A 114591-nucleotide genomic window follows, 5' to 3' on the forward strand; every position below is an offset into this window, starting at 1 on the left:
TTTCGAATTATACAGCGCTTTTGGAAGTAGCTTCAGAGCAAGGGGTTATTACTAGCCAACAGGAAAAAGTATTGGGCGAATGGCGGAAATCCCCGCGTACTTTTTTTGAATAAGGGAGACATGATGAAGAGTAGGGCGGCGTTCAAACCGTCCTACTCTTTTTTGTTTTGTCGTGGATCGTAATCTGGACCCGTTTTTCCTGTAAAAGAGCTAACTTTAGTTAGTGTTAGAAAGAATTTGCATAATGATATCATGATTGATGATTGCTATTTAATCAGGAAGGATATCAGAAAAGTACAACGATTACTACAAGGAGGATTATGGTACATACCAGACCTTTTGAATATGAGCAAGACGAATCATTTATTTGGGAATTGTACTGTTCTACGAGAACGGAAGAAATGGCACTTTGGGGTTGGAGTGAGTCGGACAAGCTTGCTTTTTTACAGTCGCAGTTTATCATGCAGCAGAAATCTTACCAAATGCAATTTCCCGCTCAAAATCATCAAATCATTCTGCGATCCAGGCAGCCTATCGGTCGTTTGATCACGGATGCGAGCGGAGAAGCACTGCATCTTGTTGATATTTCTTTGCTGCCTGCTTATCGGGGACAGGGTGTTGGTTCTGGCATTATTGGCGATCTGCAAAAAGAGGCTGAAGCTATCCAATTACCGATCCGTTTACGCGTTTTACAAGGGAATCCTGCCTTTCGATTATATGAACGATTTCATTTCATCGTGACCGACTCAACGGGGCTGTATATGCAAATGGAATGGCAGCCACTTCTGCAAAAATGACCAGTTTGTTCGTTTGACAAGGGAAATAACCACTTTACATAAGGAGGAAGCAACATGGCAGAGCCATTTCTTGGAGAAATCAGGATGTTTGGGGGAGATTATGCACCACAAGGATGGGCATTATGCGAGGGACAGATTTTATCGATTTCGGAAAACGACACATTGTTTAGTTTGATTGGATTCACATATGGCGGGGATGGACAAACGACTTTTGCATTGCCTGATTTACGGGGGCGTATCCCGCTCCATCAAGGGAAAAATCCGAGCACAGGAACTACCTTTGTGATAGGTGAAAAAAATGGTGTAGAATCCGTCACCTTAAACGTCCCACAATTGCCCGCGCATACGCATACGGTCCAAGCATCATCGCAGCCAGGAACGCAGAATAGCCCTGCCAATGCTGTATGGGCAAAGAATACGCAGCTATATTCAACAAATGCACCTGATGGATCGATGAACGCTTCCAGCTTGAGTACTGTAGGTGGAAATCAACCACACAGTAACCTGATGCCGTTTACGGTTATTAATTTCATCATTGCCCTGTATGGGATTTATCCTCAACAAAATTAACATTTCAATCGAACAGGAGGATTTTACGTGGAACCATTTCTTGGAGAAATTCGATTTTTTCCCTTTCCATTTGCGCCAAAGGGCTGGGCTTTGTGTAATGGTGCGTTGTTGCCTCTCAATGGAAACCAGGCACTATTTTCCTTGCTAGGTGCCGTTTATGGGGGGGACGGGAAAAACAATTTTGCCCTACCAGATTTAAGAGGGCGTGTCCCCGTTCATAAAAACAATCAACAAGATCGTCCAATCGTACCGCTTGGGATGTCAGCCGGAGAAGAAACGCATGTATTAACAACAAACGAAATACCGGCTCATACCCATACCGCGACGGGCTCGAATGCAGGTGCCAATGAAAAAACGAGCGCTGGGAACTACTGGGCACAAGCATCCACCACAACCTATGGGACAACGCCTGATACGACGATGAGTGAGAGTGCGTTGCAAACGGTAGGAAACAGTGCGCCTCATACGAATATGCAGCCGTATTTGGTCGGGAATTTTTGCATCGCGATTCAAGGGATTTACCCGCCAAGAAACTAGAGGAGGCACAATTATATGGATCCGTATATTGGAGAAATTCGTATCTTCGCTGGCAACTTCCCGCCGAGGGACTGGGCTTTTTGTGATGGACAACTGCTTACGATCCCTTCCAATCCTATTTTGTATTCGATATTGGGAACAAAGTATGGCGGCGATGGCAAGACCACATTTGCGCTTCCCAATTTAAGAGGCACAGCCCCGATGAACCAGGGGGAAGGACCTGGATTGACACCGCGTACGGCAGGTCAGACAGATGGCGCAGCCAAGATAACACTGCTGCAAAACGAAATTCCGGCGCATACGCATGTTCCCAATGCGTGCTCAACGCCTACAGGGGATACGCCAACAGGGGCGAAATGGTCATCTACTAGTGGCAGGGGAGGTATCATTCCTTACTCCAACACGAGTGATGGGACACAGCTTAGCCCGCAAGCGATTGGAACCACAGGCGGGACTCAGCCTCATAATAATATGCAACCTTATCTCGGACTCTCGTTCATCATTTGTGTGGAAGGCGGAGTTTATCCGGGGAAAGGATAGAGACTGAATTTTGGACGCCCAATGCTGTGCAGCTGGAGGCGTCTTTTTCGCGTGACGGTCACAGTCCTTCTTCCATCTTTTCCTACTTTTCGTATTCTTCTTGCGAGACGTATGCATTATAATGGATATGTCCGTGATACTAAACGATCGCTTGAAGCAGAACGATCGCAGAGGATGAAGCAGATGACGAAGATAGAAATACTGAAAAGCATGTTGACGAGCGATCAACGCAATGCACCAGTATGGCTGTTGTTAGGGTTAGAGCATGCTGAGCAGGGGGATCGTACGGAGGCTTTACAAGCGTTTACGCAGGCCCTTGCCTATGGTAATGAAGCGATGAAGGAAAAAATTGTGATCGAGCTCAACAAGCTACAAAAAGAATCCCCCTATTCACGGACGTTAAAAGGGATCAATCAGAAGGATTCCTCTACATACACTACGATGTTTTCACCTAAGATACGCGTCATTGAAGGGGGCAAAGGGAAGACCACCACGAAATCGGTTCAACTCGTTGAGAAAACGGCGGGCTTTGGAATGGTCGGCGGGCTTGGACGAGTAAAAGAGGCAATTTTTCAAAGACTCCTACAGCCTATTTCTCAACGGTTGCCTCAAAAGAAAAGTACCATCTTACTTTACGGGCCATCGGGGTGTGGAAAATCTTTGCTGGCAAAAGCAACCGCAGAAGAATGCCAGGCTCAGTTTTTCTCCATGGCGAACACAGGCGGTCGAAGTATGTATACGCCGTCGAACAGGCAGTTTAACATCCATGACTTACTGGCAACAGCTCCAGCCAATAAACCGTTCCTGTTTTTTTTAGATGAACTGGAGGCTTCCAGCCATTACGAAGAGCATGCGAACTCCTATCCTAGACAGGGGATCGATTCCAAATGGCTTCAGCAGATAGCGGAGGTAGGCGAGTACAACGAACGATTCGTCCTGATGGGTGCAACCAACGTCCCGTGGGAATTGGAGCCATCCATGCTCCGAGCAGCCGGCTTTGATCACTGGATTTTTGTCGGACCGCCAGATCGGCAAGCACGGGAGGATATTTTTCGCCTAAAACTGGAGGGCCGTCCCACTGAGATGCTAAATTATGAGCAATTGGCAGGATGGACGGAGTTTTATTCGGGGGCAGACATCGAGTATGTAGTGGAGCTCGCGACGGAGCAGGTATGGCATGATGTCGTAACAAAAGGGGTCGACCGCCCCATTCAAATGAGCGATCTGCGGGAGGCCATTGCAGCAACGTATCCAACGACCATTGAGTGGTTGAGGACTTTGAAAGAACATTTGAAACAAGTGGATGACAACGGATTTTATCATGAAGTGTGGGATTACCTGTCTCTTCACAGTAGAATCTGAAATCAACGAAAAGACTGTCGGCACGCTATCAAGCTGCAGTCTTTTTTTGGTACAAATGTTAGAATATTGACTCAATACAGTCTTTTTTGTACGCTGAGTATAGGCTTGAACAGTTGCTGGAAGGTGGAGGTTACGCGATGAAAATAATAGATATATCCCGTCCGTTCATGGCAGGTATGCCGACCTGGCCGGGGGACACTCCCTTTCACTATGTCGTAAACTGGCCCAAAGCGGAGAGTGGCTCAGTCAATGTCGGCAAAGTAACCATGAGTATTCACACAGGTACTCATGTGGATGCTCCATTTCACTTCGATGATGATGGCCGAAAAATAGCTGATTTACCACTAGACTTGTACATCGGAGAGGCAAGAGTGGTAGAGCTTACTGGACACTCCAGCATTGGTCCAGAAGATTTTGCCCAGGTTGATCTGGAGGGTGTGGAGCGCTTGCTGCTCAAAACATTATCATGGAGCGACCCCAATCAGTTTCCGTCAACGATCTGTCATCTGCGAGCGGACTTGCCAGCGTTCTTTGCCAAAAAGGGCATTCGGCTAATCGGAGTAGATGTCCCATCTGTCGATCCGTTGGACAGCAAGGAACTGGCTGCTCATCATGGACTTCACCAGCATCATATTCATATTTTGGAGGGGCTTCTCCTCGATCATGTGGAACCGGGTGATTATGAATTGATCGCACTGCCGCTTCCTTTAGTAGAAGCAGATGGAAGCCCGGTACGTGCAATCTTGCGTCGTTCGTAACGCTACATATTGATAAAGCAGTGATTTTCTCGAATAATAACAGGGTAACCACAAAAACCATCATCACGGCGTACGTATGAAGGGAATGAAAAAAAGATGGAAGCGATGACCTTTGTCCTTTTTGGTGCGACAGGAGATTTAGCCAAACGCAAAATTTTCCCTGCGCTCTTTACCTTATTTGTAGATCAAAAGTTGCCTGCTGCCTTTTCGATTATTGGTGTGGGGAGAAGGGCCTGGTCTGATGACGAATTTCAGGAATCTGTTCGCCAGTCTGTCCATGAATTTTCCCGTCGCGCCCAGATTGATTCCCGCGAGCTAGATGCTTTCTTGTCTGCTTGTCGCTATGCGGAAGTAGATGTCATGGAACCGCGTGCTTATGTAACGTTACATGATTTGGTCCTGCAAAGAGAGCAAGAGCTGCAGATTCCGCAAAACCGGATGTTTTACTTGTCAGTGGCCCCGCAATTTTTCGAGGGAATTGCAACCAATGTCAAAGACAGCGGACTGGGTTCAACGACAGGCTGGAAGCGTCTGATCATTGAAAAACCGTTTGGGCATGATTTGCAATCCGCGAAAGAATTGAATGAAAAGCTGGGAAAAGCATTTTCAGAAGAAGAAATATATCGCATTGATCATTACTTGGGGAAACCGATGGTGCAAAACCTCGAAGCTCTCGAATTCGCGAACCCGGTTTTCCAGGCTCTCTGGAACAATCAGTACATCGCCAACGTACAAATTACGGCGAATGAAACGGTCGGCGTCGAGGACCGGGCTGGATATTACGAGCCAGCCGGAGCACTGCGGGACATGCTCCAAAATCACATGCTGCAAATGCTGATGATTATCGCCATGCAGCTTCCGAAGCGAATCACATCCGCCCATATCCGCGAAGAAAAACGCAAGGTGATGGAAGCCGTGCGCCCGATGAAGAAAGAAGAAGTCGGGACCCACGTGATTCGCGGTCAGTATAGCGCAGGTCATATTCAAGGAACGCCTGTAGCTGGCTACAGGGACGAGCCTGGTGTCGATCCCGTTTCCCTGACAGAAACGTATATTGCCACGCGTGTCTGGATTGATGACCCGTTTTGGGAAGGGGTACCTTTTTATATTCGCACGGGAAAAAGACTGCAAGAGAAATCAACCAGGATCGTCATTGAGTTCAAAAATCCGCACGAAAAGCTATATCAGGAGCAAAATGAAACGCCATCGCCTAATTTGTTGATCATCAGTGTGAATCCAAATGAAGGTATTGCTTTGCAGGTAAATAGTAAGAATCCGACAAATAGCGGTAAGATTGAGCCGGTGACGGTAGATTTCAGTTCAGGGACAAAAGACGTGCCAGAAGCGTACGAGCTGCTCTTGTTCGATGCACTCCGGGGGGATTCCACTTACTTTGCGCATTGGGATGAGGTCCGGCTGTCGTGGGAGTGGGTGACACCGATTTTGGAAGCCTTCGCTGAAAATTTGGTGCCGCTCTTTACGTACGAAGCAGGCTCATTCGGACCAAAGGCCGCAGAGCAATTGCTTGCAGCAGACGGATTCGTGTGGTGGCTGGATAAGGTCGAAGAACGACTGCCAGTTACTGCAACGAGATAGAAAAAGAAAAGGGAGCGGATGAGATGCGATTTGGCGTAATCGGAACGAACTGGATCACCGAGGAATTTATCCAGGCTGGTCAAGAAGTAGAAGGATTTTCTCTTCAGGCTGTTTATTCACGTACGAACGAACGCGCCAAGGAAATCGCTGACAAGTACCATGCTCCATTCGCCTATAGCAGCCTAGAAGAAATGGTTACAAGCAAAAATATGGACGCGGTCTATATTGCAAGCCCCAACTCCTGCCACGCGGAACAAGCGATCCAGTGCATGGACGCGGGGCTGCACGTATTGTGTGAAAAGCCACTTGCTTCTAATGCGATTGAGGTAGAAGAAATGATCCAGGCAGCGAAAAGAAATGACGTGCTGCTCATGGAGGCTGTCAAATCTACACTGTTGCCGAATTTTTTTGCGATACAAGACAACCTGCACAAGCTGGGAAAAGTACGACGTTTTATTGCTAGCAATTGCCAATATTCTTCGCGCTATGACGCCTACCGCGAAGGGAAGGTTTTACGTGCTTTTGATCCTGCTTTTTCAAACGGAGCCTTGATGGACATCGGTATTTATTGTCTTTATCCGTTACTCATCCTTTTTGGCAGACCAGACGTGATCAAAGCAGAAGGAATCGTGCTTGATTCAGGAGTGGACGGAGAAGGCAGTATGTTGTTGAAGTATCGAGAGATGGATGCCATCGTTAGCTTCTCGAAAATTACGACCTCCTATCAGCCAGCAGAAATTCAAGGGGAGGACGCTACGATGGTGATCGATCGAATCAACCATCTCAAAGAAGTGGACATTCGCTACAGGGACGGACGAATCGAGCAAGTAGCAAGGCCGCAGACCCCGAAGACCATGCATTATGAAATAAGAGAATTTCTACACTTGGCGAAGATCGGGGCCAGACAATCTGCAACGAATTCGCATGAAGTTTCCAAAATGGCCATGCAGGTCATGGATGAAGCGAGAAGGCAGATGGGGATTGTTTTTCCAGCGGATCGAAAAAAACAGTAGGCAAAAGGGAGGGCGTTTGGGATGAAAATGTATGATGTGACCGCCACCGTGTACGAAGGAATGACGGTGTATAAAAACAAGCCGGAAAAGCAGCCGAAAATACGGACCGCCACCAACGGTTATGTAACAGAATCGAGAATCGACATGGACCTCCACACGGGTACCCATGTGGATGCTCCCCTGCATATGGTGAATGCTGGCGATACATTCGAAAGTATTTCCTTGGAGAAGCTAGTGGGCCCTTGCAAGGTTCTCGATCTCACAGCGGTCGAGGACAGGATCACTCGCGCTGACTTGGAGAGCTTCGATCTTGTGCGAGGAGATTTTGTCCTGTTTAAAACAAAAAACTCTTTTGAAGAGGCGTTCTCCTTTGAATTTATCTTTCTGTCTGAAGAAGGTGCGGAATATGTAAGTGAGCTGGGGTTGCGGGGCATTGGTACCGATGCACTTGGAATCGAACGCAGCCAGGAAGGTCACCCCACACATAAAAAATTGTTTGCAGCGGGAGTCATTGTCGTGGAAGGCTTGCGGCTAGCAGAGGTCCCGCCAGGCGAGTATTTTCTGGTAGCTGCACCACTCAAGCTGGTCGGCACGGATGCCGCCCCGGCAAGGGTCCTATTGTTTGAAGGCTTACATAGTAATTTGTCTATCGAAACCGAATGATGAGGAGTGGGAAACATATGCTCAGACGACCAGAGCGAGATGAATATGCTGCTTATTTTGACTATTATGTAGGTCTTGTACCAGAGGGGGAGCTCCAAACGATCCTCACGCAGCAAGGAGAGAGGATCGTCGCGTTATTTTCGTCCCTTGCGCCCGAGCAAGCTGATTATCGGTATGCACCAGGCAAATGGACGGTTAAAGAGGTTTTGGGTCATCTCATCGATGCAGAACGCATCATGAGCTATCGCTTGCTGAGAATCGCAAGAGGAGATCAGACACCCCTCGTCGGTTTTGATGAGAATGCGTTTGTTGAACACGGGTGTTTTCAGCTAAGAGACCTGTCTGATTTACTGGAAGAGTATAAGGCTGCCCGAGCTTCCACCATCGCGCAGGTGCGAGGAATCTCGCCAGAAGCGTGGTTGCGTACAGGACTTGCCAACGGAAACAAGCTATCTGCAAGGACATTGGTCTATGTGATTGCTGGACATGAAGCTCACCACACTAGCATTTTGAAAGAACGGTACTTCGGGTAAGGTAAAATCAGTAGACAAGTATGCCCCTCCTTTTCTGGCATTTTCTAACGATCGTCACGGTCGAGCGGAAAATGCTCTTTTTATTTTGGGCAGAATAATAGAAGAGGAGGGCGAGCAATGATGCAACTTTTTATTTGCCAATGGTGCGGATATGTTGTGGAAAAAGAGCAGCCTGAGGAATGCCAGGAGGGCGTATTTCATTGTGCCTGCTGCAGTATGGAAGAGGTAGAAAGCCTGTTCACCCACAACTGAAAGCCTTGCCAGATCAGCTTGCAATCAGAAAAGAAAGAATTTTGTTGACGCTTGCCTTGGAATTTCTTAGAATAAAGCTCAACAGCATAAATGGTTCTTATCCAGAGAGGTGGAGGGTCTGGCCCGATGAAGCCCGGCAACCGTTGCATATTGCAACAAGGTGCCAATTCCTGCGAGACGTTTCGTCTCGAAAGATAAGAAGCGGGTTACTCCATTAGTAGATGAACCTTCTTCTTAGCGAAGAAGGTTTTTTTAAATTTCATATTTTCTTTATCCAGAGAGGTGGAGGGACTGGCCCGATGAAGCCCGGCAACCGTCACGCATATTTTGTGACAAGGTGCCAATTCCTGCAGGACATATACGTCCTGGGAGATAAGGAGGGGGAGCATTAGCTGCTATCAAGCCTTCTTCTTATCGAAGATGGCTTTTCTTTTTATCTAAAATTCGGGGTATGGGGTGGTAAGGATGAGTGCAGAAGTAGTACGTGTGGGATTATTGGGATTGGGGACAGTGGGTGGGGGCGTAATCAAAACGATCCGTTCACAACAGGAGAAGCTGGCTTCTCGTCTGGGAAAACGAATTGAGATCGTCAAGGCATTGGTGCGTGACTCGGAAAAAGAGCGGGCGGTTCATGTCGACCCGGCTTTACTGACGACAGATTTTGAGGATGTATTGAGAAGCGATGTGGATATTGTGGTGGAGGTCATGGGCGGTGTAGAACCTACCTATGACTACGTACGTGCTTTGATCGAAAAGGGCTGCCATGTGGTAACCGCCAACAAAGAACTCCTGGCGAAAAAAGGAACAGAGCTAGTCGATTTGGCAAATCAGCATCAAGTGCATCTTGCCTATGAAGCGAGTGTGGCTGGGGGTATCCCGATCTTGAGTGTGCTCCGGCAGTTCCTGCGTACGAACGATATCCAAGGCGTTCGCGGTATTCTCAACGGAACAACGAACTTCATTTTGACGAAAATGGAAGCAGAGCAGCTCTCCTACCAGGAGGTGCTCAAGCAAGCACAGGAGCTGGGCTATGCGGAAGCAGACCCTCGTTCGGATGTAGAAGGCTTTGATGCTATGTACAAATTGTATATCCTGGCACAGCTTGTTTATGGGGAATCGCTGCCTTTAGCGGATGTTGTTCGCAAAGGAATTGCAGATTTGTCTGCAGGTCACATTCGGATTGCAAGCGACTTAGGGTACCGGATTAAGCTGATCGCGCAGGCTTATCAAGCCGAAAAAGGCATTCGCCTATCTGTTGAACCAACCATGCTTCCGCTGAGCCATCCGTTGGCGCAAATCCACGATGCGTTTAATGCTGTCCAGCTATCCGGCAACATCGTGGGAGACTTGTTGTTTACAGGAAGAGGGGCAGGAGAGCTCCCAACAGCAAGTGCAGTCGTGGAGGATTTGGCCTATTTATTGACACAGCCATTCACACCGCATCCTACCTGGAAAGAAAAAACGGCTGACAAAGCTGGAGGCACGGTGGATTCGGCAGAACACGTCCTATGTTATCTAGAGGGCTCATGTCATACTGCGACGCCAGATCGTGTCTTGCATTTCCTTCAGCAGGCAGGAGTGAACGTGCATAAACTAAAAGTTCAATTCGATTTGGGGGGCGTCTTGCGCGCAGGGTTGATTGTGACGGGAATCAGTGAACAGCATGAGTCCTTATTGAAAAATGATTTTGGCTTAGAAGTGCGCTGCTTCCCTATTCTTGAATCTGCGTAAACGGCTTCTTTTATCAGGGAGCAGTCTCCACTGCCTTTACACGTGGCTGCACACGCCCGTCACTTTGTATGTCGACATGCTCAGAAATGGATTCAATGCGCTTTAACAGGGCAGCTCCGTTGCTTTCATTCATGGGTACAGCCTGTCCCAATTCTGCATGATAGGGAAGCATCGTCAGCTCACAATCACCGCTCTTGGTACAGTTTGCTTGCAGGACCATCGTTTCCCAAGTCTTGGGTTCATTTGATCGTGTGAAAATGAAATTGCCAAGACTGTATGCAATCCATTTGTCGTTGTATCGTTCAAAGCCTTGCAGTACGTGGGGATGACCGCCGATAACCAAATCTGCACCAGCATCGATGTAGGCACGAGACAGCTCTTTTTGATGATCGACAGGATAATCGGAGCGTTCTTTGCCCCAGTGTGCAATCACCACCACGAGATCCGCTTGGCTGTTCGCATCCTGGATCGCTTTCACTGCTAGTGTAGGATCATAGGAAGCGGCCATACCTGGTTGGGAATTCCCTGCAAACCAGCTCGTTTCGGGAATGACCCTGCTGAAGCCGAGAATCGCGATCTTGATGCCGTTCTTTTCTAGGAAAACAGGTGAATAGGCGCGGCTTGCATCCTTACCGGCACCGACGTATTTTATTCGGTTTTCGTCTAAAGCGTCAAAGGTATCCAGCAATCCCGGAACACCTTGGTCCATGGAATGGTTATTGGCCAGATTCACCACATCAATTCCAGCGTTTTTCATGGCAGGAACAGCAAGTGGCGATGATTTGTAAACATACTCCTTGTTTTGAGCAGCAACACCTGTGGCGGTAATCGGCGTCTCCAAATTGGCAATGGTGATATCATCTTGCAAAAAGAGCGAGCTTACATGTTTGTATGGGTAGTCATAGCTGTTTATAAGTAAGGTTTTCTCAACGTTTCCTGACATCATAATGTCACCGACAAAGGTGAGCTGCACGGAAGACTTTTGGTTCGCGGTATTATCAGGAGCAGGCTGGGTGTTCGGGTTGGCATGTTCTCTATCCATGGCAGTTTGGAATAGGTAGTAGGTTCCGACGACGAAGATGGCCAACACGCTAAAGAGGAGCGTGTTCTTTCCCACACGTGCCCATTTTCTGCGTGAGCGCTTGCGCCGAGCATGTATCCGGCTTGATCTGTTCTCGTTCATTTTTCCCCCTTGTCTTTCTATCCTTACATAAATGAATTTTGATATCCTATAAGTAATACGAAAAAGGGGAGAAAAAAGGTGCAATTAACTTTTGATCATTTGGTTCATTTTGTACATCGGACTCCTCAGGAAGCAGCAGAGCAATTTTGCCAAGCGGGTTTTCATGCGGTAGCTGGAGGGCGTCATGCGTCTTGGGGGACATGGAATAGCCTTAGTTATTTCGGGCTTTCCTATGTTGAGTTTTTGGCGGTTGAACACCCTGAGCTTGCTCGACAATCAAAGAATCCGCTCATACGTCAATGCATCGAGGATGAGGCAAAGGGAGAAGGATTTGGTCAGATTGCGCTTCGGACCAACGAGATGGATGCGTGGGCAGAGCGCTTGCGAGGCCAAGGCTTGCAGGTTACGGGACCTGTTGCGGGAAGTCGTACGCGTGAGGATGGCACGACGCTTCGATGGCGGATGTTGTTCCTCGAAGATGCTGAGAGTACTCTTCTCCCACCCTTTCTCATTGAATGGTCGCAAACCGATACAGAGAGAAGAGAAGATTTGACTAATCGCGGCATCATTGGCGTACATCCGAACGGTGCTGCCCAACTCAAGTCTGTAGGGTATGCCGTGACGGATCTGGAAGAAGCAACAGCACGTTGGCAAAGCTGGTTTGGGTGGGAGAAGAGCGAAGTATTCCACGATAAAGAACTGGGGGCTATCTGCCAAGCGTTTGAACTTCCGGGTGGAAATGTAGTACTTTGCCAACCGACTGAGGAGGGAATGGCACAGACTGCATGGAAAAAACGCGGGCAAAGACCGTTTTTTGCGAGGTTGGCAGGAAGTGGGACGAATAGCGAGTATACGATTGGTGGAGGATCTTACTTTCTAGCAGAGCTGGAATAGTTATTTAGAACAAGGGGTGGTACCAATGAAGTTGACACCACCCTTGTAGATCGTTTAATCAGCATTTCCCTTCGTCTCTCGTAAAAGTACATGTGGAACAAGACGAATATAGAATAGTTCCCCAATCAGCTCTACAATGGTTTGCGTGACGATGACAGCAGACACTACCCCGTTTAAAGGTTCAGGTAGCGCCAGTGCAAAAGGAAGAACGACAAGAGAGTTTCGGGTTCCTGCACTAAAGATAAGAGCCCGCCCTGCTCCAGTATCTAAACGGAATATACGAGAAACGATACATGCAAGAATTGGTGCTATGGCCATAAAGGCTACATAAACGGGAATCACTTGGCTAATAAAATGAAAAGAAGTATATAGTTTAGAGATCTGAGAGGCAACAACAATAAAAAGGGTTAGTGCCATAAAAGGCACAGGAAGCCATGCTGTAGCATCAAGAAAACGTTCTCCGTATGGTTGGCGTCTAGACCACCATTGCGTAAGGAGAGCAAGTACCAGTGGAGCAACAATAAGACCAAAAAATGCTTCGAAAAACGGTCCGACACTCACAATTTCCGCCGATGTCTTGCCCATAAAAAGCCCTAGATAAATAGGTAATAAAAGCATTTGGGTAACAAAGAGTATAGGGGTTGAAACCAGAACAAGCTTCTCGTTCCCTCTCCCAAGTTGTGTAAAGACGATAACATAATCAATGCAGGGAGTAAGCAAAACGAGAAGTACACCTAATCGTATTGCTGGATCGTTTGGAAGGAAATGGGTCAACCCCCAAACAAGGATAGGTATCGCTATGTAATTCGTAACAAGCAGTGCATAAATGAACTTTCGATTCGATAATGCCTCTTTTAAACGAAAAAACGGTATTTGGGCAAACATCGCATACAGTAAGATGGCAAGTATGAACGATATCATGCTATCTAAGCTCTCACTGGATGCTGGCCATAACAAGCCTACTCCAGCGGCAATCAGTAGTACGAAAGCATAGAGCCATACTTGATTCTTTTCCAATTCTTCTCTTGAAATCACTTCCTGCACTTCCCCTTCCTAACACGAACCCGTATTTTTCAATCTTCTCCAAGCATTCTGACCATGTAAGACATAGCGACGTTGCCCGTTTTTACGCTCCGGGGCAGGGAGCAAACCAAAAACCACCTCGAAAGGGAGGTGGTTTTTTTACTAGGTGCCAAACGTCTTTTTGGTTAAATTCCGGTACATCACCAGCATCGCGATACGCCAAGGCACGAGCATACCAAATGCGAGCAAGAAGAACAGTCCACCTGTTTGAATCGGTGTAAAGCTATCATTGATCAACAGTTTAATAATCAGCCGGATGACCAACAGACCGGACAAAATGAAGAAAAACGCACGGGACCGTTTCAAATACACATCTTGCCCAATGATTTCGAAGCGTGACGTCATAATCAACGGAATCGAAAAGATTACCCCAACCACAAAGGCTGCGATATCAAACTTGGGCGGTAATTGCGCCTCCGGTAACAAGAACATCGCAAACCCTGTCGCCATAAAAAATGGTGGCAAAATAATGCTTTTTGCAGAAGCCGGCTTTTTTTGCCGACGCATTCTCAAAAAGATCACTGCAATAGCCATCACGAGAGGCAGCAGGATTCCCAAAACGGGAGAGGAAAGTATCTGCATGGAAAAACGCCTCCATTAGTGTTCAACGTACATTCACTAGTGTACACCAAAGCATGGTCGATAGGAAAGCGTTTGTCATGGTACGTTCCATTCCGATACTAGGCAGCGGCTTCATCATGAGAGCGAACATCCAGCTTATGCTTTTTACTGTAAATAAAAGTTAACAAGCCAAAGAGCAGTGTTATCGAGCCGATGAAGAGGAGGTAGCCGCTAATACCGAGAAGGTCCAGCCCAACTCCTGTAATCGCAAGAGCCAACAAGAAAAATCCACGATCTAGCATGCTTTTGAAAGAAAAGAATCGCCCTTGCTGGTGTGGTGGTAGGCGCTTCTGGAAAATTGTTGCGGTAACCGGGAAGAAGAAAGCAACGACAAAGCCGAACACGGAGAAGGAAGCAAGGACCATGAATTTGTTATCGGCGAATGACATGCCAAACTGGGACAGCGCGAAGAAAAAGAGCATGATGGTGGAAGCTGCCACGAGATTTCTGTGACCTATCCAACGCTTTGCCAAGAGCCCTCCGATCAAAATGCTGATTCCTTCTGCCGCATAGATCCATCCCATGAGCTGAGGTTCCTGTTGCAGCTCACTAAAGTTCAAGATCATCAGGTTCACACCGCCAAGGAACAAGGTGATCAACCCATTATTAATCAGTCCAACAAACAAAGCCGGGTCTTGTCGCGAGATCGTCAGTACTTCGCGAAACTCCACTTTTTCCTGAATTTTCCGAGAAGTGACGGGAGGAATGCGGAGAAAGAGCGTGACCACAGCGAGTACTGCATACGCGATGATAGAGAATACATACAGCATGGACAGATCCATGGACGCAACGAGTATACCGCCGATTGCTGTTCCGCCAATGCGCGAGAGCGTAGAGATATTCAAATATGCGCTGTTCGCCTTGAGTAACTCGTCCTGAGAAAGGATGGCTGGCAAGGAAGCCTGCACGGTCGGAAAATAAAAAGCAGCAGAGCATTGCATCACAATCAGAGATACGATCATCCACAGAAGAGAATCGTTTGCAAGAGCTGGGAACATGAAGACTGGGCTAAGTGTCCGGATCAGGCTGGCAAACAGCATGATCTTGCCTTTGTCGTACATGTCAATCACCACACCCGCTTTTGGGGCGAGGAGAATGCTGACCACCAATCCACACATCAGAATCAAGCCCTTCACCGTATCAGAAGGAACAAGTTTCTGCATGAACGAAAGATTGGCAATAATCGAAATCCACATGCCCGCTCCCGCGACGATCTCTCCGCTCATTAAAAGCAGAAAGGTACGATTACGCCATAACATGAGAGCCACTCCAAACATTCGTTAGATAGGTAAAAATTTGAACCGATCCATTCCTTTGAGAAAAAGCGATTCCTCTAGTATAGCATTCATGCAAACGCTTGTATATTTATTGTCTTCGTGGGTATTCTTCGTATTCATAACGGACAAACTAACGCCATGCTGCGGCCATTACGCCCAAAAGGAGATATTCGTAAATGGCGCGAAAACGAACGTTGCTACTGTTGATCGTGTATGGGTTTGCTGCGACACTCACGATCTTTTACGGACTGGTGGAAAAGCATAGTGTCATTATCACATTCTTTTCTTTTCATGTGCTCGTATGCATCTGTATTCCCGTCATTCACGGATGGTGGGAAGGGGATTTGCGTAAGCAATGGCAGTCCGCGTGGGGAAGTTTTGAATGGCAGGGTACTTTATACGGACTGGCACTTGGCGTTCTGATGCTGACAGGAGTGCTAGCTGGACTTTGGTTGCTCTTGCAGGAGCCGGGAAGACCCGAAGCCGTTCGAGCAGGCATGGAAGCATGGGGGATTAACCGCCGCTGGATTTGGGTTTTTTCCGTCTATCTTATTTTCATTAACTCGCTGCTGGAAGAATTGTTCTGGCGAGGCTTCGTATTGCAACGGTTTCGTGCATCCTTATCCCACTTACTTTCCATTTTTCTTTCCGGCTTTTTTTATTCCTTGTATCACTTGATTATCTCTACGCTCCTATTTGGTTTGCAAAACGGCTTGTTCATTACATCGTTGGTTTTTGGTGTAGGGCTGATATGGGGATGGCTGAAAGAAATGTTTCCTTCTATTTATCCAAACTGGATTAGTCATTTACTCGCGGATTTGGGTCTCGCCCTAGCTGTTGTTCTCTGGATTTATTGACCGGATAGGAGGGAGAAAATGATGCTGGCGATACATGAAGAAACGAGACTTCGCAAGCGATTGCTTAGTATACTTCGGCAAAACAGTGAAGCATTTCAACTCTACTACGACACGTATGGGTATACCCCGGTTGAGCCGTTACTGAAATATCTTCATACGCTGAAAGGGTGCGCATACATAACCAGACAAGATCTTCATCAAGCCGTGGAATTCGATCCGGAACGGAGTATCGAATGGGACGGAGGATCACTCATTCGAGTTACCTACGGCTTTTTGCCCTCGATTGCAAAAAGCAGGCTCATGGAGATCGTACCACCTGATGTTCTCTATTACGGGACACATCGAAAGTTATTGAAACAAGTACTCACTGGCGGCCTGTTGCCGATCGCCAGTGAGTACGTGCAGCTTGCGGATAAACCGGAGCATATTGGAGAGCCGACAGACACATTGCGCCTCGTCACTGTGAATGCAAAGGAAGCCCATGAAACCGGCATTTGCTTTTACCGAGTGGGTGAGCACTATTGCTTGAGCGATGCTATCCCATCCAGTTATTTACACCTGTACGCAGATTAGTTTGACTCATTGTTCCGACGTGCTTCGCGCATTTGTAGCTGGTGCTGGCGTTCTGCCATAACGTCGCTACGATCCCTCAAGGTATGCTTATTCAGCAAGTAGGCGTCTTGCATATCGCTATCCCGATGCTCAGGGTGATTTTGCATCGTACAAGCCTCTTGATACGCCTGTTTCAAAGCATCGGACATGGGCAGGGACATGCTTCGATAGGGCTGACCATTTTGCATTTCTGTCAGACGCTCTTCAAGCAGGCTCGCCAGACTTTCGCTATCCAACCCAAGCTTTTGGATCTCTAGATGATGCTTTTTGACAAGGGAAATGGCGCTCGTGAGCATCTTGATTGCACCTGCCTGATTCCCGCGTCTCTGATGATAAAGAGCGACGGAGATTTGAATCAAACCCACCCACACGGGCTGTCGCTCATGGGGAGGAGCGCTTTTCCAATATTCCTCGAGAATCTCATGACACTCAAAATAATCGCGTTCTACATGAAACTGGATCAAATAATCCAGATACGGTTGCGGATACATGGTGATCTTCACCTCACTGCTTGGTTTTCAATGGATCGTTTATGTACTATTATAAAGCATAGAGAGTAGAAAATGAGGTGTAAAACGATTTATGACAAGAGATGAACTCGTAGCCGTATTGGAAAAAAAGCGAATGACCGAAATCATAGAACTGATCGAGGATGCTGAACAGGGTGAGCTGGAAGAGCTCGAGCTTGTGGAAAGCCTAGGATTGCTCATGGATCAGGAGTTGAACAAAGAAGTCCTTTCGTTATTGGAGAGCTTGGGTGTTACCATTATTTACGTAAGCGGCGATGAAGAAGACGAAGAGGAAGAAAACGACGACGAAGACGAAGACCATTCGTAAAAAAGAGAACCAACCTTGTGCATGGTGCCAGGTTGGTTTTTGCATTTCTTACTTTTGAGTCCATACGCGATTTTTATTTCGTGTAGCGGGGAACTTTTCTCCTCTGGAAAGCTCGATGATCATCGGGTTCTGCACGCTTGCACCGGACTCACCAATCTCCATGTATACGGCATTTTTCGGAGACTTTTCTCCTTCACGAAAACGGCTGTGTTCTCCCACGAAGGCACCTTCTTCCTAAGGATTTGTCATCTGCATTAGTATGACCCGGTATACAGGCTTAATGCCCTCCCTTTTATTGACGATAAGTTTTGAATTCTCGCTTTGTCTGGTCCGCTGTCTTGCTCGGAAAAACAGCGATTCCATAAGCGTTTGACCACTCCTACTGCAAAATAGCCTACGAGACATCCGCTGATTTTGACTAGAATCTAGACTTCTGTCCATGCCGATATGTCATCACCTACATACCTTGTAGATGTAACGAAAAGGAAGGAGTGAGGTTAATGAGTTGCGGATGCAGAAGATCTCGTCGCAGATGCTTTAAATGCTGCGAAAAGAAAGTGTACAGAAAGCATTGCTTCTATAAGCCACACTACAGAACCCATTGTAAGCCATACGGTCGTAGTTGTGGACACGGTCACGGTCACTTTGGTGGTTTTGAACACTTTGGCGGCGGTTACGGCGGTTACGATGGCGGCTTCGATGGTTACGGCTCCTCTTATGGTGGCGGATACGGTGGCGGTTATGGTGGAAGTCACGGCGGAAGTAACGAGAGCAAGTATTAATAGAGAAAGGCGCCGGGGTGGCGCTTTTTTCGTTTTTTCGCAAGTTTCGTTCAATTTGTCGTACAATAGTGGAAAAGGGGTAAGGGAGGTATGGATATGCAATTCCTGAATGGGAAAGAGGAACGAATGTGGGCGATGATCGTACATCTATCTGCCTTCCTTGGTTTTGTCGTTCCGTTTGGCAATGTATTAGGACCTTTAATCGTATGGTTGATCAAGCGTGAAGAGGGAGCCTTTTTTTATCAGCATGGAAAAGAAGCCCTGAATTTTAGCATCTCGGTCATGATTTATGCCGCCATTTCAAGTTTATTGATCATCATTTTTATCGGAGCACTATTATTGGGAGCCCTTTTTATTTTTTGGGCGATTTTCGTTATCATCGCTGCGGTGAAAGCGAATGAGGGAAAAGAATTCCGTTACCCGCTCACTCTCCGGTTTATCAAATAACCGTTCTTGGGAAAGTCGTTCCTCGTGGGACGGCTTTTTATATTTGTTTGAATTTTCCATTAAAAAAGAGGGTGAACATTCGTTCATCTCGAATTACAAGGGAGTGTAGTCGGTGAAGGGGGAGTCAAATCATGTTGACGGGAGTGACAATAGTTGATTTTTCTCGCCATCTTCCAGGTCCGCTTTGTACGATGCGCCTGGCTGATTTGGGGGCAGAGGTCATTGAGGTGGAACCGTTTCACGACAAAGCTCACTCACCGTTAACCAGACCTTCTCATTCGGAAGCTAGAGAGACGGGAGCGTTTTACCTGCGTTCACATCGCAATCATAAAAGTATTTCCTTGAATTTGCGGACGAATGAGGGAAAAGCGCTCGCGTTTGCTCTGGCCAGACAGGCTGATGTCGTGGTGGAAAGCTATCGACCAGGTGTGATGCGACATTTGGGACTTGATTACGACCACTTGTGGGAGATGCACCCTGCGGTCATTTATTGCTCTGTGACGGGCTATGGCCAAAGCGGCGAGCTATACCAAATAGGAGGGCATGACTTGAATGTCCAGGCAGTAAGTGGATTTCTCTCACTCGTTCGCGATCTGGAAGGCAAGCCTGTCGTTGCAGATATTCCGCTTTCTGATTACGCGCTCGGGCTGTATGCCAGTGAACAAATATGCGCGGCGCTTGTGCAACGCGCGCGGACAGGCAGGGGAGCTTATTTGGATGTTTCGTCGGCTGACTTGTTTAGTTCTTGGACAGGGCTGCACGCACTGTTTATGTCATACAGCTCCTCCATTGGACGGGAGACCGGGAGAGGGAGTTTGTTGGCGTATCAGGTCTATGAGACATCGGACGGTCAGTATGTCGCACTTGCTGCGTTGGAAGAGAAGTTCTGGCTCAATTTTTGCCGCGCGGTAGGAAGAGCAGACTGGGAGCTATGCCACCGGGCTAGCGTTGCTCTGCATCCAGAGATGTTTGACGATATGAAAGCACTGTTTCTGTCCAGAACCCAAGCCGAGTGGAGTGAGTTGGGCAGTGAGGTGGATTGCTGTCTAACCGCCGTTGAAGATTGGGAAAACTGGGCAGACAATCCGTACGTTGCGAACAGGGAAATAGCGTATACGCTTCCTTATTTGGAAAAGAAGTCGCCCAATCAAGAGCGGAGTTTCGCGCATCGCTATAGGGCGGAGAGGTTGTCACCCCCGTGGCACACCGATTACACGCACGAGCTGCTCAAACGCAAGCTGAACCTCACAGAAGAGGATTTGAGTCGGCTGCAAAGGCAGGGGGTTATTCCTGTCGCTTCTTCATAGGAAAGGGTGAGAAAAAGGATGGAACAGGATCATCAAACACAATTGATCGTATCAAAAGCGGATGGAATCTGCACGATGACGCTAAACAGGCCACACGTCCTCAATGCGATGACGGTTGAAATGTTTTCCCTTTTGCAGGACGCGATTGCAAAAGCTTCAACAGATGAGGAAGTCGATGTGCTTATTTTGCGGGGAGCAGGAGGGAACTTTTGCTCCGGTGCGGATTTGGGCGTGTTGACTGCGCTGACGGATAAAAGTGATGCTGATCAATCATTGACGATCATTAATGATTTCATCACTAACTTGCATCAAATGCCAAAGCCTGTGATTGCAGTCATCGAAGGAGTAGCCGTCGGAGCGGGACTCAATCTTGCGTTGCATGCTGATTTTGTCATTGCGACGGAAGATGCTCTGTTGCAGGAGCCTTTTGTCCAGATCGGTCTGACAACGGATTTTGGCGGGACATACCTTTTGCCGAGGCTTGTTGGTACGGCGTGGGCGAAGCGGCTCGCACTGCTGGGAGAAAGGATTACAGGGAAAAAGGCGGAGGAAATCGGCTTGATCTATCGAGCCGTTGAAGCCAGTCAAGTCGAAAGTGAGCTGGAAAAATTGGTTACTGCGGTACGTCGCCTGCCGAAACAAGCGTATGCCGTAACCAAAGAAGGGTTGGGACGCTGCCAGATACACGACCTCGAATATGCCCTGGGCTGGGAAAAGCAGCAGCAGCCATCCCTGATCGCACATCCTGAATTTCAGACGCTCGTACAAGCGAAGGTAAAGCGGACGTAGCGATTTTTTGGCAGGGAAATGCTTAGCTCACGGGATTCATTAGATTGAAAAGTCCAAAGGGAACTTTATCCGTTGAGCAAAGGGCCATTCTGTGTTAAAGTAGGGATATCAAGATCCTGCGATGTACGATAGGCCGTAAATGTTTCTAACCTTATACGTGTTTTTCGGGAGACGGAAACTGTGATGGATGTCAGGCCCACCTCCTTTTTGGATGCATGGGAAGGCTGAAGTGCAGAAGGGTCACCCACCTGTGTGAGCGCAGGTTATAGAAACATGAGGTCAACGGCAGAGCGGGGACTTGGCCGTTTATGAATGCAATGAATGACCGATAGCAAAAACAAAAACCACTTGGAATCTGCTTCCAGGTGGTTTTTGTTTTTTGTCTTCAAACTAATGAGTGGTTTTGTTTTGCTTGCCCGAGCCGTGGCTCTGCCCTTGTTTTTGGGCGCCTTGATCTTGATCCCCGTGATCGACAATGGTCAGGTCCTTTTCAAGGGTTTGGGAGTCCTGGGCATCCTGAAGAATTTGATACATTTGCAGGAAATTCGCTTTTTGTCCCTCAGGAATTCCTTTAATGCGGACGGTTAGCTCTTGCGGGCCATTTTGTTGTTGTCCGCCTTGGCCTCCGCCTTGACTGTTCCCTTGCCCGCTGTGTTCATTTGAACTCGGTTGTTCATCGAGAAAGCTGAGAAACATCGAGTCGCTGTCTTGGTCTTGTTGGTTGTTTTGTCCGCCGTCGTGTGATTGCTGTCCTTGTCCGTTTCCGCCTTGTCCACCTTGCTGCTCAAACAGCACGTTGAATTCGTTCAGATCGGTCTGGATGATGCCAATAACGTTCATCCTGATCCTCCTTCCAAAATAGAAATGATGCTTCAGCCCGGATGTTTGGAATGGTGGACGCCGTGCCGTTGCAGGTAATCATGGAAAAAGTATTCGACCACCGTAATGGCAAATGTCGTCAACAACAAACCTGATAAGGATATGGTCTGACCAAACAGGTAACAGCCAAGCCACAAGGAGGCATACACGAACAAGAAATCAGCGGTGCTTGCAAACGTATTGTTCGTACGAGGGAGGATTGTCAAATCCAATACATAACCCAGTAAACTGACAATCACGCTTGCGAGCACGGCAAACATAAGGGACGTCCCTGACCACCAAAGCCCTGGAATGGCAATGATTCCGTTAAACAAGAGCTTGAGAACGATGTTCAAAGAGCGAACACCACCTTTCATGCCCTTAGTATGAACTTAGGTAGTCGCACTATTCGTAGAAGAGGTGTTTGATTTTAAACGGCGGATGAGTGCTTCATCTGGTGTGACATACAGCGTTCGTTGCTGTTCGTAGATCACATAGCCAGGCTTGGCCCCGCTTGGTTTTTTTACATGCTTCACGAGCGTGTAATCTACGGGAATTTGACTTCCTTCTTTGGCACGGCTGAAGAAAGCGGCCAGATTGGCTGCTTCAAGCAACGTTTCATCCGAAAATTCCCGAGCGCGAATGACCACATGGGATCCAGGAATATCCTTGGTGTGCAGCCATGTTTCTTGCGACGATGCGAGCTTGTTGGTCAGGTATTCATTTTGTTTATTGTTTTTGCCGACCAATATTTCAATGCCGTCCGAAGAAATGTACGTATCCAGCTCTGGTCGGATATCTTTTTTCTTGCGCGGACCGCGTTTTTTACGATCTCGCATGTAGCCTTGCTCAACGAGCTCCTCGCGAATTTCTTCGGCATCTTTTAAGGTGGCATGTTCTAGTTGGACCAATACGCCGTCCAAATACAATAGCTCAGCCTGCGCATGCTCAATCTGCTCACTCACGATGGAAAGGCTGTTTTTGGCCTTGTTATACCGTTTGTAATACGACTGCAAATTTTCCGACGGGGTCTTTAATGGGTCGAGCGGAATGGTGATGGTACCTCCTGCTTCGTCATACCAGTTGACTGTAACGAGCTCGCGATCCCCTCGCTTCATTTGGTGCATATTGGCGGTGATCAATTCACCGTACAGGCGAAACAGATCTGCTTCATGCGCATCTTTTAGCGTTTGCTCGAGCTTCTCGATTTTCTTTTCATTTTTATTGCGCTCAACAGTGACAAAGCGAATCAAATCGTGCGCACGTTGTTTGACAGTGTCACGGAGCGCCTTTCCTTCGTAAAATGCCTGCAAGCATTCTTGGACGGAAGGATAGGGAGTGGTAACTCCATTTGAGAGATGTGTCAGCTCGACGACGTGAAAATATGCTTTGCCGTTTGCCTCTACAATGGATGGCACATACGCATGATCGTTGATTGCCTTCATCACCTGTGAAAAGGCAGCCCACAGTGATTCACGATTCGCGAGGCCGGCTCTGTGCAAAATTTCTTTTGCCAATAAGGGACTGATCCCGGTATAGCCATCTACGATTTGCTTGTCCAAACGACCGCCGTTCCAATCGAGGGAAGAAATAAACGCTTGCTCGGTTACAGTGAGAGGGTCGCGTTTATCTTGGCTCGGAGGAGTGACGTAAGGTCTGCCGGGCGTAACTTGTCTGTACTGGCTAATGGCGAGCGTCACATGCATGGCGCTATCCAATATCATTCCGGATGTAGGATCGATGAGGATGATGTTGCTGTGCTTGCCCATGATCTCTACAATAATGCGACGGACAGCCGTGTCACCCAGCTCATCCCGAGTGCGTACGTCGATGTGAATAATTCGCTCCATCCCGATTTGCTGGACGGATTCAATTACGCCGCCCTCACAATGCTTGCGCAATAGCATGCAAAACATCGGAGCTTCCAGCGGATTCGTGAATTCTTCTGTCGTGATGTGCAAGCGGGGATAGGTCGGGTTTGCAGACAGGAGGAACTTTACCGTTTCTCCTTGTGTCCGTACTTGCATAATAATATCGCTATGGTGGGGCTGGTGGATTTTCGAGATGCGTCCTCCTACCAGTTTATGTAATTCCCGCGTAACAGAGCGGGTTACTACGCCATCAAATGCCACAAAAGTCACCTCAGATCAAAAAAATGGCTAGAATAATAGATAGAGAGCTGCCAGTCACAGTGTAGCATAAGTCAGAGCAAGGAGGAATCTCATCGTGGTGGGGGTGCTTCGGTTGACACTGCCAAGAGTTGTCTCCTATAATAAATTAACGATTTTGCGTCTATGGAAGTGAAAACTTGTGATTCGAAGCATGACTGGTTACGGTAGAAAAGAAGATAGTAAGGGCTCCATTCGAGCAACAGTCGAGATACGTGCAGTGAATCACCGCTTTTCTGAGATTGTCGTGCGCCTGCCTAAAGCGTGGAATATGCTTGAGGATTCGATTCGTAAGCTGGTCGCACAGTATGTCAGAAGAGGGCGTGTCGATGTCACTGTCTCAGTGGAAGGGAAAAATTCTTCTGCTACGGTTATGGACATTGACTGGGATGTAGCTGAACAGCTAGTCTCCATTTCCCGTGAGATGACTCAGCGTTTTGCGCTAGAGACGCCTTTAACCGTCAAGGATCTACTACACTTTCCTGGCGTGATACATACCAAAGAGTCAGAGGACGACAATGTGGAGGAGCTGGCAGAGTGGCTCCAAGACCTAGTCAGGGGCGCCGCCTTGGATCTCGTTTCGATGAAAGAGACCGAGGGTAAACTGTTGCACGCTGATCTAGCCAGTCGCCTGACTGCCGTCAACACATGGACGCGGGAGATTTCCCAGTTGGCCCCACTTTGTAAGGAAGATTATAAGGGCCGACTCGAGCAACGCGTAAGTGAGTGGGCCGGTTTGACGCCTTTTGAATTGGACCCTGCTCGTGTAGCGCAAGAGGTTGCCTTTTTCGCTGATAAAAGTGATATTAGTGAAGAGTTGACCCGTTTAGATAGTCATTGCCAACAGTTTGCCAATCAATTAGGCAAAGAAGAAGCAATTGGTCGAAAACTGGATTTTCTGCTCCAGGAAATGAATCGGGAAGCCAATACGACTGCTTCCAAAGCGAATCATTTGCGCATTCAGCATTTGGCTGTCGAGATCAAGACAGAACTGGAGAAGATGCGGGAGCAAATACAGAATGTCGAGTAGCATGAAAGGATGGGCTGGGCCGTCATGGCAATCAAGCTAATCAATATCGGTTTTGGCAACATCGTCAATGCCAACCGCATTATTTCAATTGTAAGTCCGGAGTCCGCTCCTATCAAACGGATTATCCAGGAAGCGCGCGATCGCAACATGCTAGTGGACGCTACCTATGGGAGACGTACACGTGCGGTCATTATTACAGACAGCGATCACGTGATTTTGTCAGCGGTACAGCCAGAAACAGTGGCACAACGCTTGACTACGAAGGATGACGAATCGGACGAATAAAGTAGGAGTGTAAACAATGAGCATGGTTGATCGTGGTCTCCTTTTGGTTCTTTCTGGACCAGCTGGTGTGGGAAAAGGAACAGTATGCAAGGCACTTCGTGAAGTGATGCCTGATCTGGTGTATTCTGTTTCCGCTACCACACGCCAGCCGCGTCCTGGAGAGGTAGAAGGAGTTAATTACTTTTTTAAAAGCCAGGAAGAGTTCAAGCAGATGATTGAAGAAGATGCTCTCCTGGAATGGGCAGAATACGTGGGGAATTACTATGGAACCCCTCGTCAGTTCGTGGACGATATGCTCAATGCGGGGCGCGATGTCATTCTTGAGATTGAAGTTCAGGGGGCTCTTCAAGTAAAAAAGAGCTTCCCGCAAGGTACATTCCTGTTCCTGGCTCCGCCTGATTTAAATGAACTGGAAAACCGGATCGTGGGACGCGGGACAGAATCACAAGAGATCATTCGCAAACGCATGGAAGTGGCGCGTGCTGAAATCGAGCTCATGGACCACTACGATTATGTAGTCGTCAATGACGTCATCGAATCGGCTTGCGATCGAATCCAAGCGATTATTACAGCGGAGCATCTGAAAAAAGAGCGTCAGGTTCACAAATATCGCAAATGGTTACAGGAGGTTGAATAGAATTATGTTGTATCCATCTATTGATGAATTGACCGAAAAGGCAGAGAGCAAGTACATCCTGGTGACAGTCGCATCCAAGCGTGCGCGTCAGCTTCGCGAAAACAGCGAAGTTCAAGTCGTGAGACCAAAATCCAAAAAGTTTGTAGGTTTGGCACTGGAGGAGTTCATCTCCGACGAGCTCGTTCACGAGTTTTTGGACGGTCGCAAATAAGCAGTCACCTTTAAAAACAACCTCACGAGGTTGTTTTTTTCGGATTTCGGATAGGGGAGAAGGGAGAGAGTGCAGATGCATTCGCTTACAGGAAAACGAATTGTTCTTGGAGTATCTGGCGGCATTGCTGCTTATAAGGCTGCTGCACTGACCAGCAAGCTGACACAAGCAGGTGCATTGGTGCATGTCATTTTGACAGAGAGCGCCTTACAGTTTATTCAGCCTTTGACGTTTCAAGCCTTGTCCCACCTGCCTGTTTATACAGATACATTTACGGAGCCAGATCCACATGTGATTAGTCATATTGAACTGGCTGATCGAGCTGATCTCGTGTTGATCGCGCCAGCAACGGCAAACGTGATTGGCAAAATGGCGAATGGCATTGCGGATGATATGCTGACGACGACTGTATTGGCTACGAAAGCGCCTGTCATGGTCGCACCTGCCATGAACGTCAATATGTACAATCACCCTGCGGTTATCGCCAATATGGATAAGCTTACGGCTTATGGTTATCGGTTTGTGGAACCAGGTGTTGGCCTTTTGGCATGTGGCTGGATTGGCAAAGGACGTTTAGCGGAGCCCGAGGAAATCGTCGAAGCTGTGCGTCAGTGGTTTGCCTCCGATGAGACCAGACAAACGATCCGTGTAAAAGATTTGCAGGACAAGCACGTACTGATCACAGCGGGACCGACTCGTGAAAAAATTGATCCCGTTCGTTACATAACCAATCATGCTTCAGGAAAAATGGGCTACGCCATCGCGGAAGCGGCACGAGACAGAGGGGCAAAGGTCACGTTGGTCAGTGGGCCGACAACCTTGGCGCGTCCTGATGGAGTAGAATTCATCGCGGTGGAATCGGTACAAGAAATGTTCGATGCCGTCATGGAGCAGTTGCCGCACTGTGACATTGTCGTCAAATCAGCAGCCGTTTCCGATTATCGACCGAAGCATGTAGCTGAACATAAGCTAAAAAAGGGTGATGGTCCACTCGACCTCGTGCTAGAAAAAGCACCCGATATTTTAAAGACGATTGGTGAGCGCAAAACGAAGCAATTCGTCGTAGGCTTTGCAGCAGAGACCCAAAATGTGTTACAGCATGCCCAGTCCAAGCTGGAGCGAAAAAATCTCGATATGATCGTAGCCAATAATGTGTTGCTTGAGGGAGCAGGTATGGGGAGCGATACGAATATCGTGACCTTGCTAACCCGTGGCGGCGAGCAACTGGCATTGGATAAATTGAGTAAGCGGGCTGTGGCAGACAAGCTATTTGATGCTGTCCTTGCGGTGCAAGAGCATAGACCGCTCCAAGACCTGTCATGATTGCCCAAATTATTGTCGACGTTCCGGTCAATCGGACGAATCGACCTTTTGATTACCATGTTCCGCCTTGGTTGCGTCCACTGATTCGCATTGGCAGCCGCGTAGTTGTCCCGTTTGGCCCTCGTCAATTGCAAGGCTATGTTATCGGGATCGTAGAGGACGACCAAGCCATACCAGATCGTTCGCGACTAAAAGATGTCGTGCAGGTACAAGACGACACGCCTCCTCTCACGCCAGAGCTGCTAAAGATGAGCGAATGGATGTCCAAGCAATACTTGTGTCCGTGGGTAACAGCTGTACAGGCGATGCTTCCGGCTGTGCTCAAAGGGAAGTCGGAGAAGTGGTTGACAGCGACAGACGCATTGGACGAAGAGTCATGCGGGAGATCGGGGCTTTTGTGGGAATTGTTTCGCAAACGGCAACTACCGCTGACAGAAGTGGAGAAACAATTTGCGGAGGAGTATTTGCTCGTTCCGGGTTGGATACAGAGTGGGCTGCTTGCTACGGAGTATCAAGTAAGGGACAAAATTACCCGCAAGCAGCAATCATTTGTCCGAAGCTTATTGGATGAGGGGAAGCTGGAGGAAGCGATTGGTTCGTTGCCAGCACGGGCAGAGCAGATGCGCCGTGTCCTTCAACTGATGCTCATGCACAAGGAGCAGTCCTTATCTGTACAAATGCTGCGGGAGGAATACGGAATTACGCGATCTCCGCTAAAAAGCCTGGAAGCAAAAGGCTGGATCGCGATCGAGCAAGTGGAGGTCTACCGGGACCCGTACGCTAATCGACGATTCCAGGATAAGCAGAAGCCTGTCTTTACCCCGCTACAGGAGGCGGTACTGACACCTATCTTGCAATCGATTGAATCGGGAATCTATGCTTCTTACTTGCTGCACGGGGTTACTGGAAGCGGTAAGACAGAAGTGTATCTCGAAGCGATCGAACGCACGTTGGAAAAAGGGCGCGAGGCGATCTTTCTCGTTCCCGAAATTTCACTGACTCCGCAAATGGTGGAGCGCTTCAAAGCTCGTTTTGGCGCAGATGTAGCTGTTTTGCACAGTGCGTTGTCACAAGGTGAGCGTTATGACGAGTGGCGCAAGATCATTCGCAAGCAAGTCAAAGTGGTGGTAGGTGCACGATCTGCTATCTTCGCTCCGTTTCGGAATGTTGGCTTGATTGTGATCGATGAAGAGCATGAGAGTTCGTATAAGCAAGAAGAGACCCCGCGATATCATGCACGAGAAGTAGCTCTGTGGCGAGCGAAAGAGAATCAGGGTGTCCTTGTCATGGGAAGCGCGACTCCTGCCCTGGAGACGTATGCATTGGCTACGCGAGGCCGATACGAGCTGTTGCGTATGCCAGAGCGTGTCGGGAATCGCCCGATGCCAGAGGTACATGTCGTGGATATGCGTGAGGAGCTTCAGGCCCAGAATCGTTCGATGTTCAGCCGAAAGCTGCATGAGATGATTGCAGATCGATTGGCAAAAGAAGAACAGATGGTCATTTTCCTTAATCGAAGAGGCTTTTCTACCTTTGTCATGTGCCGCTCCTGCGGATATACGATGCGTTGCATTCATTGCGACATCTCGCTTACTTATCATAAAACCAATCATACGGCGCGCTGCCATTACTGTGGATACACCATCGCACAGCCTAAGCATTGTCCGGAGTGTCAAAGTGAGCATATACGCTTTTTTGGTACGGGAACGCAAAAGGTGGAAGCCGAGCTGGCAAAACTTTTCCCTGGAATCCGGGTCATCCGAATGGACGTGGACACGACCTCGCGAAAAGGCTCTCATGAAGAGCTGCTAAATAAATTCCGCTCGGGTCAAGGCGACGTTCTTCTCGGTACGCAGATGATTGCCAAGGGACTTGATTTTCCACGAGTGACGCTAGCGGGTATCATTGCAGCGGATACGTCCTTGCATTTGCCCGACTTCCGTGCAGCGGAGAAGACATTTCAGCTTTTGACACAGGTAGGTGGACGGGCGGGACGGCATGAGCTGGACGGAGATGTTGTGATTCAGACGTATACGCCGGAGCACTATAGCATTGTTCATGCGACTAAACATGATTATCCCGCATTTTATCAGGATGAAATGATGCAGCGCAGACGAACAGGCTACCCACCGTATTTCCGTCTCGTATTAATTACGTTTAGCCACGAGGAGGTACCTGTTGTGATCCGTGGTGCGCATACGATGGCTGACTATTTGCGTCAGCGTTTGGCACAGACGACGATCCTCTTGGGCCCTGTGGCTTCGCCCATTGCAAGGGTGAAGGATAGATTTCGTTTTCAGATCATGCTAAAATATCGTGATGAACCGCAACTGTCAGACCTGCTCGCTCAGGCGACGGCTGCGTTTGAAGAATGGAACAAACAGCAGAAAGTATTGATGACGATTGACGTCGACCCTTACGTACTGCTTTAGGGAGGATATGAAACACATGGCGATTCGCACAATTGTAAAACATCCAGATCCGATTTTGCGTGAAAAGGCAATGGTCGTAACCAAATTTAATTCCAACTTGCACAAGCTGCTTGATGATATGGCAGACACGATGTACGATGCAGACGGTGTAGGCTTGGCTGCTCCACAAGTGGGCATTTCCAAGCGTGTCATCGTGATGGATTGTGGTGATGGACTGATTGAAATGATCAATCCGGAAATCATTGAGCATGAAGGGGAGCAATACGATTATCCAGAAGGCTGCTTGAGCATTCCTGGTCTGCAAGGAGACGTTCGTCGCCACAAGTGGATCAAGCTGCGCGGTCATGACCGTAACGGGAATGTGGTTGAGCTCGAGGCAGACGACCTGTTGTCCCGTTGTGCTCAACACGAGATCGATCATTTGAACGGTGTTCTCTTTATCGATGTAGCTGACAAGGTGTACAAAGTAAACCCGAACCAGGAAGGGGAATAACCATTTGAAAGATGCTCGCATCCTGTTTATGGGTACGCCTGACTTTGCTGTATCGAGTCTTACGGCAGTACTCGAAGCAGGCTACAACGTGATTGGAGTCGTAACACAACCCGATCGTCCCGTTGGACGCAAGCAAGTATTGACGCCGCCCCCCGTGAAGGAGGCGGCTTTGCGTCATGGACTTTTGGTATTGCAACCGGAAAAAATCAAGGCAGAGGAAGCGCTTGAAGAAGTGCTGGCCCTCAAGCCTGATCTGATCATTACCGCAGCATATGGGCAGATTTTGCCTAAAAAACTGCTCGATGCCCCAAAATATGGCTGCATCAATGTGCATGCCTCTCTTTTGCCGAAATATCGCGGGGGTGCCCCGATTCATAAATCGATTGTCGAGGGAGAAGCGGAAACAGGCGTAACCATCATGTACATGGTGGAAGCACTCGATGCAGGGGATATGCTGTCCAAGGTAGTCGTGCCGATTGAAGAGCGCGATACTGTGGGGACCTTGCATGACAAATTGGCTGCGGCAGGCTCTGAGCTGTTGCTAGCTACTGTTCCGCCCCTGTTGGCTGGTGAGCTAGTAGCAGAGCAACAGGATCATTCGGTAGCGACTTTTGCCCCGAATATTAAGCGTACAGACGAAAAAATTGACTGGAGCCGTTCTGCGGAACAGATTTACAACCAAGTCCGTGGCTTGAATCCGTGGCCTGTCGCATTTACTACATGTGAAGGCAAGATTTGGAAGCTGTGGTGGGTAGAAAAAATGCCTGCGTCCGGCGAAGGCAAAGAGCCGGGAACCATCATCGCCCGTGAGGAAGACGGTATCGTTGTCGCTTGCGGTAGCGGTGCTGTGAAAATAACCGAATTGCAGCCAGAAGGCAAAAAACGTATGAGTGCACTCGACTTTTTGCGCGGAGCGGGCAGCAGCATTGAAATCGGCACAAAGGTAGGAGAATAGTCCGTGGCAAAAAAGGGAGCTCGCGATATCGCCCTCGATGTTTTGAACAGGGTAGAAGAACATAAGTCCTACAGCAATCTTGAGCTGCGCAATGTCTTGGATCGGGAAAATCTCAGTGCAGCAGATGCAGGGCTGGTGACAGAGCTTGTGTACGGTACCATACAGCGCAAGATGACGCTGGATCATGTCCTGTCCCATTTTGTCGGGAATAAAAAGGTCCAGACCTGGGTCCGTAATTTGTTGCGTCTCAGCTTGTATCAAATTCGCTTTTTGGACCGAATTCCTGAGCGCGCTGCCGTACACCAGGCGGTTGAAATCGCCAAGAAACGCGGTCACCAAGGGATTGCTTCGATGGTCAACGGTGTCTTGCGCAATGTGTTGCGTCAGCCGGATGTGTGGGAGCGTCAGCCAAAAGGTAGCCGTGCCTTGCAAATCGCCGTAGCCTATTCGCATCCGGAATGGCTTGTGCGTCAGTGGCTTAACGTATATGGCGAAGAGACGACGATTGCCATTTGCGAAGCCAACAACAGAACACCGCATAGCTCTATCCGGGTCAATGCATGGAAAACGACGAAGGATCAAGTGCTGGACAAGCTGGCGGAAGAAGGGCTGGAAGGACAAGCGTCGTCTGTCAGTCCTCATGCTATTCTGATGGAAGGCGGACATGCAGCAGGCTCTCGCTTGTTCAAGGAAGGCTACTTCACGATCCAGGATGAGAGTTCCATGCTTGTAGCACCAGCTCTTGCTGCCCAACCAGGTATGCGTGTACTGGATGCTTGCGCGGCACCTGGTGGAAAAACAACGCACATAGCCGAAATGATGGAAAACCGCGGGGAAATCATAGCGAGTGACGTGCATCCTCACAAACGCGATCTGATTGCGAATGCAGCGAAAAGACTCGGGATTACGATCATCGAGCCAATCGTAAGTGATGCACTGGACCTACCTGAAAAAGCGCTGGGAACTTTCGATCGAATCCTGCTGGATGCGCCATGCACCGGATTTGGCGTGATTCGTCGCAAGCCTGATCTGAAGTGGAACAAAACGCCGGAAGATGTCCGTGCGATTGCCCAGCTACAGTACGAACTGCTCAAGACATTGGCGCCGCTACTCGCAGAGGGTGGTGTCATGGTTTACAGCACATGTACGATTGAGCCAGCAGAAAACCAGGAGATTGTTCGCCGCTTTGTTGAAGAACACCCTGATTTCGTATTCGATGATACACTGGCACAAGACCTGCCTGAGGCTGTCAGAGGGCATGTCGATGAAACCGGAGCCTGCGTGCAAATTTTGCCTCACCATTTCGAGAGTGATGGATTCTTTATCGCGCGATTGAAACGAAGAGGATAAGGTAACGGACGTACAAACAAGGGGTGGCGCACCAACAGGTGGAAAATGCCACTCCTTTGCCTTTGTTTGCGCGCGCTTGGATTGGTTTACACTAGGAAAAGCGACGCATTTGTGAATCTGGGTGTCAAAACCGTTTGAAGCGAGACGCCCCACGAGGTACAATGATAGAATGGATTTAGGCAAGCAATGATTTTGAGGATGTGGAGATAGAATGCCGTTAACGACATTTACTGGCGCAAAGCCGCTTATTTACAGTTTAACGCAAGATGAAATGAAAGAATGGCTGGTTAGCGCAGGCGACAAAGCATTTCGTGCGCAACAAATTTTTGACTGGCTATATGTAAAACGCGTCACTTCTTTTGACGAGATGAGCAATTTGTCCAAGGAGCTGCGCGAAAAGCTGGCTGATACATTCCGTATGGAGCCACTCAAGGAAATTACGCATCAGGAGTCGCAGGATGGGACGATCAAGTTTTTGTTCCAGCTTGTCGATGGACATGCGATTGAGACAGTGATTATGCGTCATAACTACGGAAACAGCATTTGTGTTACGACACAGGTGGGCTGCCGTATCGGTTGTACGTTTTGTGCATCTACATTAGGTGGACTGAAGCGTAACCTGGATGCAGGTGAAATCGTCTCTCAAGTATTGACGGCACAACGCAGACTGGATGCGGAAGGTGAGCGTGTCAGTCACGTTGTCGTCATGGGGATCGGGGAGCCGTTCGAGAACTTCGAGAGCTTGATGGCGTTCTTGTCCGTCATCAACGATAACCGTGGATTGAATATCGGTGCTCGTCACATTACGGTTTCCACCAGTGGAATTGTGCCGAAGATTTACGAGTTTGCTGAACGAGGCGGCCAAGTGAACCTGGCGATTTCCCTGCACGCTCCGAACACGGAGCTGAGAAGCCAGCTGATGCCGATCAACCGTGGCTTCCCGCTCGCTAAGCTGATGGAGGCATGTCACCATTACATTAACAAGACAGGACGTCGTATCAGTTTTGAGTACGGTCTATTCGGCGGGAAAAACGATCAGCCCGAGCATGCAGAGGAGCTGGCCGAACTCATTGGCGACATGCTTTGCCACGTGAATCTGATCCCGGTGAACTACGTACCAGAGCGTGATTATGTACGCACGCCACGTAATGAGATTTTTCAGTTCAAACGCATTTTAGAGGAAAAAGGAATCAATGTGACCATCAGACGCGAGCAAGGCAGTGACATTGCTGCTGCTTGCGGACAATTGAGGGCACAACACGCTAAAGAAACCGTGGGGTGATGCCATGGAAATCGCGATGAAATCCCATGTTGGGCGCGTTCGTCAGGTTAACGAGGACTACTATGCCTGTGTGACCGATTTAAACGGACGCGTGCTCGCCATTGTAGCAGATGGTATGGGTGGCCATCAGGCTGGTGATATTGCCAGTCGCCTAGCTGTTGAGCGAATAGTGAAAGAACTGCGTCACCTAGATGGGGACCTCGAAGCAGAGGATGTGCGTGAGCAATTGATGAACGCCGTTCTGCTTGCGAATAAAGAAGTCTATGAATATGCGCTTGAACATCCGGAGTGCAGTGGCATGGGCACAACCGTAGTTGCTGCCTTGTTCGACCAATCCTCCGTGATTACCGCGCATATTGGTGACAGCCGTCTGTATTTTTACAACCAAGACGGACTGGTCATGAAAACAGAAGACCATTCCCTTGTTAATGAGCTGATGAAAAGTGGACAGATTACAGCCGAGGAGGCGTCTGTCCACCCTCACCGCAATGTTATTATGCGTTCACTCGGGACAGAACCGGATGTACTCATTGATCTTGGGCAGTTTGAATGGTCAGAGGGTGATATCGTCTTGATTTGCTCAGATGGATTGAGCAACAAAGTCAGTCATCCTTCCTTAGAAGAAAAGTTGCAGAAACAGATATCGTTACAAGCGAAGGTGGACGGTTTGGTGCAGGATGCACTGGATGCCGGTGGGGAAGATAACATAACGCTGGTTGCCGTACGAAATACGCTTGATGCCGGTCAGAAAGAGGGGTGAGAGAGATGGAAGGTCAACGACTGGGAGGACGATACCAAATAGAATCCCGCGTCGGTGGGGGCGGTATGGCCATTGTATACAAGGCCAAAGATTTAATTTTGAATCGTCCAGTGGCAGTTAAAGTACTGCGTTCACAGTTTGGTACGGACGAAGATTTCGTGAATCGTTTTCGACGTGAAGCGCAGGCGGTGGCGAGCTTATCTCACCCCAATGTGGTTGGGGTGTATGATGTCGGTCAGGATGGCGATACCCATTACATGGTGATGGAGTACATAGAAGGCTATACGTTGAAAGAGGTCATCATTCAACGTGGAGCGCTGCCGGTAGAAGAGGCAGTGCGGGTCGCCGAGCAAATTTGCGATGCACTCGATCATGCGCATCAAAACCAGATCATTCATCGAGATATTAAGCCGCATAACATTATGATTGGAAAAAATGGTCGGGTGAAGGTTACGGATTTCGGGATTGCGCGAGCCGTTACTTCAGCAACGATTACGCATACGAATGCGATGCTTGGCTCTGTCCATTATTTTTCGCCAGAGCAGGCGCGCGGTGGGATTACCGGGGAAAAATCCGATATTTACTCGTTGGGGATCGTCTTGTACGAAATGGTGACGGGTGAACTGCCGTTTTCCGGTGACTCGCCTATATCAGTGGCGCTCAAGCATTTGCAGGAGCCGCTTCCAGAGCCGCGCCAAGTCAATCCGGCTATCCCACAGAGTGTGGAAAATGTCATTTTGAAGGCGCTGGTAAAGGATCCATTTCTCAGATACGCATCCGCGAGTGAAATGCTAGAAGATTTGGAGACCTGCCTGTTCCCAGAACGATTAAACGAAGAAAAGCTAACGTTCCCGGTGGATGAAGAAATGACGCGTGTGGTGCCGATCATCACACCTGACATGCTCGAAGGCCATACCAATGGCAAAACCGGAGGAGCGGGGCGTAGCCGCTATGAGCAGCGTACAGAAGAAGAGGATGCCAAACCAGCCAAGAAAAAATGGTGGGTCAAAGCCCTGTTCTGGGTAGGCGGTATCGGACTGTTTTTCGTACTGGCATTCTTCGGATTCAACTTACTGTTGAATTTGTTCCCGTCTGTTCCAGAGGTGCGTGTACCTCATGTGGAAGGGATCGACGTGACGCTCGCTGAGAAAAAGATTCAGGATGCCAAACTTGTTGCACGAATCGTCGAGGAAGCCAATGATTCGATAGAAAAGGGTATTGTGATACGACAGGACCCTGCCCCTCCGATGGGCTTAAAGGAAAATTCCGTTGTGACCTTGTTTGTAAGCAAAGGACAACAAGAGATCAACATGCCAAATCTGGTTACGTTGCCGCGAGCAACAGCAGAGGAAGCATTGAAAAGCAATGGTTTTAAACTGGAGAATGTCAAGTTTGTAGAGGAAGAGGACGACAAGGCTGAGGTAGGGACGGTTATCAAGCAGTCACCAGCCGCAAATGAAAAGGTGTTCCCGACTAAAACAAATGTGACGGTCACGATTAGTAAAGGGAAAGCCTTCGTGAAAATGCCGGATGTCCGGAATATATCGGTAGAAGCTGCACAAGTAGAATTGTACAAGAGAGGATTGTCTGTCGGGAAAATCACCGAAGTGCCTACTTATACGACCGACAAACCAGGTATTGTTCTCAGCACTCACCCTTACGATCCGGGAATGGATGTGCAAAAGGATGTAGCGGTTCCGCTTGAGGTCAGCAATGGCCAATATCCGCAGGACGCCAAGCTGGCAAACGTTCCGGTTTATGTAGAGGTTGTACCTGGTGAACCACTGGAAGTGAAAATTGAAGTGACAGATGCTCGTGGAGAGGCAAAAGTTTTCCAGACGGACACGATCACCGAAAATAAAGAGTACGATGTACCAATCGTCTTGGCGCCACAGAAGGACTCGGTAGTCAAGGTCTTTGTGAAACGATCGACTGATCAAGGCTTCAATGAATACCAGACGATTCCCGTTTCGTATAACAGCTTGCCATAGTGTAGTGGAGGGACATGAATGCCAGAAGGACGGATTGTGAAAGCGCTCAGCGGTTTCTATTATGTAGCCGACGAAGGGCGAATCTACAGTTGCCGTGCACGAGGGCTTTTCAAGAAAAAAGATGCAAAAGTAAACCCATTGGTTGGGGATTGGGTCGTCTACGATGCGATCAATGAGGAAGAAGGCTATATCATGGAGGTGGGCGAACGGACGAATGAGTTGGTTCGTCCGCCCATTTCCAATGTGGATCAGGCGGTACTCGTCTTTTCGATGTACAAGCCGATGTTTAGCCCATTGCTGCTGGACAAGTTCCTGACGCACACGGAGCATGCAGGGATTGATTCCGTGATTGTCTTATCCAAAGCTGATCAAGTGTCGGAAGAAGAGGTAACCGAGATCGTGAAGAAGTATGAAGCGATCGGGTACCGCGTGATTCCGACCTCAACGGCGGATGGACGCGGTGTAGAGGACGTGCGTGAGATTTTGCGTGACCGTATTTCGGTTTTTGCCGGTCAGTCAGGTGTGGGTAAATCCTCACTGATTAACATGCTGTTTCCAGGGGTCAGTCTGCAGACAGGAGATGTCAGCCAAAAGCTCGGACGCGGAAAGCATACAACGCGTCATGTCGAGCTGATTCCGCTTGCGGGCGGCGGCTATGTGGCAGACACACCGGGCTTCAGCTCACTGGAATTTATCGATTTCTCCGAGCTTGACCTGGCGGAATCCTTCTTGGACTTTGCCAAGCGCAGCTCGGAATGCAAGTTCCGTGGCTGTCTTCACGTAAGCGAGCCAGCTTGTGCCGTGCAGGCCGCGCTAGAGGCTGGAGAAATCAGCGAACAGCGCTACGTGCACTACAAACAATTCCGCGAAGAGCTAAAAGAATACCAACGGAGGAACAAACCATGGTAAAAATCGCACCTTCTATCCTATCTGCTGATTTTGCCCGTCTGGGTGAAGAAATTCTCGATGTCGAGAAGGGAGGAGCAGACTGGATTCATGTGGATGTGATGGATGGACACTTCGTTCCAAACATTACGATCGGTCCTCTGATTGTGGACGCGATTCGTCCAGTGACCAAGCTGCCACTCGATGTGCACTTAATGATTGAGGAGCCAGATCGCTACATTCCGCAATTCGCGAAAAGTGGAGCAGACTGGATTACGGTTCATCAGGAAGCATGCCGTCATCTACATCGCACGCTGTACTTGATCAAGGAGCAAGGTGTGAAAGCGGGAGTGGTATTGAACCCGGCTACACCGATTTCCACGATCGAGCCAGTCCTTGCTGATTTGGATATGGTTCTCCTTATGACAGTGAACCCTGGTTTTGGTGGACAAAAATTCATTCACAGCGTTGTGCCAAAGGTTGCCCAGTTGCGTCAAATGCTGAACGAGCGTGGCTTGGGGCATGTGGAAATCGAAATCGATGGCGGTGTCAATGCACAAACAGCACGTTTGTGCGAGGAGGCAGGAGCGACTGTCCTCGTTGCAGGAAGCGCGGTATTCAATCAGGAAAATCGCGGTCAAGCGATCGCTGCGATTCGTGGACAGTAAAAATAATGCTTAGCAGTAAGCTGACGACGATATGCAATCGGCGTCAGCTTTTTTTGTGCTTTCCTCTGTGTATTGTTCGTTTGTAATCATCTGAATATTTTAACTAATTATGTGATAAATCAATTAATAATAAAAATATAAGTATAATTATAGTTTAAACAATAAATAGAAAGAAATCGAATTATGTTTGCTATAATAAGGATTTTTAGTGATATGTGAGTAAAGGTTAATTAACAAAAATAAAGCATTTTGGAAAATATTGCTTTTTAATAAATATAATGATTAAATCAAATTATCCAGATAGTGGTAAAAATCCTATCTGAGAGATACTGGCCAGTATCAAGTAATGTTGTTGCCCTCTAAAAAAATCAGGAGTTGATAAAGTATGAAATCGTTATTGAAAAACAGTGTAGCGGTTCTCACCATTCTCTCCATCCTGCCATTTTCACAAACTGCCGTGCAGGCTGAACAAAAACATTCGGAGTCGATCTCGGCTTCTCAGGTAGACGTGCAAACGAAAAAATTGTCTATCGAAAAAGAAGGGACATTGTCAGCGGCTGAACGAGCATTCGTAGGAAAAGTAAAAGATAAGAAGGGTGTACATCGCCAAGGCGACTTGTATGTAGTCTCCCGTGGAGAAATGCCTACCTCTGGTTATAGTCTGAAGGTTGTTGGAACAGAGCAAGGATGGGAAATGCTCAAGGTTTATGTAGATCTGACAAATCCTGCTCCAGAAGATATTACAATGCCAGCGGTGCACACACCTTATATCATTGTGCGTGCAAGCCTGCCGCCATACACAACAATGGTGTTTATGGATGCAAAAACAGATAAGGTGCTGTTCCAATAAACTGCTAGATGGATAAAGTAAAGAAGACCGGATGATTATATCCGGTCTTCTTTAGTCGGAACATGCTGTTGTAGGCGCCAATCTGATAAAAATCCCCCCTCAGATTCGTCGGAAAACGGGTGGTTTTTCCAATAAATCTAAGGGGGCTCATCGCAGAGCAGCTATTTTCTGTGTAAGATGAGTAGTAATTTAAGGCTGATCCGATGTTACATACGTACCGGCGATCAAATCATGGAGCGAGCGTTTATCCTGACGAACAGCAACCATGATGACACTGACGATTAAACCAATACCGAGAGTAATGATGTACACGATCCCTCCAACCAAATCCCGTAGCAGCATGGTTCCGATTCCTACAGGCTCTCCATCGATTCGGGCGATGCGAATACCAACAATTCGTTTTCCTACCGTATAGCCATGCCAAAATACAGGCACGAGGAGGCTGTAGAGTGAGGAGATGATATTGGTAATAAAATTGTCTTCTGTATTGCCTGTAATGATATAGGTGATCAGTATTAGCGGTATTCCAATAATGATTGCATCTAGCAGACCGGCACCAAGCCGGCGCCAAAATCCAACAGGATTGCTTGGCGATGTGAAGTTTGATTCCATGGTTCCCTCTCCTTGTTATTCGAATAGGTATATATATGTCTGCCCATTCGAAAATAGTGCAGATAAGGCTCCGTCGTTAAGAAGACGGAGCCTTAAATTTCCATAAAATTATACACCTGTAAATTTATTATGACAAGGTTAAAAACATCCGAAGCATGACGGCAATCCTGCCAGGTATGGCGTCAATGACGATATGCTCATGGGAAGCGTGGGCTCCATCACCAACAGGTCCCAAACCGTCAAGCGTTGGTGTTCCTGCATCTGCGGCGAAGTTTCCGTCACTAGTTCCACCGACACCTTGCTCCGTCAATTCAAAACCTTCCAGACGTGCTTGCTCCTGCGCATGCAAGAATAGTTGCTCAGTACCAGCAGTTCGTTCCATAGGAGGCTTGGTGATTCCACCTTCCACGAACAGCTTGGCCTCCGGATGGACAGGGGTTAGCTGACTCATCAATCGGGTAATACGCTCGCTTTCCTCGCGATTTTGGATACGCACATCAATTTCCGTCATGGCAAAGTCAGGCACGACGTTCGATGCACTTCCGCCTGTAATGGTACCGACAGATAAGGTTGTGCCCGCTTCATAATTTGTAAAGGATTGAATAGCGAGGACGTGGTGAGCCAGCTCAGCAATCGCATTGACCCCCTTGGCATGATCATTTCCTGCATGCGCAGCGCGGCCCGTTACTTTTAAAATAAAGTCTCCTCCGCCTTTGCGGCTTGTTTTCAAAGAGCCATCTCCAGCGGCGGGCTCCAGTACCAATGCATATTTACTCCTTTTTGCTTCCTCTCTAATGAGCATTTCGGAGGAAACACTGCCAATTTCTTCGTCGGTATTCCAAAAAAAGACGAGCTTATTTTTGGGCAAAAGATTATGTTCCATCATGGCGCGCAGGGCAAAATAGCTAAAAACGATTCCTGCTTTCATGTCGTATGTACCAGGTCCATAGAGTCGGCCGTTTTCCTCGCGACAAGGCTCAACGGCTAATGTTCCAACCTCTTTTACGGTATCGAAGTGACCGAGAATGAGGATTTGTTCGTCGCCGTCCCCATACTCCATTCGCAGCTGATTTCCGTATTGCTCTTGTGGCAAGCTTTCCACCCGACACCCCAATTCGCGAAAGCGTTCTGCGATCAGGCTGCCTAATCGATCGACAGCTTGCTTGTTATGGGTGGGTGTTTCCATCTCTACATATGTACGCAGTTCCTCGATAATTTCTGGGAGCTGCTGCTGAAAATAGGACGTCCAGTTTTTCTCCATGTCAGCCTCCTGTAATTCCTTTTACTAGCACTATAAAGCCTTGTTTGCTTTTCTGCCACAAAAATAAAGAGTTATATATAAAATTCCGTATATTCTGTATTTAAAATGTAAGTAAAAAATGATTGAAATTGTTCAGATTATGAGTAAAATAATCATTGTGATGCATAAATATAAGTTTTCATGCAAATTAATACTGCAAATAGACTGCTTTATGCTAAAAATCATAACAACGGGGGTTCATCATGAAGAAAGCAAAATCATTTATTTCTCTGGCACTTACTTCTATGCTTGCGGCAGTCGTGATCGCTGGATGCGGTACAGGCAATCAAACCGCAACAGGACAAGCACCTGCGTCTTCTGCTGGTGACAAGAAAACATTGGTCATGGCTACTTCTGCTGACTATAAGCCGTATGAATATCACGATCTGAGCAGCGGAAAAGACGAGATTGTCGGCTTTGACATTGATATCGCGAAATACATTGCAAAAGAGCTTGGCTACGAACTACAAATCAACGACATGAACTTTGACGGACTTATTCCCGCACTGCAAACGAATCGCGCGGACTTCGTTATGGCTGGTATGACTGCAACACCTGAGCGCGAGAAGAATGCTGATTTCTCCACCATCTATTACGATGCGAAAAATACGATCGTGGCAAAGAAAGACAGCAATCTGACCAAGCCTGAGCAATTGGCTGGCAAAAAAGTGGCGGTACAGCTCGGTTCTATTCAAGAAGGGGCAGCAAAGGAGCTTGCAAAGACTGTTTCCGGCTTGCAGATCACTTCGCTGAACAAGCTGCCTGAGATTGTTGAAGAAGTAAAAGCAGGCCGTGTAGATGCTGCCATTATTGAGGACACCGTAGCGAAAGGCTTCGTGGCTAATAATGACTCTCTGCAATTTACTACAATGGAAGAAAATGAAAAGAATGGCTCCGCTGTTGCGTTCCCAAAAGGATCGCCGCACGTACAGAAATTTAATGAAGTGATTAAAAAGATGCAAGAAAACGGAGAAATGGACAAGCTGATTCAAAAATGGTTCGGTCAATAATCTCTCCAGACAACGACGAATAACTGTATAAGCAGCAAGAGGGGAGAATGGGCATGAATTTGGATTTTGCACAAATCGTGCCCTATATTCCTTTCATATTGGAAGGGATAAAGGGCACGCTACTTGTTACCTTGATTTCGGTTGTATTAGGATTTTTCTGGGGCTCCATCCTCGCACTCATTAAAATTTCAAATGTGAAATTGCTAAACTGGCTCGCGGTTGCCTACACGTCTGTTTTCCGCGGGACACCTTTGATTTTGCAACTGACCTTTGTATATTTTGCAACGCCACAGCTTACTGGCTACAATATTTCACAACTGGAAGCAGCTGTATTGACGTTTACATTAAACTCAGGTGCATACATTTCCGAGACCATTCGTGGTGGTATTTTGGCGGTGGATAAAGGGCAGTGGGAAGCGGCTAAAGCGCTTGGGGTACCTTATCACCGGATGATGCTCGACATTATTTTGCCGCAGGCTGTCAAAAATATCTTGCCTGCTCTTGTCAATGAAACGATTGCACTCTTGAAGGAATCTGCACTCGTCTCCACGATTGGTCTTGCAGACATCATGCAGAACGCGAATGTGGTCAAAGGCACTATCTTCCGCTATTTTGAGCCATACATGATGGCCGGTATCCTGTACTATGTCATGGTTATGATCCTGACTTGGGTAGCTCGTGTACTGGAACGGAGGATGAGACTCAGTGATTAAAATTGATAACATTACGAAGTCCTTTGGACAACTGAATGTGTTGAAGGGCATCACGACGAATATCGGTAAAGGGGAGGTTGTCGCCATCATTGGTCCATCTGGATCGGGTAAGTCAACGCTATTGCGCTGCATTAATCTGATGGAGACACCAACGACGGGTACCATTACGATCAACGGACAGGAAATCACCGCGCCAAAAGCGGACGTCATGGGCATTCGCCAACAAATCGGGATGGTGTTCCAGCATTTTCACCTGTTTCCGCATATGACGGTGTTGAAAAACTTGACCTATGCTCCGATGAAAGTAAAAGGCATGTCTGCGGCTGAAGCAGAAAAGAAGGCACGCGAGCTATTGGCACGTGTAGGGCTGGCAGATAAAGCGGATGCCTTTCCTTCGCGCTTGTCAGGCGGTCAAAAGCAGCGTGTAGCCATTGCCCGTTCGCTCGTGATGGAGCCGAAAATCATGCTCTTTGACGAGCCGACCTCTGCTCTTGACCCTGAGATGGTCAAGGAGGTTTTGGAGGTTATGAAGGGGCTGGCTGATAGCGGAATGACTATGGCAATCGTCACGCATGAAATGCGCTTTGCCGAAGAGGTGTCAGACCGTATTTTGTTCCTCGATGATGGTCGTCTCTTGGAGGATACGCCACCAAAAGAGTTTTTCCAAAAGCCAAGAAGTGAACGTGCCCAGCAGTTTTTGGAGAAAGTTCGGTAATACAACTAGCCGCAGTGCCGATCAGGCAGCGGCTTTTTTCTTTGACACCAGCATAGACTTGGGCTAGAATCAGAAACATTATCGGTGTAAAAAAATTTTATTTATTCTATTTTGAGGAGTGACTATATTGGATCGTCAACGGTTGGTCATTTTGTTAGAAATGGCGATGATGGCGGCTCTTGCAATTGTGTTTAGTCAGATCAAGGTTTTCGAAATGCCACAGGGTGGCTCCGTGTCCCTTGTGATGGTACCAATCGCATTGATCGCTGTCCGCCGTGGGCTCGCTGCTGGTGTCATGACAGGGCTTGTTGTCGGATTTCTTCAATTGCTCTTGGGCAGTACAGTTGTCCATCCGGTTCAGCTGTTGCTGGATTATCCGCTTGCATTTGGTGCGCTGGGTCTCGCTGGGCTTTTTCGTCTGTCTGGCTACGAAGGAACGAAGCAACGAATCATGGTACTGTGGAGCGGCTTGTTCATCGGCGTGATTGCGCGATTTGTCTGCCATTTTCTATCAGGGATTATTTGGTTTGGCAGCTATGCGCCAGAAGGTGTGCCAGTCTGGCAATATTCCCTCATTTATAACATCACGTATCTGCTGCCAGAAATGATTATCGCAGGAGTCGTCCTGACAGTTGTACTTAGCAGTGCATCACAGCTGCTGCTCCCCGCACGCGATCGAGTTGCATAAAAAGGAAAAAATCGGTATCAAGTACAAACTATCCACATAATGTAATCAGGCAGCGAGTTTTCGTTGCCTGATTTTTTACTGCTTAGGCATATACATTTTTCATGTGGCAGGATACATGTTTATCCGACAGCAGAATATGATGTAATATGCACGTTTTTGAGAACACCTAAAGGAGGTGCTTACGCGAAATGGGATTGCGCTCCTATCGCCTGCGACAGGGGGGCGCCTTGCGACGTGTTCTCGGGGTTGCGTTGGCTGTCGGGGGAATCACCATCTTCCTGTATTGGGCACCTCCGTGGGTTTGGTATAGCCTATTGGCATTAGCACTCATAGGGGCCGGCGTGTATTTGTATCGTGTGTAGTAATTTCGGTGAGGAGGGGTAGCATGCGGTTTTACACCATCAAGTTGCCGAAGTTCCTGGGTGGCATGATTCGGGGCATCATCGAGGCGTTCAACAAGAAAAAGTGAAGCTTCGGCCCCGAGCCTCCCTTTGGGAGAAGAGTGGAGAAACGGGAGAAATGCAAAAAAGCACCTCGAGGGTGCTTTTTTTCGCATAGCTGAAATCAACTATACGCGAGTTACGAGACCGGATTTCAGTGCTCGAGTACTTACATAAACGCGCTTCGGTTTTCCATTTACGAGAATGCGCACTTTTTGTACGTTGACACCCCAGGTGCGGCGAGTTGCGCGCATGGAGTGGGAGCGAGCGTTTCCAGCTTTAGCAGATTTACCTGTTACAAAGCAACGACGTGCCATTACGATCCACCTCCCTTGTTACATCTAAACGGGATTTCCTTTGTGGGAAATACAAATACTCGACTATATTAGCACACCATTGCTGTCAATTGCAATACTTGACAAGATGATTTCCCCCGTCTTTCTCGTAGGGTTGATAGGATCGACAAAACGCTTCATTTCTATTAAGTGTTAGTGTAGAATTGTAAGGAAGCATGGTTACGCTTACCTATGACGGTCAAGCTGTTTTAACAGAGGAGGAGTCCTTGCATGACAGTGGAAATGAATACATCGCTAGGAAAGATCGATGTTACCGAAGACGTGATCGCACGGATTGCTGGAGGCGCGGCCATGGAAGTTTTTGGACTTGTGGGCATGGCTTCTCGCAAAGCGTTGAAAGATGGAATCGCTGAGTTGTTAGGAAGAGACAACCTGAGCAAAGGTGTCGTCGTTCATAACACAAATGGCGAAGTAGTTTTGGACATGCACATTATCGTCAGCTATGGCGTGAAAATTTCCGAGGTGGCAGGCAACGTTCAACGCCGTGTTCGATATACCTTGGAGCAAACGGTAGGCATTGATGTGACTGCTGTTAATATTTTTGTGCAGGGAGTTCGTACAGACAGGGATATGTAAGGAGGAACATCAGTTGGTACATACGCGTCTAGATGGCGTGCTGTTTAGCCGGATGGTTTACCTGGGGGCGAACCTTTTATCCGACAACGTCAGAGTAGTGGATGGATTAAACGTCTTTCCTGTGCCGGATGGCGATACGGGGACAAACATGAATTTGACTTTCTCTTCCGGTGTGGAGGAGCTAACTCGAAAAGAATCCCCCCGAATCACTGAATCAGCAGCTGCTTTGGCAAAAGGTCTGTTAATGGGCGCGCGCGGTAACTCCGGCGTGATTTTGTCCCAGTTATTCCGTGGCTTCAGCAAATCAGTCAATGGAAAAGATGAGGTTAACGCCCGTCAGTTTGCCGATGCCTTGAAAGCTGGTGTTGACTCTGCATATCAAGCAGTGATGAAGCCGGTAGAAGGCACGATTTTGACTGTTGCCCGTGAAGCGGCGGAGATGGCTGTGCGTGCAGCGCGCACGTCAGATGATATTATCTCTGTCATGGAAAAAACATACGAGCAGGCACAAACTACGCTGTTGCGTACGCCGGAAATGCTGCCTGTTCTAAAAGAAGTGGGCGTAGTCGACTCAGGTGGACAAGGTCTCTTGTTTATTTATGAAGGGTTTTTGCGAGCATTGCGCGGGGAAGAGCTATCTGCTGATCGTGAGCGTTCGGTACCTAAAATGGGTCAGCAAGAGCTGGACAAGCTCATTTCTGAGCAGCATAATGCGCAAATCCACATGAAAACGGAAGACATCACGTACGGGTACTGTACGGAGTTTATGGTTCATGTCGCACATAGCACCGAGCCGAACAAAAAAACGTTCTCAGAAGCGCTGTTCCGCAGCCATCTGGATACGATGGGCGATTCACTGCTCGTCGTCTCTGATGATGAAGTGGTCAAGGTACATATTCATGCAGAGCATCCGGGAAGCGTCCTGCAATACGCTCAGCAATTCGGTAGCCTGCATCGATTGAAGATAGAAAACATGCGCGAGCAGCATGCGAACATTCTCAAAGCGGAAGAGAGCAAAGGACAGGCGAAGCCAGAAACAGCTGCTCAACCTGTTGCAGACCTGCTTCCTTACGGATTGATCGCGGTAGCTGCTGGTGAGGGGATCGCTACGATTTTGCGCAGTATGGGTGTGCATGTGGTAGTAGAGGGCGGCCAAACGATGAACCCGAGTACAGAGGACTTCATGAAGGCCGTCGCGGGTCTAAATGCCCAGCACATCATCATCCTGCCAAACAACAGCAATATCATCATGGCCGCACAGCAGGCATCCGAGCTCGCTGAAGTTCCTGTTTCTGTCATACCGACGAAGAGCATTCCGCAGGGATTGGCAGCACTGATCAGCTTCCGCGTGGATGTTGAGCCAGAAGTGAACGTGCAAGCGATGACCAAGGCGATTGCTCAGGTGAAAACAGGGATGGTGACCCACGCGGTTCGCGACACGCAAATGGGTGAGGTAGAAATCAAAGAAGGCGATTTTATCGGCATGGCTGAGAAAGAAATCGTCACAGCAGGTCCCGACTTGTTAGCTTGCGCCACGACGCTGCTCTTGGGAATGGTGGATGAAGACTCCGAAATCATTACGATATTCTTAGGAGAAGATGCGACAGAAGACCAGGCTCATGCTTTGGAAAAAGCTTTGTCCGATCCATTCCCGGATGTGGAAGTTGAGATTCAGGCAGGCGGTCAACCGTTGTATCCATTCATTTTTTCTGTCGAGTAAAAGCCGATTTTTTGAACACGAATGAATAGGGAGAGGAGCGATCGAGAATGCCAATTGTGATTCTTACCGACAGCGCGTCTGATATCGATGCAGCTGCCAGGCAGTCATTGGGGATCGTGGCCGTCCCGTTGAAAATCATGTTTGGGGCGGAAACGTATGTGGACGCAGTCACTATCTCGTCTTCGGAGTTTTTCGATAAGCTGAAGCAATCGAGCGTGATGCCGACGACCTCGCAGCCGTCTCCGCTTGAATTTGCAGAAGCGTATAAAGCGATTCATGAGAAATATGGCAAGGACGTGCAAATTATTGCTATACTCTTATCCGGTTCCTTATCGGGAACGTATCAATCAGCGATGATCGCCAAGTCGATGTTGGACGAAAATATCGACATTACGGTGATCGATTCTCGCAAAGCTTCGTTTGTTCATGGAATGATCTGTGTGGAGGCTGCCAAAGCCGCTCAAGCAGGCAAGAACAAGGAACAGATTCTGGATCAGATTGATCGTTATTTGGATGAGGTGCAGGTATACTTTATTGTGGATACCTTGGAGTTCCTGCAAAAAGGCGGTCGGATCGGCAAAGCATCTGCCGTCATCGGTTCGCTCTTGAACATCAAGCCGATTTTGACGCTGGATCCTGCCGGGTACGTGTCTGCGTTTGACAAGGTACGAGGGACGAAGAAAGCGCTGAATCGCGTATTTGAAGCGTTGCAGGAATACGCGCAAGGCGAGCCTGTGAAAATCGCTGTACTGCACAGCAGTGTTCCGGATCAAGCGGCTGAGCTCTTGGAGCGACTCAAGCAAGAGTTTTCGGTAACGGACTCTTGGTTGGAAGAGATTGGGCCCGTGATCGGTACGCATACAGGTCCAGGTCTACTCGGGATCGTCATGGTAAAAAATCTGTAAGGCATATATGGTATGGAGAGGAGCTTCCCTGAGGTAGGGGGCTTCTTTTTTTCATAGTCATGAAAAATAAGGGAGAGGTTTTGGTGAATAAGGATGAATTCCTTATTGAGTTGCAGGATATTGTGCATGACTCTCTATTTATTGGGGGCCATAAAGATGATTTGAATAAAGAAATTTCTGCTAATAGGTGGTCTATTTCTGTAAGCATGCAGTTAGCTAGTCAGCTCACAGTTTCTGATTTCATAAACTTTTTCCATAAAGTAATAGAGAATAGACAACAGCAAATTTTAAAATCAAATAGTGATCACGGAATGCTGTTATATGTTTGGTTCGATTGGCAGGCTTCGCAACTAAGATTTAATTTGATCTCTCAGATTCATGAAAGACTCCCTTTTAGTGGGAAGATTGAAATCCTTGATGAGCTTGAACCAATTATAAACGAGTTTATTCACTTTCCTTATCATGATGGAATTCCAATAGTAGAAACAGTAAACGAAGGAAATGATGTTCAAGCAGATTTCGACCGTGGATCAGATCCCGTAAAGGTATTCTTAATTTCACTTCCAAAGAAATAAAATGAAATTCATGAAGTTTGCACGCATACCATGCTGGTCGTGGGATCCCTTTTTTCTCTGGGAGTTTTTTCATTTATCCTGATTTGACCGCATGTTGTCTACGTAAATCGATTATGATTGCCTTATGTACAGTTTCCTCTGTAGCGCTTTCAAAGGCTGTAGGATACAATGAAAGTGAATCTTGTTGAACCCCTTGTGATTCAGGAGGAGAACCGGTTGAAGTACAAAAGCGTATTTGATATTATCGGTCCAATCATGGTTGGGCCATCTAGCTCCCATACGGCTGGTGCAGCCCGTATCGGTCGTGTGGCTCGCAAGCTGTTTGGCAAAATGCCTTTGCGAGCAGAAATTGTTTTTTATGGCTCATTTGCAAAAACGTATCAAGGGCATGGTTCTGATGTGGCGACAGTAGCAGGAATTCTTGACTTTGACACGTCGGATTTACGTCTGAAAAATTCGCTGGTGATTGCAGAAAAAGCTGGCATGGAAGTGAAGTTGTCCACTTCTGATGTTTTGACAGAGCACCCGAACACGGCGCGGATCAAGCTTTCTGATGATGAGCATCAGATCGAAATCGTGGGTGTTTCCATTGGTGGCGGGAAGATCGAAGTGTTGGAAGTGAACGGGTTTTCCTTTCAGTTGGGCTTCGATACACCGACGCTCTTGGTTTTACATGAAGATCGCTTTGGGATGATTGCGGCTGTGGCAAAGGTACTGACGCAGCACAACATTAATGTGGGACTCATGGAAGTGTCTCGACACACACGCGGTTCGCGTGCTTTGATGGCAATCGAAACAGATTCGACGATCTCTCCGGAAGTCCTGGAGGAAATTCGTCAAATCCCCCATATCTTTGACGTATCCCTGCTCGCATTGAACTAAGCAAAAGGACGAGCAGGATTAGAGGAGTGAACAACCAGATGTTTCGTAATGTGGCTGAACTAGTTGAGTTGGCCGAATCCAAGGGGAAGAAGATCTCCGAGGTGATGATTGAAGCAGAAATGGAAGTTTCCCAGCGCAGTCGGGATGCCATTATGCAAGATATGTACGCCAACCTCGATGTGATGGAAAAAGCAGTGCGTCGCGGGCTTACCGAAGATATTCGCTCGCATAGCGGATTGACGGGCGGCGATGCGAAGAAGCTGCAAACATATATGGAGACCAAGACGTTTTTGTCCGGTCCTACACTTTTGAATGCTGTCTCGATGTCCGTGGCGGTTAACGAAGTAAACGCAGCAATGGGCACGATTGTCGCAACGCCTACAGCAGGAGCATGCGGCATTGTACCAGGGACGTTGTTTGCCGTATCTGACAAGCTACAGCCGACCCGTGAGGAAATGGTCAATTATTTGTTCACGGCAGGCGCTATCGGGTATTGCATTGCCAATAACGCGTTCATTTCGGGTGCTGCGGGTGGTTGCCAGGCAGAGGTAGGCTCTGCAACAGCTATGGCTGCTGCGGCGATTGTAGAAATGGCTGGTGGTACGCCTGAGGAATCTGCCCAAGCAGTGGCGATCGCATTGAAAAATATGCTCGGTCTGGTCTGTGACCCCGTAGCCGGACTGGTTGAAGTACCATGTGTGAAACGAAATGCGATGGGAGCAGCGATTGCGACGGTAGCCGCAGATATGGCAATGGCAGGCATCAAGAGCGTGATCCCGACAGATGAAGTCATCGAGGCCATGTACCGAATCGGCTGCGCCATGCCGACTACGCTGAAGGAAACCGCACAGGGTGGTCTTGCTGCCACGCAAACGGGCCGCATGATCGAAGCCAAAGTGTTCGGCGTACGGATGGAGAAGTAAGATGGCTGGTGCATATCAATCGCCCGTCTCCCTTTTGCACGGGGTAGGGGAAGAGCGGGCGAAGGCATTTGCAGGACTGGGAATCAACAGCATCGGTGATTTGCTGGAGTATTTCCCGTCTCGCTATGAAGATTACCGTGTGCGCGATTTGACAGAAGTAAAAGACGGAGAGAGGGTCACGCTGGCAGGTACGGTGTACGGCGAACCCTCTGTTCGTTTTTATGGAAAAAGAAAATCACGATTGTCCGTCAAGGTTGTCATGGACCGTGTCGTGGTGACGGCTGTCTGGTTCAATCAGACGTTTGTCAAAAGCAGGCTGTCTCCAGGCAAGGAAATACTCGTCACAGGAAAATGGGACAAGCACAAGCTGCAGATAACTGTGAGCGAAATGACAGAGGTAGACTCCGAACGTGCGACAAAACGAGGCGAGCTCGCCCCTGTCTATCCACTTGGCGGCGATGTGACGCATACACTGCTGCGCAAAACCATTCAACTGGCGTTGCGCCAGTACGGCAAGGAGATTCCCGAAATCCTTCCTGCGGATATCGTGGAGCGCTACCGACTGATGCCGCGGATTCATGCCTTTCATTCGATTCATTTTCCTGAAAATGCGGAAGATGGTCGTCAAGCGCGGCGACGGATTATGTTTGAGGAACTTTTCTTATTCCAATTGAAAATGCAAACATTGCGCAAGATTAATCGGCAGCAAACGGAAGGCGTTGCTTTGGCGATTCCGATGGAAGAGGTACGGGAATTTGTCAAAGGCTTACCGTTCCCGTTAACAGATGCCCAGAAACGAGTCGTAAAAGAAATATTGGATGACATGCGGGCACCACATGCGATGAATCGTTTGCTGCAAGGGGACGTAGGCTCGGGGAAAACCGTCGTAGCTGCCATTGCGCTGATTGCTGCGGTGAAAGCAGGTTATCAGGGAGCGCTGATGGTACCCACGGAGATTCTCGCCGAGCAGCATGTGCAGTCGTTGACGAAGCTTTTGTCCGATTACGGCATTCAGGTCGCGCTCTTGTCAGGCTCGCTGACAGCGAAACGTAGGCGCGAAGTCATCGGCTCTCTGCAAATGGGGTTAATCGATGTCGTAGTCGGTACCCATGCGCTCATTCAGGAGGATGTATTTTTCTCCCGTCTTGGACTCGTGATTACGGACGAGCAGCACCGATTTGGTGTGGAGCAGCGGCGAATTTTACGGAATAAAGGCTTGTCGCCTGATGTCTTGTTTATGACTGCAACGCCAATTCCGAGAACACTGGCCATTACGGCATTTGGCGACATGGACGTCTCGACGATTGATCAAATGCCTGCGGGGCGCAAACCGATTGAGACGACATGGAAAAAGCATGATCAGTTTCCGGCTGTGCTGGAGCAAATGCGGGATGAGCTGCGCAAAGGACGACAGGCCTACGTTATTTGTCCGCTTATTGAGGAATCTGAAAAGCTCGATGTGCAAAATGCAATTGATGTACATGCTCAGCTCACACACATTTTCCCTGAATTCGGCGTAGGCTTGATGCATGGGAGACTGCCAGCGAAGGAAAAGGATGCCGTCATGCAAGCCTTCCTTGCCGCAGAGCACGCTGTCCTGGTCAGTACAACGGTCGTAGAGGTCGGTGTGAATGTTCCGAATGCCACCTATATGGTGATTTATGATGCAGAGCGGTTTGGTCTTGCTCAGCTTCACCAATTGCGTGGGCGCGTAGGACGTGGCTCTGAACAGTCGTATTGTGTACTGATCGCCGACCCGAAATCCGAGATCGGAAAAGAGCGGATGCGTGTCATGTGCGAGACGACGGATGGATTTGAGCTGTCGCAGCGCGATTTGGAATTGCGCGGACCGGGTGATTTTTTCGGAACCAAGCAGAGCGGCTTGCCAGAGTTTAAAGTCGCTGATTTATTAAGTGATTACAAAGCGCTGGAGGTAGCGAGGCAGGAGACGGTCAAGCTGGTAGCAGAGGACTCCTTCTGGCGCGACGAAAAGTATCACTGGCTGCGTGACTATTTGAAGAATGAGGGCGTACTGGACGGTGTCGTCTTCGATTAAGAAAGGCAGGCCTTCCCACTTCAAGGTGTGGGGAGGCTTTTTCTATTGTGGGGTGAAACCTTAAGCTGGCTATCGACGTCTATCCTCTGTAAGGTAAATTTTTCTAGGAAGCGAGGCGAGTTTTTTGTCTTTGCGAAAAATTCGGGGAATGAGTATGTCCATTGTGTTCGCATTGCTTATCTTGACAGGATCCGACTTCGCGCAAGCAACTTCCACGGACAGTCGGATTGCTCAGACTGGCCCATCCCATACGACCAGCCAAACAACAAAGGAATGGAAGCAAAAGGAACTGCCTTACGACTACGCCGCGATGAAAGAAGACGTGGTCATTCAGCTAAACGATGCTCCACAGCTCCGCTCTCCTCGAAGAACGGTCGTGGGACCTGCACCACAGGCGTACACGCTCTTTTTTAAAGAAGCCGTGAACCGTGGAACAGTCGAAGCAGCTATCCGCAAAAATGCACAGGAAGAGACCAAAAAAGAGAACTTGGGATTCGTGGAGCCGATTTTTACGTTTCACTGGGTGCACGATCGCCAACTGCAATTGCTGGCTACCCTTCCTGATACGCTTGCCAAAGAAAGAAGCTGGACGGAGTATGTTGTAAACGTAGCAGGAGCGAAGACGGTAAAGGGAACCGTGTTTGACGATACGAACAATTTCTCGGCGGTGGTGTTTGCTCCGGCTCAGATTTGGCGAGTCTCAGTCGATGGCAAGGTGAAAGAAAAAATGACGGACTTTGCCGTCAGGACCCCCATGGAGTTTATCGACTCTCTGGAACGGTATGTGTTGCTGGAGCGATTCACGGAATATTGTGAGTGCGATGCCCGTTTCCCCATGCTGTACTCGATTTATGACACACAAACAAAAGAGCTAACTGCTTATCCAGTGGAGCTCACTGACAACTATAGTGGTGCAGGCGACTTCATGGCAGATCGTCGTGGCTTCTTTTTCGCTCATCCACCGAAAGGGACAGACGTACCGAAAAGCGAGTTTGCCACTCGTGTCAAGGTAGATGGATACGTACATGGAGCAAGCTTTAGCCATGATCACAAGCATGTATTGATGGCAGTAGGCAAGACTGAACAGAAAAAAGATCTCGATCTGGTCGTGTACGATTTGGCGACTGGAAAAGAACGGCGCTTCCCAGGTGTCATCAAAGGATGGGTTCCAACAGATGAGATGAATGGGCAAGTCCAGCCCGTCCGTTTTATGGATGATGGACGTTACGCGACGTTTGAAATGAGAACAGAGGAAGATAGCTTTGAAGAGCTTCGTCAACGCTACGATTGGCAGTCAGGCAAGGTGATCAGCTGGAATCCACCCGTTCCCAAAGAAGCTTGGTCTGGCTATATCCAGTCGACAGATGGCGCCTATCAAATGTATTGGAATGCAGGGGTGTTTAAGGGCGACGTCAAACTGATGGAAATGAAGCCAGAAGCGATATGGATTCCAGGCACTCACCATTTGGTTTATATCGATTGGGAAAAAGCTGAGCAAGGAACAGAGTCTGTGTCGTCGCTCTTCCTGTTCGATGCCGATCGTAAGCAACAAGCTGTGCTGGTGAATGGACTGCCAGCAAGTGTATCGATTTTGGGAGCGAGCAACGACGGCAAATGGCTGTATGTCACGACTCCGGACGCATTTGCCCCTTAGGCGACATATTCCGTTGCCAGCATCGATAAAATGATCAAGGATTCGTAAGTATCGCCTGATTTTAGGCAATCGCGTAAGGTGCCCTCTATGTGAAACCCTTCCGATAGGTAAAGGCTGCGGGAGCGGTCGTTCGTTTCTTTTACATCCAGCCAGAGGCGATGGGCTTTTTGTTCGATGAATGCCCAATGCTTGATCTGACGCAGGATGTTGCGTCCGTAGCCCTCTCCCTTCACTGCGATTGTCATACGCATAAGCTCAATACTTTGATGAGGATTGGTCAGCCCGGCGATGATAACGTAGCCGACGGGGTGGCCTGTTTCTTTTTTTTCGGCAATCATATGGAGGATGTCCGGGTCGCCAAGAGCGTTGTGGTGCCGATCTTCGCTCCACGGAATAATGAACGGGGCATTCTCTGGCGCATTCTCTACTTGGCATACGAATGGAATGTCTGCCGGTGTCGTGCGGCGCAAGTGGATGGTCATACCCTTTAACATTGGCTTACCATGATCAGATTGCCGTCGGGATCGCGGAAGTTGAACCAGTGGCCATGCTGGATAGGAGTGACGACTTCAACCTCGCTCTCTTTGAGAAATGCATAAGAGGCTTCGATATCCTGTGTGTTGAAATGAAACAAGGGGGCATCATCTGTGATGCGCTTCGGAAAGATTTTGCTATCCAGAACGAGCGTCAGTCCGCTTTGTAAAGGAATGCAGTATATATGCCCGAACATAATTTCACCGTCTGCGGGAATGCCCAAGAGACGGCAGTACCAGTCGCGTGCGCGCTCGATGTCGCTGACGGCTACAAAAATAGCTCCGATTTGGGGGAGTAGAGGGGAAGTCGTTGTCATTGGGATAAAGCTCCTTTCCATAGTTGTTTTACAAGGTCGACCCGACATAATCGTGCACGAAATGTCGGATCGCCCGATTTTGCATCTGCTATTCTAAGGGAGAAAGGGAGGTCATTACCATGGATTTGCTTGTGAAGCTGAATGAGGCTCTGGACTACATCGAAGACCATTTGACAAGCGAGATTGACTATAAAGAAATAGCCCAGGTGGCTTGCTGCTCCGAGTATCACTTCAAAAGGCTGTTTTCTTTTCTCGCTGGTGTTCCGCTATCCGAGTACATCCGGCGCCGACGCATTACACTTGCAGCTTTTGAGCTTGCGGACAGCAACGAGCGTGTAATTGACATTGCGATCAAATACGGATACGGATCGGCTGATTCCTTTGCCAGAGCTTTTCAGAATGTGCATGGAGTCACTCCGACAGAAGCCAGACACATCGGCCATTCCTTGAAGGCTTATCCGCGAATGACCTTTCATCTATCGATTAAAGGAGGCAGTGCCATGAACTACCGTATGGAAGAAAAAGAGGCATTTCGCATTGTGGGTCTGAAAAAAAGAGTTCCGCTGATTTATCGTGGAGTCAATCCAGAGATTGCGGCCATGTGGGCTTCATTAGATATGGAGATGATTCAGCAACTAAAATCGCTATCCGATGTCGAACCACTTGGACTGATCAGTGCGTCCACGAACTTTTCAGAAGGTCGGCTGGAATATGGCGAGCTCGATCACTATATCGGCGTAGCTACTACAAAAGCTTGTCCAGACAATCTGGCAGTACTTGAAGTTTCTGCTTCCACCTGGGCGGTTTTCGAAGCAGTGGGTCCTTTTCCTGATACGCTGCAAGATGTCTGGGCCCGGATTTATTCGGAATGGTTTTTATCCTCCGGTTATGAACAGGCCGAGGGTCCTGAGATTTTGTGGAACGAAAACAAGGACACTTCATCACCAACCTTCCGAAGCGAAATATGGATTCCTGTCGTGAAAAAGTAACCCCTTATTGGATTCGCTCTCGTTTGCGGAACACCTGCCGAGGCGTGCTGGAGTGGTCGCGGCAGAAGCGCTGTGGCAGGCGCAGCAAAAGTGCCACCAGCTCGTCGTTGTTCGGCCGCGCATGGAGATGTACATTGGCATCTCCATGCAAATACTCGCATATTCGAGGTATTTACTGACAAGGTGGAGCCGTACTCGATCGATGAGCAGTTTCTCGACGTTACGGCAATTCATTGAGATATTCCAGACGTATTTATACATTGATTTTCTTCACCATGACTTTTTCACCGTTACAATCCATTTCTCCATTGAACTTGAATCCATATTTTTGATAAATACGAATGGCATGGACATTGTCCTTAAATACACTTAAGTAAATTTTTTCACAGTTATACTGTTTGACAAGATGCTGAATAAGGGCTTCCAATGATTGCTTACCTAAGCCATATCCTTGATAACGATGGTCAATAAAGTAGCGATCCAACCAAACACGTTTATCTTCTATCTCATCTTCCCCCGGGAATTCCCCGTACATTGCAAATCCAACTAATTCTTTTCCAGTATATAGACCTACTGGCTGATAATAGCTACATGCTTTTGCATCTTGTAAACATTTTTGAGGTGTTTCGACAAATGAGGTTTGGTCCTTTTTGACACGTAGTTGCAGAATTTCTTGAACACTTTCTGGCGTTATGTCACGAATAATGATATTCATGACTATCAAACCCTTTCCCTTAAATTTATAGTAAGAAATGTACACTATATAGTAACTATATAGTCAAGAGAGGGAGGGTTATATGTCAGAGGTGACACACAAATATTTCACGACAGGGGAATTTGCGAGGCTATGTCGAGTCAATAAGCAAACATTGTTTTATTATGATGACATCGGGTTAATGTCACCAGATATTAAAAATGAGAAGGGCTATCGATTCTATTCGTATCGACAGTTTGAGTTATTTAACGTGATTGAACTATTAAAAGAGGTCGGGATGCCCTTAAAAGAAATAAAGCCCTTTCTGGAAAACAAAACACCAGAAAACTTTGTTAGCCTTTTAGAAGATAAAGCGTCTACCATTCAGCGCAAAATTCAAAACCTGCAGCAAATCCAACAAGTGATTGAAACGAAGCTTAGCTTGACCAAGGAAGCCATCAAAACCGATTTTTCACGTATTCATATCGAAGAACTTTCGGAGGAAAAATTATTTACCAGTGATGCCATTCTAGATTGTACGGACCGAGACTTTGTACGGGCTGTTTCTGATTTTATCAATGCGCTCCATACGCATCGGCTCGATACGGGTTATCCAATTGGAGCGATGGTTTCACGTAATCAACTATTGTCAGCAGATTACGAAAACTATTCGAATTTATATATGAAACAAACAGAAAATCATGAAGCGATAACTTGCTATACAAGGCCAAAGGGGTTGTATGTGGTTGGCTATCATATGGGAAGGAGTGAGAGGATTACTGCAACTTATGAAGAAATGCTTGCATTTATAAAAGCCCACGAACTTCAAATCAGGGAATATTCGTATGAAGAATACGTACTAGATGCGGTAACCAAAAACACTAGCGAAGAGTATGTGACAAAAATAATGATAGAGGTTCGAAAATAACTTTTTCACGTAATTCATGCGTCTGTTGAAATAGGACATAGAAGAATCAGATATTGTTGAAATGCGTCAGATCGATTAGAGTCTGGCGCTTTTTGATAGTGATGTAGCAAGATTGTTGAATGAAGTGGCAGCGTTTTAAACGAATTTCAATTATGATGTTTGTGGCAACGCTGCTGGTTGGGTTTCTTTCATCTTTAACAGATAGAAATGAGGGATATAATGGACAAATGGGAGTCGATTTGGGGGCAGAATAGTATTGAAGATATCGATATACACTTGCGTAATACTGCGAGAAACTTGCACAAACTAGAAACCGTTGATGAAGCACTGAAGTTTCTATTAGAGACATTTTGGGATGAGTTTGCCTGTGACTACGTTGCGATTATTCAAAAATTAGAGGATGTCTTGAGTATTCGAACAAGAAGAGGAGACTCACAGAATTTTGAGAAGAAGTTTCCATTATCGTGTTCGTCTTGTTTGGAATGCTGTTTATCTAAACCCCATTGTTCTATGGATGATATCGAGCTATGGAAGAGTTGTGATCTGCTTAGAGAATTTGAGAATGAAGGTTTTGTTACCTGGTTTACCTTCCCAATGAAGGAAAGCGACTCCACCAGTTTTGATGTCTGTGTTGTTGGGTATCGGGAGGCGGCTCCCTTGAATATACACGCGGACAAGTCTTTTGGGGAATATGGGAAAGATTTCGCAATCGTAATGGAAATGGTAAAAAACAAAGAGAAAGAAAAGCAGAAATGGAAGACAGAACTCGAAGACAAAAATCGCTTGGAAAAACGAATGATTCACTATAAAGAATTAGTAACACAGGCTTTGGTAGGTGACGGTTACTTTGAGGTTACCAAAACCTTCTCACATTTGATTGGAAAAACAGTTATTCTATTTGATCGTTTCCTGCATCCGATCTCCAGCTTTTTCATGGGAGAACGGAATGAGGAGCTGGAGGAAATCGTAAGACAACTGAATGTAAAAGCATGGGAAATCCTGAATATTCCTGATAGAGAGCAGTGGATCCAATATGGGGAAGACAATCATCTTGGAATATGGAAGGTAGTTTGTGGCAGTGAGTTATTCGGGTATGTAGGCGTGAAAGCAAGTGAACAGGAATTCGATCTGGAAATGCGAATGACACTGAAGTACGCCTTGGATGTATATGCGATTCAGATCAAAAAACAAAAACTTGTGGCAGATGCAAAAGAACAGGTTAAGGACGGATTTATCCATCAACTTTTCCTGGAAAGGATTGAAGATAAAGAAAAAATGATCGGATATGCCAATCTGTTTAATCTTAATCTGTTTGAACCGAATAGAATTGGTGTATTATCTATCGAATGTAATCATAGAGAAGCGGATTTACAATCAATTGAGCTCAAGATGACTTGGATATGGGAAAAAATCAGAACAGCATTACATCTCTTTGATCGAAATATTATCGTAACGCAAAAAGAGGGACGCTATGTTCTGATTGTTCCTGACCAAAAAGAAAAAGACAGCAACCTCTATTGGAAACTGATTCATAAACGAATTAGGGATGTTGTTTCACCAACCATACAAGGAATTGAAATTTTTTTAGGAATAAGTTCTAGGACACAAACCATAGAAGACTACCACATTTGTTATCGCCAAGCTCATCAAGCTTTGAAAATGGTAAGTAACCGCTTTTCAAACAAACATATCCAACACTTTGACGACCTTGGCTCTCTTTCCATTTTATTTGATCTTGAAGAAAGTTTTGCGACAAAATTGTTCATCAAGAAATATCTGGACCCGTTATTAAACTACGGAAATGAAAAAGGAAAAGACCTGTTTGATACTTTGCGAGTGTATTTAAGCATGAACGGGAATTTAAAAGAAACTGCAGAGTATCTTTTTATCCATCGAAGTTCACTGAAGTATAGATTAGAAAAGATAACAGACTTATTACAGCTGGAGCTGGATGATCCGGAAGAGCGGTTTAATCTCATGTTAGCCTTTAAGCTGTATGATTTATTCGGACAAGAAAACCTCCACCATGGATGAAAAAGTAATCATTTTTCGTCTGCTGTGAACATATTTCTCTGCCTATTTTTTATGTATCATTTTTCCCGAAGTGAAAAGTAGTCACGCCAGGAAAGGTGAATGTATGAAGCTAAAGAAGACGTTGAGTGTTGCTCTTGCCTCTCTCTTAATGAGTGCACTTTTCTCAGGATTTGCACAGGCCAAAACAAATGCAACGAACCCCATCAGTAAAAAGGCAGATGTCATATTGCAAAACGGTACCGTTTACACTGTTAATGCAAAGCGTGATTTTGCTGAAGCCATAGCGATCAGCGATGGGAAAATTGTATATGTTGGCACCAATCAAGGAGTAAAACCTTATCAAAACGCAAAGACCAAAGTAGTTGATCTTGGCGGAAAGATGGTTCTTCCTGGTTTTATTGATAGCCACTCTCATGTGACGGCAACCGTTGAAACAATTTTTTCAGTGAATCTCGTTGGAAAAAAATCGCGGGAGGATTATCTCCATACAATTAAAGAATTTGTTCAAAAGAACCCTAATCTTAAAGGTTTGAAGGGATTTGGCTGGGAAAACCCTATCTTCCCCGGAAAAGGCCCGAAAAAAGAGGATCTTGATCAAATCGTAAAGGATATACCTGTTGTCTTAACCTCAGGAGACCATCACTCGGTGTGGGTGAACTCGAAAGCTCTTGAACTGGCCGGTATTACCAAGGATACCAAGAATCCAAACGGCGGCGTAATTGAGCGAGATGATGTTACGGGGGAACCTACTGGTACTCTTCGTGAGACCGCTCAAAATTTGGTGATGGAGATTATTCCGGATTACTCTGAAGAAGAGTATAAGGAAGGGATTTTAGCGTATGAGCAGATGGCAGCAGAAAAAGGGATTACTTCTGTCCATCTTGCGCTAGCTGTTCCAGGTAGTAATGCCCTAAATGCATTAAAGGCTCTTGAAGCAGAAAACAAGCTTCATCTCAAATATCGTGTTTCCTTGGCCACTGATCCTGCCAAGGGTCCGTCTCAATTAAAATCGTTGGTAGAAGAGCGGGCAAAACTAAACGGACCGGATGTCCAGGTAAACTCGGTGAAGGTATTCATGGATGGTGTAATCGAGGGAGGGACAGCAGCACTAATTGAACCATATAAGGATAAGCACAATGCAAAACCGCAATGGGACCCTCAAGTCTTTAACGAGACAGCTGCTGCATTGGATAAAGCAGGTTTTGCCATGCACGTTCATTCTGTCGGAGATGCTGCCACAAAAGAAACCTTGGATGGTTTTGAGTACGCGGTAAAGAAAAATGGAAAAAGAGATTCCCGCCATCAGATGACCCATCTTCAAATTGTTCAGCCAAGTGATATTCAGCGCATGGAAAAATTAGATGTTGTGGCTGTTGCCAATCCCTATTGGTTTATTAAATCACCAGGCTATTATGAAAACATTGAACTGCCTTATCTCGGAGAGGAACGGGCGAGTCGTGAGTATCCGATGAAGAGTCTGATCAATAACGGAGTGAAAGTGGCCTCTGCCAGTGACTATCCGATAACGTGGGAATTTGATCCATTATATGGAATACAAGTAGGTGTCACCAGAGAGGCGTTTGGAATTACCGATCCTAAGTTAGTGCTCGGACCTGAAGAAAGAGCATCGGTTGCTGATTTGATTGCTAGTTTCACGATTAACGGTGCCTATGCCAGCTTTTCAGATAAAATCACTGGTTCCATTGAACAAGGGAAGGAAGCAGACCTTGTTGTGATCGATAGGAATCTCTTTAAGATTCCTTCAACAGAAATTGGTAGTACAAAAGTATTGTTGACGATGGAAGCAGGAGAAGAAACCTTCAGGGATGCCACGTTAAAATAATGAACTACCTAAAAGGGTAATCCGAATGACAAAATCCCCAAAAACATCCCGTTTCACACTCTAGGGTGGAACGGGATATTTAATTCCCTCCCAAGTGAAATCATCGTCGGCACCATACTGACATCCGGCGTAGTGATCGGCATCTTACTCGCTAGTAACTATGACAAAGTAGAACACCCAGCACAGCATGTTTACAATTAATTCTCTCTACATTCGACGCTGCCGTGTGGGACGTGGAACCGCCTTTTGCCGTAGAGATACCGCGTACAAATGCAACGGTTCCGAAGGTGTTAGGTCCTCTGAGACAAGAATAAAACGGCTTTTCCGGAAAAGTGGCTATCTGCTCACTTCCTGACAATTTGTACATAAAGGAGCAAAAATGAAATGCAGTGGATAAGGGATATAAAAGTAAGCAAAAAAATATTATTGCTTATGATAATGGCAATTGTATTTATAACCATGGTAGGGCTCGTGGGAGTTACATACATCAAAAGTATGGCGGAAAATTCAACAGAAATGTATGAAGATCGGATGAATTCAGTAAGATGGCTTTCTGAAATTCGACTGAATAATCGTATCGTTGAGGTAAATACATTAGGCTTATTACTAACGAAAGACCCAAAAGAGAATGAAGAAATGAAGAAAACACTGAACGACAGGAAGCTTGCCACGGGACAGTTGATAAAAAACTATGAAAGAACAAAAATGGATGAGCATGAGAAAGAGTTATTTCGTCAATATAAAGAGTTGCGCAATACATACTGGGGAAATGTGGAGAAAGTAATTGCTCTGGCGATGGTCAATAAAAATGATCAAGCTTACCAATATTATGTACAAGATGTTAGAGAGACTCGTACGCAGTTGAGTGGTAAGCTGGAGAAACTGGCGGATTACAATCAGGAAAGAGCGGAAGAGCTCTATAAGACAAATAGCGCTTATGCAAAGGGCTCGATTGCTTGGACAGTTATCATTACAGTGGTTGCGATTGTATTATGTGCGCTTCTCACTTTAGTCATTGGTCGCATCATTACGCGTCCACTTCACATGATGAAAGAATTAATGATAAAAGCGGAGCAAGGCGATTTAACCGTACAAGGAGATTATCAAGCGAGAGATGAGATAGGGATGCTAACCCAATTATTTAACAACATGATGCGCAGTGTACGTAGTGTCGTGCAGCAGGTAAACACAAATGCAATGGAATTATCTGCAAGTTGTGAGGAGCTATTGGCAACGGGTGAACAGGTAAAATACGCGGCAAGTCAGATTTCAACAACCATTCAAGAAGTGGCAGGAAGTGCAGAGTATCAGATGTCTGGTGCTGATCAAGTAAATCAAGCCGCTGTAGAAATTTCTAAAGGAATGGAGCAAGCCGCATCTTCTATGCAGGCTGTTGCCGATCTGACAGTAACGGCAAATCATAAGGCGGCGACAGGGAATCGGGTTGTTACAGAAACAGTAGCCCAGATTGAGCTTGTCCAGCAAAAAGTGAATACGACAGCGTCAGTTGTTGATACGCTTGGTAAGAAGTCGAAAGAAATTGGGCGGATTGTTACGCTGATTACCGAAATCTCTAATCAAACGAACTTGCTTGCCTTAAATGCAGCGATCGAAGCAGCAAGAGCAGGCGAGCATGGAAAAGGGTTTGCGGTTGTAGCAGATGAAGTGCGAAAGCTGGCTGAGCAGTCAGGACAGGCATCTGAGGAAATCGGGCAGTTGATTTCTGAAATTCAGACAGAAGCAGGATATGCAGTGCTTTCGATGGGAGAAGGAACGTCTGCTGTTCATAAAGGGATTGAGATGGTTCAGCAGGCAGGTGAGGCGTTTCATGATATTACGAATATGGTGGAACATGTTTCGGTACAATCACAGGAAGTGACTGCGATTGTAGAAGAAGTAACGGCGAGTTCGCAGCATGTGGTGAAAATGATAAAAGGGCTTGCAGATACTTCACAGCAATCTATGACCCATACACAAAATGTGTCTGCAGCAGCGCAGGAACAGTATTCATCGATGGAAGAAATCGCTTCTGCTATTGAAGTAGTAAGCAGAATGGCAGAAGAATTGCAACAATCCATCACTAAGTTCAAAGCATAAAAGTACAGGAAGCAGTCAAAAACCTCTTGGGTAATGTAGTGCACCCCTTTGAGTAGACAGTGTAAAAAGCCCGCCCACCTAACGCCGGGTAGTACACCCTACTTGGAGGGGATTTTCTCATGGCTAAAAAAGGTCAAACATTCAAGCCATTGAAAAATACACTTGGTTTTATAGCCATGAACGGTTTCAGAAAAAATTAAACCAGTGTGCCCCGGTAGAATACCGAAACACACTGGTTACTTATGCTTTTTTAATTTAATTTACGTTCGTTTCTTTGTTTATGTCTGAATTGGCTTTTCGTATTCTCCAACACGCCCACGCACTGAAGCCGTACAATAGCGCGCTCGTATAAAACAACGCATTGATTGTTAGCCAGTCGATGAGGTAGCCCCCAAGAATCACTGCAAAGCCAGATGAGACCGAGGTCCAGAAATGATAAGAACCGATGATTGTTCCGCGGGCTCCGTTTTCTGTGTGATCTGCTAGCAATAGCCGTTCGCTCATTTTTTGCATGGCACTACAGCTTCCCATAACAAACTGGAGAACTAGCACCCACACATATGACGTCACCCATGGAAAAGCAAGCATCGCCAGCATCATTCCTAGAGAACTGATCATGAGGATTTGAATGCCATGTTTGTCCAATCGTGGAGCAAGCCATTGAGAAATGGCTGCAGAGCTTATCGTAAAGACGGCAAAAGCTAGTCCGTACTTGGAATAACTGTTACCTAGATTCTTCAGAAATAGCAAATAGTACGGGTATACCATTCCTGCGGCCAGCGTAACGACGCTTTGTGACCGAATGAGCCATTTTACCGTCATGCCCTATTCCCCCTTATATTGTTCATAAAAATAGTTCATGAACAAATGTTCCGGATCATATTGATCCTTCTTTACAAAAAACTCTTTATACCGCGGATATACAGCTTGGAATTGCTCTAAGCTCGGATAAGCAGCGTAGGGCAAATAATAGGTTCCGCGATGCCTGATGACTTCGTCGATAATTCGTTGAATTCCCTTTTTAAACGAGCTTTGCCCTTGCTCCTCCAGAGAAACGTTAAACAAGCATACGAGCGCAAACATATCCTCACGCGCATACGACAAAGTCGCTTCCTCGTCCTGATTTACGTAGCGAACCGTAATGTTTAGCAGTTTCAAATTTTCCTGTGGCAATATCGTTTTCAGACGATGTACAAAATCAGCGAACTGGTCGACAGGAATGAAATATTCCTGAAGAAGGTCGTTCTTGCCAATCCCTCTGTACTCCATAAATTCCGTTTCTGAACGCATAGCATTATTACGACTAATTACGTTATTTTGCTGTACCTGGAAGAATTTTTGCTGAAGATTCCAGAACATATTTTTTCCCCAATCGAAAGAACGATTGAGATGAAATAAAAGCTTAGTAGGAATGACCAAATCCTCTGTCGCTTTTAACGTATTGTGCTCTATCAGGGGGACAGTCTTGTCCACCGTATAGTTAATGGCATACATGTCGGTAAGAAAATGATCGGGCGCCACTGATATTCGTGCGTAATGCATGTGAATATCCGGATTTGATTTCACCTGGCTCAAAAAATAGTTGCTGTACTCGTCAACCGTCATGGCCTCAGACGTCATCCTGTAGATTTCATCTTCTGTAAGTGTCAAGGTTACATCTAAAATAATCCCGAATAACCCATATCCTCCGAGGACAAGTGGAAATAAGTCAGCATTCTCCGTTCGGCTAACTTGCTTAATCTCACCCTTTGAAGTCAACAGCCGAAAGGACTCCACGCTTTTGATCAGCGAACCGTTACGGATATCCCTACCGTGAGCGTTAATGCTAATCGAGCCACCCACGGTAAAAATATTTTGTGATTGCATCGTCTTCACCGACAACCCGTAGGGATTTACCTTGTCCTGAATATCTTTCCAAGTTGCCCCTGCTTGAACGCGAATGACTTTCGCCGCTGGGTCAAACGATACGATTTTGTTGAAATGAGTCATGTCAACGACAATGCCGTCCTTGTAATAAGTGTGGCCGCCTTGACTGTGCCGCTGTCCGGCTATGGAGACGGTCAGGTTTTTATCTCTTGCTTCTTTTAGTAAATGAATGAGTTGCTCTTGTTCTTTACCATCCACTACTCGCTCGACTTTTACGGGATGCAGCCTGCTATAGTCTGTGATTAGAAAGGGATCTTGATCAATCGTATCCAGCAATCTGTAATTAACAAGACATAACGCGACAAGCAACAATAATGTAATACTTTTTTTCATGGGCTCTCCAACCTTTTGCTTTACTGGACTGATCATCTTTCAAACAGTCGTCTCATAACGAGCACGGTGTTAAACATATCAAAGGAACCGAGATCAAGACAGTACCATCTTTTTTTAGTACCTCGTCGGATTGGCTGATTTCGGAGGTCACTTCACCAATGATTATTTTTGTTTTCAATTTCCTGAGGAGCAGGGGTTTGCTGGAATAATACTCATGAGAGTGGTTACATTAATGAAAATTGGATCGAACCTAGGTGAAATGCATTGAGGGATCATTTAAGGAAATGGATTTCGAAAAATCGTGCTGAAATAGGCCAGAGCATGAAAATAGGCATGTTTTCTTCCGTGCAGGAAAATATAGAATACATTCAAAACAAGCTGTTTCATTCAGGTGATCTGAAGTGGCGGAGCATTTCATTGAATCAAGTGGAGGGATACATTGTATATTTGGAATCTCTTACTGATCAACAGAGAATCCAAAAAGAGATCATTCAGCCTATAGAAGAAAAGAAAGTAGGAATCGTGGAAGAAATCATTACTTCCGTGGAAATTGGGATAAAATCGGATCTCAGCCAGTTACCTACAGCTTTAGTGCAAGGAAAAGGCATATTGTTATTTGAAGGTTCCGCAGAAGCTTTTGTTGTCGGGGTTGGGGCAGATTATAAACGGAGTATATCAGAGCCGGTGAACGAAGGTGTTATTCGCGGCGCACATGATGGTTTTATAGAGCACCTCATCACGAACTTGTATCTGGTACGAAAGCGTATAGAAAATCCAAACCTGGTCGTTCGCTACTACCAGGTGGGAAACGAAGCCAAAACAAAATTGGCGCTTCTCTATATGCAGGATCTGGCCAATCCAGATTTGGTTAGAGAAGTGGATTCCAGACTTGGTGCTATCGTAATGGACACCACCCTCTCACCTGGATTCATTGCTGAATTGATTGAAGACAATCCATTTTCTCTTTTCCCCCAAATCTTATTTACAGAAAGGCCAGATCGTGCGGTAGCTCATCTCATGGAAGGCCGTGTCGTAATTTTATCTGATGAAGATCCATCTGCGTTGATTTTACCTGTGACTTTTTTTGCTTTTTATCAAACTCCAGACGATTATCACAGCAGGTGGATAGTTGGATCATTCCTACGGCTGATTCGTTTGTTTAGTTTTATCACTTCTTTCCTCGTACCTGCACTATATATTGCCGTAGTTGCCTTCCATCCTGAAATTCTTCCTTCTAATTTGATCTATACCGTAAAAGGCAGCGTAGACAGAGTTCCATTTCCACCGATCGTGGAGGCCTTTCTCATGCAGATTACATTAGAGGTGCTGCGTGAAGCAGGGATTCGTTTGCCGAGCCGAGTAGGTCAAACCATCGGTATTGTTGGCGGTTTGGTTATCGGTGAATCCGTCGTTCGAGCTGGATTAGTTTCATATCCCATGGTTATTGTTGTGGCTTTAACCGCTATTTCTTCATTTGTTGCCCCATCCAATGAAATCAGTACGGTATCTCGTATTCTAGGCTTCCCGCTTATGATTTTGGCCGCGATGTTCGGTTTGATCGGGATCATGTTTGGATTGCTTTTTATCTTAATTCATTTATGTAAATTAGAGTCATTTGGAACAGCTTATTTTGCGCCTGTTATGCCTCTTCGAATCAAAGACCTGAAGGATACGTTTACACGCTTTCCAATCTGGAGCTTAGATCAGCGTCCCCAAGACCCGCATCCCAAAAGAGTACGTCAAGAAAGATATTCAAGGGGGTGGGATGATGACCTCGGCACAAAATAGTATTACTCAAGGGCAGCTCATGTTTTTTGTTATACAATCTCAAGTGGGTGTTGGAATTCTAACTCTTCCTCATAAAATGCAGGCCGCCGCCAAGGGAGGAGGATGGATCTCTACCTTAATCGCCGGTTTTGCTGTACAAGTGGTGATTTTAATTCTTTGGGGTCTTTGCAGACGTTTTCCATCCGATAATATCTACACTTTCTTGCCAAAAATCACAGGAAAGGTAATTGGAAATCTGCTTGGTTTCGCTTATATTGGCTATTTTTTGTTCACTGCGGGAACGATTTTAGGCTTGTTTGCCGATGTCGTAGGAAAGTGGGTACTCCAATCAACACCGAGATGGGCATTATTGATTCTCACCCTTCTCACTTGTTGCTATTTGGTTATCGAGCCCCTTCGCGTGATTGCCAGACTGTTTGTCATCTCTTCGTTTACCATCGTTGTCATGGTGTTATTATCTTTGTTCGGTTATGCCCACGCGAATTTTACTTATCTCCTCCCTATAACAGAAGCGGGCTGGTGGAATATCATCAAAGCTGCGAATGAGGCATTGTTTCCGCTAGTCGGGTACGAAGTGTTATTGGTGATTTTTCCTTTTGTTGAAGGGAAAAGTAAGGGGAAATTAAAAGCAGCTTCTTTAGGGAATATGCTGATTACGCTTTTTTACACTTTCGAGGTATTTACTAGTTTAGTCATTTTCAGTCCGGCGATTATGCCAGCCGTTTCGGAACCTTCCATCTTTATGCTAAAAGGATTCTCTTTCCAGATTATTCAACGGATCGATTTGATCTTTTTATCTATATGGATTTTTATCGTTACTACTGCCATTGTCTCGTGGCTATATATGGCAACGACAGGCTTAGGTCACTTTTTTCACCATGATAGACATAAAAAGGCGGTATTCTACTCCGCTGTTATTGTTTTTATGCTCGCTCTGATATCTCAAGATCCGTCGATCACTGACTTCTACAATCAAATAATTAAGATTTCTCATTATACGTTTGCGATTGTACTTCCTTTGATACTACTCATCTTCTCGTATCTGTCAAAGAAAAGGAGGGCGTTGGTCAGATGAAAAAAATCGGCATGATGAGTGCGGTTCTTGCTGTTCTCCTTATGATAACCGGGTGCTGGGACCAAGACCTTTTAAAAAATGCTCGTTTGCTTTATGGAGGAGGGTTCGATCTAGCTCCTGATGGAAAGCTGTTAACGACCTTTGTCATACGGGACATGCCCGAGAGCGAACAACAAACTCCGAAAAACGAAATCATCTACGCGGTTGGTAATACGCCAAGGGAAGCCCGAGATAAAGCAGATGATCAGTTATCCCGGCTGCTTCGTACCTATAGAAACCGGTTTGTGCTCCTTGGGGAAGAGTTAGCAAAACAAGATATTTTTCCGATCCTCGATATTTTTTACCGTGATCCCAAGAGTGCCTTAAATGCGAGGATCGGGGTGACGCAAGGGAAGGCGACCGACATGCTTTCCCTTAAAAAGGTGGGGAATGTGTTAATCGCAGAAGAAATTGATGAACTAATCAAGAGTAATGAAGAGACGACAACCGTTCCCAAAGTAACTCTTGAAAAAATTTATCCAGTGATGCTAGATCCTGGGGAAGATTTTGTTCTACCCTACCTCATGCATAAAGGGAACCGAGTAGACGTTTCTCGGATTGCTATGTTTCATGATCAACGATTGACAGGGGTACTGAGCCCAGATGAATCAACCATGTGTTTATTATTACAAGCCAGCAAGGGGAAGCTGGCGAGATTCACACAAAAAATAAGTGCTCAGAATGGCAAGTCAAACATCAAAGATTTTATAACCTTTAACGTAGATAAATCAAAGCGAGAGATGGAAGTGTCTGTTCAACCGGACGGTCAAATTTCGGTTAAGCTGGATTTAGATTGGAAAGCAAGTGTTGAGGAATATCCCAAAGATCACTTGAACGGCAAAATGATTGCACAGCTAAACGAGCTTTTATCCAAAGAAATGACTGATTTAGCTAAAAAAACACTGAAAAAAATGCAAAATGCCCGCTGCGATGGATTAGGTATCGCCAGGCAGCTCATGGCGTACCATCCTGATACTTGGAAAAAACAAAAAGAAAATTGGGGGAGCCATTATCAAAAAGTGAAGTTCGATCCGAACATTCAGGTGGAAATTAGGAAAAAAGGGATTATAAACTAACCATGTGAACTATCATTTTCCTAATGCTTTGTCCCTGTTACTAATATACGCTTTGCAGCTGAGCCCATCGGGACGTGGAATATTGACCGTCCCTCGATACACTGCAAATCACTTAGGTCCGTAAATCCTTAAGAAAATAGCTTATAAATGCAAGAGAAATAACAAAAAATGTTGATTTATATTGTTGGCTGATATATAAAATAATTATAGTGATTATTATTTGATATTTAATTCAAATAGGGAGAAGGACAAATGGACTCGATGGCACTGGAAAGGTAATACGGTATAGCCAAATGACAATAGATTCTGAAGAAGACTTTTCCGTTTGCCAGAAGTTGTATGGAGTGTGCAGGGTGACTTACACTATGAAAAGCTACCAAGAACGATTGGACAGATTTGAGAAATTTTTACGAACGAACGCCGAGGTGACTTGGTCAGAGCTGATTCATACACCAAATAGACGCATCGCCAATCGTTTATATCAGGACGATTGCGCCCACAAAACAGAAAATGAGCTCCCTAACGCAGCCGAATGTACGGCTACCCTGTCGCCAGAGGAAAATTATAATCCCAAAACAAAAGAATGCTGATTAGACTGCTTTAAAAAAGTGGTCTTAAATCGACCACTTTTCGCAGCCGCTGGTCTACTTGCCGCTATTTCTGAACATATCAGAGACATATTTTGAAATTCGTATACTTATTTCTGCTCGTGCTACATCACGCACTATAGCGAAGGTATCCTCATAACCTCGACACACAAACCGATAGTACAGCGCGCTATCTATGCGTTCTTCTTGAAATACTTTAATATTTTTTGCCTTCAGTTTTTTCCTGACCTCACTTAGATCCAGATGGATTTGTGCCATCAATACTTGGGAAGCTTTGAGGTAAAGATTTTTCAATGAATAGGATGAGAGGCCGATTTCTGTACTGTTTTTATCGACTATCGTTAAGATCATCGGCAGAAGAACAGAATCCCTTATTAATTCAAGTTCTTCTTTGCTGGGCAACTCTGGTTTGACCGGCTCTTGTTGCTGATTCTTTCTGCTTAAGTATTGTTCCCGGTGTTCTGGAAGCATCATTCGACTGGATTCCCATCTTCCATTATTCTGAAGTTTTTTACTCATCTATAGTGCCCTCCTATTTTCGCACTACGCTCTTGAGCTTGTGCTGCTCCCAATAAAGAAGATGCGCGCAAAATCGCTGTGCTTCCGTAGCGATTCTTTATTTGATCTGTGGTGCGTTCTAGCCTTTTGTACCTTTCTCTATTACCGAAGAAGGAAAGTTGGTATTCATCATCACGGCTCAAATTTGATACCACTATTCCAAGCTTTCGAATCGGTTGTTCATCCCAATGGATATAAAACAACTTCCGAGCTGCTTCAAACACCTCATTGGTGATATTGGTTGGATCGTCAATTGTGATTTGTCTAAAAAATCCCGTAGGTTTGTCAAAGTCAGCACCTTGAGCTCCTACGGATACCACTTTTCCCATATAGCCTTTGGCACGACAACGGCGACAAACTTCTTCGCTTAACTCAAGTAGTATGACGTCGATATCCTCCTTATGGGAATAGTCACGCGGCAAAGTCATTTGATGTCCAATAGCTTGTTGATGATCATGTGTGCCTGGTGTAACTGCGCTTGGGTCTATGCCGTTCGCAGTTTGCCAATACAATTCAGCTTGTATATCACTATTTTTACCCATAACAAGCTTCATTTTACGTTTGAAATCACCAAGCGGAAGTTTGGCTATATCGCCAATTGTCGCAATGCCTATTCGGTTAAAGTGAGCCGTCATCCGTGAACCGACACCGAACATTTTGTTGATGGGCTGAGGCCATAACAGATTATCTATATCGCTTTTAGGAAGTGTGAAGATACCCGTTTCACTTTTTTTAGCCCATATGTCAGTTGCCATTTTCGCCAACATCTTTGTTGAACTTATACCCACCCTGATCCAGACACCGGTAGACATCATTACCTTGACTTGTATTCGTTTTGCAATTTCTTCTGGAGATCCAAAATAAGAAAGCGATCCGGTCACATCCAAAAATTGCTCGTCAATTGAAAATGGCTCAACTAAGTCTGTAAAGGATTCAAAGATCTCAGTAATCATTAGTGATACATCGATATAAGTCTGCATGCGAGGACGTATAACGACCGCATCAGGACACTTAGCGAGAGCCTGACCCAATGTTTCTGCTGTAGTTATTCCAAACTTTTTGGCCACAGGACATGCTGCTAAGACGATGCCCGATCTTCTGGCCGGATCTCCGGCCACAATAACGGGACTATTGCGATATTCTGGACGTGCTGCCTTTTCAACAGATGCATAAAATGATTGGCAATCCGCCAACATTATTACGGGCACCACAGTGACACCCCCAAATTAATGCGAAAATATGTTCTTATTATATACCGAATGTATGTTCGTAATACAATGGTTAAATCATCCAGCTCAAGTATTTTTCCTACTCCAAAATTTACTTCAAGCTTTTATAAAACAATGGTCCCCGAACTCCTAAATAGAGTTCGGGGACCATTGTATGCAAAGGCGTGGCTAAACATTAAGTGAGGGGTGTCAATGGTTGCGCGCTATGTACCACCCGAGCTGGATCAGGAGCAGCTCAGCGCCTTAAGCGAACTGGTATGGCAGGCGTTCCAGACAGAGAGCATCCTGACGCTGCCTTATTATGACAGGCGAGAGCCGCGACGTCTGTCTGCCCACATTATCCATATTGATCAAGCGGCGAGACGCCTCAAGCTTCGGGAAGGCTCCGATATTCACTGGGTTCCTTTTGCCCGACTGCTGCATGTGGAGCTGGCAGCGAGCTTCTAAATCGAGGAAATGCAGGTACATGAAGGGCAAGACATGAGAATTACTCAAGAAATCGGCAAAAATAGGCCCCTTTTTCAAAAGCAAGTGGCAAAAAACAGCGTGCCGCGTTGAAACGGTGTGTGCGAGGAAGATGTGAGATTCCTGAAACGAAAAGCGGTCAAAAACAACCGTTTTTCGTGTTTTTTTGGCTTACACGGATTTTGCCAGAAGGGAGGTTTCCCTGTATTGTTAGATTATCTTTTGAAGCATATATTTGACGGATAGAACAAAGGAGATTTTACATGCTAGCACAAGAAATGGGTGTCATATTCACCAAGCACGCCGATCAGATTACTTCCAAGCGTTGGGGAGAATTCATGCAACAATTGGAGGAAAAAGGCCTGTACGTGCTCATTGAGACAGACACGATCGGAAGAGTGATGAGTCCATTGGGCGGATTGATGCCCATGCCGTGTAAAAGTGAGACGCTCCATATTGTGACAGCTGATGAGCTGGAGCAGCGTGGCTTGCCGCTCGGTCACCACATCGTAACGAAAGCGAAAGAAAAAGTAGTCCAACCATAATCGAAAAAAACAACGCAACCTTTCCTGTAGGAGCAAGCTTCCAAGTCGGAAAGGTTTTTTTGTGTGAAAAACACCTCGACGTTTTTCATAAAGGTGGACATCAGTATCAGTGACAAAACCCGCTAGGAAAGTCAGCCGAAGCGGGTTTTGTTAAGGTATGGGTGCAAACTTGTTCAGTTGTCTGCTTTTTTAGTCGCAGGGTCGTGACGGAATAGCTTGGTCATGCACACCCACGCGATGAGTGGGCCGATTCCGATACACAGAATCAACCAGTTCAGTGTAAGAGGAGAGACGCTCAAGGACGTTACGAGCAGAAAGATCAAAATCCCCACCAGCCGACCAACGTCCAGAGCAAACTCTCGGAGGACGACATACTCGACCCGATTGCGTGCGCTTTCTTCGTTCGTGCCAATCAGATCAAAAATCGTGGAGAGCATGGGCACAGAAAACAGCGGATAAGCGATGGACACCGCAATCCCAAAAATAAGCAGAGTCGTAAAGCTCACCTGCCAAAAAAATACGAAGAGAATCCCCCACATGATGACAGAGCCAGTGAGCATTCCCCACTTGCGATAGCGAGGAGCAAACCATTTGGCGATCAGAAAGTAGCTCACAAGTCCGACGGCAGATGTAGTCAACCAGTAGTTGCCGAGAGTCATCTCGCTTCTCGTGGAAATGTAGACGAGTAGACCGATCACAAAGCCGAATACACCTTCACGCAGTCCTTGACCAGCCAAAGCCCCTGCCGCCCAGCGCCACTCGGGCTCCTCTCGCAAACAACGTAAGGAAAAGCTCCAGGAATACGTCCCTTCCGATTGACGTTTTTTTAGAAAAAAGCTGATGAACACGCCGACGACAAATAGGGCAAGAGAGATCCCGAAAATAAGGGAGTAGCCGCTGTTGCCCGGAAGCCGCGTAATGAGCAAGCCAGATATCCATGGAGCGAGCATACCGCCAATGGAAGCAAGCAACCCTGCCCAACCGTTGAAAAGGTCGCGGTTATCGGCATTCGTGATTTCGAAATACACCACATTAAACGAAAGCCAGAAAAACCCACTCGCTATACCCTGAACGAGCCCAAGCGGTACGGCATAAGAGACAGCTTTGGGACCTGCCAGAAGAACGAGCAAATAAAAAAGGGCAGAAACGGCCATTCCGGCACGCAGGACATTCATTTTGTTCAGACGCTTCACGTACCAACCCGCAAGCCAGAAGGTCAGAGCACCCGCTAGATGGGCGGCAAAAGTAAACCAAGCGATCGGTGCAAATTGACTTTTTACCTTCCACAAATAGACGTTTACAAACGTGCCAGAAAGAGAGCCTGCAGCAATAAATACGGCGTTGACCAGGAGCAGCAGCTTGGCTTGATTGTCCAGCCGACCTGATGGCTTTTGCACAGAAGGCTCATGGCGCGACATTTTCAGACCAGTGGACTCCTGCGATTGAAGGAAGGATGGAAGGCGTTTTTTTGTTTTTTGTTGCATACGTTCCCTCCGCGCAAAAATAGGACATGAACATAACGTGCCCTACCATTGCTGCTTTCAACAGGGAAGTGAGGAAACACCATGTTTTCCCAAATGGGAAAGCGAAGGTCGCAATTTTTTGAACGTTATTTCATTTTAGGGAGGAAAAAGACTAGCAGCAAACAAATTAAGAGGGGATAGGCATACGAAAAATACAGAAGCGAACAGAAAAGAGGTCACGAGATGACGACAACCATTTTCAGAAATGGACGCATTTACACAGGGGATTCCCAGCATTTGTTCGTACAAGCATTAGTTGTTCGAGATGGAATTGTGCATGACTTGGGCAGCGATGCGGATATGCTTCTTCAATACGGAGGTAGTGATGCAACCGTCATAGATCTGCAAGGATATACTGCTACTCCGGGATTGATTGACAGCCATCTGCACTTGGGATGGCTCGGTCTCACCTTTTTGCAGCTGGATTTAAGTAAAGCTCGTTCCAAGGACGAGATGCTGTTTCTCTTGAAAGAAAAAGCACAAGCCACAACTGAAAATGCGTGGATACAAGGCTACGGCTGGGATGAGAATTTATTCGCGGATGGTGGTGGCATTCCTACTATCGAAGAGCTTGATCAAGCTGCACCACATTGCCCGATTCTTCTGGCACGAATATGTGGACATGCGAATTTGGTCAACAGCAAGGCATTGGAGCTATGTGGCTATCATCGTGATATGGAGGTGCCAGCGGGGGGAGTCATTGTACATGATCCTGTGAGTGGAAAGCCAACGGGCATGTTGTTGGAAACGGCCTCTAACCTGATTACGAAGCATATTCCAAGACCTGACTACGATCAGTTGAAGCAAAGCCTGCGCAGCTCGATTCGCTATGCAATGGCGCATGGATTGACAGGGGCACATACGGAGGATTTGCGTGAATTGGGCGGACTTGCGCAAACGTATCGGCTCTATGATGAGCTCATTAATGGTGAAGAGCTTGCGCTGCGCAGTAACCTGCTTGTCTACTATCCGCATAGGCATGAACTGCGCGACTTAAAGATGACGGCAGGTTATGGCAACGCTCACGTGCAAATCGGTGCGGTGAAAATTTTTGCAGATGGGGCATTGGGACGCAGGACGGCTTACCTGTCAGCTCCATACGCTGATGATCCGAGTACCAGCGGTTATCCTGTGCATGAGCAAGGCGAGCTGACAGAGCTGGTTCGGCAAGCACGTGAACTCGGGATGCCTATTGCTGTACACACCATTGGCGACAAAGCTCTGGAAATGGTGCTGGACAGCTTGGATCAGTTTCCGGCAGTCGCCTATCGGGATCGCCTCATACACACACAAATCCTGCGGCCGGACCTGCTGGAACGCTTGAAGCATCCTCATCGGATCGCAGATATCCAACCGCGTTTTCTCGCAGGAGACTTCCCGTGGGTAATGGATCGGGTAGGACAGGAGCGGATTCAACACTCGTACATCTGGAAAACGATGATGGAGTACGGAATCATTTGCGCGGCGGGCTCGGATACACCGGTAGAACCAATCGACCCGCTGTTAGGGATACACGCAGCCGTCACGCGCAAAGCACCGGGAGAAACGCACGATGGATACTTCCCGCAAGAAAAACTGACGATGGAGGAAGCTATTCATTTGTTTACATTAGGCAGTGCACAGGTGACCAATGAGGATCATGTCAAAGGCACGCTGTCTCGTGGAAAGTATGCGGATCTGACCGTCTATTCCAAAGACCTGTTTACCATTGATCCAGACGAGCTGCTTTCGACAAAGGTCATGATGACCATCATTGGCGGAAAAGTTTGCTACACGTCTTGAAAACATAACCCGAAAATCAGAGCAGCGGCTGCCCAGGACAAGAAAGGAAAATCCTGGACTGCCGCTGTTTTATGGAACGATCTACTGTTACGTTACTGTTAAGTCATACTTGCCAGATGCTCCTCAAGACGATCCATGGTCTGTTCGGCACCCGGGACAGCATATGTTTTCACCTTATCGAATACAGCCGTCGTTTCTTCAAAAACGGTGCGATAAGTAAGCTTGGTCTTGCCATCCAGATCCTCAAAGATGGCTGTCGCTTGAAAATGAGGAAACACAGTATGTTTGAAAACGATTCGCTCAAGTTGAACGACCTCGACAAAGACGTTGGTGTTGGGAAAATCAACGCCATCAGGACCGTGCATGATAAACTGCCATGTACCACCCGGTTTTAGATCAAACTTCTCTGAAGTCATCGTAAAACCCAGAGGCCCCCACCATTTGGAGAGGTTCTCCTCTTTTGTCCAAGCATCAAACACGAGATCGCGTGGAGCATCAAAAACGCGAGTGATCACAATCTCGCACTCGCCTACTTGCGTTGCGATTTTATTTGCTTCATTGTTTTGATTCATGTCCATCCCTCCATACTAGTAGTTTCGTCATGGATACACTCATTTTTTCCATCATAGCAAATAAATCAGGGATGGATTTCTTTCAGATTGCTCTCTTGCATAACCCATAGGCAAAACCCGGCTCAGGATAAGTGAGTCGGGTTTTTTGTCAGCTGCTTTGGGCGCAGCAAGCTCTTCACATCGATTTCTGCAATCAGCACACTGATCAAAACGAGCCCTGCGCCTATGTACCCGCGAACAGACAGTGTTTCGCCTGTGACCACGAAGGCAAACAGGGCAGCGAAGACTGGCTCCAAGGAAAAAATAACACCCGTGTGCGTAGCCGTCGTATATTTTTGGGCCACCGTTTGAACGACAAAGCCAATTGCACTGCACAATACGCTAAGGGCGAGCACTGCGATCCAAGCCTCTGTAGTCTGCGGTAGCGTCGGGGTCTCCAGTGTAAATGAAAAAACAATGCCCAGCAGCGCCGTAAAGCCAAGCTGGTAAATCCCCAACTGGATCGTATCCGATTGATTGGCCCATCGACCTGTTACAGTAATATGTGTAGCGTAAAAGAGGGCCCCAGCGATGCACAATAAGTCTCCTTGGCTGATGCGAAATTCAGCGCTTAGTGTGAGCAGGCCGATGCCGATCATGGCCAGTCCAGCGCCGACAAAGACTCTTTTTTCCGGACGGTTTCTCAAAAGAATAGATAAGAGCGGAACAAAGATAACGGTCAAGCTAACAAGAAAACCTGCTTGGGAAGCTGTTGTTGATTTCACACCGTTCGTGATGGTGGCAAAAACCCCGAAAAGGAGTGCGCCGAGTATGAATGCATGAAGCATTGTTTTTCGATTCGTGCCACGTAAGCGTTTATGAAACAAGGCGGCTGCCAGTAGAAAAGCAATGCCAAAGCGGATACCGATCAGATTGAAGGTCTCCAAATCCTTTAATCCCATTTGCATAAATACATACGAGGTTCCCCAAAACAGGGTGACCAAAATCATAGCCAAATCGGCTTTCACTTGCGGTTTCATGATGAGATAAGCCTCCTTGCCCGGGAAAAAGCGGGTCCTAATCAGTGTTGCGCCATAAACAGTATACGAGTATCGTTTAAATAAGAAAAATGAATGTTTGTGATGGTTTTCATGAATCGGTTTCATGTAAAGGGGACGGAGAAGGGTGAGTCTAAACAAGTTTGAGGTAGTGATCACCGTTATTGAGTCAGGGAGCTTAACCAAAGCTGGAGAGATACTAGGTCTAACACAATCAGCGATCAGCCATGCGATTGCGAGTCTGGAACGGGAATTTGGGTTTTCGCTTTTGACGAGAGGACGGTCAGGTATCAGCCTCACGAGTAATGGGGAGCGACTGCTTCCGTACATGCGTGAGACCTTGCGCTGTCATAAGCGGATGAAACAAGAGGTGTTTGCGATCAATGGGTTGGAGGTCGGGACGGTGAGAATTGGAACCTTCACGAGTGTATCCACACAATGGCTTCCGGGAATCCTCAAGCGGTTCCAAGACCAGTATCCGGCGATCGAGATTAAGCTGATGGAAGGATATTACGATGGAATTGAGAGCTGGATTCAAACCGGAGAGATTGATTTTGGCTTCGTCTCCTTACCAACAACAGAGGATTTGGAATGGATTCCTTTGAAAAAGGATCAGATGTATTTGCTGGTGACAGAGGAACACCCGCTCTACAAAGAGGAGCGGGTGCATGTGAGCCGACTGGCCGAAGAGACTTTTATCATGCCGAAGACGGGCTGTGACAATGATATACAGCGTTTGTTGGCGCAGTATCAGATTGAGCCGCGAATCAAATATGAAGTAGGGGATGATCACGCGATTATTGCCATGGTGCAAAATGGGCTTGGGATCAGCATTCTCCCGGAAATGATTTTGTTTCGCTTGCCAGCCAATATTCGGATGATCCCGCTTGAAGGGGAGCATTACCGTTCGCTGGGGGTGGCAGCAACCTCTTTTTCCAAGCAGTCACCAGCTGCCAAACGCTTCTTGCAGTGTGTAACCGATTGGGTGAACGAGCAGCAAGCGTCATTCAGACAGACAAATCGTTCTTGACTTCCTTCGCCAGCGGCTGCTTTCGGACAAAGGGCAGATACAACAAGAAAAACAACACGAGGGCTACTCCTTCCAACGAAACGATGTACCACGGATACGGGCCCAAAAAGTCAATCAGACTGGGATTGTCCGGTTTACGCGAGACAAATAAGTAATTTCCACCGGTCCATTGGTTGACGAAAAGTGCGACGAGCAAAAGCAGGTTTAAAAAGCCCATCGTTTTCCAGATCGAACGGACAGTCGGGCGGTAGCCTTCTACCCATGTCATGTACAAGCAAGCAAGGATGATTCCCGCGTGGGCTACAAAAAAATGCACAAAGCGAAAATGCGGAAATGGATAAAACAACTCGGGGGTAAGCAATGCCTGCATAGCGCCGCCAATCCCGGCAAAAAACGTAATCTCATACAGCCAGTAGCTCCTCATCATCAGCATCACGGCAGAAAGCAGGAGAGTCACGCTACATAGCTGCAAGGGTAATGTGTAAGCAGCCGTCCAGCTCTCGGTATAAACATGCCAAAGCTGATAACAAACCTCAGATAAAAGCAAGACACCTGCAAGTACGTAACGGGTAGTGAGTCGAAGTGTCGGGGCTTGGAGCTTTTGCCGAAATAAATAGGTGAGCATGACCAGACAGAGCACAAGAATCAAGGTAATAACGTGAGAAGAGGAAAACAGCCGAAATGGCTCTCCTGTCAGGAAAAGTGAAAAATAGGGTGAGGTCATGATGGGCTCCTCTTTGTTTATTATTTTTTATATTTGAAAATTCACGAAATTTTAACAGATAGAAGTTTTTCTGATATAAATCATTGGTTATAATATAAATAGACTAGTTTACATCATTGAGAGGAGATATAGTCTTGAACTTAGTGCTCACGGAAAAAACATGCAAGTCTTGTCAAGCTCGCTTGACCGAGTATGAAATCGATAACAATGGTGCACTCTGCATGGAATGCTTCAAGGAAGAACAAGGCGAGTAAAAGTAACAGCAAGGCATACGGCAACTGACTGTCTACTGCTATCTAATAATAGACCCTTTCAATCAGGCCCTCTCTTTTCATAGAGAGGGTCTGATTTTTTGCAGGTCTTATTCCGGGAGAGGAATGATGAGTTCCATTCTTCGGCTACCGTCTTTCATACTTGTTTCAAACAAGATGAGTGTCAGTGTGCTGTTCGGTTCCGCTTTTTTTACTTTCAGTGTATGGGTAAAATCTCCCCAGTCAGGAGCAGCAGTCGAAGCCTGCACGGAACCTTTCGTCAGCTCGTTGTGTCCATCTTCTACGACATAATTGAGTACAGCTTCGAACACGCTCGCCTGTCCTTTGATTTCAAACGTGTCTTGGGCGGTTTTCTTCACAGTGACATTGCGGAAAATATCGTTGGCATAGACAGTCTCCTGTTGACCTGTTTGCTCCGTTGGTGGCTTCTCAGGCGTTGTAGGTTTCGTGGTTGCGGGTGGCTCAGAAGCAGGTGTCTCGGGCTTCGTTGCAACAGGTGGCTTCTGTTGCTCTGTTGGAGTAGAAGGGCTATCTGTGCCACTCGTGCATCCTTGCAGCAAGCCGATCGTCAACAGCAGCAAAAGCATTTTTTTCATGGTATCCCTCGATTCTGTCTGGTATGAAATAGTACCTACAAATAGTAAGACGTAAAAAGGAATAATAGAGTTTCAGGTGGATGAGTCTTCCTGCATGAAACTGTGGTAGAATGGAGGGGAAGTAGCAACCATTATTCCTAGAAGGCTGGTCTGATAACAATGGAACAACAGACGTTTCGAGTGGAAAAAGACTTTCTTGGCGAGAAGCAAATTCCAGTTGATGCTTATTATGGCGTGCAAACGATGCGAGCAACGGAAAACTTCCCAATCACCGGGTACCGTCTTCATTTTTCCCTCATCAATGCAATGGCAATGGTAAAAAAAGCAGCTGCGATGGCAAATATGGAAGTTTCCAGATTGAATCCGCGGTTAGGAAATGCGATTGTTGCTGCGGCGGAAGAAATCATGCAAGGAAAATGGCATGATCAATTTATCGTCGATCCGATCCAGGGTGGAGCAGGTACTTCGATTAATATGAATGCTAACGAAGTGATCGCGAACCGTGGTCTGGAGATGCTTGGTGAGAAAAAAGGAGATTATTTCCACTTAAGTCCAAATACACATGTCAACATGTCTCAGTCTACCAACGATGCGTTCCCAACAGCGATTCATATTGCAACACTCACCCTGTTGGAAAAGCTACTCGTAACGATGGATAAGATGCATGATGCATTTGGCCAAAAAGCAAAAGAATTCGATGATGTCATTAAAATGGGCAGAACGCATTTGCAGGATGCGGTTCCGATTCGCTTAGGCCAAGAATTTGAAGCATACCGTCGAGTGCTTGAACGCGACATCAAGCGTATTAAGCAATCTCGTCAGCATTTATATGAAGTAAATATGGGAGCGACTGCGGTAGGAACGGGCTTGAATGCTGACCCTCGTTACATTACAACAGTAGTCAAGCATCTTGCCGATATCACAGGCTTCCCGCTGACAGGTGCAGACCATCTCGTGGATGCTACACAAAACACGGATGCGTATACAGAAGTATCAGCAGCACTGAAAGTTTGCATGATGAATATGTCTAAAATCGCGAATGACTTGCGTTTGATGGCATCCGGACCTCGAGCTGGACTGGGGGAAATCTCCTTGCCAGCACGTCAGCCAGGCTCCTCGATCATGCCAGGAAAAGTCAATCCGGTCATGGCAGAGCTCATCAACCAAGTAGCGTTTCAGGTCATCGGAAATGACCATACGATTTGTTTGGCATCCGAGGCAGGTCAGCTAGAACTGAACGTGATGGAGCCTGTGCTTGTGTTCAACTTGCTGCAATCGATCAGCATTATGGACAATGCATTCGATGTCTTTACGCGTCACTGCTTGGAAGGAATCGAGGCAAACCGCGAGCGTATGAAAGAATACGTGGAAAAAAGCGTAGGTGTCATCACAGCGGTGAATCCTCATCTCGGTTATGAGACTGCTGCACGCATTGCCCGCGAAGCTATTTTGACAGGAAAGTCTGTACGTGAGCTGTGCTTGCAACACAATGTACTGACAGAAGAAGAACTGGATCTGATTCTCGATCCATTTGAAATGACGCATCCAGGTATTGCTGGAGCATCCTTGCTGGATCGCGACTAAACCCAAAAACTCCCGCCCTTTGCACATGCGAAGCAGCGGGAGTTTTTGCTTGCAAAAGGGAGGCTTGTCCTACTTTTTCGGCAACTGATCCAAGCTCTTGAATTCATAGCCTTGCTTGCGTGCTGCATCGATTATCGTCCCGAGAGCCTCTGCATTGTCTTTGGAGACAGAATGGAGCAGAATAACAGCACCGGGATGCAATTGGGCCATTACGTTATCATAAGCGTATTTTGCCCCACGCTGGACTTTGGTATCCCAATCCCTATAGGCGACAGACCAAAAGACATTGGTATAGCCCAAATCTTTGGTTACAGCAAGTGTGCGATCGCTGAAAATTCCTCTGGGAGGTCGTAAGTAACGCATGTTCGCTTGCCCGATCACTTGCTGGACGGCATCACTTACTTTCGTCAGCTCGTCTTTGATTTTCTGATTCGGAACGGTTGTCATATCGGGGTGGCTCCAGGAATGATTACCGATCAGATGTCCTTCTTTTGCCATTCGCTTTAACAACTCGGGCTGTTCCTTCACAAAGTGTCCTGTCACAAAGAAAATGGCAGGGACTTTTTTCGCGAGAAGCGTATCTAAAATTTTGGGTGTAAAGCCATTCTCATAACCGTTATCAAACGTCAAGTAAAGCTCTTTTTTCGTGGTATCCCCTAAAAAAACCGCGCCGTGACGATCCACAATGCCTTTAAAGCCTTCCTCGTTGATAGAGGGTAACTGACCATTCTTGCTCTTTTTAAATCCAAAATGGTACGGGTGATCTGGTGAGGCCATAATCGAGTCAACTGGCAAGGCACTTGTAAGCAACAAGCTAATCCCGACCAACAAGCTTTTGATCCATCGTCTGCTCAACAATGAGCTCTCCCTTCTGTTGTGAAAGTCGTGATGTATTGAAGTCGATTCCATCAAAAGTTTGTCCAGTCTACTTCCAAATATGTAACCGGGACGTATGCACAGTAGCTTGCTAAGTACATCTGATACTTGCGAGGGAAAGTTGTGTAAAAGTCTACTGTAAGGACGGGGACAGCTGTCCATACATGAAAAAGGAACTGTTCATATAGTATCAATGTCGACAGTAAAGCTGTTGGCAAATGCTGCCAAGAGATCATCTATAACCAGGAGGTGTAGTTAACATGAACGAATGGTTAGAGCAATTACGTGAGGCACTTGGTGAAGGTGCAGAAGAAATGGAAGTAAAAATCGAATACGAAGATGGCACTACGAAAAAATTATACTTCGGCAATAATGACGACGATGACGATGAAGAAGATGAAGAAGACAATGCCGGGGAAGATTCTGATGCCGACGATTCCGATGAAGAAGATTCTGACGACGAAGATTCCGATGAAGAAGATTCTGACGACGAAGATTCCGATGACGCCTAATTGATTTTTATATGGGGAAAAAGATACGCTTTCATGCGTATCTTTTTTCAGTTGCATTCTGTAATATTAAACATATTTCAAAATGAGGATGGAACAGAAAATGAGCTTTCAAGTGAGCCATCAAATGATAAAAGAATGGTGTGGTCGCCTTTCATATGAGAGAGGAAAGACTTTTTACCGTTCTGGGAACGTGCTTGTGGAGCATTTTCAACCGGAACCTGTGTGGATCAGAACGACAGTGAACGCCGGAAAAAATAATTATCAGGTCACTATTGAACTGGACGAGTCTGGTATGGCAGCAGTGTGCAGCTGCCCAACTTTGGCGTCGTACGATCAGTACTGCCAACATATCGCAGCCTCGTTGTTAACCATGCGTGATCTACTAGTAGATGAGGATCCTGGCAGCTTTGCCACTTCCATTACAACGAAACAAGAAGGCATGACAGATCAGCCTGATTCCAAGCTAACAGAGGGACTGTTCGGTTTGTTTGTGGACCGCCCGCTTCGGACAAGCCATCATCGTGTGTTGCTGGATTCACGAACAACGCTTGCCTTGGAAATCATATGTAAAATCGTTCGGTATGGCTTTCGCAAAAGCGTGATCGGAATAGAGCTGAAACTGGGGCCAAAGAGGTTGTACATCGTAAAGGACATTCGCGCGTTTTTAGACCGGATAGATAAGCAGCAAGTGTATCGATTCTCCAGCCAGTTTACCTATGATCCGAATTTGCATCGTTTTTTGCCAGAGCACGAAGCTATCCTTCGTGAACTCCTGCAAATTTACCGAGCGGAGAAACTATATCGGGAGACAGCGAGCGACCGTTATCAGGAACAGAAGCATGTGGGCGGGGACCGAATTCTTCTCGTTCCGCCGTTTACCTGGGAGCGATTATTTGCCTTGCTACTCAGTGCCCCGTCTGTTCACATTCAGGATCATGAGCAAATATACCCGACGTTCGTATGTCTAGATGATCGACCGCCACTCCACTTCGAATTTGATCAGACAAAACCAGATCAATATCAGCTGGAAGTGCAGGGCTTCAAGCACATTACTGTCTTGGAAGCTTACGGTCTGCTGCTCGTAGATGGAAAATGGCACAGACTGCCCAAGGAACAATGCCACAGTTTGGCGGAGCTCAAGCACTTGTTGGAATCTCATAGCAGTGAGCGGATTCCCATTCCCGCTGAAAAAATCGAACCATTCATGGTGCAGATTGTCCCGGCCTTGATGAAACTGGGGAACGTGCAAATTGCAAAAGCTGTCTCGGAACGGGTCGTGCAATTCCAGTTAAAAGCCAAGCTGTATCTGGATCGAGTAAGAGACAGACTGCTGGCGGGACTGGAGTTTCAATACGGTGATATCGTCATCAATCCGCTCGAAGGCCATGAAGGGGGAGGGCAACGTGGCAGTGAGCTGATTTTGATGCGTGACGGCGAGAAGGAGCGACAGATTTTAGAGCTGATGGAGGAAAGTGCCTTTACCCGCACGGAAGAGGGGTATTTTCTAGATGATGAGGAGGCTGAGTATGACTTCCTTTATCACGTCGTCCCTAAGCTGGAAAAGCTGTTAAAGGTATACGCGACGACCTCCGTAAAAATCAGGATTCAGCCTCTCCACATCCCCCCTAAAGTCAAAGTGGATGTGAATGAGCGAACAAATTGGTTGGATTTTCGCTTTGATATGGATGGCATACCCGAGTCTGAGATTCGAGGCATCATCCAATCGGTAGAAGAAAAGCGCAAATATCATCGGCTGTCGAATGGAGCGCTTCTGCCGCTTGAAACAAAAGAATTTGAGCAAATCAATCGTTTCTTGGACGAGATGGGCATGCAATACGCTGATCAAATGGGAAGTGGCTATCAACTGCCTGCTATATACGGATTGCGCTTGATGGATATACCCATGCAGGGACAGTCTGTTCAGTTAGGAAAATCGCTGCGCCAGTTTTTGGAGAATATGCGAAACCCTGATAATCTGGACTTTCCTGTACCTGAATCCTTGCAGGGGACACTTCGCGATTACCAGAAGTACGGCTATCAGTGGATGAAAACACTGGCACACTACGGCTTTGGGGGAATTCTCGCAGATGATATGGGTCTGGGGAAGACATTGCAAAGCATTACCTTCCTCCTCTCTGTTCTGTCCGAAATCCGAGAACAAAAGCTACCAGCGATTATTGTGGCTCCTGCCTCTCTTTTATACAATTGGCACAACGAAATCAAAAAGTTTGCGCCAATGATCCGTAGCGTTATTGTGGATGGTACGAAGGAAGAGCGGACTCAAATCGTAAACGAGCAGTCAGAAATCGATGTGCTTATTACATCGTATCCACTCTTGCGTCGTGACCATGCCCAGTTCGAGGAGCATTCCTTCCACACCTTGATCTTGGATGAAGCACAGACCTTCAAAAACTATGTCACCCAAACCGCTCAGACAGTCAAACGGATAAAAGCCAAGCATCGTTTTGCGCTTACGGGAACACCTGTGGAAAACAGGACAGAGGAGCTGTGGTCCATCTACGATGCTGTTTTCCCAGAGCTTTTTCCGGCACGAAAGGAATTCCTCGACTTGCCGAGAGAAACGATTGCGAAGCGAACGCGTCCATTTTTATTGCGCAGGCTCAAGACGGAAGTTTTAAAGGAATTGCCAGCAAAAATTGAAACACTGCAAAGCGCAAAGCTGTTGCCCGAGCAGAAAAAGCTGTATGTCGCCTATTTGGCACAGCTCCAACAGGAAACAGTGAAGCATCTGTACAATAAAGGCTTTCAAAAAAATCGGATCAAAATTCTCGCAGGCTTGACCAGACTGCGCCAGATATGTTGCCACCCAGCACTGTTCGTCAAAGAGTATGACGGAGGGTCAGCCAAGCTCGAACAGTTATTCGAGATCCTGGGTGAATGCAAAAACGCTGGAAAGCGCGTTTTACTCTTTTCTCAATTCACGGAGATGTTGGGGATGATCGGACGTGAGCTGGGCTATCACGGTATCCCGTTTTTCTATTTGGATGGACAAACACCAGTTGCAGAGAGACTAGATTTGTGCAACCGGTTTAACGAGGGAGAGCGTGATTTGTTCCTCATGTCGTTGAAAGCGGGGGGAACAGGATTGAACGTGACGGGTGCGGACACCGTAATCTTGTATGATCTGTGGTGGAATCCCGCCGTCGAACAACAGGCAGCTGATCGTGCCCATCGCATCGGACAAAAGAATGTCGTCCAAGTGATTAGGCTTGTTGCAGAGGGGACGGTCGAAGAGAAGATGTACGAGCTGCAACAAAAAAAGAAAAACTTGATCGAAGAAATCATTACACCGGGACAAGAGGCAATCTCTTCTTTAACCGAGCAAGAAATACGCGAATTGCTGATGATTTAACAAACAGCTTGACTGCCGCTACCATGCGAGGGGTCAAGCTGTTTTTTTGCGAGACTTTATCCCTGTGCGAATAACGAATTGGCAAATTCCCAATGATATTTGTCCGGTTCGAGATAAGGACATAGCGAATAGCTTATGGAGAAGGACGAAGGCATCACCACAGAAGTGTGGGGGGAATGGAATGGAACAATATGTGATTAAGCCATGGGATACCCGAGAAGGGAATGTGGAAACGCCGGCTAACTGGGATTTGACAGTGCCACCAGAAGTAGATGCGATCGCAGAACAAGTGATCAAAGAGTATGACATGTCGGTAAAAAGTCGTACGCTCATTACTTCCAAGCCAGATAAAGGCGGGGCTATTTGGCGCATCGAGACAGATAAAGGTCCGCGTAGCCTTAAGGTACTGCATCGTACGCCTGAACGGAGTCTCTATAGTGTGGCTTTCCAAGAATACGTTGTTAAACAGGGGGCAAGGGTTCCAGCATTGATTCCTGCTCGAAATGGAAGTCTTTATGTGGAAAAGGGCGGGAAACTATGGATTGTTACCGATTGGATTGCCTTGCAGCCGGCGACAAAAGTAGATTTGGTAGGCGCGCAAGAGCTTTGCTACGGTCTTGGTGAATTCCATCGCCATTCGAAAGGCTATGTTCCGCCCACAGGAGCCAAAAACTCCTCCCGTTTATATCGTTGGCCCAATCATTATCAAAAGATTGCCAAAAAAATCGGGTGGATGCGGGAAATAGCAAAGGCCTACAGTGAAACCCCAACAAGTAAATCCATTTTGGCCGTCGTCGATCACTATGAACAGCGAGCATGGGCAGCCTTAGAGAAATTAAAAGCGTCTGCCTATCCGAAAATGATCAAAATGGGAGAGGCGCACTGGGGATTGGTGCACCAAGATTACGGCTGGTCAAATGGTCAAAATGGACCTGGAGGGCTTTGGGTCATCGACCTGGATGGCGTATCGTACGATTTGCCATTTCGGGATTTGCGCAAGCTCATCACCAGTACGATGGATGATATGGGCGTCTGGGATGTTACCTGGATGCGCGGCATGATCGAAGCCTACCATAAGGCAAATCCACTGGATCGCGAATCGTTTGAAGTGCTCTTGAATGACATGGCAGTGCCAAACGAATTTTATAAGCATCTCAAAGAGATGTTTTATGATCCAGCCACCTTCTTGTCGACAGAAGCGGAAGGTATCCTGCAACGAGTATTGACGGGGGATCAAACAAAAGATGCGGCATTGGCAGAGCTCGCGAAAGACATCAGTAAATACGAACCGGGCAACTATGATCAAATAACAGAAGTAGTTGAACCGCAAAGGCTGGCATCCGATATCAAGGAATTGTTACCTGTTGCGGTGTCCACACCACCAACAGCAGAGGCTTTCGTCGAGGAACCGAAAGACAAAAAGGCTACGAAGATCAAAGAGTCTAAGGATAAAGAGTCTAAGGATAAAGAGTCTAAGGTCAAGGGATCCAAAGACAAAGTGTCCAAACTCAAGGAGTCCAAAGACAAAAAGCCTGTAAGTGACAAGGGAGCCAGTTCCCGTCCGCCTTCCGAGAAAGCGCTAAATACACCGCAAGAAAGCCAACAGGAAGGGGCAAGGGCGGAAAATAGCAGCACAACCCGCAGAGGTCCGATCACATTTTCGGGAAGTGCTCCGTTCACGCTATCAGCACCATTTGCTACAAGTAAAGCACGAAAACTCGTCCATCGAAACAAGAAGCAGGCAATGAGCTCTGCTATCTCAAAAAGCAGCAAAAAGTCAAGTAAGCCTCTAAGTAAAGTTCGGGTCTCTATCGAAGTAAAGAACAAATCACCAAAAGTAAAACCCGCAAGTCAAGCTGGAAAAAACAAAAAAGAAACTGTGTGGACATCTAAACAGCAGTCCCGGACCGTCACTTCCAATAAAAGCAAGAAGGTTGCCAAGACAGCGAAACCAATCCGAAATACGCCGATAAAGAAGCAGCGTCAAAAATCAAAGAAATCGAAAGGCAACTAATGTAAGAGGTCGGTACGGGAAAGGAGAATACAGATGAAAGTTATTATGGTCTGTACAGAAAAATTGCCAGTCCCTCCTATACGAGGGGGAGCGATTCAGACATATATTGCGGGGATTGCAGATATTCTAGGGAGGCATCATGAGCTGACTATCCTGGGAACGTCGGATCCCACGCTACCGAAGGATGAAATCGTTCGCAATGCGCGTTATGTCCGGGTAGATGGTCAAGGGGTGTTCGAGATCTATGCGCGCGAAGTAGCCGCTTTTCTGAGTGCGAACAACTATGATGTCATCCATGTTTTTAACCGACCGCGGATGGTTCCCATCATTCGTGAGGTATGCCCGAACGCACGCATCATTCTAAGTATGCACAATGATATGTTTGACCCAGTAAAAATAGGGCAGGCAGAAGCTGCCAGAGCCGTTGCTGAAACAGAACGGATCATCACCATTAGTGATTATGTCGGTCGGGTCATTGCCTCGTTGTATCCAGAAGCCGCAAATAAACTTCGCACGATCTATTCAGGTGTGAACTTGGAAACGTTTGTTCCGGTGGAAGGGTCCAAAACGGCGCAAAAGATTCGGCAGGAACTGCGGGCGACACACAATCTTGGCAACAAGCAAGTGATCTTGTTTGTAGGAAGACTGACACCGAAAAAAGGGGCCGACATTCTGGTTCGTGCGATGAATGAACTCCGCTCCTATCATTCCAACATCGCCCTCGTCTTGGTTGGAGGGTCCTGGTACGGAGAAAATAAAATCAGTGACTATGCAGCATATGTACGCTCATTAGCGAATCGTTCGCCTGTTCCGGTTATTACAACGGGATTTGTTCCAGCAGATCAGATTCACCACTGGTTCTGGGCAGGGGACGTTTTTGTCTGTCCATCGCAATGGGAGGAACCACTGGCACGTGTTCATTATGAAGCGATGGCTGCCGGACTGCCCTTTGTTACGACCAAGCGGGGTGGAAATGCTGAGGTGATCATCGGAGACAATGGACTGTTGGTCGAGCAGCCGGAAGACCCTCTAGCGTTTGCAGTACAACTGAAACAACTATTGTCTAGCCGCGACCTCCAACGTCAAATGGGGAGAAGTGGACGCCAGCTCGCCGAACAGAGATTTACATGGGATCGAGTCGCAAGAGATGTGCTAGACGTATGGAATAACAGGGGTATGTAAAACCAAAAAGTGAATGCTACAGCCCACTTCTCTAAAGAGAGAAAAGAGAAGTGGGCGTTTATTCATACCTTAAGGACGAAAAGTCATGCAATGTTCCGCCAGAGTGGACTGGCCTGTCTGAACAAAAGGGCTAGTCCCGCATGTGTTTGAACGAAATGGAGGGAGATGCGGGGGAATCTACTACGCACAGACTCCCCGCATCTTTAGGCCATCCTAAGCCTCGCAGAATATCAGCTTGTTCCATTGGATTTATGCATTTGGAATAATCGCGACGATATGGGTGATAGGAATAACGATCGAGGCTCCATTGGTACGTGAAGAGGTCTGTAATTCAATGATTCCTTCTTCCACTCTCAGAAGCTTGCCGACTCGGTAAGAACGACTCTCAGGTCCCCAATCTGTCGTTAGTAAGACCTCCACAAGTTGATCGTTTCTCATACATTTGCTGAGCTCTTGACGAAGCCCTTCTATACATACTTGATCTGCTGATTCTTCCTTTTCGACATCAACCTTCACTAATGGTGCCGGGATGACGATTGGCTTCGGAGCCTCTACTTGTACATAAGGTGCCTCTACTTGTACAACAGGCGCTTCTACTTGCACGTTTGGCGCTTCTACTTGCACGACAGGCGCTTCTACTTGAGGTGTGGGGGTGGTCACATTCACTTGAGGTGCGCGAACGTGGATACGCACAAAACGCCGTAGTTTCCTGAGCAGACTATTGGATTTGCGTTTGGTAGATCGCTTCTTGCAGCGGCAACGGGCTTGCTTTGCTTTTAGCTTCTTCTTTCTCAATGCTTTCAAAGGCAACACCCTCCTAACTATGCATGCAATATCATATTCAACAGGGGGATGACCGCATTGGACTAACACCTGATTTGACAAAATCAGGCAGGGAAACATTAGCAAAATTAGATGATTTTTTTAAAAAAACAGGAAAATCGTGTATACTTATCAGGTAATCTCAAAAAGAAAGATGGAGGTTTCTCATGAATCGTACGCCGATTGCCCCCATGGGAGTGGGGAAGCTGTTGGACAAGAGCTTTTCAGTGTATCGCCAGCATTTTGGAGCATTTTTTTTGTTGGCTTTAATTTGGTTCGGTCCATTATTACTCCTGCAGCAACTGCTTCTGGTTGACTTTACCAGGGTGCCTTTGCTTGCACAAGATACTGAAGGTCTGGACTTTGCAGAATCGTTAGGCGCAAGATTTGCCGGACAAGAGGAATTTATGACACAAAGCCTACCTATGTTGCTCATATTCTTCTTCCTTGTCGCACCGATCCTTTGGATTATCGCCTATCCGCAAATGATTTCCGGTTCGATTTTACTGACGAAGGCTGCTCTCGAGGGAGAGATCTTGAGCTTAAAAGATGCCTTGAAGGGGGCACTTCGCCGATTTTGGCCACTCGCGGGTAGTACTTTGCTATATGGAGTAATTGCATTTGCAGTATCGACAGCATTTGTCATCGTATATGGATTGATTTTCTTTCTGATCGCCATCGCTGGTGGACTGACATTGGATACCATGTTTGATCCGTCAGAGGGAGGCAGCATTGCGCTTGTGATCATTCTGGTTTTATTTGGCTATTTATTCTTAATTGCTGGGATGATGCTCGTACCAGGCTTTTTCTTAATTCGTTGGGGTTTTTATATGCCGCTCGTTCTGTTCGAACGCGATGGTGTCGGAATTGGTCAGAGCTGGAATATGACAAAAGGAAACTTTTGGCGCTTATTCGGTATTTTTGTTGTTCTGAGTGTGATCTACTCGATGTTCTCTAGCGGCATCCAATTAGTACTCACTGGCGTCTTAGGTACATCGATTCTCGCGCAATTGATTCTGGTTGTACTTACCTGCCTCTTGACCCCTTGGATGGCCATTGTTTACGCTTTGGCTTACTTTGATCTGCGTGTGAGAAAAGAAGGGACAGATTTACAAGAGCTAGTAAGCCGTCAGCTTACTACATCTGCGCCAGTAGAACCAGCCAATCCTACCCTTGCAAAAGAGCCGGGAGTTACACATGATTAGCACGAGTCCTTGGGTAGATGACAAGGAGCATTTACAAGAGATTCTAGCCAGAGACGAGTTCAATTTGCCCCAAGGCAGTGGAGAGAACTGGATTCAAAGAGCGGTGGAATATGTGATCGAGTTGCTCGCCGAGCTATTTCAGTGGACCCACATTCCATCGGGTGCGGCTAATACCGTATCTACACTCGTGCTCATTCTGGCAGTACTGGGACTGGTCGGCATCATTTACTGGTTGTTTCGCAGAATGATTTGGGAACAGAAGAAGCATCGACCGCTGTTTATGGACGGTGAAAAAATACGTTCTCATGCAGACTATTTGCGTGATGCGAAAGAAAAAGCAGCGCGAGGAGAATGGCGGGAAGGAGAACGCTCGTTGTTTTTGGCGTTGTTGGTTTATTTGCAAATGAAGTCATGGGTTCGTGTGGAGAAATGGAAAACGAATTGGGAATACGCAGAAGAAATAGAGGCAAATCAGCCAAGATTACGTGATGTGTTTGGCAGCTTCGCACGAGAATTCGACGCTGTTTGGTACGGGCAGGCGCTTGTTGATGAAGGTTCGTTCTGGCAGCGTGTGAACGAACTGGAAGGCATCTGGCGCGAGGAGGGACAGCATGGATAGTTTGCGCACCTATCGTGTCGGAATCGTTGTGGCTACTTTATTGCTCCTCGTCGTGGGCTGGTTGATCGTCAAGCCTACTGCTGAACCTCTCCCGCCGTATCTGGCTTCATCTGCACAGTCGAGCGGAATCAAGGCTGTGCTCGTACTACTGGAGGAAAAAGGCAAGCAGGTAAAGGAATGGCGGCAGCCAATGCGTTTTTTACCGACAGCAACAGGTCAGGCCATGCTCGTAGTAGAGCCGGAAAGACTGATGCCAGAGGAACAGATAGACATTCTCGATTGGGTCAGTGAAGGCAATGACTTGATTCTCTTTCAATCGAGACCAGAGTGGGAAGACCTTCCCTTTCAGACGGAGTACATCCGGGGTAAAGAAAATCAGGAGCGAAACATTCAGGGACCTCTCGTTTTGGGGAGGTTCATGGGCAAAGCAGGGACCTCATTGCGATTTTTAGAAGATGACGACATGGAGCCACTTCTCTACGACGACCAGGGGATACTCGGGGGAAGAACAGAGGTGGGAGATGGCAGTGTCACGTTTTTTCTTGTACCAGAATGGCTAACCAATCAAAAAATTGATCGACTGTCCCACTTTGAAGCGATCTGGCCGTATGTACAAGGAGATTGGTCCGTTCTTTGGGTAGACGAATACCATCATGGCTTGCAAGAAAAACCAGGTTTTTTGGCGATCTATCCAGGATGGCTCATAGCCGCTTGCATGCAACTCGGTATCCTGCTTTTGCTGTATGTGTGGTGGAGGGGAAAACGTTTCGGACCAGTCTATACGCTTAGGGAATGGACAGTACGACGTGGTGATGAGACGTTACTCGCCGTGTCTAGCTGGTATGAGCGAAGAGGGCTGGCAAAGGATGCGTTGCGACATCGAGAAGCATACATGCGACAGCTTTTGTACGATCGGTGGGGAGTGCACCAACGAGCTGATCGTGTGGAAATCGTGCGGTATGCCAAAACAAGATGGACAAATCAAGAGGTAGAGAAATTCGCTCATCTACTGGAACGATTGGAGCAGGCAAAAAACGAAGGGCGATACTCGCCGAAGGGCTTGCTTGCAGACAGTCTTTTGCTGGATGAGATTACGAAGCGTCTGGAGAAGGAGTGACAACTATCGTGGAGCAATTGTTGCAACAAATGGAAAAAGAGCTGGTTGGTCAACGACAAAATATTCGGCTGATGCTAACCGCTTTGGTCGCCGGCGGACACGTTTTGCTAGAAGGTGTACCCGGTATCGGAAAGACGAAAATGGTAAAGACCTTATCGGGGTTGATGGGGGGCGAGAGTAAGCGCGTCCAGTTTACGCCTGACATGATGCCATCGGACATTATTGGTCATGTGGTGTTCAATATGCAGCAAAACCAGTTTGAGACAATCAAAGGTCCTGTTTTCGCTAACTTATTGCTGGCGGATGAAATTAACCGGACTCCGCCGAAAACTCAAGCGGCCCTTTTAGAAGCTATGGAGGAGGGACAAGTGACGATTCATGGTGTCACCTATCCTTTACCTGACCCGTTTTTTGTCGTCGCTACGCAAAACCCGGTGGAGTATGAAGGAACGTATGTGTTGCCGGAGGCACAGCTCGATCGCTTTTTGTTCAAGCTAACGATGTCGTATCCTTCCCATGAAAATGAAAAGCAAATCCTCGCCAAACATATTCCCAACAAGCGCAGCCACGAGCGTAATCAAGAGCCGCTCTTTACATGGGAGGCGATTTTGGAGAAGCGACGCCAATTAGAAGAAGTGGTTGTGGATGATTCGATTCTGGAGTACATTACGACACTGATTCGCAATACACGTGAAACGAAACGATTGCTCTTAGGTGCCAGCTCTCGTGCTGGAATCGCCGTGTTAATGGCGAGCAAGGCCTGGGCCCTTTTGGACAATCGCAAGTTCGTGACGCCTGATGACGTGAAGATGGTAGCCCGCCCTGCATTGCGGCACCGACTCATTCTGTCACCGCAGGTAGAATTGGAGGGGGGTACCAGTGACCACATCATCGAAGAGACGCTGGCGGCTATTCCAGTTCCTCGCTGATTTTTTGGCAGACCGTTTTGTCTTGCCATCCAAGCGACTACTCGTGGCAGTTTTGCTAGGGACGCCCATCGCGATCGTCGGTTTTCTGCTGGAGATTGGCTATTCGACATTCTTTTTGTACAACGGTTTACTCCTGATCGCTAGCATCTTGGATTGGGTTACCATCCCCAAACGACAGGACATGTCGATCCAGCGAATCTTGCCTGAGCAGACGGATATCGGACAATCGTTTTCGATCGAGCTTGAGCTTGCCAATAATAGCGGGCAATCCGTTATGTACTCCATTATGGAAGATCTTCCGCTGACTTTTGAAGAAACCGGACCAATCACAGGCGTGATGGAGCAACCCTTAACCAACATCCGTTTTGAAACAAGAGGAAAAGAACGCGGAGAGTACGTGTTCCGCTGGCTGTATATGCGCTGGAATGGCAAGCTCGGCTTGTGGTATCGCCAAAGCCGCTTTGCGTGTGAACAAACGATCAAGGTATACCCTGACCTTTCAGCCGTTCGTGGCTATTTGGCTTCATTACAGGAGAGCTTGATCGTCGACGGGAAAAAAATCATGCGCAGGGAGAAATCGGGTACGGAATTCCATGCGATCCGCGATTACGTGCCAGACGATGATCCTCGGATGATTAACTGGTCCGCTTCTGCACGCTCCCGACGTCTGATGACGAACCAATATCGACCAGAGCATGGCAAGGTGATTACCATTCTAATCGATTGCGGCAGGTTGATGGGTGTCGAGCTGGATAATCAGACGAGGCTGGATCGATCGCTGGAGTCTGCTCTCACGTTAGCGGCAGTGGCATTGCGTCAAGGAGATCAGGTAGCGCTACTAGCTTATTCGCATGAAATCAAGACGTACATACCTCCAGGCAGAGGACTGCGCCACTTGCACACCCTTTTGGAGGCGACCTACAACCTGACGAGTGATTTTGTAGAGGCTGATCCGGCGAAGGCGCTTGAATTTTTGAATCGCCAGCAAAAGAGAAGGAGCTTGGTCGTTCTTTTTTCAGATATGGAAAACTACCTCGTCGAAGATCAGTTGAGCAATTATTTGTGGCGGATGCGCCGTTCGCATTTGCTCCTGCTGCTGTCGTTGGCAGATCCGCTGCTGCATGAATGGAGTCATATAGACACGAGCAATAGCAGCTTGGCGTTTACGAAGGCAGTAGCTCAACGGTTCCAGCTTGATCGTAGGGCATTTCAACAAAAAATGATCGGCGCGGGTATCCAGGTACTGGACGTTCCGGCCGATCAATTGACGCTGACGGTTATCAATACTTATTTGGACATCAAATCAAGAGAAGCTTTGTGAGAATCGGACTTGTATCCGAGGAGGTACCAGGCAATCAGCAAAAGCAATGTGCCGACAGCTACGATGTACTTGGCTTCGAGAGAGAGACTCGAGGGAGTAATATAGCCCTCGATGATTCCCGCGATGAACAAAAGCGGGATGGTAGCCAATAGCAGATGTGCAGACTCTTTTGCCGCCTCCAAAAATTGATGTCTTCTTGCGTAGCGACCCGGCACAAGCAGGCGGTATCCCATGTGAAGACCTGCTCCGCCCGCAATGAAGATGGCAGTCAGCTCAATCACGCCGTGTGGCAAAATGTAGGCCCAAAACGCGTAGCTGCTATCTGCCTGATAGTAGACGGCTGCCAAAGCTCCAACAAGAAGGCCATTGAATAAGAGAAGGTAGATGGGAACGATTCCAAACGTAATTCCACTGACAAAGGCCAGCATCGCGACTTTGATGTTGTTGGTCATAATCATCGTGGAGATGACTGGACTGTCGAGTGATTCGTGCCCTTCTCCTAGCCTGGATGGATCGATCTGCTCAGCCATCCCTTGTGGCAATACGTAATAGAGGTTGAGTGGATCGACCATGACGGCGGCAAAACCAGAAATGCCACCGATGATGAAAAGAAGCGCTGCCACACCAATGAAGCTCATTCGCTTATGTACGAGACCCATCAAGTAGCTGCCAAAGAAATGCTTGAGCTGCTGCCAGCTGCCTATTCGCTGCTTGTAAGCCAAATTGTGTGCACGTAAGACAAGTTGGTTTAAGTAGAGGGTGATCTCGTCCGCAGGATGGTAGGAGCGTACATAGGCCAAATGAGCAGACGTCTTTTTGTATAGCTGTGTCAGTCGATCAATATCGGTAGCACTGATGTGCCGAGGTTGTCGGGTAAAGCGCTCCACTAATTGTTCCAGTTCGGCCCAAGAGGCCTTATGCTTGTGCCAAAACGAGGTAATATCCATGTATAATGCCTCCTTCATTAGCGTGTGTGTAATCACTCGAAAAAAACTCATAGTTTCGAGGGGGGAAGAAAAACATCATGAATGAACCGACATACGTCAGTGGGTCAAATCGAGAAGCGTCTGTCGTGACACCCGAGCATGTTATGCTGCGATTTCAGACGGCGGGTCTAGGCAGTCGCGCCACTGCGATGCTGATTGATACAGGAATTTTGCTCCTGGTTAATCTTACTGTATTTATATTGTTTGGTATAGTTTTATTTGGAAATGAAGATGATTTTTTCCTGGATTCTGGCAACTACACGTTGGCCATCGTTCTCCTGGTTATCTTCGTAGTGAATTTTGGCTACTATTGGTTACAGGAAGCATTCTGGGGTGGACAGACCGTTGGCAAAAGGCTGGTGGGAATCCGTGTCATCCGTGATAACGGACAGCCTGCGACGTTTGTTTCCTCGACGATCCGGAATCTGTTTCGAATCATTGATGCAATGCCGACGGGTTATTTTCTCGGGGCGCTCGTCTGCTTTTTTCACCCTCGTGATAAGCGAATTGGCGATATGGTAGCGGGCACAATTGTCGTAGTGGAGTCAGGACAGCGATCGACTCTTTTTCAGAAAAAGAAAGACAAACAGCCAAATGGCTTTGATTTGAATCACGCGCTACTCGTGCTTGATGAGCGCCAAAAACAGGCGATTACCCGAGAGGATTGGCAGCTGCTTTCCTCCTTCATTAGCAGATTATCTTCTTTATCTCAAGGGAAAAAATATGAACTGGGGAATCAAATAGCCAGCATCATGCGCCAAAAATTAGAGCTTGTTGACGAACAGACCAACAAGGAAGACCCGATCCTGTTTTTGCAAAGGCTGCACAATCAGCTGCAAAACGAATTTCAACTCCGAAAATAAAGCGAAGTACCGCCAAAAAATAGTGGCGGTATTTTCTTTTCTCGACGTATTTTCCCATTATTCAGCAAAATGCTGCTTCAAAAACTTTCTATGTTATAATGAAACCTCACTATGCCACAGAAAGGAGGAGGGAGCCGATGGACGACAAATACATGGGAGCGTCATCGACTTCGTCACCCACACTGCCACTCCCGGCAAACGGGAAGCAGAAAGGAAGACGCAGAAGAGGCAGTCTTTTTCAGGCATTGATTCCCTCCCAGACAGAAGGTAAGCGCCCTTTACTACCGATCGTTTTGGCCGTTCTGGTCTGGGTAGGACTCGCCTATGCTGGATATGCCTTTGCTGTTTATACGTTGGACAAGCAGCAACAATTTGTAAACCAACGAATTGATCAAATTCAGGAAAATAATCAAAAGCAGATGAAGGCATTGGGAGATCAATTGACTCTCGTGCAGGAAGAAATGCAAAATGTCCAGAAGGGTCTAGGAAATCTGGAAGAAGATTTGGCTTTGACGGGGGAAACCATTGGTGGCACCAACAAGACCAAAGAAGCCCTGCAGGATCGGGTTGACCAACTCAACAAACAGCTGGTTGATTTGAAAGCATCTCTGAAAAAATTGGAGGATGCTGCCCGTGCTTGGTAAGATAAACCGTTTCTTTCTCTTTCTGTTGGCGCCTGCTCTCGGTTTTTTGGTCGCTTTTGCGCTGGACAATCCAGTGGACAAGCTCCAGACAGAAGGACTGAAGCTTTCTTCTGCCGTAGCGAAGAGCCAGGCAGATGAGCTGGGGGAACGGCTCAACGATACCAAGGTGCAGCTTCGAAACGTAGAAATCGTCATCGAAGACATCCGGGATCGCTCGAAAAAGGAACAGAAAGAATACGAGCAACAACACAAGAAGATCAGCAGCGCACTTGAAGCGAGCAAATCCCAGACACAAAAATCTGCGGATGTATTGGACACGATTTTGTCCAACATGCTTGGCAAGCCGATCGGTCAACACTTCGGGAAAAACTCGACAGTGAAGGTGTACTCCCTGCAAGAAGGCGGATACCGCGGTTATATGGCCAAAGTTCGCCTCAATGATCCAAACGCGCTGAAAATGGTGCTGGCGAACAACTCTGTGAAAAGTAAGGGAGAAACAACAAGTCAAGCTGGTAAGCGTACAGGCTCCATTCTTGCGATCAATGCAGGCGGCTTTATGTCGGACAAGCAGGGCAATCTGACTCCGTTGGGCATTACGGTTGTTGACGGCAAGATTCGAACCTTTTCCAATAATGCGAAGCTGAGCTTTGTCGGTTTCAATAACAAAGGTCATCTGGTCGGAACAAGCATCAAGACGCAGGCGCAAATTACGCAACAAGGGATATTGCAGGGAGCGAGCTTCTTGCCGCGTCTTTTGCAAGGGGGAAAACGATTGCCTATCCCGCGCGAATGGGCAAATGCGCGTCAACCGCGAACACTGATCGGGCATTTCGACAACGGCGATTTGCTGCTGATTGTCATTGATGGTAGACGAGATGGCTGGAGTAATGGTGTTACGCTGGAGGAAGCGCAAAGAAAGCTGCAAGAGTGGCATGTCGTGGATGCGTATAATCTCGACGGCGGCGGCTCCAGTGCGTTTTATTACAACGGCAAGCTGTTGAACAAGCCTTCTGGCGGCAAAGAACGACGCGTGGTGAGCAATTTGGTCATCATGCCGTAAGCAAAAATCGCAACACTCTTTTGCGAAGACGACAAGTCTTGCTGCATAAGAGTGTTTTTTTCTGTAGAGAAAAGTTTGCCTAGGCAACTGTGAATGTGGGTTGACCTTAAAAATTGCTGAAAATTATAATAATAGGAGGAGTTAATGAAATGGAATAGGAGGGATCGCATGAAAAAAGGGATGATGGTTACCCTCTCGATTGTTACCGTGCTTTCGTTTCCTCATTTGGCTATGGGGAAAGTCCCAGGTGTGCCAGCAGGCGTGCAAGGAGCTACAAAAGGAATTGTCGCGGTCTCTCATCCAGCAGCGGCGCAGGTCGGTAGAGATATCTTGGCAAAAGGCGGCAATGCGATTGACGCTGCGGCTGGGATCCAATTTGCGCTAAATGTTGCAGAACCGTATATGTCCGGTATCGGTGGCGGTGGCTTTATGATGATTTATGTGAAGGATCAAAACAAAGTGACGGTGATAGATAGTCGAGAAGTAGCTCCTTCCAAGGTGACTCCCGATATGTTTTTACAGGCAGATGGTACGCCGATCCCATTTGAGGAGAGACATACGAGTGGTCAGGCCGTAGGTGTCCCAGGCACATTGCTGGGCGTAGAGCAGGCGTTGGAATCGTATGGGACATGGGACTTGGGAAAAGTGATAGAACCGTCGATTGAATTGGCGGAAAAAGGAGTTCGCGTCAACTGGGTGTCCGCTCAATTTATTGCCAATTCCATGGAAAAGCTGAAAAAGCACGGGGCTGCTGCACAGGTGTTTGCGCCAAATGGAGTTCCACTCAAAGAAGGCGAGATGCTGGTTCAGCCCCAATTGGCGAAAACGTTGAAGATCATCCGCGACAAAGGCTCTGATGCTTTGTATGAAGGGGAAATTGGCAAAGCACTCGTCGAGGAAGTACAAAGGACGGGAGGCTCTATGACTCTCGATGATTTGCAGGCGTATCAAGTAAAAGAGCGTGAGCCGGTCCGCGGCATGTATCGCGGGTATGAAGTGATTTCGATGGCACCCCCCAGCTCTGGCGGCTTGACACTCATTCAGATTTTAAAGCTGATGGAAGGCTACGATAACCAAAAGGACGGTATTCGGTCGGTAGCCTATTTGCATCATCTGATCGAAGCCAATCACCTTGCCTACGCAGATCGGGCGGCGTTTATGGCGGACGCGGATGTTTATCCAGTACCGAAAAAGGGGCTAATTGCGGATGAATACATCAAGGAGCGGCGCCAGCTCATTCGTGAAGAGACAGCGAATGCCAATGTAGTGGCAGGGGATCCTTGGAAGTACGATCCAGGCAAAAAGCCAGAGGTGTCCATGAAACTGAGAGATCAATCCCCGGTCAAGCAGACCACGCACTTCTCTGTGATGGACAAATGGGGGAATATCGTTGCGTATACGACCACGATCGAAGATATTTTTGGCAGCGGTGTGATGGTTCCAGGTTACGGCTTCATGCTCAATAACGAGCTGACAGATTTTGACGCGATTCCTGGCGGAGTCAATCAGGTCGAGCCCGGCAAACGTCCACGTTCGAGCATGACGCCAACCATGGTGCTAAAAGACGGGAAGCCCTTTTTAGCAATTGGCTCCCCTGGTGGCTCAACCATTATCGCCTCTGTATCGCAGACGATTCTCAATGTGATCGATCATGGAATGGAAATTGAGGATGCCATCCGTGCACCACGCATTTTTTCTAGCAGTTATCCGAATGTGACGTGGGAAGCGGGCATTGACCAAGATGTCATCCTGCAATTGATGGCAAAAGGTCACGTCTTTGCTGAGGAACCGACAAACATTGGCAACGTCCAAGCGATTGTGTACGATTTTGAAACGGGAAAAATGTACGGCGGAGCGGATAACACACGAGAGGGCACTGTACTCGGGGTCGATGCCATTGCGTATACGGCTGCTCAGCCAATCCAGTCCCCAAAAGAAAAAGATGGGCCCTTTCATTTACGAGTAAATGGCAATGTCTATCCATACACGGCAGAGCAAAAAGTGATGATAGATGGAGTAGCGTATGTTCACGCCAACAAGTTGCTGCTAGGGCTGGGACAAAAAGTGACGTCCTTCCAGTCTGATGTGGTCATGGTGAAGGGAATTCCTTACTTGCCTGTCAAAAAAGTTGGTGAGAAGCTGGGCTATACGGTCATGTGGAAGGAAGGAGAGCGGTCCATCGAGTTGAATAGCAAAAAGTAGGCTGATCAAGGAAAGGATGTAGCAAAAATGAAGAAAGTACTTGTACTCGGCGGAACGCGATTTTTTGGAAAGCGATTGGTCCAGCTTCTCGTTGAAGCGGGGGCAGACGTTACCGTGGCAACGAGGGGGCTTACCCAAGTGGAGTTGCCTGCCACTGTCAAAAGAATGACGCTTGATCGCGATGACGTCCACTCACTAGCTGCTGCGGGGGAAGAGCAGTGGGACGTGGTGTACGATAACATCTGTTATTCCTCGCAAAATGCACTGGATGCGTGTAAGGTTTTTCAGGGGAAAGTGGGGAAGTATGTTTTGACCTCTACCTTGTCCGTCTACGATTATGCCGAGGAACCACTACAGGAAGAAGCATTTGATCCATACACGTATGCAATCAACCTGAAAACGAGAGACGAGACAACCTATCAAGAGGGAAAGCGTCAAGCAGAAGCCGTCTTTTTTCAAGAAAAGGCCTTTCCTGTCGTAGCCGTTCGTTTTCCAATCGTACTGGCGGAAGACGATTACACACAGCGGCTATGGTTTCATATTGAGCATGTCCAAGAGGAGCGGCCGATTGGTATCACGAATCCCGCTGCCCAGATGGGCTTCATACATGCACAGGAAGCAGCTCAATTTTTGGCATGGCTGACGACAACGTCCATCACAGGGCCAGTGAATGCGTGCTCGGATGGGACTGTTTCGCTTGCTAAGCTAATGGAGACCATTGCGCAAACAGTCGGAAAACCTGCCCGGATCGAACAAACGACAGATGCTTCTGACGCGTCGCCCTTTGGATTTTTAGCATCCTTGTACATGGATAACGGAAAGGCTAAGGCTGCGGGCTTCCCATTTTGGGCGCTAAATGAATGGTTACCAGCACTTGTCAAACACCTAAACGAGAAATATACCGCTGAAAAAGCGTGACCTATCTACCTTTTTTTTCGTACTACTCCGTGGTAAGGTAGAGCAGAACGTATGTGTCTGTAAGGAACCAGGAGGATCGATCATGAACAAAAATCGCACCAGCAGCCTTGCGATCATCGCAGCGCTATCAGTAGCACTACTCAGTGGATGTGAACCTCCCTCATTAAGCGGAATGCTATCCAACGAGTCGAATGGACAGCCCGCAGGTGAGGGCACGCAAGCAACGACAGTTGAGCCGAGTAAAGAGGAGACGACACGTCCCCAACGGGCAACGCTTGCAGAAACGATAAAAGATGTGGATGGAGTGCCAACCGTTACGAATGCAACAGATCTCTCGGTTGTCGTAAATAAACAGCGGGCATTGCCTGGCGATTATATTCCACCGGATTTGGTAGAGCCGAATGTTCCGTTTCCTTTTGATGAAAAAGTGGAAAAGCGATTGCTACGAGCAGAAGCCGCACAAGCATTAGAAGAACTGTTTGCCAAAGCAAAGACAGAAGGTATTGAACTGTATGCCGTTTCTGGCTACCGCTCGTATAAGACTCAAAAATCGCTGTACGAAACATATGTTAGAACACAAGGTGCAGAACATGCGGCTGCCTACAGTGCCGTGCCTGGAAAGAGCGAGCATCAGACTGGCTTGGCTATGGATGTGTCCGGACATGATGCTAGTACACGCCTGGAAGAATCGTTTGCTGAGACACCTGAAGGATTGTGGCTGGCAGCCAACTGTGCAGAATCTGGGTTCGTCATTCGTTATTTGAAGGGCAAGGAAGATACGACTGGATATGCGTATGAGCCTTGGCATTTACGTTATGTAGGGAAGGAAATGGCAAAAGAAATTATGGCTGGTGGCCTGACTTTGGAGGATTATTTTTCTGAAGCGGCAATAGCCCACAAATAACGTCATCAAAACGAAAAGAGCCGCCCCGATAAGGAGCGGCTTTTTGCTGCCTGGATCCATGTTAATGTGGAAGGCGAATCTGGGACAGTGGCCAGTATACAGCTTCTGCACGTCCTACTACATGATCCAGTTGAACAGGGCCAATGACACGGCTGTCCATACTGTTGTTGCGATTATCCCCCATGACAAACACACTGCCATCAGGAATCTTCACAGGATCAAAATCTTCGGTTAACGTCACACCTGCCGCAGAGGTTTTTAGCTTGTTTTCGACCAAATACTCTTCGCTGAGCGGTTTGCCATTGACGTACACTTGATCATTTTTGGCTTCAACGGTGTCACCAGCTACTGCGACCACGCGCTTGATCCAGTTGTCGCCAGTTGCATCTGGATGAATGATGACAATATCACCAGGCTGCGGTTCTTTGAGGTAGTAAATCGCTTTGTTTACGATGACACGCTCGCGGTCATGCAACGTACTTTCCATGGAGCGCCCTTGGACGACGTAGGGAGCCATGACAAATACGTAGATGAAGGCTGTCAATCCACCAATCAAGACAAACGATTTTAACCAATCAAGCAATTCCACTTTCCATTTTGGTGTAGGGTTGGTTTGTTCCATTGAAATTCTCCTATGTATGTGATTTCTGTGGCAAATATGCCTGAGTCAATTGCCTCGTGTGTAAGGCTGTCTTCCCATTATACATGCTATACGAATAGATACGAAAGATGATTCAAGGAAATAATTGGTTCATGGATGAAGCTGGAAAAAGTCGAAATATTAATTTGCTAGCTTACCTATTGTCAGTTTTTCCTGTTTGAGTTAAGATGTTCTTGAAATAAGTTTTACAATAAAAATATTAAGTGGTAAACACTTTGTCTGGCTCATACATATCTTTCGTGAAAAGAAATAATTTCGGGAGTCCTATTGATCTTCCGGTACTTAGGCTATATAGTTTTATAGTAAAAGTACTTATATTATTAATTTTCCGAAAATAGGTGATGTCGTGAGCAATATGTCCCGTGCCAGTAAACTTGAGGAACTGGATCGAGTTTTTGTCGAGATTGCTCGTTTCTTTATTAACAATTGGCTAGAGGAAGAGTCAATCAGTCCGAAGCAGTTTATCTTGCTGCGTGTGCTACATCAAAAAGGACGAAGCACAGTTTCTGAGCTGGCGACTATTTTGAAGTTATCCAATAGTGCCACCACGATCGCACTCAATCGGTTGGTCAAGGCCGGTTTTATTGACCGGATTCGAGATGAACAGGATCGACGTGTCGTGTGGGTCACTTTGTCACAACAAGCCGTTCCAACCCTGGAAGGACTATTGTGCCACAGGAGAGCACTAGTAGGAAAGCTGCTGGAGAATCTGAATGACGACGAGTTAGAGCAGTTTACGTATTTTCTCAGGAAAATGCAGCAGTGCATATAGCATGCCTTCAAGTTCGGGTTTGGGGACATTCGTGTAAGACAAAAGTGTGTACCGCGGAATGGGAGTGTACACATATGAAAAAGAAAAGCACACTGATCATGAGTTCTTGTATCTTAGGAGCAGCTCTCTTCACACAAGCTGCATTTGCTGAAGAGGCAGTAAAAGCTACTGAAACGACTCCTGCAAAAGAAGCAACAACAACGGCAACAGAAGACAAAGCTGCAACAGATGAAAAGCCAGCCACTGAAGAAAAGCCAGCTACTGAAGAAAAGCCGGCAACTGATGCTACAACAACTGCACCAGCAACTAAACCTGAAGTAAAACCTGCGACTCCACAAACCGTTACTCCAATTCAAGGTTTGACTCAACAAGGTGGCTGGGTCATCATGCCAGGTAAAGATGAGTATGTATGGGTAAGTGGTCAATATGTTCCAGTCATCTCTAACGTAGCTGGCTGGGCAATGATGCCAGGAGCAGATCAATATGTTACAACTAGTCGTCTAACTCCTGTGAGTGCTCCAGCAGCTGGTTGGGCAATGATCGCTCCAGAATCTGACAACGAAAAATAAGCATAGCTGAAGATAAAGACGCTTTGTCCCTCGATTGGGCAAGGCGTCTTTTTTTTTTGCTAAATCTGGAGATTCCCGTACAAACTAAAGCGGATAGAAATTAAAAGGAAGGAGGAACGAAAATGGCAGGTTATGATAAAGCTCAGGCTCAGTCCAGGGCGAGAGAGTTGGGGGCTGAAGATGCTGGCACAGCCGTCTACTATCAAGAGGCAGACGAACATACGGCTGGTCTGGCTACGACGCAGGAGCAGGTCAGTGACATGTACAAGATGGGAACCATTGAGGACAGGGAACAGACGATGTAAAAGCATAGGAAAAGAGCAAGGCCAGCCCGGATACAAGGAGGCTGGCCGCTTTTTATTCCATTGATAAAAAATTTTTTATTGACTTAGTAGATTGTATCGGTAAGAATACAAGAGGAATCAGAAAATTTAAAAAGGGTGTGCCACGAATGAGAGACTCACGATTAGATCAATTAGCGTACAATCTGGTTAACTATTCTGTACGAGTACAGCCAGGGGAAAACATTTTGATCAACGCGAAAGGGGACACACCGGATTTGGTGCAAGCCCTCGTGCGTGAGATTTACAAAGCAGGCGGCAGTCCTTATGTTCAATTGATTGATCCCGCCGTAAGCCGAGAAATCGCAATGAATTGCAATGAAGAGCAGTTGAAGACCATGGCTCAACATGAAGTTGAACTCATGGAGAAAATGCAAGGTTATATCGGGATTCGTGCAGCGAGCAACATCAATGAGATGGCTGATGTTCCAAGTGAGAAGCTGAGTATCTATTCTCGCCTGTATGAGTTGCCAGTGATGAACGTGCGCGTGCCAAAAACGAAGTGGGTTGTTCTTCGTTATCCGAATCCTTCCATGGCACAGCTTGCGAACATGTCTACAGCAGCTTTTGAAGATTTTTACTTCCAAGTATGTAACCTGGATTACGCGAAAATGGACAAAGCAATGGACAGTCTGGTTGACTTGATGAATCGCACAGACAAGGTACGCTTGGTAGGACCTGAAACAGATCTCACCTTCTCAATCAAGGACATTCCTGCTGTGAAATGTGCTGGCCTGCGCAATATTCCAGATGGTGAAGTGTATACAGCACCGGTGAAGAATTCCGTAAATGGTATTATCACTCATAATGCGCCAACACCATACCACGGCTTCACATTCGAAAATGTTCGCCTGACCTTCAAGGACGGCAAAATTGTCGAAGCAACAGCGAACGATACCGAACGCTTGAATCAAATTTTGGATACAGACGAGGGAGCACGCTTCATTGGAGAATTCGCCATCGGTGTGAATCCTTACATTCGCAACCCGATGAAAGATATCTTGTTTGACGAAAAAATAGACGGAAGCTTCCACTTCACGCCTGGTCAATGCTATGACGAAGCTTACAATGGTAACAAATCGTCTGTGCACTGGGACATGGTTTCCATCCAGCGTCCGGATTGGGGCGGAGGGGAAATCTGGTTTGATGACGTCCTGATTCGCAAAGATGGTCGTTTTGTCATTGCAGAGCTTGAATGTCTGAATCCAGAAAACTTAAAAGGGTAAGGTATAGCCTACCCTATCATTTGTCGTACTGTCGGAGCCTTTCGTGCGCGAGCATAATATCCATTTCTAGCTGAAATAGCATGTGCAGATTGCTTGAAGGAAGAGTCATTCTGCGTGCCGCGTGGTAGAGAAGTGGCTTGTTTTGTTTGACGACCGTCATGATTTCCACAACCGGTGGAATGACTTGCTTGATTCTTAGCAGGCTTTGCAAATAGCGGAGAAATGTTTGAATACTAGCCTGGTCATCCTTGTTCGGTACCGCTTCAATCAAAGCGAAAAAGTCTCGGATGATGATCCGCTTCGTCTCCTGAGGCTCCACTATGGTTGTACGATTCACTTGATCCACCTCACGGGAAAGAGTAACAGCTTCTTTTCTTTACCCGTTGAATGATAAGTAATAAACCTTTTGTCTGATAAAAAGTCTTTGGCATGTGCGTGTGCCAAAGACTTTTCGTTTTTATGACTCACGATGACCATCGTAGATGCTTGCTTCTTCCATGGGTATCCGTATGTGCAGGAGCAACCAGGCATTTAAGAGAGAAAACGCCAGGGCAGTTGCCACAGCGGAAAATGTCAGCGGGAGTAGCAGCAGCTCAAGCGATACGACCACGTAGTTGGGGTGACGAATGAACCGATAAGGACCTCGCTTGATTGGAGCCTCGCCCGGGAGGATGAAGATGCGGGTATTCCACCGTTTGCCCAAGCTGCGAATACACCAATAACGAAGTCCTTGCGTGATCAAAAACAGGCTGAACGGAATTGCCCACCAAGAGGGCAGAACCATAGCGCTGCCTTTTCCCACCACTTCGAAAAGGAGCGAGAGAAAAAAGAGAAAATGAAGAAGGACGATGTATTTGTAATGACGCGCCCCAACTTCGTAGCCCCCTTTTGAGCGGATATAGCGAGCATTCCTCACAGCAATGAGAAGTTCGACCAGTCGCTGCAACACGACTCCAGCTATGACAAATCCAAAAAAGAGCAACATGACTATCTCGCCTCCAGAAGTAAGAGCTCGGAGCTAAACCCAGGTCCAAGCGCAGCGACCAATCCGCGATCTCCTGGCTTCCACGCCTTCTCCATGCTTTTTTCCAGGACGAACAGAACCGTAGGGGAGGACATGTTTCCAAAATTGGTTAGGACATCTTCAGAAAACCGAGTGGCTTCTGTGCCAATGCCCAAGGACCGCTGATAAGCCGTTAGTACCTTGGCGCCACCTGGATGAAAAATGAAATGTCGTAGATGGTCAATAGACATCCCATGCGGTGACAAAAAGCTCTCCACGTTTTCTCGCATGGAAGAACGAATGAGAGTAGGGATGTCACGAGAGAAAATGACTTTTAATCCTGGATCGGTTAATTCCCATCCCATGACATCTACCGTGTCCGGCCATGTTGTCGTTCGCGCATCACAGAATTGAACCTTAGGTGTGTCCGAAGAGGACGACACTTGATCTCCTTCTATTAAAACGGCTGCAGCTCCATCCCCAAAGAGGCAAGTTGCGACCAAATTGCTTTTGGACAAATCCTGTCGGATGAAGGTCAAGCCGCACAGCTCTACGCTCACAAGCAATACTCGCCGGGAGGGATAAGCCTGGGTGTACTCGCATGCACGCGACAATCCCATCGCTCCACCAGCACAGCCGAGGCCCCACAACGGGACACGGGTTGCTTGGGAACGGAGTCCTAAACGATGGAGCAAGCGGGAATCAAGGCTTGGGGTCGCAATGCCAGTGCTTGATACAAACATCAGACAATCGATGGATGACGGATCGACCCCAGCTTTCGTCAAACACTTTCGGGCTGCTTCTTCTGCCAAGGCTTCCGCATGTTCGATATACAATTGATTTTTCTCTGCAAACGGGCGGTCCTCCAAAAACCAATCCATTGGCATACTAAAATATCGCTTCTGAATGTGACTATGTGCAAATACGTGTAACAAACGGTCTATATCGGGAAAAGCATCTTGAAAAAATAGGCGTGCCAGCTTCATGGAATCCTCTTGTGTAATCTCGTGGGAAGGTACTGCTGTAGCTACTGCTTCTATACGGGGCACCCATTTATTCACTCCCGTCTTTTTTAATTAGCCCTTAGCTTATCCCTTCCAATTGGTTCCAATTCATGCAGCACCATGTGCGAAGGCCGCAGGCTGATTGTCAGGATTTTTCCATAATTCGTTTGAATGAATAAGTGGCAGTTTCGTGGATTTGCTTGAACTTATAAAAAAAGATAGGTAAAATATTCCTGATTATATGAAAAAAGACCTACTGTAGATTTCGATAGATAGGTCTAATGTATGAATGAAAAGAGGGGAACATCGGATAGATCGGGGGTAGTGTACTTTGGGCTCACGCTGGATTAGCTTGGGTGTGTCCTGTGGAATCATTTCGGTTTGGCTGATCGGATACGGATTGCCGACGGATGAGAGTATGGTTGTTTTTCTTTTTCTTGTGGCTGTCATTCAGACGCTTGCTGCCTATCGTATAGGGAAATATATAGATCAGCTGCGGCAGATGGCTTATCACGATTCACTCACAGGCGTTCTCGTCAATCGCAGATTTTTGGACAAGTTGGTCGAAGAAGTAGAGTTAGCAAAAAGCAATCATCAATCTGTTACGTTATTGTTTATTGATTTGGACAATTTCAAAATATTCAATGATTCATTTGGCCATATGGAAGGCGACAGACTCCTGTGCCAATTTGCAAGAATCTTGCAAGCAAGTGTACGGAAACAAGACATTGTTGGAAGGTGGGGCGGGGAAGAATTCGTCGTTTTGTTAACGCAGACAGACACAAGAAGAGCACTGGCAATCGGGGAACGAATTCAAAATCAAGTGCGAGACGCACTTTCAGGTGTCACTGTCAGCATCGGAGTAGCCTCGTACCCACACCATGCCGCAACAGCGGAAGACTTAGCGAAAAAAGCAGATATGCTTATGTATGAAGCGAAAAAAAGGAAAGATTGCATGATGGTCGCATCGAATGAAATGATAAATATTGGCAAGGCTAACACTCGTCCTCTCACTTGACACGAGTGTTTTTTTTTATTGTAAAGAGCATTTACAAAAACTTAATAATTCCTTAAAGAAAAATATACACATTTGACCTTGATTTTAAATTTACGGAAACAATAACATTCGATATAATCTTGTAGGTGCCATTTATTCAAAGGAGTGAAGAAGTCCCGTATGTTGAAATCAAACAAGTATATCTTCTTTGATCTGTTCGAACAGCAGATTGCCACGGTACACAAAGGAACTCATCTTTTCTATGAAATGATAGGAAACTATCAAGATTTAGAAACAAAGGTTAAGGCAATCAAGGCTGTCGAGAAAGAAGGAGACGAAATCGTTCGTCGCATCATGAACGAGTTGAACTCTACTTTTATCACTCCGCTTGAGCGTGAAGACATTCACCAGCTCGCTCATACGATGGACTCGATGATCGACTACATTGACGGTGTCGCTGATCGTATGTATCTGTACCAAGTGACTCAACCAGATCCACGTGTATTGGCACAAGCCAATATTTTGGTAAAATGCTCGGCTAAGCTGATCGAGCTGATTCGCACACTGCGCAAGCTGGATCATAAAGTCGTTACACAAATCGCTGGGGAAATCAAAGATTTGGAGCATGAATCTGACTCCAACTACCGCAAAATGGTATCTGATTTGTTGAATTCTCCTGATACCAACCCAATGGAAGCGATCAAACTCAAAGAGATTTACGATAAGCTCGAAGACTGTGCTGACTTCGCGGAGGACGTATCCAACCTGGTAGAAGGGATCGTGTTAAAGAATGCCTGATCTTTCGCCAGAGGTGATTATTCTCGTACTCGTCGTCATCATGGCGCTAGCATTTGACTTTATCAATGGGTTTCATGATACGGCGAACGCGATTGCTACTTCTGTTTCTACACGCGCATTAAGTCCGAGAACCGCGATTATTATTGCATCCCTGTGTAACTTGATTGGTGCACTCTCGTATACGGGGGTAGCGAAGACAATCGGGGGAAGCATTACCGATCCATTCAAGCTGGAAAATGGATTGGTCGTCGTTTTGGCGGCGTTGACATCTGCGATTTTGTGGAACCTAATCACCTGGTGGTTCGGAATTCCTAGCTCGTCCTCGCACGCGATTATCGGAGGCGTTGCAGGTGCCGCTTTTGGTGCCGCAGGAAGTGGTGCTATTAACTGGTCAGGTTTCATTAGCATTATCCAGGCGTTGATCATATCACCGCTTGTTGCCTTTGCTGTTGGTTTTGTGGTGATCAAGCTTGTGTCTTGGTTTGTTCGTAACTCTGCGTATCACAAAACCAATAAAGGTTTCCGTTCGATGCAAGTATTGTCAGCTTCTTGGCAGGCATTTAGCCATGGAGCCAACGACGCGCAAAAAACAATGGGCGTAATCACCCTTGCTCTGATTTCTGGAGGATTCTTGGTACAAGCACCGGGCGAATTCGTTATTCCACTGTGGGTAAAACTTTCAGCTGCTCTTGCAATGGCATTAGGAACAGCCTTTGGTGGATGGCGGATCATCAAGACCTTGGGTGGTAAGATTATGAAAATCAAGCCAATTTCCGGTTTTTCAGCAGACCTGTCTTCTGCCTTGATTATCACAATCTTTACAGCTTTGAAACTGCCAGTGAGCACAACACATGTGATCACATCCGCCATCTTGGGGGTTGGGGCATCGCAAAAGCTGAACGCTGTAAAATGGGGCCTAGCTGGCCGAATATTGGTCACATGGGTTATTACTCTTCCGATTACCGGACTTTTGGCTGCTGCATGCTACGTCGTGTTTGACGTATTCCTGTAGAGCTACATCTTTATCCAACAGACAACAGACACCTTTCCGTTGTAAAGTACGCGGGAAGGTGTCTTTTTCATGAACTTGATCCCGTTAAACGCTCCCATAAGCCCGGCTTGGGTTTAATTTGCACGAGGCGTACGGCAGAGAATGGGATATAGTCAAGCGAGCCATCCCGTTCTTCAATTAATATGCCATTTGGGCTGTAATCATACAATTTGCCTTCGGCATACGCGGATAATCCTTGACCGATCCTATCAGGAGCAAAATGAATACGTACATAGCGATCGAGATACTCTTCCAAAATTCCGTCATCCATCCTATTTCCCTCCTTTTTCCTTCTCTCTCCTAGTTATTGCCTGCATTGCGACAATTCAGACAAGGCAAAGAAAAAACCACCCGGTCGGACTGACCTGAGTGGCAATAGATATGGCATATTGACGTTATTCGATCGAGTTTTGGGAATGTCCGGCCTGCTTGCTTTTCCGTGCAAACACGAGCAACAAGATGACACCGGCAGCAATTAAGCACAGGCTGACTAATTGAGCGACACGCAGAGTATCAGCTATCAACAAACTGTCTGTACGCATGCCCTCGATAAAGAAGCGTCCAATCGAATACAGGATCATGTAGCTAAACAAGACCTGTCCATCGAATTTTTTGAATCGGTACAGCATGAGCATAAGAATGGCGAAAACAACAAGGTTCCACATCGATTCATACAAGAATGTAGGGTGGTAATATTGTCCACCGATAAACATTTGTTCGCGGATGAACACAGGGAACTTTTCCATGAACTCAGCAGAGACGGGACCACCATGAGCTTCCTGGTTGATAAAATTTCCCCAACGTCCGATGGCTTGACCCAAAATAACGCTCGGCATAAAAATGTCAGCCAAACGAAGGAACGGCAGTTTATGTTTTCGAATATACCAGGCTCCTGCCAGGACACCACCGATTAAACCACCGTGAATAGCCAAGCCGCCTTGCCAAACTGCGAAAATGTCCAGTGGGTTGTCTTTGTACTGCTGCCATTCAAACGTAACATAATACAATCTTGCACAAACGATGGCTGCTGGAATGATCAGAACCACCATGTTCAAGACGTGATCGGGATCAATGCCAGAACGTTTGGAATTGTAGCGAGCGAGATAAGTACCCAAGAAAAACGCCAGCCCCATTATAATGCCATACCAGTGAATCTTTAAGGGGCCGATTGCAATTGCGATCGGATCAATCATGAATGTGCCTCCTTGCCTCAAAACATCTGTGCCAAGTATAGCACAAATAGGCAGCATGATTCCAACTAACGGCTTACTGAGACTGCAAAAAGCCGAGGATGGCATCAAGAGAGGCCCGTTTTGTCGGGGCAGATATGGAGGAGAATAAATCTCCGAATGTTTCCAGACGTTTGGGTACCGTATAAACGGTGAAATCTGTGGGATGACAATGGGGAACTTCTTCCCACAGGAGTGGCGTTGATACGGTTGCCTGTTCTTTTGCACGGGTTGAATAAGGGGCTGGTAATGTCTTTCCGCGCCAGTGTTGCAAATAGTCAATGTACAGCTTATCTCCCCGATTCTTCACTAAGCGCTCGATGGTTAAAAGGGAGGGATGCTTGCTGACTAAATAGGATGCGATGAAATGCCCGACTTGGCGCGTTTGTTCAAACGTATAGCGGAGCTCGATCGGAACATAGATTTGCAAGCCGCTGGAACCAGATGTCTTGACCCATGAAGGCAGCTGTAATTCATCGAGCAGCTGTTTCAATAAGAGGGCAGACTCTATCACAACAGCAAAGTCATCTGTGGAAGGGTCGAGGTCAAACACGAGCTCTGTCGGAGTCTCATCCTTGGCGAGGTGAAAGGAGACGTGCCATTCCAATGCAGCTTGATTGGCCATCCATACGAGTGTCGCTCGGTCATTGCACAGTACGTAACGTACGTTTTCCCACATATGCGTTTGTATCCAGTCGGGTGCATAGTCAGGGGTGTTCTTTTGATAGAAGTGCTTGTCACCGATTCCGTGAGGGTAGCGAATGACCGTTAAGAGCCGATCCTTGCTATACCGGAGTAGTGGGGCTGCAACAATCAGCAAATAGCGCAAGTAATCTAGCTTGGTTACCTTGG

120 protein-coding genes, 1 other RNA gene, 1 pseudogene and 2 riboswitches (2 of these 124 cut by a window edge) are annotated in these 114591 nt (G+C 47.0%); of the genes and pseudogenes, 88 read left to right on the forward strand and 34 right to left on the reverse strand.

The window, feature by feature from the left end:
* From pyrE to HPY31_RS09025, 13 genes are all read left to right on the forward strand, one after another.
* A protein-coding gene (gene pyrE / locus HPY31_RS08970) for an orotate phosphoribosyltransferase (protein WP_172140229.1) crosses the window boundary here: on the forward strand, positions 1-113 show its 3' portion. The gene continues 526 nt to the left of window position 1, outside the view; only the last 113 of its 639 coding nucleotides appear in the window; the start codon falls outside the window, past its left edge; it ends in the stop codon at positions 111-113.
* A 207-nt stretch (positions 114-320) separates the two neighbouring features.
* Complete coding sequence (locus tag HPY31_RS08975; RefSeq protein WP_172140231.1) at positions 321-797, forward strand: GNAT family N-acetyltransferase; 477 nt, start codon at positions 321-323, stop codon at positions 795-797.
* A 54-nt stretch (positions 798-851) separates the two neighbouring features.
* Positions 852-1367 (forward strand): phage tail protein, encoded by a 516-nt coding sequence (locus tag HPY31_RS08980; RefSeq protein WP_172140233.1) that lies wholly within the window; start codon positions 852-854, stop codon positions 1365-1367.
* A 27-nt stretch (positions 1368-1394) separates the two neighbouring features.
* Positions 1395-1904: a phage tail protein gene (locus tag HPY31_RS08985; RefSeq protein ID WP_172140235.1), complete on the forward strand. Its 510-nt coding sequence runs from the start codon at positions 1395-1397 to the stop codon at positions 1902-1904.
* A gap of 15 nt (positions 1905-1919) precedes the next feature.
* Entirely contained in the window at positions 1920-2444 is a 525-nt protein-coding gene (locus tag HPY31_RS08990) for a phage tail protein (RefSeq protein ID WP_172140237.1), read from the forward strand.
* Between the two features lie 183 nt (positions 2445-2627).
* On the forward strand, positions 2628-3806 hold the full coding sequence (locus tag HPY31_RS08995) for an ATP-binding protein (protein WP_172140239.1): 1179 nt from the start codon (positions 2628-2630) through the stop codon (positions 3804-3806).
* 137 nt (positions 3807-3943) lie between these two features.
* A complete protein-coding gene (kynB, locus tag HPY31_RS09000) occupies positions 3944-4564 on the forward strand; it encodes an arylformamidase (protein WP_172140241.1) in 621 nt (206 codons plus the stop codon).
* 96 nt (positions 4565-4660) lie between these two features.
* Complete coding sequence (gene zwf / locus HPY31_RS09005; RefSeq protein ID WP_172140243.1) at positions 4661-6160, forward strand: glucose-6-phosphate dehydrogenase; 1500 nt, start codon at positions 4661-4663, stop codon at positions 6158-6160.
* A gap of 23 nt (positions 6161-6183) precedes the next feature.
* Complete coding sequence (locus tag HPY31_RS09010) at positions 6184-7173, forward strand: Gfo/Idh/MocA family protein (protein WP_172140245.1); 990 nt, start codon at positions 6184-6186, stop codon at positions 7171-7173.
* Positions 7174-7194: 21 nt separating this feature from the next.
* Entirely contained in the window at positions 7195-7836 is a 642-nt protein-coding gene (locus HPY31_RS09015; RefSeq protein ID WP_172140247.1) for a cyclase family protein, read from the forward strand.
* 17 nt (positions 7837-7853) lie between these two features.
* On the forward strand, positions 7854-8369 hold the full coding sequence (locus tag HPY31_RS09020) for a DinB family protein (RefSeq protein WP_172140249.1): 516 nt from the start codon (positions 7854-7856) through the stop codon (positions 8367-8369).
* A 117-nt stretch (positions 8370-8486) separates the two neighbouring features.
* On the forward strand, positions 8487-8621 hold the full coding sequence (locus HPY31_RS29005) for a hypothetical protein (protein WP_256434400.1): 135 nt from the start codon (positions 8487-8489) through the stop codon (positions 8619-8621).
* A gap of 94 nt (positions 8622-8715) precedes the next feature.
* Positions 8716-8822: riboswitch (SAM riboswitch) on the forward strand.
* 66 nt (positions 8823-8888) lie between these two features.
* Positions 8889-9000: riboswitch (SAM riboswitch) on the forward strand.
* Between the two features lie 86 nt (positions 9001-9086).
* Positions 9087-10352, forward strand: a complete 1266-nt coding sequence (locus HPY31_RS09025; RefSeq protein ID WP_172140251.1) for a homoserine dehydrogenase — start codon at positions 9087-9089, stop codon at positions 10350-10352.
* Between the two features lie 13 nt (positions 10353-10365).
* On the opposite strand, the gene HPY31_RS09030 is transcribed toward HPY31_RS09025, so the two are convergent.
* Entirely contained in the window at positions 10366-11535 is a 1170-nt protein-coding gene (locus tag HPY31_RS09030) for a CapA family protein (RefSeq protein ID WP_172140253.1), read from the reverse strand.
* 78 nt (positions 11536-11613) lie between these two features.
* Between HPY31_RS09030 and HPY31_RS09035 the strand changes: the two genes are divergently transcribed.
* Positions 11614-12429: a VOC family protein gene (locus HPY31_RS09035; protein ID WP_172140255.1), complete on the forward strand. Its 816-nt coding sequence runs from the start codon at positions 11614-11616 to the stop codon at positions 12427-12429.
* Positions 12430-12483: 54 nt separating this feature from the next.
* Here the strand turns inward: HPY31_RS09035 and HPY31_RS09040 are convergent, their stop codons facing one another.
* From HPY31_RS09040 to HPY31_RS09050, 3 genes are all read right to left on the reverse strand, one after another.
* Positions 12484-13464 carry an arsenic resistance protein gene (locus tag HPY31_RS09040; RefSeq protein ID WP_172140654.1) on the reverse strand — a complete coding sequence of 327 codons (981 nt, stop codon included), beginning with the start codon at positions 13462-13464 and terminating at the stop codon, positions 12484-12486.
* A 150-nt stretch (positions 13465-13614) separates the two neighbouring features.
* Positions 13615-14094: a CcdC family protein gene (locus HPY31_RS09045; RefSeq protein WP_172140257.1), complete on the reverse strand. Its 480-nt coding sequence runs from the start codon at positions 14092-14094 to the stop codon at positions 13615-13617.
* Positions 14095-14192: 98 nt separating this feature from the next.
* Positions 14193-15392 carry an MFS transporter gene (locus tag HPY31_RS09050; protein WP_172140656.1) on the reverse strand — a complete coding sequence of 400 codons (1200 nt, stop codon included), beginning with the start codon at positions 15390-15392 and terminating at the stop codon, positions 14193-14195.
* Between the two features lie 194 nt (positions 15393-15586).
* Here HPY31_RS09050 and HPY31_RS09055 point away from each other — a divergent pair, with 194 nt between their 5' ends.
* Positions 15587-16267: a CPBP family intramembrane glutamic endopeptidase gene (locus HPY31_RS09055; RefSeq protein ID WP_172140259.1), complete on the forward strand. Its 681-nt coding sequence runs from the start codon at positions 15587-15589 to the stop codon at positions 16265-16267.
* Positions 16268-16285: 18 nt separating this feature from the next.
* Complete coding sequence (locus HPY31_RS09060; RefSeq protein WP_253901742.1) at positions 16286-16840, forward strand: RNA 2'-phosphotransferase; 555 nt, start codon at positions 16286-16288, stop codon at positions 16838-16840.
* Here HPY31_RS09060 and HPY31_RS09065 read toward each other — a convergent pair.
* On the reverse strand, positions 16837-17370 hold the full coding sequence (locus HPY31_RS09065) for a DUF309 domain-containing protein (protein WP_172140261.1): 534 nt from the start codon (positions 17368-17370) through the stop codon (positions 16837-16839). The genes HPY31_RS09060 and HPY31_RS09065 overlap by 4 nt on opposite strands.
* Before the next feature lie 91 nt (positions 17371-17461).
* Here HPY31_RS09065 and HPY31_RS09070 point away from each other — a divergent pair, with 91 nt between their 5' ends.
* Complete coding sequence (locus HPY31_RS09070; RefSeq protein ID WP_172140263.1) at positions 17462-17716, forward strand: hypothetical protein; 255 nt, start codon at positions 17462-17464, stop codon at positions 17714-17716.
* 48 nt (positions 17717-17764) lie between these two features.
* On the opposite strand, the gene HPY31_RS09075 is transcribed toward HPY31_RS09070, so the two are convergent.
* A complete protein-coding gene (locus HPY31_RS09075; protein ID WP_017249478.1) occupies positions 17765-17935 on the reverse strand; it encodes a YjzC family protein in 171 nt (56 codons plus the stop codon).
* Between the two features lie 338 nt (positions 17936-18273).
* Here HPY31_RS09075 and HPY31_RS09080 point away from each other — a divergent pair, with 338 nt between their 5' ends.
* From HPY31_RS09080 to ssrS, 5 genes are all read left to right on the forward strand, one after another.
* Positions 18274-18498: a hypothetical protein gene (locus HPY31_RS09080; protein ID WP_172140265.1), complete on the forward strand. Its 225-nt coding sequence runs from the start codon at positions 18274-18276 to the stop codon at positions 18496-18498.
* A 96-nt stretch (positions 18499-18594) separates the two neighbouring features.
* Entirely contained in the window at positions 18595-18945 is a 351-nt protein-coding gene (locus tag HPY31_RS09085; protein ID WP_015892006.1) for a DUF4870 domain-containing protein, read from the forward strand.
* 131 nt (positions 18946-19076) lie between these two features.
* Positions 19077-20252 (forward strand): CaiB/BaiF CoA transferase family protein, encoded by a 1176-nt coding sequence (locus HPY31_RS09090; protein WP_172140267.1) that lies wholly within the window; start codon positions 19077-19079, stop codon positions 20250-20252.
* A gap of 18 nt (positions 20253-20270) precedes the next feature.
* Positions 20271-21041: an enoyl-CoA hydratase/isomerase family protein gene (locus HPY31_RS09095; protein ID WP_172140269.1), complete on the forward strand. Its 771-nt coding sequence runs from the start codon at positions 20271-20273 to the stop codon at positions 21039-21041.
* A 110-nt stretch (positions 21042-21151) separates the two neighbouring features.
* Positions 21152-21342: non-coding RNA, 6S RNA (gene ssrS / locus HPY31_RS09100), on the forward strand.
* 89 nt (positions 21343-21431) lie between these two features.
* Here the strand turns inward: ssrS and HPY31_RS09105 are convergent.
* Genes HPY31_RS09105 through HPY31_RS09115 form a run of 3 tightly spaced genes read right to left on the reverse strand, consistent with a single transcriptional unit; the run spans position 21432 to position 24031 of the window.
* The gene (locus tag HPY31_RS09105; RefSeq protein WP_172140271.1) at positions 21432-21881 is read right to left on the reverse strand and encodes a hypothetical protein; all 450 of its coding nucleotides are present in this window, start codon (positions 21879-21881) and stop codon (positions 21432-21434) included.
* 32 nt (positions 21882-21913) lie between these two features.
* A complete protein-coding gene (locus HPY31_RS09110) occupies positions 21914-22255 on the reverse strand; it encodes a DUF2512 family protein (protein WP_172140273.1) in 342 nt (113 codons plus the stop codon).
* Positions 22256-22291: 36 nt separating this feature from the next.
* On the reverse strand, positions 22292-24031 hold the full coding sequence (locus HPY31_RS09115) for an Rqc2 family fibronectin-binding protein (protein ID WP_172140275.1): 1740 nt from the start codon (positions 24029-24031) through the stop codon (positions 22292-22294).
* 178 nt (positions 24032-24209) lie between these two features.
* On the opposite strand from HPY31_RS09115, the gene HPY31_RS09120 reads away from it, so the two are divergent.
* The 15 genes from HPY31_RS09120 (at position 24210) to HPY31_RS09190 (ending at position 39219) form a co-directional block, all read left to right on the forward strand.
* Entirely contained in the window at positions 24210-25097 is an 888-nt protein-coding gene (locus HPY31_RS09120; RefSeq protein WP_172140277.1) for a YicC/YloC family endoribonuclease, read from the forward strand.
* Positions 25098-25121: 24 nt separating this feature from the next.
* Positions 25122-25382 carry an extracellular matrix/biofilm regulator RemA gene (remA, locus tag HPY31_RS09125; RefSeq protein ID WP_015891999.1) on the forward strand — a complete coding sequence of 87 codons (261 nt, stop codon included), beginning with the start codon at positions 25122-25124 and terminating at the stop codon, positions 25380-25382.
* Between the two features lie 16 nt (positions 25383-25398).
* Positions 25399-26019 carry a guanylate kinase gene (gmk, locus tag HPY31_RS09130; RefSeq protein WP_172140279.1) on the forward strand — a complete coding sequence of 207 codons (621 nt, stop codon included), beginning with the start codon at positions 25399-25401 and terminating at the stop codon, positions 26017-26019.
* Between the two features lie 4 nt (positions 26020-26023).
* Complete coding sequence (gene rpoZ / locus HPY31_RS09135; protein WP_007728388.1) at positions 26024-26230, forward strand: DNA-directed RNA polymerase subunit omega; 207 nt, start codon at positions 26024-26026, stop codon at positions 26228-26230.
* Between the two features lie 75 nt (positions 26231-26305).
* Positions 26306-27553: a bifunctional phosphopantothenoylcysteine decarboxylase/phosphopantothenate--cysteine ligase CoaBC gene (coaBC, locus tag HPY31_RS09140; protein ID WP_172140281.1), complete on the forward strand. Its 1248-nt coding sequence runs from the start codon at positions 26306-26308 to the stop codon at positions 27551-27553.
* Positions 27550-29985: a primosomal protein N' gene (priA, locus tag HPY31_RS09145; protein WP_172140283.1), complete on the forward strand. Its 2436-nt coding sequence runs from the start codon at positions 27550-27552 to the stop codon at positions 29983-29985. Before coaBC ends, priA begins: the two co-directional genes overlap by 4 nt.
* Before the next feature lie 16 nt (positions 29986-30001).
* Positions 30002-30478: a peptide deformylase gene (gene def, locus HPY31_RS09150; protein ID WP_015891995.1), complete on the forward strand. Its 477-nt coding sequence runs from the start codon at positions 30002-30004 to the stop codon at positions 30476-30478.
* A 4-nt stretch (positions 30479-30482) separates the two neighbouring features.
* Positions 30483-31433 (forward strand): methionyl-tRNA formyltransferase, encoded by a 951-nt coding sequence (fmt, locus tag HPY31_RS09155; protein ID WP_172140285.1) that lies wholly within the window; start codon positions 30483-30485, stop codon positions 31431-31433.
* A gap of 3 nt (positions 31434-31436) precedes the next feature.
* Positions 31437-32783, forward strand: coding sequence for a 16S rRNA (cytosine(967)-C(5))-methyltransferase RsmB (gene rsmB / locus HPY31_RS09160; RefSeq protein ID WP_172140287.1), 1347 nt, complete (start codon positions 31437-31439; stop codon positions 32781-32783).
* A gap of 211 nt (positions 32784-32994) precedes the next feature.
* The gene (rlmN, locus tag HPY31_RS09165; protein WP_048033654.1) at positions 32995-34065 is read left to right on the forward strand and encodes a dual-specificity RNA methyltransferase RlmN; all 1071 of its coding nucleotides are present in this window, start codon (positions 32995-32997) and stop codon (positions 34063-34065) included.
* Between the two features lie 4 nt (positions 34066-34069).
* Entirely contained in the window at positions 34070-34825 is a 756-nt protein-coding gene (locus HPY31_RS09170) for a Stp1/IreP family PP2C-type Ser/Thr phosphatase (protein WP_172140289.1), read from the forward strand.
* Positions 34826-34830: 5 nt separating this feature from the next.
* Entirely contained in the window at positions 34831-36816 is a 1986-nt protein-coding gene (gene pknB, locus HPY31_RS09175) for a Stk1 family PASTA domain-containing Ser/Thr kinase (RefSeq protein ID WP_172140291.1), read from the forward strand.
* An 18-nt stretch (positions 36817-36834) separates the two neighbouring features.
* Positions 36835-37725, forward strand: coding sequence for a ribosome small subunit-dependent GTPase A (rsgA, locus tag HPY31_RS09180; RefSeq protein WP_172140293.1), 891 nt, complete (start codon positions 36835-36837; stop codon positions 37723-37725).
* Positions 37719-38369, forward strand: a complete 651-nt coding sequence (rpe, locus tag HPY31_RS09185) for a ribulose-phosphate 3-epimerase (RefSeq protein ID WP_172140295.1) — start codon at positions 37719-37721, stop codon at positions 38367-38369. Before rsgA ends, rpe begins: the two co-directional genes overlap by 7 nt.
* Positions 38370-38754: 385 nt before the next feature.
* Positions 38755-39219, forward strand: a complete 465-nt coding sequence (locus HPY31_RS09190) for a protease complex subunit PrcB family protein (protein ID WP_016741993.1) — start codon at positions 38755-38757, stop codon at positions 39217-39219.
* A gap of 189 nt (positions 39220-39408) precedes the next feature.
* Here the strand turns inward: HPY31_RS09190 and HPY31_RS09195 are convergent, their stop codons facing one another.
* Together HPY31_RS09195 and HPY31_RS09200 are read right to left on the reverse strand one after the other, a co-directional pair.
* Positions 39409-39831, reverse strand: coding sequence for an RDD family protein (locus HPY31_RS09195; RefSeq protein ID WP_172140297.1), 423 nt, complete (start codon positions 39829-39831; stop codon positions 39409-39411).
* A 127-nt stretch (positions 39832-39958) separates the two neighbouring features.
* Positions 39959-41092, reverse strand: coding sequence for a M20 family metallopeptidase (locus HPY31_RS09200; RefSeq protein ID WP_172140299.1), 1134 nt, complete (start codon positions 41090-41092; stop codon positions 39959-39961).
* A gap of 242 nt (positions 41093-41334) precedes the next feature.
* Between HPY31_RS09200 and HPY31_RS09205 the strand changes: the two genes are divergently transcribed.
* The 6 genes from HPY31_RS09205 to spoVM all read left to right on the forward strand — a co-directional run bounded on the left by HPY31_RS09205 (position 41335) and on the right by spoVM (position 44726).
* Positions 41335-42141 carry a transporter substrate-binding domain-containing protein gene (locus HPY31_RS09205; RefSeq protein WP_172140301.1) on the forward strand — a complete coding sequence of 269 codons (807 nt, stop codon included), beginning with the start codon at positions 41335-41337 and terminating at the stop codon, positions 42139-42141.
* Between the two features lie 53 nt (positions 42142-42194).
* Complete coding sequence (locus HPY31_RS09210; protein ID WP_015891983.1) at positions 42195-42854, forward strand: amino acid ABC transporter permease; 660 nt, start codon at positions 42195-42197, stop codon at positions 42852-42854.
* Positions 42847-43569: an amino acid ABC transporter ATP-binding protein gene (locus HPY31_RS09215; RefSeq protein ID WP_172140303.1), complete on the forward strand. Its 723-nt coding sequence runs from the start codon at positions 42847-42849 to the stop codon at positions 43567-43569. The genes HPY31_RS09210 and HPY31_RS09215 overlap by 8 nt, the downstream gene beginning before the upstream one ends.
* 127 nt (positions 43570-43696) lie before the next feature.
* Positions 43697-44257 carry an energy-coupled thiamine transporter ThiT gene (gene thiT / locus HPY31_RS09220; protein ID WP_172140305.1) on the forward strand — a complete coding sequence of 187 codons (561 nt, stop codon included), beginning with the start codon at positions 43697-43699 and terminating at the stop codon, positions 44255-44257.
* 188 nt (positions 44258-44445) lie between these two features.
* Positions 44446-44619 carry a hypothetical protein gene (locus HPY31_RS09225; protein ID WP_007728365.1) on the forward strand — a complete coding sequence of 58 codons (174 nt, stop codon included), beginning with the start codon at positions 44446-44448 and terminating at the stop codon, positions 44617-44619.
* Positions 44620-44642: 23 nt separating this feature from the next.
* On the forward strand, positions 44643-44726 hold the full coding sequence (gene spoVM, locus HPY31_RS09230; RefSeq protein ID WP_005831022.1) for a stage V sporulation protein SpoVM: 84 nt from the start codon (positions 44643-44645) through the stop codon (positions 44724-44726).
* 99 nt (positions 44727-44825) lie between these two features.
* Here spoVM and rpmB read toward each other — a convergent pair whose 3' ends face one another.
* Positions 44826-45014 (reverse strand): 50S ribosomal protein L28, encoded by a 189-nt coding sequence (rpmB, locus tag HPY31_RS09235; protein WP_005831020.1) that lies wholly within the window; start codon positions 45012-45014, stop codon positions 44826-44828.
* Between the two features lie 249 nt (positions 45015-45263).
* Here rpmB and HPY31_RS09240 point away from each other — a divergent pair, with 249 nt between their 5' ends.
* From HPY31_RS09240 to HPY31_RS09275, 8 genes are all read left to right on the forward strand, one after another.
* Entirely contained in the window at positions 45264-45629 is a 366-nt protein-coding gene (locus HPY31_RS09240; protein ID WP_007728362.1) for an Asp23/Gls24 family envelope stress response protein, read from the forward strand.
* A gap of 13 nt (positions 45630-45642) precedes the next feature.
* A complete protein-coding gene (locus tag HPY31_RS09245; protein WP_172140307.1) occupies positions 45643-47349 on the forward strand; it encodes a DAK2 domain-containing protein in 1707 nt (568 codons plus the stop codon).
* A 47-nt stretch (positions 47350-47396) separates the two neighbouring features.
* Positions 47397-48254, forward strand: coding sequence for a DegV family protein (locus tag HPY31_RS09250; protein WP_172140309.1), 858 nt, complete (start codon positions 47397-47399; stop codon positions 48252-48254).
* Between the two features lie 83 nt (positions 48255-48337).
* A complete protein-coding gene (locus tag HPY31_RS09255) occupies positions 48338-48829 on the forward strand; it encodes a hypothetical protein (RefSeq protein WP_371811696.1) in 492 nt (163 codons plus the stop codon).
* Positions 48830-49045: 216 nt separating this feature from the next.
* Entirely contained in the window at positions 49046-49711 is a 666-nt protein-coding gene (sdaAB, locus tag HPY31_RS09260) for an L-serine ammonia-lyase, iron-sulfur-dependent subunit beta (protein WP_016741983.1), read from the forward strand.
* 38 nt (positions 49712-49749) lie between these two features.
* Complete coding sequence (gene sdaAA, locus HPY31_RS09265; RefSeq protein ID WP_172140313.1) at positions 49750-50634, forward strand: L-serine ammonia-lyase, iron-sulfur-dependent, subunit alpha; 885 nt, start codon at positions 49750-49752, stop codon at positions 50632-50634.
* Between the two features lies 1 nt (position 50635).
* Positions 50636-52690, forward strand: a complete 2055-nt coding sequence (gene recG, locus HPY31_RS09270; protein ID WP_015891976.1) for an ATP-dependent DNA helicase RecG — start codon at positions 50636-50638, stop codon at positions 52688-52690.
* 154 nt (positions 52691-52844) lie between these two features.
* Complete coding sequence (locus HPY31_RS09275; protein WP_172140315.1) at positions 52845-54344, forward strand: hypothetical protein; 1500 nt, start codon at positions 52845-52847, stop codon at positions 54342-54344.
* On the opposite strand, the gene HPY31_RS09280 is transcribed toward HPY31_RS09275, so the two are convergent.
* Together HPY31_RS09280 and HPY31_RS09285 are read right to left on the reverse strand one after the other, a co-directional pair.
* Positions 54341-54838 (reverse strand): GNAT family N-acetyltransferase, encoded by a 498-nt coding sequence (locus HPY31_RS09280; protein ID WP_253901743.1) that lies wholly within the window; start codon positions 54836-54838, stop codon positions 54341-54343. The two genes, HPY31_RS09275 and HPY31_RS09280, sit on opposite strands and share 4 nt — an antisense overlap.
* Positions 54832-55194, reverse strand: coding sequence for a VOC family protein (locus HPY31_RS09285; RefSeq protein ID WP_172140317.1), 363 nt, complete (start codon positions 55192-55194; stop codon positions 54832-54834). Before HPY31_RS09285 ends, HPY31_RS09280 begins: the two co-directional genes overlap by 7 nt.
* 119 nt (positions 55195-55313) lie before the next feature.
* Here HPY31_RS09285 and HPY31_RS09290 point away from each other — a divergent pair, with 119 nt between their 5' ends.
* A complete protein-coding gene (locus HPY31_RS09290) occupies positions 55314-56183 on the forward strand; it encodes an AraC family transcriptional regulator (RefSeq protein WP_172140319.1) in 870 nt (289 codons plus the stop codon).
* A 49-nt stretch (positions 56184-56232) separates the two neighbouring features.
* A pseudogene (locus HPY31_RS28815) lies at positions 56233-56408 on the forward strand (Y-family DNA polymerase); the annotation flags it as partial.
* A 28-nt stretch (positions 56409-56436) separates the two neighbouring features.
* Here the strand turns inward: HPY31_RS28815 and HPY31_RS09295 are convergent.
* Entirely contained in the window at positions 56437-56898 is a 462-nt protein-coding gene (locus HPY31_RS09295) for a GNAT family N-acetyltransferase (protein WP_172140321.1), read from the reverse strand.
* 82 nt (positions 56899-56980) lie between these two features.
* On the opposite strand from HPY31_RS09295, the gene HPY31_RS09300 reads away from it, so the two are divergent.
* The 4 genes from HPY31_RS09300 (at position 56981) to HPY31_RS09315 (ending at position 63779) form a co-directional block, all read left to right on the forward strand.
* Complete coding sequence (locus tag HPY31_RS09300; RefSeq protein ID WP_172140323.1) at positions 56981-57805, forward strand: MerR family transcriptional regulator; 825 nt, start codon at positions 56981-56983, stop codon at positions 57803-57805.
* Between the two features lie 219 nt (positions 57806-58024).
* Positions 58025-59839 carry a PucR family transcriptional regulator gene (locus tag HPY31_RS09305; protein WP_253901744.1) on the forward strand — a complete coding sequence of 605 codons (1815 nt, stop codon included), beginning with the start codon at positions 58025-58027 and terminating at the stop codon, positions 59837-59839.
* A gap of 103 nt (positions 59840-59942) precedes the next feature.
* Complete coding sequence (locus HPY31_RS09310) at positions 59943-61682, forward strand: amidohydrolase (protein ID WP_172140325.1); 1740 nt, start codon at positions 59943-59945, stop codon at positions 61680-61682.
* 384 nt (positions 61683-62066) lie between these two features.
* Positions 62067-63779, forward strand: coding sequence for a methyl-accepting chemotaxis protein (locus HPY31_RS09315; protein ID WP_172140327.1), 1713 nt, complete (start codon positions 62067-62069; stop codon positions 63777-63779).
* Between the two features lie 255 nt (positions 63780-64034).
* Here HPY31_RS09315 and HPY31_RS09320 read toward each other — a convergent pair whose 3' ends face one another.
* The gene (locus HPY31_RS09320; protein ID WP_016741972.1) at positions 64035-64601 is read right to left on the reverse strand and encodes an MFS transporter; all 567 of its coding nucleotides are present in this window, start codon (positions 64599-64601) and stop codon (positions 64035-64037) included.
* Positions 64602-64604: 3 nt separating this feature from the next.
* Complete coding sequence (locus HPY31_RS09325; protein ID WP_172140329.1) at positions 64605-66038, reverse strand: FAD-binding oxidoreductase; 1434 nt, start codon at positions 66036-66038, stop codon at positions 64605-64607.
* Positions 66039-66359: 321 nt separating this feature from the next.
* On the opposite strand from HPY31_RS09325, the gene HPY31_RS09330 reads away from it, so the two are divergent.
* The 4 genes from HPY31_RS09330 (at position 66360) to HPY31_RS09345 (ending at position 70606) form a co-directional block, all read left to right on the forward strand.
* Positions 66360-67826, forward strand: a complete 1467-nt coding sequence (locus tag HPY31_RS09330; protein WP_172140331.1) for a spore germination protein — start codon at positions 66360-66362, stop codon at positions 67824-67826.
* Positions 67804-68901: a GerAB/ArcD/ProY family transporter gene (locus HPY31_RS09335; protein ID WP_172140333.1), complete on the forward strand. Its 1098-nt coding sequence runs from the start codon at positions 67804-67806 to the stop codon at positions 68899-68901. Before HPY31_RS09330 ends, HPY31_RS09335 begins: the two co-directional genes overlap by 23 nt.
* Positions 68898-70016 carry a Ger(x)C family spore germination protein gene (locus HPY31_RS09340; protein ID WP_172140335.1) on the forward strand — a complete coding sequence of 373 codons (1119 nt, stop codon included), beginning with the start codon at positions 68898-68900 and terminating at the stop codon, positions 70014-70016. Before HPY31_RS09335 ends, HPY31_RS09340 begins: the two co-directional genes overlap by 4 nt.
* 365 nt (positions 70017-70381) lie before the next feature.
* Positions 70382-70606 (forward strand): hypothetical protein, encoded by a 225-nt coding sequence (locus tag HPY31_RS09345; protein ID WP_172140337.1) that lies wholly within the window; start codon positions 70382-70384, stop codon positions 70604-70606.
* A 54-nt stretch (positions 70607-70660) separates the two neighbouring features.
* On the opposite strand, the gene HPY31_RS09350 is transcribed toward HPY31_RS09345, so the two are convergent.
* Both HPY31_RS09350 and HPY31_RS09355 read right to left on the reverse strand, forming a co-directional pair.
* Positions 70661-71143 (reverse strand): YhjD family protein, encoded by a 483-nt coding sequence (locus tag HPY31_RS09350; protein ID WP_172140339.1) that lies wholly within the window; start codon positions 71141-71143, stop codon positions 70661-70663.
* Positions 71140-72378, reverse strand: coding sequence for a DNA polymerase IV (locus HPY31_RS09355; RefSeq protein WP_172140664.1), 1239 nt, complete (start codon positions 72376-72378; stop codon positions 71140-71142). The genes HPY31_RS09350 and HPY31_RS09355 overlap by 4 nt, the downstream gene beginning before the upstream one ends.
* 225 nt (positions 72379-72603) lie before the next feature.
* On the opposite strand from HPY31_RS09355, the gene HPY31_RS09360 reads away from it, so the two are divergent.
* Positions 72604-72858, forward strand: coding sequence for a YolD-like family protein (locus HPY31_RS09360; RefSeq protein ID WP_253901746.1), 255 nt, complete (start codon positions 72604-72606; stop codon positions 72856-72858).
* A gap of 281 nt (positions 72859-73139) precedes the next feature.
* Positions 73140-73421, forward strand: a complete 282-nt coding sequence (locus HPY31_RS09365; RefSeq protein ID WP_007728325.1) for a hypothetical protein — start codon at positions 73140-73142, stop codon at positions 73419-73421.
* 173 nt (positions 73422-73594) lie between these two features.
* On the opposite strand, the gene HPY31_RS09370 is transcribed toward HPY31_RS09365, so the two are convergent.
* Positions 73595-74905 (reverse strand): MFS transporter, encoded by a 1311-nt coding sequence (locus HPY31_RS09370; protein ID WP_172140341.1) that lies wholly within the window; start codon positions 74903-74905, stop codon positions 73595-73597.
* A gap of 222 nt (positions 74906-75127) precedes the next feature.
* Between HPY31_RS09370 and HPY31_RS09375 the strand changes: the two genes are divergently transcribed.
* Positions 75128-76726 (forward strand): amidohydrolase, encoded by a 1599-nt coding sequence (locus tag HPY31_RS09375; RefSeq protein ID WP_172140343.1) that lies wholly within the window; start codon positions 75128-75130, stop codon positions 76724-76726.
* 98 nt (positions 76727-76824) lie between these two features.
* Here HPY31_RS09375 and HPY31_RS09380 read toward each other — a convergent pair whose 3' ends face one another.
* Both HPY31_RS09380 and HPY31_RS09385 read right to left on the reverse strand, forming a co-directional pair.
* Positions 76825-77298, reverse strand: coding sequence for an SRPBCC family protein (locus HPY31_RS09380; protein ID WP_172140345.1), 474 nt, complete (start codon positions 77296-77298; stop codon positions 76825-76827).
* 122 nt (positions 77299-77420) lie between these two features.
* Positions 77421-78317 (reverse strand): DMT family transporter, encoded by an 897-nt coding sequence (locus HPY31_RS09385; RefSeq protein WP_172140347.1) that lies wholly within the window; start codon positions 78315-78317, stop codon positions 77421-77423.
* A gap of 145 nt (positions 78318-78462) precedes the next feature.
* Between HPY31_RS09385 and HPY31_RS09390 the strand changes: the two genes are divergently transcribed.
* Positions 78463-79365 (forward strand): LysR family transcriptional regulator, encoded by a 903-nt coding sequence (locus HPY31_RS09390; RefSeq protein ID WP_172140349.1) that lies wholly within the window; start codon positions 78463-78465, stop codon positions 79363-79365.
* On the opposite strand, the gene HPY31_RS09395 is transcribed toward HPY31_RS09390, so the two are convergent.
* Both HPY31_RS09395 and HPY31_RS09400 read right to left on the reverse strand, forming a co-directional pair.
* Entirely contained in the window at positions 79343-80089 is a 747-nt protein-coding gene (locus HPY31_RS09395; RefSeq protein WP_172140351.1) for a YwaF family protein, read from the reverse strand. The two genes, HPY31_RS09390 and HPY31_RS09395, sit on opposite strands and share 23 nt — an antisense overlap.
* Positions 80090-80450: 361 nt before the next feature.
* The gene (locus tag HPY31_RS09400) at positions 80451-80957 is read right to left on the reverse strand and encodes a Gmad2 immunoglobulin-like domain-containing protein (protein WP_172140353.1); all 507 of its coding nucleotides are present in this window, start codon (positions 80955-80957) and stop codon (positions 80451-80453) included.
* Positions 80958-81116: 159 nt separating this feature from the next.
* Between HPY31_RS09400 and aspA the strand changes: the two genes are divergently transcribed.
* Positions 81117-82541: an aspartate ammonia-lyase gene (gene aspA, locus HPY31_RS09405; RefSeq protein WP_016742306.1), complete on the forward strand. Its 1425-nt coding sequence runs from the start codon at positions 81117-81119 to the stop codon at positions 82539-82541.
* A 69-nt stretch (positions 82542-82610) separates the two neighbouring features.
* On the opposite strand, the gene pdaA is transcribed toward aspA, so the two are convergent.
* Positions 82611-83396 carry a delta-lactam-biosynthetic de-N-acetylase gene (gene pdaA, locus HPY31_RS09410; RefSeq protein ID WP_172140355.1) on the reverse strand — a complete coding sequence of 262 codons (786 nt, stop codon included), beginning with the start codon at positions 83394-83396 and terminating at the stop codon, positions 82611-82613.
* 281 nt (positions 83397-83677) lie between these two features.
* On the opposite strand from pdaA, the gene HPY31_RS09415 reads away from it, so the two are divergent.
* From HPY31_RS09415 to HPY31_RS09430, 4 genes are all read left to right on the forward strand, one after another.
* Positions 83678-83929: a DNA primase gene (locus tag HPY31_RS09415; protein ID WP_172140357.1), complete on the forward strand. Its 252-nt coding sequence runs from the start codon at positions 83678-83680 to the stop codon at positions 83927-83929.
* A gap of 100 nt (positions 83930-84029) precedes the next feature.
* Complete coding sequence (locus HPY31_RS09420; protein ID WP_172140359.1) at positions 84030-87302, forward strand: DEAD/DEAH box helicase; 3273 nt, start codon at positions 84030-84032, stop codon at positions 87300-87302.
* 181 nt (positions 87303-87483) lie between these two features.
* Entirely contained in the window at positions 87484-89316 is a 1833-nt protein-coding gene (locus HPY31_RS09425; RefSeq protein WP_172140361.1) for a CotS family spore coat protein, read from the forward strand.
* Positions 89317-89349: 33 nt separating this feature from the next.
* Positions 89350-90498, forward strand: a complete 1149-nt coding sequence (locus HPY31_RS09430; protein WP_172140363.1) for a glycosyltransferase family 4 protein — start codon at positions 89350-89352, stop codon at positions 90496-90498.
* Positions 90499-90747: 249 nt separating this feature from the next.
* On the opposite strand, the gene HPY31_RS09435 is transcribed toward HPY31_RS09430, so the two are convergent.
* Entirely contained in the window at positions 90748-91311 is a 564-nt protein-coding gene (locus tag HPY31_RS09435; RefSeq protein ID WP_371811697.1) for a hypothetical protein, read from the reverse strand.
* Positions 91312-91487: 176 nt separating this feature from the next.
* On the opposite strand from HPY31_RS09435, the gene HPY31_RS09440 reads away from it, so the two are divergent.
* Genes HPY31_RS09440 through HPY31_RS09460 form a run of 5 tightly spaced genes read left to right on the forward strand, consistent with a single transcriptional unit; the run spans position 91488 to position 96511 of the window.
* A complete protein-coding gene (locus HPY31_RS09440) occupies positions 91488-92525 on the forward strand; it encodes an ABC transporter ATP-binding protein (protein ID WP_172140367.1) in 1038 nt (345 codons plus the stop codon).
* Positions 92518-93144, forward strand: a complete 627-nt coding sequence (locus HPY31_RS09445; protein ID WP_016743228.1) for a DUF4129 domain-containing protein — start codon at positions 92518-92520, stop codon at positions 93142-93144. The genes HPY31_RS09440 and HPY31_RS09445 overlap by 8 nt, the downstream gene beginning before the upstream one ends.
* Positions 93137-94261 carry a DUF4350 domain-containing protein gene (locus HPY31_RS09450; protein ID WP_172140369.1) on the forward strand — a complete coding sequence of 375 codons (1125 nt, stop codon included), beginning with the start codon at positions 93137-93139 and terminating at the stop codon, positions 94259-94261. Before HPY31_RS09445 ends, HPY31_RS09450 begins: the two co-directional genes overlap by 8 nt.
* A gap of 8 nt (positions 94262-94269) precedes the next feature.
* Complete coding sequence (locus HPY31_RS09455) at positions 94270-95190, forward strand: AAA family ATPase (protein WP_172140371.1); 921 nt, start codon at positions 94270-94272, stop codon at positions 95188-95190.
* A complete protein-coding gene (locus HPY31_RS09460; RefSeq protein WP_172140373.1) occupies positions 95141-96511 on the forward strand; it encodes a DUF58 domain-containing protein in 1371 nt (456 codons plus the stop codon). Before HPY31_RS09455 ends, HPY31_RS09460 begins: the two co-directional genes overlap by 50 nt.
* On the opposite strand, the gene HPY31_RS09465 is transcribed toward HPY31_RS09460, so the two are convergent.
* On the reverse strand, positions 96478-97458 hold the full coding sequence (locus HPY31_RS09465) for a stage II sporulation protein M (protein ID WP_015891948.1): 981 nt from the start codon (positions 97456-97458) through the stop codon (positions 96478-96480). The genes HPY31_RS09460 and HPY31_RS09465 overlap by 34 nt on opposite strands.
* A gap of 77 nt (positions 97459-97535) precedes the next feature.
* On the opposite strand from HPY31_RS09465, the gene HPY31_RS09470 reads away from it, so the two are divergent.
* The 6 genes from HPY31_RS09470 to HPY31_RS09495 all read left to right on the forward strand — a co-directional run bounded on the left by HPY31_RS09470 (position 97536) and on the right by HPY31_RS09495 (position 104088).
* On the forward strand, positions 97536-98360 hold the full coding sequence (locus HPY31_RS09470) for an RDD family protein (protein ID WP_172140375.1): 825 nt from the start codon (positions 97536-97538) through the stop codon (positions 98358-98360).
* A gap of 137 nt (positions 98361-98497) precedes the next feature.
* Entirely contained in the window at positions 98498-99004 is a 507-nt protein-coding gene (locus tag HPY31_RS09475; RefSeq protein WP_015891946.1) for a hypothetical protein, read from the forward strand.
* Positions 98985-100064, forward strand: coding sequence for a phosphodiester glycosidase family protein (locus HPY31_RS09480; protein WP_172140377.1), 1080 nt, complete (start codon positions 98985-98987; stop codon positions 100062-100064). The genes HPY31_RS09475 and HPY31_RS09480 overlap by 20 nt, the downstream gene beginning before the upstream one ends.
* Before the next feature lie 168 nt (positions 100065-100232).
* Positions 100233-102266: a gamma-glutamyltransferase gene (gene ggt, locus HPY31_RS09485; protein WP_172140379.1), complete on the forward strand. Its 2034-nt coding sequence runs from the start codon at positions 100233-100235 to the stop codon at positions 102264-102266.
* A 27-nt stretch (positions 102267-102293) separates the two neighbouring features.
* Positions 102294-103184: an NAD-dependent epimerase/dehydratase family protein gene (locus HPY31_RS09490; protein ID WP_172140381.1), complete on the forward strand. Its 891-nt coding sequence runs from the start codon at positions 102294-102296 to the stop codon at positions 103182-103184.
* Between the two features lie 82 nt (positions 103185-103266).
* Positions 103267-104088: a M15 family metallopeptidase gene (locus HPY31_RS09495; RefSeq protein WP_172140383.1), complete on the forward strand. Its 822-nt coding sequence runs from the start codon at positions 103267-103269 to the stop codon at positions 104086-104088.
* A 61-nt stretch (positions 104089-104149) separates the two neighbouring features.
* On the opposite strand, the gene lepB is transcribed toward HPY31_RS09495, so the two are convergent.
* Positions 104150-104710: a signal peptidase I gene (lepB, locus tag HPY31_RS09500; RefSeq protein ID WP_172140385.1), complete on the reverse strand. Its 561-nt coding sequence runs from the start codon at positions 104708-104710 to the stop codon at positions 104150-104152.
* Between the two features lie 385 nt (positions 104711-105095).
* On the opposite strand from lepB, the gene HPY31_RS09505 reads away from it, so the two are divergent.
* From HPY31_RS09505 to HPY31_RS09520, 4 genes are all read left to right on the forward strand, one after another.
* Entirely contained in the window at positions 105096-105521 is a 426-nt protein-coding gene (locus tag HPY31_RS09505) for a MarR family winged helix-turn-helix transcriptional regulator (protein ID WP_172140387.1), read from the forward strand.
* Between the two features lie 74 nt (positions 105522-105595).
* Positions 105596-106090 (forward strand): hypothetical protein, encoded by a 495-nt coding sequence (locus HPY31_RS09510; protein WP_172140389.1) that lies wholly within the window; start codon positions 105596-105598, stop codon positions 106088-106090.
* A gap of 122 nt (positions 106091-106212) precedes the next feature.
* The gene (locus HPY31_RS09515; RefSeq protein ID WP_172140391.1) at positions 106213-106395 is read left to right on the forward strand and encodes a YozQ family protein; all 183 of its coding nucleotides are present in this window, start codon (positions 106213-106215) and stop codon (positions 106393-106395) included.
* Between the two features lie 146 nt (positions 106396-106541).
* Positions 106542-107657, forward strand: coding sequence for an aminopeptidase (locus HPY31_RS09520; protein ID WP_172140393.1), 1116 nt, complete (start codon positions 106542-106544; stop codon positions 107655-107657).
* 16 nt (positions 107658-107673) lie between these two features.
* On the opposite strand, the gene HPY31_RS09525 is transcribed toward HPY31_RS09520, so the two are convergent.
* The 3 genes from HPY31_RS09525 to HPY31_RS09535 all read right to left on the reverse strand — a co-directional run bounded on the left by HPY31_RS09525 (position 107674) and on the right by HPY31_RS09535 (position 109721).
* Positions 107674-107994, reverse strand: a complete 321-nt coding sequence (locus HPY31_RS09525; protein WP_172140665.1) for a hypothetical protein — start codon at positions 107992-107994, stop codon at positions 107674-107676.
* 120 nt (positions 107995-108114) lie between these two features.
* On the reverse strand, positions 108115-108642 hold the full coding sequence (locus HPY31_RS09530) for an isoprenylcysteine carboxyl methyltransferase family protein (protein WP_172140395.1): 528 nt from the start codon (positions 108640-108642) through the stop codon (positions 108115-108117).
* A 2-nt stretch (positions 108643-108644) separates the two neighbouring features.
* A complete protein-coding gene (locus HPY31_RS09535; protein ID WP_172140397.1) occupies positions 108645-109721 on the reverse strand; it encodes a type III polyketide synthase in 1077 nt (358 codons plus the stop codon).
* 274 nt (positions 109722-109995) lie between these two features.
* Here HPY31_RS09535 and HPY31_RS09540 point away from each other — a divergent pair, with 274 nt between their 5' ends.
* From HPY31_RS09540 to HPY31_RS09550, 3 genes are all read left to right on the forward strand, one after another.
* Positions 109996-110682, forward strand: a complete 687-nt coding sequence (locus HPY31_RS09540; protein ID WP_172140399.1) for a GGDEF domain-containing protein — start codon at positions 109996-109998, stop codon at positions 110680-110682.
* A gap of 159 nt (positions 110683-110841) precedes the next feature.
* Positions 110842-111459 (forward strand): DUF47 domain-containing protein, encoded by a 618-nt coding sequence (locus tag HPY31_RS09545; RefSeq protein ID WP_007728239.1) that lies wholly within the window; start codon positions 110842-110844, stop codon positions 111457-111459.
* Positions 111452-112471, forward strand: coding sequence for an inorganic phosphate transporter (locus HPY31_RS09550; RefSeq protein WP_016743245.1), 1020 nt, complete (start codon positions 111452-111454; stop codon positions 112469-112471). Before HPY31_RS09545 ends, HPY31_RS09550 begins: the two co-directional genes overlap by 8 nt.
* A gap of 67 nt (positions 112472-112538) precedes the next feature.
* On the opposite strand, the gene HPY31_RS09555 is transcribed toward HPY31_RS09550, so the two are convergent.
* The 3 genes from HPY31_RS09555 to ligD all read right to left on the reverse strand — a co-directional run.
* Complete coding sequence (locus HPY31_RS09555; protein ID WP_172140401.1) at positions 112539-112781, reverse strand: hypothetical protein; 243 nt, start codon at positions 112779-112781, stop codon at positions 112539-112541.
* A gap of 124 nt (positions 112782-112905) precedes the next feature.
* Positions 112906-113703 carry a prolipoprotein diacylglyceryl transferase gene (lgt, locus tag HPY31_RS09560; protein ID WP_172140403.1) on the reverse strand — a complete coding sequence of 266 codons (798 nt, stop codon included), beginning with the start codon at positions 113701-113703 and terminating at the stop codon, positions 112906-112908.
* Positions 113704-113776: 73 nt separating this feature from the next.
* Positions 113777-114591: the 3' portion of a non-homologous end-joining DNA ligase gene (gene ligD, locus HPY31_RS09565; protein WP_172140666.1), read on the reverse strand. 88 nt of this gene lie beyond the right edge of the window; only the last 815 of its 903 coding nucleotides appear in the window; its start codon lies off the right edge, out of view; its stop codon occupies positions 113777-113779.

This window comes from Brevibacillus sp. HB1.3, assembly GCF_013186635.1.
Taxonomy (GTDB): domain Bacteria; phylum Bacillota; class Bacilli; order Brevibacillales; family Brevibacillaceae; genus Brevibacillus; species Brevibacillus brevis_D.

Excerpts from the sequence above, each read along its gene's own strand:
- HPY31_RS09385 (WP_172140347.1), bottom strand. The coding sequence starts at position 78,317 with ATGAAACCGCAAGTGAAAGCCGATTTGGCTATGATTTTGGTCACCCTG.
- remA (WP_015891999.1), top strand. The coding sequence starts at position 25,122 with ATGGCAATCAAGCTAATCAATATCGGTTTTGGCAACATCGTCAATGCC.
- HPY31_RS09210 (WP_015891983.1), top strand. The coding sequence starts at position 42,195 with ATGAATTTGGATTTTGCACAAATCGTGCCCTATATTCCTTTCATATTG.
- HPY31_RS09295 (WP_172140321.1), bottom strand. The coding sequence starts at position 56,898 with ATGAATATCATTATTCGTGACATAACGCCAGAAAGTGTTCAAGAAATT.
- HPY31_RS09190 (WP_016741993.1), top strand. The coding sequence starts at position 38,755 with ATGAAATCGTTATTGAAAAACAGTGTAGCGGTTCTCACCATTCTCTCC.
- HPY31_RS08975 (WP_172140231.1), top strand. The coding sequence starts at position 321 with ATGGTACATACCAGACCTTTTGAATATGAGCAAGACGAATCATTTATT.
- HPY31_RS09475 (WP_015891946.1), top strand. The coding sequence starts at position 98,498 with ATGGACGACAAATACATGGGAGCGTCATCGACTTCGTCACCCACACTG.
- lgt (WP_172140403.1), bottom strand. The coding sequence starts at position 113,703 with ATGATTGATCCGATCGCAATTGCAATCGGCCCCTTAAAGATTCACTGG.
- HPY31_RS09055 (WP_172140259.1), top strand. The coding sequence starts at position 15,587 with ATGGCGCGAAAACGAACGTTGCTACTGTTGATCGTGTATGGGTTTGCT.
- HPY31_RS09395 (WP_172140351.1), bottom strand. The coding sequence starts at position 80,089 with ATGACCTCACCCTATTTTTCACTTTTCCTGACAGGAGAGCCATTTCGG.
- HPY31_RS09285 (WP_172140317.1), bottom strand. The coding sequence starts at position 55,194 with ATGACAACGACTTCCCCTCTACTCCCCCAAATCGGAGCTATTTTTGTA.
- HPY31_RS09445 (WP_016743228.1), top strand. The coding sequence starts at position 92,518 with ATGATTAGCACGAGTCCTTGGGTAGATGACAAGGAGCATTTACAAGAG.
- HPY31_RS09290 (WP_172140319.1), top strand. The coding sequence starts at position 55,314 with ATGGATTTGCTTGTGAAGCTGAATGAGGCTCTGGACTACATCGAAGAC.
- HPY31_RS08980 (WP_172140233.1), top strand. The coding sequence starts at position 852 with ATGGCAGAGCCATTTCTTGGAGAAATCAGGATGTTTGGGGGAGATTAT.
- HPY31_RS08990 (WP_172140237.1), top strand. The coding sequence starts at position 1,920 with ATGGATCCGTATATTGGAGAAATTCGTATCTTCGCTGGCAACTTCCCG.
- HPY31_RS09205 (WP_172140301.1), top strand. The coding sequence starts at position 41,335 with ATGAAGAAAGCAAAATCATTTATTTCTCTGGCACTTACTTCTATGCTT.
- HPY31_RS09240 (WP_007728362.1), top strand. The coding sequence starts at position 45,264 with ATGACAGTGGAAATGAATACATCGCTAGGAAAGATCGATGTTACCGAA.
- HPY31_RS09550 (WP_016743245.1), top strand. The coding sequence starts at position 111,452 with ATGCCTGATCTTTCGCCAGAGGTGATTATTCTCGTACTCGTCGTCATC.
- HPY31_RS09250 (WP_172140309.1), top strand. The coding sequence starts at position 47,397 with ATGCCAATTGTGATTCTTACCGACAGCGCGTCTGATATCGATGCAGCT.
- sdaAA (WP_172140313.1), top strand. The coding sequence starts at position 49,750 with ATGTTTCGTAATGTGGCTGAACTAGTTGAGTTGGCCGAATCCAAGGGG.
- HPY31_RS09280 (WP_253901743.1), bottom strand. The coding sequence starts at position 54,838 with ATGTTAAAGGGTATGACCATCCACTTGCGCCGCACGACACCGGCAGAC.
- HPY31_RS09515 (WP_172140391.1), top strand. The coding sequence starts at position 106,213 with ATGGCAGGTTATGATAAAGCTCAGGCTCAGTCCAGGGCGAGAGAGTTG.
- HPY31_RS09510 (WP_172140389.1), top strand. The coding sequence starts at position 105,596 with ATGAAAAAGAAAAGCACACTGATCATGAGTTCTTGTATCTTAGGAGCA.
- HPY31_RS09025 (WP_172140251.1), top strand. The coding sequence starts at position 9,087 with ATGAGTGCAGAAGTAGTACGTGTGGGATTATTGGGATTGGGGACAGTG.
- HPY31_RS09090 (WP_172140267.1), top strand. The coding sequence starts at position 19,077 with ATGTTGACGGGAGTGACAATAGTTGATTTTTCTCGCCATCTTCCAGGT.
- HPY31_RS09440 (WP_172140367.1), top strand. The coding sequence starts at position 91,488 with ATGAATCGTACGCCGATTGCCCCCATGGGAGTGGGGAAGCTGTTGGAC.
- HPY31_RS09365 (WP_007728325.1), top strand. The coding sequence starts at position 73,140 with ATGCTAGCACAAGAAATGGGTGTCATATTCACCAAGCACGCCGATCAG.
- lepB (WP_172140385.1), bottom strand. The coding sequence starts at position 104,710 with ATGGAACAAACCAACCCTACACCAAAATGGAAAGTGGAATTGCTTGAT.
- zwf (WP_172140243.1), top strand. The coding sequence starts at position 4,661 with ATGGAAGCGATGACCTTTGTCCTTTTTGGTGCGACAGGAGATTTAGCC.
- HPY31_RS09370 (WP_172140341.1), bottom strand. The coding sequence starts at position 74,905 with ATGCAACAAAAAACAAAAAAACGCCTTCCATCCTTCCTTCAATCGCAG.
- HPY31_RS09490 (WP_172140381.1), top strand. The coding sequence starts at position 102,294 with ATGAAGAAAGTACTTGTACTCGGCGGAACGCGATTTTTTGGAAAGCGA.
- HPY31_RS09555 (WP_172140401.1), bottom strand. The coding sequence starts at position 112,781 with ATGGATGACGGAATTTTGGAAGAGTATCTCGATCGCTATGTACGTATT.
- HPY31_RS29005 (WP_256434400.1), top strand. The coding sequence starts at position 8,487 with ATGATGCAACTTTTTATTTGCCAATGGTGCGGATATGTTGTGGAAAAA.
- HPY31_RS09045 (WP_172140257.1), bottom strand. The coding sequence starts at position 14,094 with ATGCAGATACTTTCCTCTCCCGTTTTGGGAATCCTGCTGCCTCTCGTG.
- HPY31_RS09465 (WP_015891948.1), bottom strand. The coding sequence starts at position 97,458 with ATGGATATTACCTCGTTTTGGCACAAGCATAAGGCCTCTTGGGCCGAA.
- HPY31_RS09380 (WP_172140345.1), bottom strand. The coding sequence starts at position 77,298 with ATGAATCAAAACAATGAAGCAAATAAAATCGCAACGCAAGTAGGCGAG.
- HPY31_RS09070 (WP_172140263.1), top strand. The coding sequence starts at position 17,462 with ATGACAAGAGATGAACTCGTAGCCGTATTGGAAAAAAAGCGAATGACC.
- HPY31_RS09030 (WP_172140253.1), bottom strand. The coding sequence starts at position 11,535 with ATGAACGAGAACAGATCAAGCCGGATACATGCTCGGCGCAAGCGCTCA.
- HPY31_RS09330 (WP_172140331.1), top strand. The coding sequence starts at position 66,360 with ATGAAAATAGGCATGTTTTCTTCCGTGCAGGAAAATATAGAATACATT.
- HPY31_RS09015 (WP_172140247.1), top strand. The coding sequence starts at position 7,195 with ATGAAAATGTATGATGTGACCGCCACCGTGTACGAAGGAATGACGGTG.
- HPY31_RS09050 (WP_172140656.1), bottom strand. The coding sequence starts at position 15,392 with ATGTTATGGCGTAATCGTACCTTTCTGCTTTTAATGAGCGGAGAGATC.
- HPY31_RS09170 (WP_172140289.1), top strand. The coding sequence starts at position 34,070 with ATGGAAATCGCGATGAAATCCCATGTTGGGCGCGTTCGTCAGGTTAAC.
- HPY31_RS09545 (WP_007728239.1), top strand. The coding sequence starts at position 110,842 with ATGTTGAAATCAAACAAGTATATCTTCTTTGATCTGTTCGAACAGCAG.
- HPY31_RS09065 (WP_172140261.1), bottom strand. The coding sequence starts at position 17,370 with ATGTATCCGCAACCGTATCTGGATTATTTGATCCAGTTTCATGTAGAA.
- HPY31_RS09360 (WP_253901746.1), top strand. The coding sequence starts at position 72,604 with ATGGTTGCGCGCTATGTACCACCCGAGCTGGATCAGGAGCAGCTCAGC.
- HPY31_RS09345 (WP_172140337.1), top strand. The coding sequence starts at position 70,382 with ATGAAAAGCTACCAAGAACGATTGGACAGATTTGAGAAATTTTTACGA.
- pknB (WP_172140291.1), top strand. The coding sequence starts at position 34,831 with ATGGAAGGTCAACGACTGGGAGGACGATACCAAATAGAATCCCGCGTC.
- HPY31_RS09010 (WP_172140245.1), top strand. The coding sequence starts at position 6,184 with ATGCGATTTGGCGTAATCGGAACGAACTGGATCACCGAGGAATTTATC.
- HPY31_RS09530 (WP_172140395.1), bottom strand. The coding sequence starts at position 108,642 with ATGTTGCTCTTTTTTGGATTTGTCATAGCTGGAGTCGTGTTGCAGCGA.
- recG (WP_015891976.1), top strand. The coding sequence starts at position 50,636 with ATGGCTGGTGCATATCAATCGCCCGTCTCCCTTTTGCACGGGGTAGGG.
- HPY31_RS09315 (WP_172140327.1), top strand. The coding sequence starts at position 62,067 with ATGCAGTGGATAAGGGATATAAAAGTAAGCAAAAAAATATTATTGCTT.
- HPY31_RS09415 (WP_172140357.1), top strand. The coding sequence starts at position 83,678 with ATGAACGAATGGTTAGAGCAATTACGTGAGGCACTTGGTGAAGGTGCA.
- rpoZ (WP_007728388.1), top strand. The coding sequence starts at position 26,024 with ATGTTGTATCCATCTATTGATGAATTGACCGAAAAGGCAGAGAGCAAG.
- rpmB (WP_005831020.1), bottom strand. The coding sequence starts at position 45,014 with ATGGCACGTCGTTGCTTTGTAACAGGTAAATCTGCTAAAGCTGGAAAC.
- HPY31_RS09340 (WP_172140335.1), top strand. The coding sequence starts at position 68,898 with ATGAAAAAAATCGGCATGATGAGTGCGGTTCTTGCTGTTCTCCTTATG.
- rpe (WP_172140295.1), top strand. The coding sequence starts at position 37,719 with ATGGTAAAAATCGCACCTTCTATCCTATCTGCTGATTTTGCCCGTCTG.
- coaBC (WP_172140281.1), top strand. The coding sequence starts at position 26,306 with ATGCATTCGCTTACAGGAAAACGAATTGTTCTTGGAGTATCTGGCGGC.
- HPY31_RS09355 (WP_172140664.1), bottom strand. The coding sequence starts at position 72,378 with ATGTTGGCGGATTGCCAATCATTTTATGCATCTGTTGAAAAGGCAGCA.
- HPY31_RS09085 (WP_015892006.1), top strand. The coding sequence starts at position 18,595 with ATGCAATTCCTGAATGGGAAAGAGGAACGAATGTGGGCGATGATCGTA.
- HPY31_RS09225 (WP_007728365.1), top strand. The coding sequence starts at position 44,446 with ATGGGATTGCGCTCCTATCGCCTGCGACAGGGGGGCGCCTTGCGACGT.
- rsgA (WP_172140293.1), top strand. The coding sequence starts at position 36,835 with ATGCCAGAAGGACGGATTGTGAAAGCGCTCAGCGGTTTCTATTATGTA.
- rlmN (WP_048033654.1), top strand. The coding sequence starts at position 32,995 with ATGCCGTTAACGACATTTACTGGCGCAAAGCCGCTTATTTACAGTTTA.
- HPY31_RS09305 (WP_253901744.1), top strand. The coding sequence starts at position 58,025 with ATGGACAAATGGGAGTCGATTTGGGGGCAGAATAGTATTGAAGATATC.
- HPY31_RS09470 (WP_172140375.1), top strand. The coding sequence starts at position 97,536 with ATGAATGAACCGACATACGTCAGTGGGTCAAATCGAGAAGCGTCTGTC.
- HPY31_RS09105 (WP_172140271.1), bottom strand. The coding sequence starts at position 21,881 with ATGAACGTTATTGGCATCATCCAGACCGATCTGAACGAATTCAACGTG.
- HPY31_RS09060 (WP_253901742.1), top strand. The coding sequence starts at position 16,286 with ATGATGCTGGCGATACATGAAGAAACGAGACTTCGCAAGCGATTGCTT.
- gmk (WP_172140279.1), top strand. The coding sequence starts at position 25,399 with ATGAGCATGGTTGATCGTGGTCTCCTTTTGGTTCTTTCTGGACCAGCT.
- HPY31_RS09450 (WP_172140369.1), top strand. The coding sequence starts at position 93,137 with ATGGATAGTTTGCGCACCTATCGTGTCGGAATCGTTGTGGCTACTTTA.
- kynB (WP_172140241.1), top strand. The coding sequence starts at position 3,944 with ATGAAAATAATAGATATATCCCGTCCGTTCATGGCAGGTATGCCGACC.
- HPY31_RS09425 (WP_172140361.1), top strand. The coding sequence starts at position 87,484 with ATGGAACAATATGTGATTAAGCCATGGGATACCCGAGAAGGGAATGTG.
- HPY31_RS09520 (WP_172140393.1), top strand. The coding sequence starts at position 106,542 with ATGAGAGACTCACGATTAGATCAATTAGCGTACAATCTGGTTAACTAT.
- HPY31_RS09350 (WP_172140339.1), bottom strand. The coding sequence starts at position 71,143 with ATGAGTAAAAAACTTCAGAATAATGGAAGATGGGAATCCAGTCGAATG.
- HPY31_RS09400 (WP_172140353.1), bottom strand. The coding sequence starts at position 80,957 with ATGAAAAAAATGCTTTTGCTGCTGTTGACGATCGGCTTGCTGCAAGGA.
- HPY31_RS09325 (WP_172140329.1), bottom strand. The coding sequence starts at position 66,038 with ATGAAAAAAAGTATTACATTATTGTTGCTTGTCGCGTTATGTCTTGTT.
- aspA (WP_016742306.1), top strand. The coding sequence starts at position 81,117 with ATGGAACAACAGACGTTTCGAGTGGAAAAAGACTTTCTTGGCGAGAAG.
- HPY31_RS09375 (WP_172140343.1), top strand. The coding sequence starts at position 75,128 with ATGACGACAACCATTTTCAGAAATGGACGCATTTACACAGGGGATTCC.
- HPY31_RS09430 (WP_172140363.1), top strand. The coding sequence starts at position 89,350 with ATGAAAGTTATTATGGTCTGTACAGAAAAATTGCCAGTCCCTCCTATA.
- HPY31_RS08995 (WP_172140239.1), top strand. The coding sequence starts at position 2,628 with ATGACGAAGATAGAAATACTGAAAAGCATGTTGACGAGCGATCAACGC.
- priA (WP_172140283.1), top strand. The coding sequence starts at position 27,550 with ATGATTGCCCAAATTATTGTCGACGTTCCGGTCAATCGGACGAATCGA.
- HPY31_RS09420 (WP_172140359.1), top strand. The coding sequence starts at position 84,030 with ATGAGCTTTCAAGTGAGCCATCAAATGATAAAAGAATGGTGTGGTCGC.
- def (WP_015891995.1), top strand. The coding sequence starts at position 30,002 with ATGGCGATTCGCACAATTGTAAAACATCCAGATCCGATTTTGCGTGAA.
- ggt (WP_172140379.1), top strand. The coding sequence starts at position 100,233 with ATGAAAAAAGGGATGATGGTTACCCTCTCGATTGTTACCGTGCTTTCG.
- HPY31_RS09095 (WP_172140269.1), top strand. The coding sequence starts at position 20,271 with ATGGAACAGGATCATCAAACACAATTGATCGTATCAAAAGCGGATGGA.
- HPY31_RS09495 (WP_172140383.1), top strand. The coding sequence starts at position 103,267 with ATGAACAAAAATCGCACCAGCAGCCTTGCGATCATCGCAGCGCTATCA.
- HPY31_RS09300 (WP_172140323.1), top strand. The coding sequence starts at position 56,981 with ATGTCAGAGGTGACACACAAATATTTCACGACAGGGGAATTTGCGAGG.
- HPY31_RS09275 (WP_172140315.1), top strand. The coding sequence starts at position 52,845 with ATGTCCATTGTGTTCGCATTGCTTATCTTGACAGGATCCGACTTCGCG.
- HPY31_RS09200 (WP_172140299.1), bottom strand. The coding sequence starts at position 41,092 with ATGGAGAAAAACTGGACGTCCTATTTTCAGCAGCAGCTCCCAGAAATT.
- HPY31_RS09480 (WP_172140377.1), top strand. The coding sequence starts at position 98,985 with ATGCTGCCCGTGCTTGGTAAGATAAACCGTTTCTTTCTCTTTCTGTTG.
- HPY31_RS09310 (WP_172140325.1), top strand. The coding sequence starts at position 59,943 with ATGAAGCTAAAGAAGACGTTGAGTGTTGCTCTTGCCTCTCTCTTAATG.
- HPY31_RS09195 (WP_172140297.1), bottom strand. The coding sequence starts at position 39,831 with ATGGAATCAAACTTCACATCGCCAAGCAATCCTGTTGGATTTTGGCGC.
- spoVM (WP_005831022.1), top strand. The coding sequence starts at position 44,643 with ATGCGGTTTTACACCATCAAGTTGCCGAAGTTCCTGGGTGGCATGATT.
- HPY31_RS09320 (WP_016741972.1), bottom strand. The coding sequence starts at position 64,601 with ATGACGGTAAAATGGCTCATTCGGTCACAAAGCGTCGTTACGCTGGCC.
- HPY31_RS09020 (WP_172140249.1), top strand. The coding sequence starts at position 7,854 with ATGCTCAGACGACCAGAGCGAGATGAATATGCTGCTTATTTTGACTAT.
- HPY31_RS09335 (WP_172140333.1), top strand. The coding sequence starts at position 67,804 with ATGATGACCTCGGCACAAAATAGTATTACTCAAGGGCAGCTCATGTTT.